We start from the raw sequence: 107,883 nt of genomic DNA on the forward strand, positions 1-107,883 counted from the left end.
CGCCTGGGCGAAGTCCAGGGTCTGGCGGACGGTGTCGGGGCCGTCGCCGGCCTCGCTCACCCGCAGGCTGAGGTCGTCGGCCGTGGAGGAGCCGGTGTAGCCGTGGTCGGCGTCGCAGTTCGGGTCGCCGCAGGCGGCCGGTTCGAGGTCGATGCGGGAGACCGCGCCCCAGCCGATGGTGAGGACGACCTCGCGCGGCAGCGTGCCGGGGGTGTAGGACTCGGGGTTGGCGACGACGCGGCTGAGCACGACGGAGGAGATGCGCTCCAGCTTCACGGACTCGGTGGAGGTGGTCGCGTACGGCGAGGGCGAGGTGCCGTCGGCGGCCTGCTCGTCGGTGTGGCTGACGATGAATCGGGTGTCGGTGAGCACCAGCACGGTCACATGGCGGCGCACCTCGTTGGAGTCGAACGTCGTCTCCTGGTGGACCAGGTACGACGCGACCGGCTCCCCGCCCACGGCGGCCTCCACCGCCTCGGCCACGAGAGCCGGGTAGTAGCCGCTGCGCTCGATCGCCGCGCGCAGCCCCTGGGTGGTCGTACCGGTCTTCGCCATGGCTCCCATCCTACGGGGCGTACGGGGCCCGTCCGTCGCCGAACCCCGGCCGCGGCCGGTTACGGACCGCGGTGCGGCCGGGCCCGCGGCGGGGCTTTCAGGACCGGGGCAGGCTGCGGGGGCCGAGGTCGCCGCGGGCCGGGGGCGCGGCCAGGCGTATCGAGGCGCCCAGGACGTGCACCCCCTGCTGGGCCACGATCACCGGCTCCAGGTCGGCGCCCACGACCTCGGGGTGGTCGTCCACGAGCCGGGACAGGCGCAGCAGCAGCTCCTCCAGGGCCGGGGTGTCCACCGGGGCCGAGCCGCGCCAGCCGAAGAGCAGGGGCGCGGTGCGCACGGAGCGGATGAGATCGGCCGCGTCGCGGTCGGTGACCGGGACGAGGCGGTGGGCGGTGTCGCCGAGCAGCAGCGAGGGCGCGCCGGCCAGACCGAAGGAGAGCACCGCGCCCGCGGCGGGGTCGATCACCGCCCGCACGACGGTGTCGACGCCGCGCGGCGCCATGGACTGCACGACCAGGCGCAGCTCCGCGGGCTTGCCGAGCAGCTCGGTCAATTCCGCGTAGGCCCGGCGCAGTTCGCCCTCGCCGCCGAGGTCGAGCCGTACGCCGCCGAGGTCGGCGCGGTGCCGCAGGTGGGGGGCGGTGGGCTTGAGCGCCACGGGGAAGCCCAGGCGCCGGGCGGCGTGCACGGCGGCGTCGGCGTCGGGGGCCGGCAGTGCGGGCAGCACGGCGATCCCGTAGCGGGCCAGGAGGCGCTGGGTGTCGGCGGCGGAGAGGGTGACGGCCCGGTCGGTGGCGCCGTGGGCGGCGAGCAGCACGGCGATGTCGGCGGCGGCGCCGTCCTCGTCGATGTCCTCGAACTCCGGCACCCGGCCCGCGACGGCCACCTCGCGCCGCCAGCGCGCGTACCGCACGGCCTCGGCCAGGGCTCCGACGGCCCGCTCGGCCGCGGGGTAGGCGGGGATGCGCACGGCGGGCGCGGGGGCGTCGCCGGGCGGGGCCTCGCCGGCGGGGGCGGCGAGGGCCTGCGGGAGGCCGGGGATCTCCAGGTGGACGACGGCCACGGGCTTGGGCGTCGGCGCGCCGGCCACGGCCTCGCGCAGGGCGGCGGCGAGGTCGGGCGCGGAGGCGGCGGGGGCGGTGTCACCGACCCAGGGGATGGCGGTGACGAGGACGGCGTCGCACGACCGGTCGGCCAGGGCCTGGGCGAGGGCCGTGCGGAAGTCGGCGGGCGTGGCGGCCGTGGTGAGGTCGCGCGGGAGCAGCGGGCGCAGCCCGGCGGTCAGGCAGGCGTCGTAGGTGAGCAGGGTGAGGGAGTCGGAGTTGCCGAGGATGGCGATGCGGGGCCCGGCGGGCAGCGGCTGGGAGGCGAGCAGCAGCCCGGTGTCGGCGAGCTCGGTGACCGTGTCGACCCGGATGACGCCGGCCTGGCGCAGCAGGTCGGAGACGGTGGCGTCGGGGACGCGGGTGGTGGGCACGGCGTGTCCGGCGGGCGCGGCGGCGCCGTGCCGGGCGCCCTTGACGACGACGAGGGGCTTGCGGGCGGCGGTGCGCTTGGCGAGGCGGGTGAACTTGCGGGGGTTGCCGATGGACTCCAGGTACATCAGGGCGACGTCGGTGTCGGGGTCGTCGTGCCAGTACTGCAGGAGGTCGTTGCCGGAGAGGTCGGCGCGGTTGCCGGCGGAGACGAAGGTGGAGGTGCCGGCGAGGCCGGCGGCGCGCCGGTGCAGCTCGGAGAGCAGGGCGATGCCGATGGCGCCGGACTGGCTGAAGAGGCCGACCCGGCCGGGCGGCGGCAGCTCGGGGGCGAGGGAGGCGTTGAGCCGGACGCCGGGGGCGGTGTTGATCAGCCCGAGGGCGTTGGGGCCGATGACGCGCATGCCGTACGAGCGGGCCTGCCGGACGAGCTCGCGCTGGCGCCGGCGCCCATCGGCGCCGCTCTCGGCGTACCCGGCGGAGAGGACGACCAGGCCCTGGACGCCGTGCCGGCCGCAGTCGGCGACGACGTCGGGCACGTGGGCGGCGGGCACGGCGACGACGGCGAGGTCGACGGGGTCGGGGATGTGCGTGACGGAGCGGTGGGCGGGGACGCCCTCGGGTTCGAGGCGGGTGAGCTCGTGCGGGAAGGCGTGGTTGACGGCGTGGACGCGCCCGGCGAAGCCGCCGGCCAGCACGTTGCGCAGGACGGTGCGGCCCATGCCGCCGGCCTCGCGGCCGGCGCCGACGACGGCGACCGAGCGGGGGGCGAGCAGGCGCTGGACGGAGCGGGCCTCGGCCCGCTGCTCGCGGGCGCGCTGGACGGCGAGGGAGGCGTCGGTGGGCTCCAGGTCGAGCTGGAGGCGGACGACGCCGTCCTCGAAGCTGCGCTTCTGGGTGTAGCCCGCGTCCGTGAACACCTTGATCATCTTGGTGTTGGCGGGCAGCACCTCGGCCGTGAAGCGGCGGATGGCGCGCTCGCGGGCGACGGCCGCGATGTGTTCGAGGAGGGCGGAGGCCACGCCGCGGCCCTGGTGGGCGTCCTGGACGAGGAAGGCCACCTCGGCCTCGTCGGCGGGGGCGGCCGCGCGCAGGCCGCGGGCGTCGACGCGGTCGTAGCGGACGGTGGCGATGAACTCCCCCGCGACGGTCGCCGCGAGACCGACCCGGTCGACGTAGTCGTGGTGGGTGAAGCGGTGCACGTCCCGGTCGGACAGGCGCGGGTAGGGCGCGAAGAAGCGGTAGTACTTGGACTCGTCCGAGACCTGCTCGTAGAAGCTCACCAGGCGCTGCGCGTCGTCGGGCGCAATGGGGCGGATCTGGGCGATGCCGCCGTCGCGCAGCACGACGTCCGCCTCCCAGTGGGCCGGGTACGCGTGCTCGGGCGGCGTCTGCATGGGGCCAGGGTAAGGCCGCCCGCCGACAGCCGGCCCGGGCCGGAGGGGCCCGTGTCCACGAGCCGGACGGCGCAGCCGGGCGGCCGGGCCGGGGCACCGTGGACCCCGTGCCACAATGGTCTAGACAACCACTGTCGACTCGAAGGGCAACACCATGGTTGAGCGCCGCGTCAACGTCGGCTGGGCCGAGGGCCTGCACGCCCGGCCCGCGTCGATCTTCGTCCGTGCGGCGACCGCCGCCGGCGTCCCCGTGACGATCGCCAAGGCGGACGGCAACCCCGTCAACGCCGCGTCCATGCTCGCCGTGCTGGGCCTGGGCGCCCAGGGTGGCGAGGAGATCGTCCTGGCCACCGAGGCCGAGGGTGCCGAGGCCGCGCTCGACCGCCTGGCCAAGCTGGTCGCCGAGGGGCTCGAGGAGCTTCCGGAGACCGTCTGATCCACGGATCGGACCGACCGAGACCTTCCGCGGCGGGGCCGCGGTGGCCCGCTGCCGCGGCCGCCGCGGCCCCTTCGTGTTGCCGGCGCCCCCGTAAGGGGCGCGGGGCGGTGTCGATCTGCGGCTGCCGCCGCGTGGGCGCGATCAGCCGCTGACGGCCCGCAGCCGACGCACCGCCCCGCGGTCCGGGCGGAGCACGGCACCCTGTCTGCGGGCGCGACGAAGATCCGCCGGACAGACCCTAGGAGGGGACGCCCGTGGCGTCCGCGGACTGCCGCGCCGGCCGCAGGCGGAATTCTCCGGGCGGCCGCCCGGCGCGGCGGGTGGCGAGCTCCCGCGCCCGCTCGGCGTCGCCGCGGGCCACCGCGTCCACCAGCGCCCCGCAGGTCTCCCACGCCTCCAGCGGGCGCGCCGGCGGCACCGGCACGTACACCCAGGCGATCTTGCGGCGCAGCTGGGTGAGGAGCGCGGCGAGGCTGGGGCTGCCGGAGGCCTGGGCGAGGGTCTCGTCGAACCAGTCGCCGAGCCGGCACAGCTCCCCCACCCGGTCCGTACGGGCCCGGTCGCGGCCCAGCCGGACCAGCCCGCGCAGCACCTTCAGGTGCGCCTCGGTGCGCCGCTGGGCGGCCCGCGCGGCTCCCAGCGGCTCCAGCAGGGCGCGAACGTCCAGCAGGTCGGCGGCCTCGCGCTCGCTGGGCTCGGCCACGCAGGCGCCCGCGTGGCGGCGGGTGGTGACGAACCCCTCGGAGGCGAGGGTGCGCAGGGCCTCGCGCACGGGGACCCGGGAGACGCCGTAGCGGCGGGCGAGGAGTTCCTCGACGAGCCTGCTGCCGGGCGGGTGGACGCCCGCGACGATGTCGTCGCGGATGGCGGCGCACACGGCGTGCGCGGACAGCCGGCGGACGCCGTCCCGGGCTCCGCCGCCGGCGGGTCCGGGGACGGTCACCGTGCCGGCGCCGTCGCCGTTCACGAACGGTCTCTCATCGCTGTACCTCCGGATGTGCCCCGTCGCCTGACGCCCACTCAGCGACTCTATGCGAGCCGGCCGGGCATTTCCGATGGTGCCTCCTGCCGCACGGACGCCTTTCGGCCAGCCGGTACGGTGCACGAAGGCCCCGGCCGCAGGGGCCGGGGCCGTGCTCGCGCCGTGCGCGGGGGCGTCAGACGTTGACGCCGTGCGAGGCCAGGTAGGCGATCGGGTCGATGTCGGAGCCGTAGGTCGGGGCCGTGCGGGCCTCGAAGTGCAGGTGCGGGCCGGTGACGTTGCCGGTGGCGCCGGACAGGCCGATCTGCTGGCCCGGGGTGACCGACTGGCCGACCGAGACGTCGATGGACGACAGGTGGGCGTACTGCGTGTACGTGCCGTCGGCCATCTGGATCACGACGTTGTTGCCGTAGGCGCCGCCCCAGCCGGCCTCGACGATCGTGCCCATGCCGACCGCGTGCACCGAGGTGCCGGTCTCGGCGTGGAAGTCGATGCCGGTGTGGCTGCCGGAGGACCACAGGCCGCTGGAGGCCTTGTAGGACGTGGAGACGTAGGAGCTGTCGAGCGGGCTGACGAACGTCCCCAGGCGCTTGCGCTCGGCGTCGCGGGCGGCACGCTCCTTGGCGGCGCGCTCCTCGTCGAGCTTGCGCTGGGCCTCCTCGGCGCGCTGCTTGGCCTCGGCGGCCAGCTTCTTGGCGTTGGCCTCGGCCTGCTGACGGGCGTTGGCCTCGTCGGCGACGCCGCGCTGGGTCTCGGCCTGGGCGTCGACGTTGCCGGCCATGACGTCACCGATGACGACGGCCTGCGTCAGGCCGGTGTCCTCGGGGCGCTGGGAGTCGTCGGAGGCGGCGAAGGCCGGGGCGGCGACACCGGCGACCACACCGGCGGCGGTCAGCGTGGCGATGCCCGCGACGTTGGCGCCCACGCGCACGGCGCGGCTCGGACGACGGTGCTTCCCGGTGGGACGGGTGAACGACATGGCTGTCGCTGATCCTTTCCTTCCTTCTCGCCTACCGGGTTAGCTGACGGGTTCGGAGCAGGAAGGTCTCCTACGGTCCCCTCGTGAAAGGGAACCGATTCACCCCAGGGGACTTTGGGTCCCCGGCTCCCTGCGACCCTGGGGGCCGCGTGGGACTCGGCGATGGCTGCCCGGGACCGCGGTTTGCGGCTCCGATCTGACGGACTGCCGAGCTGACGCTAATCGCCGTCAGATTCGATCGGCAAACAGAAGTGGGTTTTTATGACGTACGCCACACGACCAACACGCAACCACCGCCTGAAAGTGGACATAAAGGTGGCGCGTGGGTCCCCTCGGACCCACGCGCCACCTCAGTCGAACTGATGCTCCGTCAGGCGGAGATCACCGTCACCGGGCCGATGCCCAGCGCCTTCACGGGTTCGGCGATCTGCGCCGCGTCACCGACGAGCACCGTCACCAGCCGGTCCGCCGGGAAGGCGCTCACGACGGCGGCGGTGGCCTCCACCGTGCCGGTCTGCGCGAGGCGTTCGTACAGGTGTCCCTGGAAGTCGTCCGGCAGGAACTGCTCGACCTGGTCGGCGAGCGTGCCGGCGACGGCGGCCGCCGTCTCGTACTTCAGCGGGGCCACCCCCACCAGGTTCTGCACGGCGACGTCGCGCTCCTGGTCCGTCAGCCCCTCGGCGGCCAGCGTGCGCAGCACCGTCCACAGGTCCTCCAGGGCGGGACCGGTGTTGGGGGTGTCGACGGAGCCGCTGATGGCGAGCAGGGAGACGCCGGTGCCCTCGGGCGAGGACAGCAGCACCTGCCCGAAGGAGCGCACGCCGTAGGTGTAGCCCTTCTCCTCGCGCAGGACGCGGTCCAGCCGCGAGGTGAGGGTGCCGCCCAGGCAGTACGTGCCGAGCACCTGGGCCGGCCAGACGCGGTCGTGCCGGTCGGGGCCGGTGCGCCCGATCAGCAGCTGGGTCTGCACCGCACCGGGACGGTCGACGATGACGACGCGGCCGGTGTCGTCGGCCGTGACGGGCTGCGGGGCGCGCCGCTGCGCCGGCGCGCCCGTCCACGCGCCCAGCGACTGCTCCAGGACGTGGTCGAGGTCGGTGCCGGTGAAGTCGCCGACGACCACCGCGGTGGCCGCGGCGGGCCGCACATGGGCCTCGTAGAAGGCGCGCACGGCGGTGGCGTCGATGCGCTCGACCGTCTCCTGGCTGCCCTGGCGCGGCCGGGACATCCGCACGTCGGCCGGGAACAGCTCGGCGGCCAGCGCCATGGCCGCCCGGCGGGCGGGGTTGGCCAGCTCGTGCGGGATCTCGTCGAGGCGGTTGCGCACCAGGCGCTCGATCTCGCCGTCGGGGAAGGCCGGGGCGCGCAGGGCGTCGGCCAGCAGGCCCAGCGCCTTGGGCAGCCGGGAGGCCGGCACCTCCAGGGACAGCCGTACGCCCGGGTGGTCGGCGTGGGCGTCGAGGGTGGCCCCGCAGCGCTCCAGCTCCGCGGCGAACTCCTCGGCGCTGAGCTTGTCGGTGCCCTCGGAGAAGGCCCGGGCCATGATCGTGGCGACGCCGTCCAGACCCTCGGGCTCGGCGGCCAGCGGGACGTCCAGGACGATCTCGACGGCGATGACCTGCTGCCCGGGGCGGTGGCAGCGCAGCACGGTCAGGCCGTTGGGCAGCTGCCCGCGCTCGGGGGCCGGGAAGGCCCAGGGGGTGGGCAGGCCCGGCCGGGGCTGGGGGTGGAACACCATCGAGGGGCCGGCGGTGTCCGTCGTGCTCGCGGCTACGGCGTCGCTCACTGGGCCGTCTCCTCTTCTTCGATCTCGGTGGCGTTCTTGATGGTGTCCTCGTCGACCGTGGGCGCGGTCTGCGGCGTGGGCTCGTAGACGAGCACGGCACGGTTGTCGCGGTGCAGGCGGGCCTTGGCGATCTGCTGCACCTCCTGCGGGGTCACCTCCAGGACGCGCTGGACGGCGGTGAGCGCCAGCTGCGGGTCGCCGAAGAGCGTGGCGAAGCGGCACAGCTCGTCCGCCCGGCCGCTGACGGTGGCGAGCCGGTCCAGCCACTCGCGCTCCAGCTGGGCCTGGGCGCGCTCCATCTCCTCGGGGGTGGGGCCCTCGGCGGCGAAGCGGGTGAGCTCCTCGTCGACGGCGGCCTCGATGTCGGCCACCTCCACGCCGCCGGACGCCTTGACGTCCAGCCAGCCCAGCGAGGGCGCCCCGGCCAGGCGCAGCAGGCCGAAGCCGGCGGCGACGGCGCTGCGGTCGTGGCGCACCAGGCGGTTGTGCAGGCGGGAGGACTCGCCGCCGCCGAGGATCGTCAGCGCCACGTCGGCCGCGTCCGCCTCGCGGGTGCCGTCGTGCGGCAGGCGGTAGGCGGCCATCAGGGCGCGCGAGGGCACCTCCTCGCGGACGACCTCGCGCAGCTCGCGGCCGATGTTCTCCGGCAGGGCGCCGTCGCGCGGGGGCTGTTTGCCGTTGTGCGCGGGGATGGAGCCGAAGTACTTCTCGATCCAGGCGAGGGTCTGCTCCGGGTCGATGTCGCCGACGACGGACAGCACGGCGTTGCCCGGCGCGTAGTAGGTGCGGAAGAAGGCCCGCGCGTCCTCCAGGGAGGCGGCGTCGAGGTCGGCCATGGAGCCGATGGGCGTGTGGTGGTACGGGTGGCCCTCGGGGTAGGCCATGGCCGTCAGCTTCTCGAACGCGGTGCCGTAGGGCACGTTGTCGTAGCGCTGGCGGCGCTCGTTCTTGACGACGTCGCGCTGGTTCTCCATCGACTCCTCGTCGAGGGCGGCCAGCAGCGAGCCCATCCGGTCGGCCTCCAGCCATAGGGCCAGCTCGACCTGGTGGGCGGGCATCGTCTCGAAGTAGTTGGTGCGCTCGAAGCTGGTCGTGCCGTTGAGCGACCCGCCGGCGCCCTGCACCAGCTCGAAGTGGCCGTTGCCCTTGACCTGTGCGGAGCCCTGGAACATCAGGTGCTCGAAGAGGTGGGCGAGACCGGTGCGGCCCTGCACCTCGTGGCGGGAGCCGACGTCGTACCAGAGGCAGACGGCCGCCACGGGGGTGAGGTGATCTTCGGAGAGCACCACCCTCAGGCCGTTGGCCAGCCGGTGCTCGGTCGCTGTCAGGCCGCCGGAACCGGCCTGTTGCGTGGCCGTGTGACCCATGGGCATGTACGTCCCTTCGATCTCTTGAGATCTCGCGGTGCCTCGCGACGACTCGCGTGATTGAACAGTGCTGTCACTGTATGCAACCGCGCAGGCTTCCGGCGAAGTTCCCCGGGCGCCCAGGGGTCCCCTGCACGGGTGGTGAGGCGTGGCGGCCGGGTCGCGGTCGGCGTTGTCGGTGGAGCGGTCCACAATGGTCCGCGTCAGATCAGCCCCGGCAATCGATCGAAGGAGCCGCAGCCGCGATGGCCCGCCGCAGCACGAAGACCCCGCCGCCGGAAGAGTTCGAGGAGCGGATCCTCGACATCGACGTCGTCGACGAGATGCAGGGCTCCTTCCTCGAGTACGCCTACTCCGTCATCTACTCGCGCGCCCTGCCCGACGCCCGCGACGGCCTCAAGCCCGTCCAGCGCCGGATCCTGTTCCAGATGAACGAGATGGGCCTGCGGCCCGACCGTTCGCACGTGAAGTCCGCCCGCGTCGTCGGCGAGGTGATGGGCAAGCTGCACCCGCACGGTGATGCGTCCATCTACGACGCGCTGGTGCGCATGGCCCAGCCGTTCTCGATGCGGCTGCCGCTGGTCGACGGCCACGGCAACTTCGGCTCGCTCGGCAACGACGACCCGCCGGCGGCCATGCGGTACACCGAGGCGCGCATGGCGGCGCCGACGTCGCTGATGACGGAGTCGATCGACGAGGACACCGTCGACTTCTCCCCGAACTACGACGGCAGCGAGCGCGAGCCGGTGGCCCTGCCCGCCGCCTATCCGAACCTGCTGGTCAACGGCTCGTCCGGGATCGCGGTCGGCATGGCGACGAACATGCCCCCGCACAACCTCGGCGAGGTGATCGCCGCCGCCCGGCACCTGATCCGGCACCCGGGCGCCGACCTCGACACGCTGATGAAGTACATCCCCGGTCCCGACCTGCCCACCGGCGGCCGGATCGTGGGGCTCGGCGGCGTCCGCGACGCGTACGAGACCGGGCGCGGCACCTTCAAGATGCGCGCGACGGTCGCCGTGGAGAGCGTCACCGCCCGCCGCAAGGGCCTGGTGGTCACCGAGCTGCCGTTCACGGTGGGCCCCGAGAAGGTCATCTCCAAGATCAAGGACCTGGTCGGCTCGAAGAAGCTGCAGGGCATCGCGGACGTGAAGGACCTCACCGACCGCGCCCACGGCCTGCGCCTGGTCATCGAGGTCAAGAACGGCTTCAACCCCGAGGCGGTGCTGGAGCAGCTCTACAAGCTGACGCCGATGGAGGAGTCCTTCGGCATCAACAACGTCGCGCTGGTGGACGGCCAGCCGCTGACGCTGGGCCTGAAGGAGATGCTGGAGGTCTACCTCGACCACCGCTTCGAGGTGGTGCGCCGGCGCAGCGAGTTCCGCCGGGGCAAGCGGCGCGACCGGCTGCACCTCGTCGAGGGTCTGCTGGTGGCCCTCGCGGACATCGACGAGGTCATCCGAATCATTCGATCGAGCGACAACGCGGCGGCGGCCAAGGCGTCACTCGTGGAGCGGTTCTCCCTCTCCGAGGTGCAGACGCAGTACATCCTCGACACCCCGCTGCGCCGCCTGACGCGGTTCGACCGCATCGAGCTGGAGGCCGAGCGGGACAAGCTGACCGAGGAGATCGAGAAGCTGACGGAGATCCTCGAGTCGGACGCCGAGCTGCGCAAGCTGGTCTCCGCCGAGCTCGCTGACGTGGCGAAGAAGTTCGGCACGGAGCGGCGCACGGTGCTGCTGGAGTCGGCCGGTGTGCCGGCGGCGGCCATGCCGCTGCAGGTCGCGGACGACCCGTGCCGGGTGCTGCTGTCCTCGACCGGTCTGCTGGCCCGTACGGCCACGGGCGAGGCGTCGGGCGCGGGCGAGGAGAGCCGGCGCGCCAAGCACGACGTGATCGTCTCGGCGGTGCCGGCGACGGCTCTGGGCGAGGTCGGCGTGGTGACGTCGGGCGGGCGGCTGCTGCGGGTGCGGGTGATCGACCTGCCGCAGCTGCCGGAGACGGCGGGCGCGCCGAACCTGGCGGGCGGCGCGCCGGTCTCGGAGTTCGTCTCGCTGGCCGACGGCGAGCAGGTGGTGTGCCTGACGACGCTGGACGAGTCCTCGCCGGGGCTGGCGATCGGCACCGAGCAGGGCGTGGTCAAGCGCGTGGTGCCCGACTATCCGGCCAACAAGGACGAACTGGAGGTCATCTCGCTCAAGGACGGCGACCGCATCGTCGGCGCGGTCGAGCTGCGCACGGGCGAGGAGGACCTGGTCTTCGTCACCGACGACGCCCAGCTGCTGCGCTACCAGGCTTCTCAGGTGCGGCCGCAGGGCCGTCCGGCGGGCGGCATGGCCGGCGTCAAGCTGTCCTCCGGGGCGAAGGTGATCTCCTTCACCGCCGTCGACCCGGCGGAGGAGGCGGTGGTGGTGACGGTCGCGGGGGCCCGTGGTGGGCTGCCGGGCACGGCCTCGCCGGGTACGGCGAAGGTGACGCCCTTCGACCAGTACCCGCGCAAGGGCCGGGCCACCGGCGGTGTGCGCTGCCAGCGCTTCCTCAAGGGCGAGGACTGCCTGGTGTTCGCCTGGGCGGGCCGCTCCCCGGCCCGGGCCGCGACGGCCGCCGGCGCCCCGGCGGAGCTGCCCCCGGTCGACCCGCGCCGTGACGGCTCGGGCGTGGCCCTGGCCAAGCCGGTGGCCGTGGTGGCCGGGCCGGTGTAGACCCGCCGCGCGGCCAGGGCCTGTCCGGCGGATCCGCGCCCCTGAGACGGGGTGTCGTGGTGCCGCCGGGCACGCCCTACGACCGTACGTACCGCAGGACGCCCCACATGCTGTGCTCGTCGGCGTCCTGCGGTGCGGGGTCCTTGCACTCCTCCAGCCCCTGGTGGAGTGCGGCCGCGTCGATACCGCTGCCGATCATGACGAGCTGGGTGGCGCGGGTCTCCGAGCGGCCCCAGGGCGAGGCGTGGAAGCGCAGGAAGTCGCCGACCGCGTGCACCGTGTACTTCTGCCGGTGGCCGGCTATGCCGAAGTGGACGAAGCCCTTGATGCGGTAGAGGCCCTCGGGCCTGCTGTCGAGGAAGGCCATCAGCCGGCGCGGGTTCATGGGGGTCTCGGAGACGAACTCGACGCTCTCGTAGGCGGCGTGCAGGTGCCCGTGATGGTCGTGGTCGTCCTCCTCCCGGCACAGGTCCTCGAAGGAGAGCTGCCTGACGGCCTCGACGTGCTCCTCGCGCGGTGCGCGGTCGAAGAGCATGTGGGGGTCGACGCGCCCGTAGGCGACGGGCAGGACGGGCGTGCCGGGGGCGAGGCCGGTGAGGGTGTCGAGCAGGGCGGCCCGCTCCTCGTCGCCGATCCGGTCGGCCTTGTTGAGCACCACGAGGTCGGCGATGCCCACGTGCCGGTCGAGCTCGGGGTGGCGGGCGCGGGTGGCGGTGAACTCCGCCGCGTCGACGACCTCGACCAGCCCGCCGTAGACGATGGACTCGTTCTCGCTGGCCAGGATCATCCGGATGAGTTCCTGCGGCTCGGCCAGGCCGCTGGCCTCGATGACGATGACGTCGATGCGGGCGGCGGGGCGGGCGAGCTTGTCCAGGAACGTGTCGAGCTCGCTGGTGTCCACCGCGCAGCACAGGCAGCCGTTGCCCAGCGAGACCATCGAGTCCACCTGGCCGGCGACGCTCATCGCATCGATCTCGATCTTGCCGAAGTCGTTGACGACGGCCCCGATGCGGCTGCCTCCGCTGTGCCGGAGCAGGTGGTTGAGCAAGGTGGTCTTGCCCGATCCGAGGAAGCCGGCGAGCACGACGACCGGGATCTGCCGCTTGGCCAAGGGAATCCTCCGTACTCTTGTCGTCCACACTGATGTCACGCGTACGCGCGTCACGGGTACTGGCGTCATGCGCACGGGCGTCACGGGCACGTGCGTCACGCGCACTGATCAGCCAAGTGTCGCACCGGTGGCCAGTCAGGTTAGGCTCACCTACGTGAGTACCTGTGCGACCGCCTCCCGCGAGCTGGCCGAGCCACTGGCCGGCACGGCCGCGACCGCGCGGACGTGGCTGCTGATCGAGCAGCCGGGGCCGTGGGGCGCGGACGCCCTCGCCGCCAGCCACCTCTCCCCCGCCGTCGCCCGGGCCCTGGCCAGGGCCGTCGAGGGCACCGGGGTGCGCGTCGCCCTGATCCGCCGGCCGGGCCGGCACGCGGACTGCCACGAACCGGCCCTGCAGCGCGTCTTCGCCGCCCACACCGCGCCGGGCCGCTCCTGGATCCGTACCACCGCCCTCGCCGATCCGGCCGTGCTGCCGGAACTCGACTTCGCGGCGCTCGGGGCCGGTGAGCACGGCGGGCTGTGGGAGGCGTACTGCGGCGAGCCGCTCGCCCTGGTGTGCACCAACGGCAAGCGGGACCGCTGCTGCGCGCTGCTGGGCCGGCCGCTGGCCGCCGAACTGGCCGCGTCCGGCGGTACGGAGGTGTGGGAGGTCACCCACATCGGCGGCCACCGTTTCGCGCCGACCCTGTTCGTGCTGCCGTACGGCTACGCGTACGGGCGGGCCACCGCCCACGCGGTCAAGGACGCGCTGGAGGCGGCCCGCGCCGGCCGGGTGCGCATCGCCGACTGCCGGGGCCGCTCGGCGTGGGACCGCCCCGGACAGGCCGCCGACCTGGCGGTGCGCGCCCTGATCGGCGAGGAGGGCGCGGACGCCCTGGACGTGACCGCCTGCGAGGGGGCCGCCCCGCACTGGACGGTCACCGTGGCGCACACCGACGGCCGGGCCTGGCGGGTCGAGGTGGCCCAGGGCGCCTCCGCCCCGCCCCGCCCGGAGAGCTGCGGGAAGGCCCTGGGCACGCCGGCCCGGATGGACGTCGTGGCCGTCACCCCGCTGCAGGAACTGCGGACGGGAGGCTAGGGCCTCCGGCGGATCTTCGTCGCGGGGTATCACGGGCGCCCCGCAGGGGCGCTGCATGATCCACCGGACAGGCGCTAGCCCGCCTTCTTCACGAACTCCGTGGTGTAGGTCTTCTGGAGGTCGACCTTGGCGTTCTTCAGGTTGGGGTTGAAGGACTTGAGCACCTGCAGCACGGTCCCGGGCCCGTCGGGCGGCATCACGCCGTCCTTGGTGAACATGGGCAGCGTGGACCGGATCGACTTCACGTACAGGTCCTTGCCGCCCTTGGCGTAGTCGGCGGGCATCTGGTCGGCGATCTCCTCGGGGGTGTGCTCCGACATCCACTTGAGGGTCTTGACCATGGCGTTGGCCAGCTTCTGGACCGTCTCCTTGTTCTTGTCGACCCAGTCGTTGTTCATGTACAGGCTGGAGGCCGGGTACAGACCGCCCAGGGCGGCCTGGGAGCCCTCGGGCGTGCGCATGTCGACCAGGACGGTGCCCAGGCCCTTGGAGAGGATCTGGGCGACGGTCGGGTCGGTGGTCATGCCGCCGTCGATGGCGCCCTTCTCCAGTGCGGAGATGAACGTCTGGCCCGCGCCGACCGCCACGGGGGTGATGTCGGCCGCGTCCACGCCGTTCTTCACCGCCAAGTACTTGGTGAGGAAATCGGTGGAGGAGCCCAGTCCGGTCACGCCCAGCTTCTTGCCCTTGAAGTCCTTGGGCGAGGCGAGCGTGCCGGCGGCGCTCTTGGAGACGATCTCCACCTCGCCCGGGGTGCGGGCCAGTTGGACCACCGACTCCACCTTCTTGCCCTTGACCTGCAGGTCGAGGGTGTGGTCGTAGAAGCCCACCACGCCCTGGACGTCGCCGGAGACGAGCGAGGTGGTGGCCTGGACGCCGGCGGGTTCGCTCAGCAGCTTGACCCGCACGCCCTCCTGCTCGAAGTAGCCGAGCCGCTGGGTGAGGACCGCGGGCAGGTAGATGACCTTGTCCAGGCCGCCCACCATGATCTTGACGGTGTCGCCCTGGAGCGAGTCCTTGGTGGTGCTGCTCGCGGACGACTCGTCCGCGCAGCCGCTCAGGGCCAGTGCCATCACCCCGGCGACCGCCATCGCGGTGACCTTCGCCGGTCTTCCTCCGGTCTTGCGGGACGTGCTGTACGTACGCATGATCCGTTCCTTACGGTGGAGTCGGGGGGTGTGGGGTGGGTCCGGGCGGGTCAGCGCTCGCTGCCCGGCGCGCCGGGCCGCCAGCGGAAGAGCCGCTTTTCGGTGAAGGACAGCAGGGCCTCGGCCAGGAGGGCCACGAGGGCGAGGACGACCATCGCCGCGTACACGCCCTGGGCGTTGAAGGTGCCCTGCGACTGGGCCACGAGCAGGCCGATGCCCTTCGCCGCGCCGAGGTACTCGCCGACGATCGCTCCGATGAGGGCGAAGCCGAAGCTGACGTGGAGGCTGGTGAAGATCCACGAGGTGGCGGAGGGGATGACGACCTGGAGGGTGACGCGGCGGTTGCTCGCGCCCAGGATCCGGGCGTTGGCGACCAGGTTGCGGTCGACCTCGCGGGCGCCCTGGAAGGCGTTGAAGAAGACCGGGAAGAAGACGAGCACCACGGCGGAGGCGACCTTGGAGGCCGTCCCGAGGCCGAACATCATGAGGAAGATCGGGGCCAGGACGATCCTCGGCACCGCGTTGAGCACCTTGACGTAGGGGCCGAGGACGTCGGCGAGGAAGGGGACGCGGCCGAGCGCGATGCCGAGGAGCACGCCCGCGACGACGCCGAGGACCCAGCCGAGCAGCGCCTCCTGCAGCGTGGCCCAGACCTGTTCGCCCAGCGAGCCCTGCGGGGTGCCGTGCATCGTCCACTGCACCATCTGGTCCCAGATGCGCGAGGGCATCGAGAAGTTGAAGGGGTCGATGGTCTCCGTGCGCGCCAGCACCTCCCAGGCGCCGAGGAGCACCGCGAGCAGCAGCACGCGGGTGACGAGGACGAGGAGCCGGCGGTTGCGGTGGGCGCGGGCGCGGTCGGCCGCCCGGCCCTTGCCCACCCGGCCGCCGGGCAGGGCGGTGCCGGGAACGGTGGCGGGGACGGCGTCGGGGACGGTGTCAGGCGACACGGGCGGCACCCCTCTCGCGCGTGATGCGGACCTCTTCGCCGAGGCAGGACCAGATCTCGCGGTACAGGTCGACGAACCGCGGCTCCAGCCGCACGTCCTCGACCTTGCGCGGGCGCGGCAGGTCGACGGGGAAGACGGCTTTGACGGTGGCGGGGCCGGCCGTCATCACCACGACCTTGTCGGCCAGCGCGATGGCCTCCTCCAGGTCGTGGGTGACGAAGACGACGGAGGCCGCCGTGCCCGTCCCGGCTCCGCCCCACAGCTCCAGCAGTTCGTCCGACATCAGGGCCCTGGTCTGCACGTCGAGGGCCGAGAACGGCTCGTCCATCAGCAGGATCGCCGGGTCGTTGACGAAGGTCTGGGCGAGCGCGACGCGCTTGCGCTGGCCGCCGGAGAGCTGGTGCGGATAGCGGTCGGCGAAGGCGGCCAGGCCCACCCGGGCCAGCCAGTCGCGGGCGCGCTCGCGGGCCTCGGCCTTCGGCGCGCCGCGGAAGCGCGGCCCGGCCATCACGTTCGACAGCACCGTGCGCCAGGGGAAGACCGCGTCCTGCTGGAAGACGAAGCCGACCTCCGGCCGGATGCCGGTCACCGGCTCGCCGCCGACCAGCACCTCCCCCTCGGTCGGCTCCTCCAGGCCGCTGACCAGGGTCAGCGTGGTCGACTTCCCGCAGCCGGTCGGTCCGACCACCGCGACGAACTCGCCGCGCTCCACGGTCAGATCGAGGTCGCGCACGGCCGTGTGGGGCACTCCGGAGGGGGTGCGGAAGGTCTTGCTCGCGCCGCGCAGTTCGATCGCCGGGACACCGTCCGGTGGGGTGTGGTGTGTGCTGCCGTGGTTCATCCGTACGCCTCCACCGGGGTGTTGCTGCCCCGCGCTGACGTGCGGGACGACCGGTGGAGGAGGCTAGGAGCGACGCCGGAGGCGACGGCAGTCTTGTGTGCGCTGTGCGACTTGAGCGTACGAAGCCTGTTCTGCTCGTTTTGCTCGCGATAGAACAACAAAAGTGACACGGAAGCTCAACGAACGGCCATCATCCGGCTACGTTGCGTGCCTTGCACTCCCCACGCTCGGAAACCGAAAGGCTCACGCATGCGCCCCCGGTGGCCCCGGCGCGTCTTCGCCCAGGTCCTGTCCGTCCAGTTACTGATCACCACCGGCGTCACCGCACTCACCGCCGGGCTGCTGCTCGCACCGCTCGGGAACCAACTGGACGACCAGGCCGAACAACGGGCGCTCGCCATCGCCCAGGCCACCGCCGCCCAGCCCGGCCTCGCCCACGCCGTGCTCGCCGGCGACCCGCGGCCCGACGGGCCCGTCCAGATCGCCGCCGAACGCATCCGCCAGGCCACCGACGCCAGTTACGTGGTGATCGTCGACACCCGCGGCATCCGCTACTCCCACACCACGCCCGCCGAGATCGGCCGGCACGTGAGCACCGACCCGGGCCCCGCGCTGGCCGGCCGCGAGTGGAAGGGCATCGCCAAGGGCACCCTGGGCCGTTCGGCCCGGGGCAAGGTGCCGCTGCGCGACGGCGAGGGGGCGATCGTCGGCGCCGTCTCGGTGGGCATCGCCTACGACGACGTGCGCGACGTCCTGCTGCACGCGCTGCCCGGCGTCCTGACCTACGCCGGTGCCGCGCTCGCGGTCGGCGCCGTGGCGGTCTTCGCCGTCTCCTGGCGGCTGCGCAAACGCACCCACGGCATCGAACTGTCCGAGATCTCCGCGCTGCTGGAGGAACGGGAGGCCATGCTGCACGGCATCCGTGAAGGGGTGGTCGCCCTCGACCGGCGCGGACGCCTGCGGCTGGTCAACGACGAGGCGCAACGCCTGCTCGGGCTGGGCCCCGAGGCCCTGGGCCGGCCGCTGGACGCCGTGCTGCCGCCCGGACGCACCACCGACGTGCTGGCCGGCCGGGTGACCGGAAAGGACCTGCTCACCGTGCGGGACGGGCGCGTGCTCGTCGCCAACCGCATGGACACCTCCGACGGCGGCACGGTCGCCACGCTGCGCGACCGCACCGAACTCGAACAGCTCGGCCGCGAGCTGGACGCCACCCGCGGCCTGACCGAGGCGCTGCGCGCGCAGGACCACGAGCACGCCAACCGGCTGCATACCCTGGTCGGACTGCTGGAACTGGGCCTGTACGACGAGGCCGTGGAGTACGTGGCGGAGGTCGCCGGCGCCCACCGGGCCACCGCCGAACAGGTCACCGAGCGTGTGCACGAGCCCCTGGTCAGCGCCCTGCTGGTGGGCAAGGGCGCGGTCGCCGCGGAGCGCGGCGTGGCCCTGCGGGTGAGCGCGGACAGCCTGCTGCCCGACCGCGTGGTGGACCCGGAGGACCTGGTCACCGTGCTCGGCAACCTCGTCGACAACGCGCTCGACGCCGCCTGCGGACACCGCCCGGACGCATTCGTCGAGGCCGATCTGCGGACGGAGGGCACCACGGTCGTCGTCACCGTGCGCGACAACGGCCCCGGAGTGCCGCCCGAGCTGCGGGAGCGGGTGTTCGCCGACGGCTGGTCGACCAAACAGGCCGCCCCGCACCGCCCCCGGGGCCTGGGACTTCCGCTGGTGCGCCGGCTGGCCGAACGCTACGGCGGCTCGGCGCGGGTGGACGAACGCGAGGGCGGCGGGGCGCAGTTCACGGTGGAGCTGCCCGAGGCGCTCGCCCCGCAGGCCCGGCCGGCACCGGGCACTGCGCCCGGCCGAACGCCGCAATCCCTCGAAGGAGTGAGCCGATGATCGAGGTCATGGTGGTGGACGACGACTTCCGCGTCGCCGAGATCAACGCCGCGTACGTCGCCAAGGTGCCCGGCTTCCGGGTGACGGCGACGGCTCACAGCGCGGCGCAGGCACTGGCCGTGCTGCAGCGCGGCGGCGTCGACCTGATGCTGCTCGACCACTATCTGCCGGACGAGACGGGCCTGTCGCTGGTGCGCCGCATCCGGCAACTGGGCCACCACACGGACGTGATCATGGTCACTGCGGCCCGGGATGTGACCACCGTGCAGACGGCGCTGCGCTACGGCGCCCTGCAGTACCTGGTCAAGCCGTTCACGTTCCCGGGGCTGCGCGTGAAGCTGGAGGCGTACGCGCGACTGCGGCGGACGCTGGAGGACGCCGAGGAGGCGGAGCAGGAACAGGTCGACCGCATCTTCTCGGCGCTGCGCACGGCCGCGGTGGACCCGCCCCTGCCCAAGGGGCACTCGGCGCCGACGGCGGATCTGATCCGCCGGGTCCTGGCGGACGCCGCACGGCCGCTGTCGGCGCACGAGGTGGCCGAGCGGTCGGGGCTGAGCAGGTCGACGGCCCAGCGCTACCTCAAACGGCTGGAGGAGTCGGGCCGGCTCAGCCTGACCCTCCGCTACGGCGAGACGGGCCGCCCCGAGCACCGGTACGCCTGGACGGTGCGCCAGCCGGGGCGGCCGGCCTGATCAGCCTCTGACGCGGGCGCAGCGCAGGATGCTCAGATTGTGGTTGCAGGCGTGGACCTCGGCGAAGCACTGGTTGGTGAACCATACGGTCGAACCGTCGGAGAACAGGCAGACGACGGGCTCGTAGTACGTGGGGCAGAAGCCGGCGCACTCCTGGACGACCGGCACCACGGCCGCTGGAGCCGCGGCGTGGGCGGGTGCGCCGAAGGCGAGTCCTGCCACGCCGGTCAGCAGGAGGGTGGCGAACGGTGCGACGAGCTTGCGCATGATCACTCCTTCGCTCGGGTGTAGCTGCCGTCTCTACCACCGCCGGCGGGCGAGGAGTGAGGTGCCGGTCGGTCAGACGACCGCCGGGGCGCGGCCCGTCAGGGGACGCGCTTCCCGGGCGGGGGCGGCGGGGGCGCGGCGATGCCTCGATGGAAGGCGTACCGCACGGCCTGGGCCCGGTCACGGACGCCCGTTTTGGCGAACAGGTTGTTGATGTGCGTCTTGACCGTCGCCGTGCTCACGTGCAGGCGCCGGGCGATCTCGGCGTTCGTCAGCCCCTCCGCCACCAGGGACAACACCTCCGCCTCACGGGCCGTCAGCCCGTCGGGCAGCTCCCTCGGAGCCGGCGCCGCGGCGGGGGCCGGCACCGGCGCGGAGGAGGCGGAGAGCCTCTCCAGCAGGCGGCGCTGCACATGCGGCGAGAGACCGGCCTCACCTGACATCACGTGCTCGACGGCCCGGACGATCTCCTCGGCCCCGGCGTCCTTGGTGAGGTAGCCGCGCGCCCCTGCCTGGAGGGCCGGGAAGAGGGAGTCGTCGTCGCCGTAGGTGGTCAGGACGACCACCTGGGTCTCCGGGTGCTCGGCCCGGATCCGCCGTGTCGCCTCCACCCCGTCGCAGCGCGGCATCCTCAGGTCCATCAGGACCACGTCGGGGCGGTGTTCGGCGACCTGGCGCAGGGCCTCCAGCCCGTCGGCCGCGGAGGCGACGACCTCGATGCCCGGCAACAGCCCCAGCAGTATCACGATGCCCTCGCGGACCACGGTCTGGTCGTCGGCGACCACCACCCGTGCCGGCCTGCGCCCGCTGCCGCCGCCCTGTGCCGCCAGGTCACCGCCCATGTGCCCCATCGCGTCCGCTCCTTCGCCTCCCCGCCCCACCGGCGGGCCCGCCGCGCCTCGGCCTCACCCGGGCTCGCGACCCTTCAGGCGGGCACCTTCAGCCTCACGTGGAAACCCGGCCCACCGGCCACGGCCGGCCCGGCCTCCAGGGTGCCGCCGAGCAGCTCGGCACGCTCCCGCATGCCGAGCAGACCGTATCCGGCGCCCGGCACCTCCGGCTTCCCGACCCTGCCCGACGCGCCGCTGTCGCGAACCCACAACTCCACCTCCCGCTCCAGATAGGTGAACGCCATCTCCACCCGGGCGCCCGGCGCGTGCTTGCGCACATTGGTCAGCGCCTCCTGGGCGACCCTGCGCACCGCGAGCCCCGCCTCGGCCGGCAGCGCCCGTGGCTCGCCGGCCACCTCCAGCCGTACGCCCTCCGCCTCGGCGACGTCCCGGAGGTACTCCTCGACCGGCGTCAGCTCCCCGCGCAGCGCGGACAGCGCCTGCCGCGTCTCGGCCAGGCCCTGCCGTGCCATGCCGCGGGCGGCGGAGACCCGTTCGAGAACCTGCCGTCTGGCCTCGCCCTCCGGCACCCCGGCCTCGATCAGCAGCCGGGCCGCCTCCAAGTGCACCAGCTGCGCGGAGAGGCTGTGAGCCAGGACGTCGTGTATCTCCCGGGCGATCCGCGCCCGCTCCGCGAGCGCCGCCGACTCCGCCTCCGCCTGCCGGATCGCCCGCTCCTGTGCGAGGAGCCTGAAGCCCGCCCCCCGGGCCTCCTCGTCGAGCCGGAGCGCATAGCCGATGAGCAGCACCGCGGCCACCGTCACGGCGGTCGCCGCGGGCGCCTTGTCACTGGTGCCGGCGTAGGCGCCCAGCGGGAGGGCCGCCGCGACCAGCCCGGGCCCCAGCGGCAGGCGCTCCACCGCGACGGCCGCGCCCACGCACCACAGGCCGGAGGAGGCAACGTGGGCACCGGCCGCCTCGGCGGCGGCGCCCAGCGCCGCGGGCACGGCGAGCAGGGCCAAGGAGGACGGCAGCCGCTGGGCGAGCGTGGTGCGGTAGTACCCCCACACCGCCGCCGCGCCCAGCGCGAATCCGGTGGCGAGCGCGGCGTACCCCCATCCGTGGAAGGCGCCCTCCCGCAGGACGCCCCACACGAACCAGGCGGACAGCACGACCCGCACCACCCACGTCACGACCAGGCGCCGCCGGGGCACTCCCACGTGGGCGAGCGCCTCGCGGGCGGGCCATTCGGTCCAGTTCTCGATCGGCACGCCCACCACGCTACGGAGCGGGGCGGCGGGCGCGAATCGGAGCACGGGTGGATTCGGGGTGGAGCGGCCCGTCCACCCCCCGGTCCACCCCCGGGTGGAGGCGCGTTACGCGTCGATGCGCGAGCGGTCCAGCGTGGCCGCGGAGTTGGTGATGAACTCCTTGCGCGGCGCCACCTCGTTGCCCATCAGCAGCTCGAAGGCGCGCTCGGCGGCCTCCAGGTCGCTGATGTTGATGCGGCGCAGGGTGCGGTGGCGCGGGTCCATCGTGGTCTCCGCGAGCTGGTCGGCGTCCATCTCGCCCAGACCCTTGTAGCGCTGGATGCCCTCCTTGTAGCGGACGCCCTTGCGCTCCAGCTCCAGCAGCGTCTGCCGCAGCTCGTTGTCGGAGTAGGTGTAGATGTACTTGTCCTGCCCCTTCTTGGGGTTGATGAGCTCGACCCGGTGCAGCGGGGGCACGGCCGAGAAGACGCGACCCTGCTCGACCATCGGGCGCATGTAGCGCTGGAAGAGCGTCAGCAGCAGGCAGCGGATGTGCGCGCCGTCCACATCGGCGTCGGCCAGGAAGATGACCTTTCCGTACCGGGCCGCGTCGATGTCGAAGGTGCGGCCCGAGCCGGCTCCTATGACCTGGATGATGGCGCCGCACTCGGCGTTCTTCAGCATGTCGGAGACCGACGACTTCTGAACGTTGAGGATCTTGCCGCGGATCGGCAGCAGCGCCTGGAACTCGGAGTTGCGGGCGAGCTTGGCCGTGCCCAGCGCCGAGTCGCCCTCGACGATGAACAGCTCGCTGCGCTCGACGTCGTCGCTGCGGCAGTCGGCCAGCTTGGCCGGCAGCGAGGAGGACTCCAGGGCCGTCTTGCGGCGCTGGGCCTCCTTGTGCTGACGGGCGGCGATGCGGGTGCGGGCCGCGGCGACGACCTTCTCCAGGACCGCGCGGGCCTGCTGCTTGGTGTCGCGCTTGGTCGACGTCAGGAACGCCTTGAGCTCCTTGGCGACCACGTTGGCCACGATCCGGGAGGCGGCCGAGGTGCCCAGGACCTCCTTGGTCTGGCCCTCGAACTGCGGCTCGGCCAGGCGCACGGTCACCACGGCCGTGAGCCCCTCCATGGCGTCGTCCTTGACGACGTCGTCCTCGGCCACGCGCAGCAGCTTGGCCGAGCGCAGCACCTCGTTGACCGTGCGGGCCACGGCCCGCTCGAAGCCGGCCACGTGCGTGCCGCCCTTGGGAGTGGCGATGATGTTGACGAACGACTTCAGGGTCGTGTCGTAGCCCGTGCCCCAGCGCAGGGCGATGTCCACGCCCAGCTCGCGGGTCACCTCGGTCGGCGTCATGTGGCCGCGGGAGTCCAGGACGGGCACGGTCTCCTTGAAGGTGCCCTGCCCGGTGAGGCGCAGCACGTCGCACACGGCCTTGTCGGGAGCCAGGAACTCGCAGAACTCGCTGATGCCGCCGTCGAAGCGGAAGACCTCCTCGGTGGCGCCCTCGCCGTCCAGGTCGCGCTCGTCGCGGACGACGATGGTCAGGCCCGGCACCAGGAAGGCCGTCTGCCGCGCCCGCGCGTACAGCGTCTCCAGGGAGAGCTTGGCGTCCTTGAGGAAGATCTGGCGGTCCGCCCAGTAGCGGACGCGGGTGCCGGTGCGCGCCTTGGGGATCTTCTTGCCCTTGAGCAGGCCGCTGGAGGGGTCGAAGGGGGCGTCGGGGCCCGGCTCGGTGAAGATGCCGGGCACGCCGCGGCGGAAGCTGATCGTGTGGGTGCGGCTGTTGCGGTCGACCTCGACGTCCAGGCGCGCGGACAGCGCGTTGACCACGGACGCGCCGACGCCGTGCAGACCGCCGGAGGCGGCGTAGGAGCCGCCGCCGAACTTGCCGCCGGCGTGCAGCTTGGTCATCACGACCTCGACGCCGGACAGGCCGGTCTTCGGCTCCACGTCCACGGGGATGCCGCGGCCGTTGTCCCGCACCTCGACGGACCCGTCGTCGTGGAGGACCACCTCGATGCGGTCGCAGTACCCTCCGAGGGCCTCGTCGACGGAGTTGTCGATGATCTCCCAGAGGCAGTGCATCAGACCACGGCTGTCCGTGGAGCCGATGTACATGCCGGGTCGCTTGCGGACGGCCTCCAGGCCCTCCAGGACGAGCAGGTGCCGCGCGGTGTAGTTGGATCCGTCCCGGTCTGCCCCGGTCAGCAACGCAGTGGACGGCACGGACGTCTCGGCGGTCACGCGGTTCGCTCCTCGCTGAATTTCTGGCTGGCCCGGATGGGGGCACATGAGTGGCTCGGTCGCCGTTCAGAGGGTACCGAGGCCTGATAGAGCCTTTGTGCCGCCACCCTTGAGAACGCCCATGCTAATCGAGCGTCGATCAAGCGTTCGATAGCTCGTAGGGGTGACATGCACATCACGTTCCCTTCGAGGCATGAACCATCTAGGCTCCGGGCACGTCCTCAAGAACAACCCGGCAGCCAGCCGGGGGGACGACAACCCCCAGCGATGTGAAACCGTAAGCCCACGCACTACGGCTCATTCGCCGCCAAATCGTCAAGATCCGGCTCACTCGGAAGGAAGTTTCGAGAAAAAGCCTCGAGCGGGAACGTTTTCGGCCTGGTTGGATGTTGACCCTGGTACGACAGCTCGTCGAGCTAGAGAAGAGGCGACGTGACTACTGTTCTGACCCCCGCGAGCCCGCTGACGGCCGCTGACCGCTGCGACCGGTGCGGCGCTCAGGCATACCTGCGCGTCGTACTCATGAGCGGCGGTGAACTGCTCTTCTGCGCCCACCACGGTCGCAAGTTCGAGCCGGAACTCAAGAAGATCGCCGCGGAGATACAGGACGAGACGGAGCGGCTGACGGCCGTCCCGGCGTCCGCGACCGACGAGGACCGCTGAGTCCACTGTTGGAACGCTGACACATCGCATCCGACGACGAGCGAGGTCCGGTCCGTACGACCGGGCAGCCGCGGGCGGCCACCCCTGTGGGGGAGGCCGCCCGCTCTCGTACGCCCGCACCCCTCAGGACGGGCGTACGGGACGTGTGCCCACCGGCTGCACCGGGCCCGGTGACACCGGCGGGGCGGCGGGTGGCTGCGCCGCGGGCGGCGGCGGTGCCGCCGGGGGCTCGGCCGCGGGGGGCCGGGCCACCGGCAGCTGGGCCACCGGGGGCGGCTTGAGCAGCGGCGGCACGACCGGCTGGGCGGCCGGTGGCGGCAGCAGCGGCGGCCTGACCTGCGGGGGCGCCGGTTGGCTGGATTGCGGCGGCGCGGCCGCCGGCGGCTGTGCCGGTGGTTTCGGCTGCTGGGGGTTCTGCGGGGGCGGGGGAAGAGGCGGAGTGGCCACAGGAGGCCCTCCCGTCACAGGGTCGGCACTGTGTGCCCGTACCAGCGCCGCAACGGCGGAGATCCGCGTATAGACCCCCGGACGGCCCGGCTGGGCGCAGCCGCTCCCCCACGACACCAGCCCGACGAGCTTCCCGCGGGCCACGAGCGGCCCGCCGCTGTCCCCCTGGCAGGCGTCCCGGCCGCCGAGGGGAAGGCCGGCGCAGAGCATGGTCGCCGGGCGGTACACCCCCTCGGGGCCGCCCTGGTACGCCCGGCGGCACAGGGTGTCGTCCAGGACGAGGATCCGGGCGGCGCGCAGGGTGTTCGAGTACAGGCCGGTCCCGCGGGTGTCCCCCCAGCCGTAGACGCCGGCGGCCGTACCGGTCTCGTAGCCGGGGTCCCCCTGCCCCGCCATCGCGATGGGCGCCACGTCGGCGACCGGCTCCGCCAGGGTGATGACGGCCACGTCTCCCTCGTTCGTGTCCGCGTCGAAGGCGGGATTGACCCAGCTGCCCTTGAACGGGATCTCCTTGCCGGCGTTGCCGCGCAGGTCGTCGCGGCCGACGATCACCCGCAGGTCCTTCGCCTCCGTCGCGTCGACGCCCAGCACCTCGCGCGTCAGGCAGTGCGCCGCCGTGACGACCGTCGACCGTCCCACAAGAGCGCCGCCGCAGAACTGGCCGGAGCGCACCGGGCCGAAGCGCTCCCGGCTCGCCAGCGCCACCGTCCAGGGGACGGTGGCGACCTTGACGACCTGTCCGCCGACGATGCCGCGGTCGACGGCACCGTGGACCGCGCCCGCGGGCAGAGGGATCGCCAGCACGAGCGCGAGCGCCACGGCCAGCGGATACCTCAGGGCGCGCATGGGACCTCCTGACGCTGTGCGGTCACTTCCTTACCAAGCGTCAGGTGGTATGCGCCCGCGCGCATCCCGAGCGCGGCAGGGCCCGGTTCCTCGTGAGGAACCGGGCCCTGCCGAAAGGGGACGGTGACGAGCCGTCCGGACTAGTCGAGGTAGTCCCGCAGCACCTGGGAGCGCGACGGGTGACGCAGCTTCGACATCGTCTTGGACTCGATCTGACGGATGCGCTCACGCGTCACGCCGTAGACCTTGCCGATCTCGTCCAGCGTCTTGGGCTGGCCGTCGGTGAGGCCGAAGCGCATGGAGACCACGCCCGCCTCGCGCTCGCTGAGGGTGTCCAGCACGGAGTGCAGCTGCTCCTGCAGGAGCGTGAAGCTGACCGCGTCGGCCGGCACGACCGCCTCGGAGTCCTCGATGAGGTCACCGAACTCGCTGTCGCCGTCCTCACCCAGCGGGGTGTGGAGGGAAATCGGCTCACGGCCGTACTTCTGGACCTCGATGACCTTCTCGGGGGTCATGTCGAGCTCCTTGGCCAGCTCCTCCGGGGTGGGCTCGCGGCCCAGGTCCTGGAGCATCTGGCGCTGGACGCGCGCGAGCTTGTTGATGACCTCGACCATGTGCACCGGGATACGGATGGTGCGGGCCTGGTCGGCCATCGCGCGGGTGATCGCCTGGCGGATCCACCAGGTCGCGTACGTGGAGAACTTGTAGCCCTTGGTGTAGTCGAACTTCTCCACCGCGCGGATCAGACCGAGGTTGCCCTCCTGGATCAGGTCCAGGAAGAGCATGCCGCGACCGGTGTAGCGCTTGGCCAGGGAGACCACCAGACGGAGGTTGGCCTCCAGGAGGTGGTTCTTGGCGCGCCGGCCGTCCTCGGCGATGATCTCCAGCTCGCGCTTGAGCTTCGGCGCCAGCTTGTCGGCGTTCGCCAGCTTGTCCTCGGCGAACAGACCGGCCTCGATGCGCTTGGCGAGCTCCACCTCCTGCTCGGCGTTGAGGAGGGGGACCTTGCCGATCTGCTTGAGGTAGTCCTTGACCGGGTCGGCAGTGGCACCGGCCACGGCCACCTGCTGGGCGGGCGCGTCGTCCTCGTCCTCGTCGGACAGGACGAAGCCCTTGTTCTCGCCGGCCTCGTCCTCCTCGTCGACCTTGCCCGGCGCGGGGGTCTCGTCGAGCAGCTCGTCCTCGAGGAGCTCGTCGGCGTCCTTCTTGCCGGCGGTCTTCTTGGCCGTCGTCTTCTTCGCGGCGGCCTTCTTGGCCGTCGTCGTCTTCTTCGCGACCGTCTTCTTGGCCGCGGTCTTCTTGGCGGGCGCCACGGCCTCATCGGCCTCGCCGTCGTACGCGCCCGCGGCCGCGGACACGCCGGACGCCGGGGCGGACGACTGCCGGGCCGTGGCCGTCTTGGTGGAAACGGCCTTGGTGGCGGTGCGCTTCGCCGGGCTCTTCGCTGCGACGCTCTTGCGGGTGCGCTTGGGCGCCTCTGCGGCACTGACCATCAGCGTCACACCCTCCTCGTCGAGGACCTGGTTGAGGCTGCGCAGTACGTTCTTCCACTGGGTTGGCGGAATCTGGTCAGCCTCGAAGGCCCGACGCACGTCGTCGCCGGCGATCTGCCCCTCGGCCTTTCCCTGCTCGATGAGCGCCATCAGAGACTCGGATTCGGCGATCTCCGGCGGGAGCGTACGGGATGTGCTGGCCGACACGAACAACCTCTCGGAACGATGGAAACGGCTTCCGGCCACGTCCGCGCTGGACGGGGCCGACGACCGTCGGCAAGGATGAACCGACGGCGCGGGCAGTGGTGCAGAGCAACACAGCGCCTCGAACGAGGCCCGTATTCCCTCCGCGGCCACCACCTCTTTAGTCATCGCGCTGCCCGGACGAGCGTTACGCCCGATCGCCGTGGCCCGAGTCACACCGCATAACGGGGTGAACGGCCCTCGAAGTGGACAGATCGCCGACTCCGCTGCCGTCGGCGGCCGCACGGAACCACCCCTCCTGCTCGCGCGTACGGCCGTACGCGCGCGCCGGACGAGCGGTCCCGCACGCACCGCTTCAGTCCGTACGGTTGCGATCCGCGGTCAGTGTTCGCGCGGCGCGGGGACCACGCGCTCGACCTCCGGGTGCGCCACCAGCAGCTGGCGCATCGCCGCCTCGGCCGCCGCGGCGTCGCCGGTGGCCACCGCGTCGACGATCCGCAGGTGCTGCCCCACGCCGGCCTCGGTCGGGCGGTCGCACCCCCCGCCGGAGACACCGGAGACGTGCAGGGCGGCGGTGACGATGCCCGAGAGGTGCTCGAGCATCCGGTTGCCGGCGACCTGCAGCAGCAGGGAGTGGAACTCGGCGTCGGCGCGCGTGAAGGTGAGGGAGTCGCCCTGGGCCAGTGCGTGCCCCATGATCTCGGCCATGTCGGCGAGGCGCTGCTGGACGTCCTCGCGGCCGTGGCCGGCGGCCAGGCGGGCGGCCAGCGGCTCGATCGTCCAGCGCAGCTCGCACAGCTCCCGGCGCTGGTCGTCGCGCTGGGGCCCGAAGGCGCGCCATTCGATGATGTCGGGGTCGAGCAGGTTCCAGTCGCTGACGGGACGGACCCGGGTGCCCACGTTGGGGCGGGCGCTGACCAGGCCCTTGGCCTCGAGCACGCGCAGGGATTCGCGGACGACGGTGCGGGAGACCTCGAAGCGCTGGCCGATCTCCTCGGGGACCAGCGGGCGGTCGGCCCCCAGGTCGCCGGAGACGATCATCTGGCCGAGCTGCTGGACGAGCTGGCCGTGCAGGCCTCGGCCGCGGCTTCCGGCGGCGCGGCGGCCGGCACGGCCGAGCTCCGCGTCGCCGTCCCAGGCGGACGAGGCGCCGCGGTCGGTCCCGGGGGCCTCCGCGTAGGAGTAGCGGTCAAGCTCGCCCGGGCCGGCGAGGCCGGAGTCTGCGGGGCGAGCCGCGGTCATCATGGTGTGCGCAAGGGTACTCACGCTTCCTTTGTCGGCGACACCTCCAGGCCCCTTGAGGTCTTTGGTGAAAAGCACACGAAAGGGTGATCGCCCATTACCTCGCAATTGACGCCCAAACGGACAGAACCGGGCACCGCCCCGAGGGGGGCGACTACGGAAGGTAAGGGAGGCGTGAGCGTTCCCGCAGCACCCCTCGGCCTATTGTCACTCTGCGTTCGCTCCCTTCCGGACCGGCGCAATAGCACAGCCCTCACCGCGGCCGGCCACGGAACACGGTGAGCACATAGGCCGCGAGCAGGCCCGACAGCGACAGGGCCAGCGCCCACCCCACGGGCTGGGACATCAGGCGCAGCGCGGTCGAGACACCCTGGTCCAGCTCGTGCGGCCACCGCGCGTCGGCGGCGTCGCGCAGACGTTCGGGCAGCCCCATCAGCGAACGCGCCGCGGGCCGGCGCGCCAGCGCCCCAAGGAGGGGAACGACCACGGCCGGCACCGCGAGGACGGAGACGAGGCCGAGCGCGGTGGAGCGGAAGAGCCCCGCGGCCAGCAGCCCCGCCCAGCCGCACCCGACGACCAGGGCGATCCAGCCGGCCAGCGCGGCGCCCCAGCCGTGCGTCAGGAGCGTGGCCGGGTGCGGGAACTCCCCGAGGGCCAGATGCACGACGGCCAGGTCGAGCACCGGTACGCACAGGGCCAGGGCCAGCGCGGCCGCCGAGGTCACCAGGAGCTTGGCGCCGAGCAGCCCGAGCCGCCGGGGCACCGTGCCCTGGTCGGGGGCGAGCGCCGGGTAGCGGAACTCCTGGCCGAAGGCGTTGGCGCCCAGCAGCCCGGCGGCGCACGCCGCGGGCGGCAGCGGCAGCCACTGCGGCCAGCCGGTGAGCAGCCGCGGCACGGTGGCGGCGCCGGTGCGGGCCAGCAGGAGGGAGGCGGCCATGGACACGGCGAGCGCCACCGCCCCCACCACCCACCCGGTCTGCACACCGGCGACGCGGCGCAGCTCGTACAGCAGCGGCCACGCCGGCCCGGGGGCGGTCAGGCGGCGCCGTACGCCCCCGGACGACGGCACGTTCGAGCTCTTCGGGGTCTCGCCGCCTTCTTGGGCTTCCGCCGGCGCGGGAGTTTCCTCATCCTGCGAGGGGCGGCCGTCGGCGCGGTCCAGCGGGGCGACGGGGCCGGTGTCCCCGCTCTCCTCCGCCAGACGGTGCACGAGGATGCCGTTGCGGTACGCCGTCTCGCCGACCTCCGCGCAGCTGCTGCCGTAGACCGCGATACGCGTGCCGCCCTCGCGGATCACTTCGACGGTCTCGGTGCCGGGGCGCCGGTCTGCCGTGCCGGTCCCGGCGGTCAGGACGTGCGCGAGCCGGCCGGCGAGGGGCGACTGGACGACGACGCGCGGCCGCAGGCGCGTGCCGGCGAAGGCCGCCGCCTCCTGGTCGGCCACGAGGCGGCCCCGGTCGATGGTGACCACCTGGTCGGCGATGCGGGCGGCCTCGACGGCATCGCCCGACGTGACGAGAACGGCACCGCCCTGGGCGGCGTAGCCGCGCAGCAGCCCGTGGAGCCAGGCGGTCTCGCGGGGGGACAGGCCGCGTGCGGGTTCGTCCAGGACAAGGGTGTGCGGATCGCCGAGCAGTGCGGAGGCCAGGCCCAGGCGGCGGTCCATGCCGAGCGAGAAGTCGCCCAGGCGCTGGTCGGCGAGGCCGCTGAGGCCCACGACCTCCAGCACGTCGTCCGCCCGCTCGGCGGGGACGCCGGCGGCGGCGCACAGCATGCGCAGGTGGCTGCGGGCGGTGCGGGCGGGGTGGCCGGGGACGTCGCCGAGGAGGACGCCGATCTCGCGGGTGGGGCGGGGAATCCGGTCGAGGGTGCGGCCGCGGAAGAGGGTGACGCCGCGACCGGGGTCCAGGCGCAGCATCAGACGCAGGGCGGCGGTCTTTCCCGCTCCGGGCTCGCCGAGCAGCGCGGTGACGCGGCCGGGGCGGGCCTCGAAGGTCAGGTCGTCGACGGCGGGGGGCCGGTTGCGGTGGGGGGCGCTGGTCAGTCCGATGGCCTGGATCATGGGCTCACTCGCGGGACGGCGGGAGGGACCGTACCGCAGCACCGTAACCCGGTATGTCTTATTTGCTACGCAATGCGGCCATCATCGATCAGGGCGTGTCATTTTCGATCACGCGCCGGTCTCCGGACGGCGGCCTTCGGGCCACGCGGGGCGGACCGGGCGCTCAGGCCTCGGGGCGCAGCATGGGCGGGTTGAGCAGGGTCGCCCCGCCGGCCCGGAACAGCTGGGCGGGCCGGCCGCCCTGGCGGGTCGTCGTCCCGCCGGTGGGCACCAGGAAGCCGGGCGTGCCGGTCACCTTGCGGTGGAAGTTGCGCGGGTCCAGCGCCACGCCCCACACCGCCTCGTAGACCCGGCGCAGCTCGCCGACGGTGAACTCCGGCGGGCAGAAGGCGGTGGCGAGGGAGGAGTACTCGATCTTGGAGCGGGCGCGCTCGACGCCGTCCGCGAGGATGCGGGCGTGGTCGAAGGCGAGCGGGGCGGCCTGCTCGTCCTCACGGCCGTAGCCGTCCTGGTCGAGCAGCTCGTCGACGGGTGCCCAGCGCACGCTGCGGGCGTCGCCGCCGGGCCGGGGCGCCGGCAGGTCCGGGGCCAGCGCGAGGTGGGCCACGCTGACCACGCGCATGCGGGGGTCGCGCTTGGGGTCGCCGTAGGTGGCCAGCTGCTCCAAGTGGGCCGCGTTGGGCCCGCCGGGCCCGGCCGCGTCGGCCGCCTGCAGGCCGGTCTCCTCGGCCAGCTCGCGCGCGGCCGCGGTGGACAGGTCCTCGTCGCCGCGGACGAACCCGCCCGGCAGCGCCCACCGGCCCTGGAACGGAGGCTCGCCGCGGCGGACGGCCAGCGCGCACAGCGCATGCCGCCGCACGGTGAGCACGACCAGGTCGACGGTGACGGCAAAGGGCGGGAAGGCCGACGGGTCGTAGGGCATGTCGTGATCATAGTCGTCTGCCTGACGATAATCAGGCTCTTCGGCGCTCCCGGCCGCCACCCGGCCCGCCGCTGCAGTGGGCACCGACGCTCACACCCCCAGCTGCAGTCCGGCGGCGGCCTCCTCGACCATGCCGAGGCCGAGCCTGCTGACGCGCACCGCGAACGGCTGCTCCGCCACGCGCAGCCCGGTGAACCTCAGCTCCCCCAGGGGCGCGGAGCGCGGCGGACGGACCGTCACGGTGCCCGCGGGCACGTCCGGGCGCACCCCGGCGAGCGCGGTCAGCAGCCGGACGGCGCCGGCCGCCGCGACGGCCGCGGGCCGGCAGGCCGCCGGGTGCGGCAGCGGTGCGCTGCCGGCGGTGCGCTGCTCCCCCGCGTACATTTCCGGGAGCCGGTGGCCGAAGGTCCCGGCGGCGTCCAGCACGCCCTTGAGCAGCCCGGCGGCCTCCCGCTCGTAGCCCGCCGCCATCAGACCGGCGACGGCGACCGCCGTCTCGTGGACGCGGACGGCCCCGTTGCGGTGCCCGAACGGGTTGTACCCCGCCTCCTTGGCGCCGAGGCTGCGCAGGCCCCAGCCGCAGTCGAGGGCCGGGCCGCCCAGCAGCCGGGCGAGCTGCTCGGTCTGCACCTTGTCCAGCAGCCCCGGGGCGTACTCCCCCTCTCCTTGCAGTCCGGTGTCCAGCAGATGTGCCGCGGCCGAGCCCAGGTGCACGACCCGGCGGCCGTCGGGCCAGCGCGCCGCGACGGGCCGGCCACCGCCGAGGTCCTCCGCCCAGAACTCCTCCCGGAAGCGCCGTCGCAGCCCGGCCGCCCACGTGAGAAGGGCGTCGGCCCCGGGCCGGCCGTGAGCCCGCAGCAGCCCCGCGCCGAGCACGGCCGCCCGGTGGGCATGGGCCTGGCCCTCGCAGCGGTACGGCCCGCCCGGCGCGGGGTCCGGGAGGTAGCCGGTGTCCTTCGTGGCCTCCATGAGCCACTGCAGGCACCGCTCGGCGACCGGCACCAGCCCGGCGACCTCCGGCGCGGGCAGCCCCCACCGCCATGCCTCGGCCAGCACCGCCGGGAACAGCAGCGTCGCCTCCACCCCCGTGCACCCCGGCGGCAGATGCGCCCCGGAGTGCCGCAGGGCACCGGGCAGCCGGCCGGCGCCCGGGCCGGGGCCCGTCAGCTGGGCACGGGCCAGCGTGCGCAGCGTCCCGCCGGCGAGCCGGACGCCGAGCGGCAGCGCCATACGGGCCGCCCACAGCGCCTCGGCGGGGGACGTCCGGTCGCAGCGCCAGGGAACGCCGGCGGCCAGGTGCACGTCCGACGGGTGCTCCGGGTCGCGCACGAGCAGGGCCCGCAGGTCGTCGAGGGCGGCGGCGAGCAGAGCCACGGCCCGCGGGTCATCGCCCTCGGCCGCGGCCTCCCCCCACGGCGGTGCCGCCCCGCCACGGCTCGGGGCGACGGGCTCGGCCGCCCGGCTGCCGCCGATGCCGCCGGGCTGCTCGGCCCTGATCGTGAGCTCGATGCCGTGCGTGCCCCCCGCAGGCAGCCGTATCTCCCAGCAGAGCAGCCCGGCGGAGGCCAGGACGTCGTCCGGCGGCGGCTCCGCGGTGACCACCGCGTGGGTGCCGGGTGCCGCCCAGCGCAGCCCGGAGGCGTGCACGGCGGCCGGGAGCTCGGGACCGGGGCGCCCGGCAGCGATGGCGCCCAGGCCGGCGAGGTCCGTGCCGAGCGCCACCTCGACCGTCAGTCTCAGCTCACGGGACGCCGCGCTGCGCAGCACGATGCGCTCCTTGCCCTCGGCGTCCCGCAGCCGCTCGACGGTGACGTCCGGGTCCGGTCCGGTCTCCGCCGGGGTGCGCACGGTGCCGACGAACCGGGCCCGGTCGGCGCCGAGCATCCGGCCCTGGACGGGCACGGGATCGACTCCGTCGACCCGCAGCCGGCACGTCGCCAGCAACCGGCGACCGGACCGGTAGAAGCCTTCGAGCCCCTGGCCGGTGAGCTGGCCGTGGCCCGCCGAGATCGCGAGCGCGGGCAGCGCGACGCAGATCAGCGCCTCGTGCACCGAGTGCGGCGCCGGGGGCCGGGAGGGGCCGGTGCGGCGCTGCTCGGGCGGTCGGCGCACCTGCTCCGGCGGGCGGCGGGTCGAAGGACCGTGGGGGGCGATGCCTTGCACTGTCTCTGCGCTCCCTGGGGACGTCCCGGCCGTGGCCGGCCGACGACGATTGCGGGCCACTCAGGTGAACGGCACCGGCCCCGGCGAGGTCACGGGAGAGTGAAGTGGCCTGTGTCACTGCCGCCCCCGGACGCCCTTGTGCCCGCCACGGCGGCGCGTGCGTGCCCTTCCCGCGGGGGCCTTGGGCCCCGCGGGGCCACCACGGCCGCTTCGCCCCGGCCGTCCCGCGCTCTCCCCCGGACCCGCGACTTCCGCCCTCGGGTCCCTCTCCTCCGTCGCCCCGGCCTCCGTCACCCCGGCCATCGCCTCCTCCACGGTGGCGGTGACGGCCGAGGCAGCGGTCGAGGCGGCCGTCGAGGTGGGCGTCGAGGCAGCGGCATCCGCCGCCGCGGCGCGCCCGGCCTCGGCGTGCACGGCGGCCTGCAGGGCGCGGTCGGCGCGTTCGCGGCGCAGGCAGCGGCGCAGCAGCTCCGGGTCCAGGCCGTCGTTGCAGGCCCGGTGCAGGAGCTGGGCGAAGAGGTAGTCCGGGTCGGCGCTCAGCGCCCTGGTCAGCGCGACGCGCGCCTCGGGGTGGTCGCCGCTCGACCAGGCGACCCAGCCCGCCAGGGCCAGGGGCGCGGCCGCGTGTTCGGTGTACGGCGGCACGCAGCGGCGGGCGAGGGCGCGCCAGACGCGCAGCACGGCCGGGGCCCGGGGTCCCTCCATCCATTCGGCGGCGTGGTCGCGGGTGGTGCGGTCCTGCAGGCCGAGGATGACGGCCGCGGCCTCGTCGGAGCCCAGCAGGGCGTCGTCCTCGGCATCGGCGTCTGCGCGCACCGGCGGGGGCGGGGCGTCGTGGAACCGCCCGATCAGCAGGCGCAGCAGGTCGAGCGTCTCCTCGCGCACGGTTCGGCCGGGGGTGCCGCTGAGCAGGCGGGGGACGAGGTCCGCGGCGGCGGCGTCGAGTGCCGTCTCCTGCTCCACGGCCCGTTCGCCGTCGACGGGGGCGTAGCGGGCCTCCATCTCGCGCAGGGTGCCGCGGACCTGGATGCCGGCGTAGGCGGCGGCAGCGGCCATCACCGAGGTGCCGGGCGGGTCGAGGACGGTGCCCTCGGCCGGGCAGCAGCGTTCGTCGGGACAGCAGTAGGACCAGTACCGCCCGTCGGAGACGCACAGCGCCTCGTACACGGGCACGTCCAGCTCCCCGCAGGCCAGGCGCAGGCTCTGGGCGAGGGGGCGCAGGCGCTCCATGACGCCCCGGCCGCCGTCGCCCCCGGTGGGGTCCTGGCAGAGGAAGAGGACGATGCCGTCGGGCCGGTTGCCCCGGCGCTCGCAGCCGTCGATGAGCGTCTCCGCGAGCTGTTCGCTGATTGCCTCCCACTCGGCCGGGTCCTGCGGAATGCCGAGCCGGAGGCGGCCGCCGAAGCGGCCGCGCTCTCCGTGCAGGGCGAGCAGGACGATGCTGTCGGTCGGGTGGAAGCCGAGCAAGTAGGGCAGGGCGTCGGCGAGTTCGCCCGGGGTGCGCAGGGTGACCTGGGTCTGCGACGCGTCGCGCGGCGTGGTCGTGGCGGGGGTGGACGGACGGGCCGGTTCGTTGTGGTGGCTCATGGCCCCGAGACTCCCGCGGCGCCACCGAGGCCCGCCAGGCCTGTGGATAACTCCGGGATATTGTCGTACTAGTCCTGTGGATCAGAGCCTCACCCCCGTTTTCCACAGGCTCCGCGGCCGGGTTCGCGCGTTGTCGGTCCCCTCGTGTTGCATGGGGGCATGACCAACGAAGCCCTCCGCGTCTCGGCGGACACCGTCCTCGCCCGTCTCGTCGGCGACACCACAGGCACCGCGCGGCTGCGCGAGGACCAGTGGCGCGCCATCGAGGCCCTCGTCGCCGACCGCCGCCGTGCGCTGGTGGTGCAGCGCACGGGCTGGGGCAAGTCGGCCGTGTATTTCGTGGCCACCGCCCTGCTGCGCGAGCGCGGCAGCGGCCCGACGGTGATCATCTCCCCGCTGCTGGCGCTGATGCGCAACCAGGTGGAGGCGGCCGCGCGGGCGGGCATCCACGCGCGCACGATCAATTCCTCGAACACCGAGGAGTGGGAGACCGTGCAGGAGGAGGTCGCGCACGGGAAGGTGGACGTGCTCCTCGTCTCGCCCGAGCGCCTCAACAATCCCGACTTCCGCGACCAGGTGCTGCCCAAGCTCGCCGCCGCGACCGGGCTGCTGGTGGTCGACGAGGCGCACTGCATCTCGGACTGGGGGCACGACTTCCGCCCGGACTACCGCCGGCTGCGCACCATGCTGGCCGACCTGCCGCCCGGTGTGCCCGTGCTCGCCACGACCGCCACCGCCAACGCCCGCGTCACCGCCGACGTCGCCGAGCAGCTCGGGACGGGGGAGGGTGGTGAGGCCCTGGTGCTGCGCGGGCCGCTGGACCGCGAGAGCCTGAGCCTGAGCGTCCTCACCCTGCCCGACGCGGCCCACCGGCTGGCCTGGCTCGCCGACCACCTCGGCGACCTGCCGGGCTCGGGGATCATCTACACCCTCACCGTGGCCGCCGCCGAGGAGGTCGCCGCCTACTTGCGCCGCTGCGGGCACACCGTCGCCTCCTACACCGGCAAGACCGAGAACGCCGACCGGCAGCAGGCCGAGGACGACCTGATCGCCAACCGCGTCAAGGCCCTGGTGGCCACCTCGGCGCTGGGCATGGGCTTCGACAAGCCCGACCTCGGCTTCGTCGTCCACCTCGGCTCGCCCTCCTCCCCCATCGCCTACTACCAGCAGGTCGGCCGTGCGGGGCGCGGCGTCGAGCACGCCGAGGTGCTGCTGCTGCCGGGCCGCGAGGACGAGGCGATCTGGAAGTACTTCGCCTCGCTGGCCTTCCCCTCCGAGGAGCAGGTGCGCCGGACGCTGGACGTGCTGGCCGCCTCCGACCGCCCGTTGTCGCTGCCCGCCCTGGAGCCCCTGGTCGACCTGCGGCGCTCGCGGCTGGAGACCATGCTCAAGGTGCTCGACGTGGACGGTGCCGTGCGGCGGGTGCGCGGCGGATGGACGGCCACCGGCGAGCCGTGGACGTACGACGCCGAGCGCTACGCCTGGGTGGCGCGGCAGCGCGAGGCCGAGCAGCAGGCCATGCGCGAATACGCGTCGACCACGCAGTGCCGGATGGAGTTCCTGCGCCGCCAGCTGGACGACGAGCAGGCCGCGCCCTGCGGGCGCTGCGACAACTGCGCGGGCCCCCGCCACACCGCCGGAGTCTCGGACGGCGCTCTGGACACCGCACGCGGCGAGCTGGGCCGGCCCGGGGTGGAGGTGGAGCCCCGCAGGATGTGGCCCACGGGCATGCCGGCGGTCGGGGTGGATCTCAAGGGCCGCATCCCGCAGGGCGAGCAGGCCGCCGTGGGGCGGGCGATCGGGCGGCTCTCCGACATCGGCTGGGGCAACCGGCTGCGTCCCCTGCTCGCTCCGCAGGCACCGGACGCCGCCGTTCCGGACGATGTGACGGACGCGGTGGTCACGGTGCTGGCCGACTGGGCACGGGGAGCGGGTGGTTGGGCGTCCGGCGCGCCGGACGCCCCGCAGCGCCCCGTGGGCGTGGTGACCATCGCCTCGCGCACCCGCCCGCTGCTCGTCCGCTCGCTCGGCGAGCGCATCGCGGCCATCGGCCGGATGCCGCTCCTGGGCAGCATCGCGTACCGCGACGAGGAGGCCGGGGCACGGGCGCCCCGCAGCAACAGCGCCCAGCGGCTCAAGGCGCTGGACGGCGCCCTGACCGTGCCGCCCTCGCTCGCGCAGGAGCTCGCCGCACGCCCGGGGCCGGTCCTGCTGGTCGACGACATGACGGACACCGGCTGGACCCTGGCCGTCGCCGCGCGGATGCTGCGCCGGGCCGGCGCCACGGAGGTGTTCCCCCTGGTGCTCGCCGTGCAGGGGTGAGAAGGGGCGCGACCGTGGTGCCCGCGCCCACCACGGAGTCGCGCATGCCGGTCAGTGGCCTCAATTGATCGTTGCTGCACGGGCGGTGGCCCGCGAGAATTGGGGCACCGGTTCCCGCTCCCGTGTGTCCACGGCCCTGCTGTGCCGTGGCGCGCGGTGCGCCATGCCAGGCTCCCGCCCGGGGGCCCGGGTGGGCAGACGAAGGGAGAATCATGGCCTTCGGCTTGGCTCCCCAGGCGTCCGCCGGCTCCGCTTCGCGTCTGGGCAGGCTGCTCGAACCCGCGCAGTGGGCCGCCTGCGGCGTCCCCGCGCTGCGCGGTCCCCGCAGTGTCGTCGAGGATCTGCACGCCCGCCATCTGCCGACGCCCTCCACCGCCGTCATCGCGGTCTTCCACCCCGACGAACGGATCGCGGCGAGCGCCTCCTTCAGCGGCCGCCCGGGCAGGGCAGGGCCCGTGGACGGCTGGGAGCTGCGCAACGAGCTGCTGTCGGTGCTGCGCCGGGTGATCCCGCACGACCTGCGCAGACGCGCCCCCGTCCGGACGGCGGTGCTGCTCTACTGCCGGGAGGGCGGCACCCGTTGGACCCCGGAGGACGGGGCGTGGATGTGGGCGCTGCGCGACGCCTGCATCCTGCACGGGCTGCGGTGCGGGGCGTACATCGTCCTCACCCCGGCCGGCTGGCGCGTCGTCGGCGAGGGCCGCGGCGGGCGCCGGCCCCGCGCGGTGCCCTGCCGTGCGGAGTGGTTCGGCTCCGGTGGCGGCGCACCGGAGGCACACCGCCGTACGGCCGCCCGCTGACGGGGCGGCACAGCGGCCGAGGGGCCCCTTCGGCGAAGGGGCCGGCCACCGTGATCACACGTCAGGATGTGCTCGACACCAGGGCGTTGACGCGTTGCGGGTCGCCGCAGACCACCAGCAGCGCACCGGCCCGCGTCATGGCGGCCGGCAGCGCCGCGGTGACGGTGGCGTCGGAGCCGCCGTTGACGGCGATGACGACCACGGGCCGACCCTTGGCGCGGGCGGAGTCCGCGGCGGCGTAGAAGACGTCGTCGCCGGCGTCCTGCTGCGCCCAGTAGGAGGCTTCGCCGAAGGACAGCTCGTGTGCGGCCCAGGGGTGCGGGTCGCCCGTGGTCAGGACGAGGACGTCGCCGGGCGCGCGGCCGCTGTCGAGCAGCAGGTCGACGGCTTCGTCGGCGGCATCCAGGGCACCGTCGGCGGCCGCGGGGATCAGCTGGATCTGCGGTGCGGCCGGGGCGTCCGCCGCCGCCCCGCGCGCGGTGCGCTGGGGCGGGACCGAGCCGCGGTGCGGGCTGGGGGTGCCGGGGCGCAGGGGCGCCGGGCGGGGACCGGGTACGGGACGAGGGGTCGGCGCGGTGCGGCCGGCGGCCGGCACTGCGCGGGGACCCGGGACACTCTCGTGAATCTGAGGCTCCTCGGGGATGAGAGGCATAAGTCGATGTTTATCAAACGCCGGTGCGAGTCGCGTCGGCGGGTGGGGTGCTGTGGGTCGTTCAGAAGTCGAAGCCGAGCTGGCCACCGGCCTCCAGAGCCATGTCCTCGGGGCTGATGCGGGGACGCTTCAGATGCTGCCACTTGGGCAGCGCATCCAGGTAGGCCCAGGACAGCCTGTGGTGCGGGGTGGGGCCCAGCTCCTGCAGCGCGGCCCGGTGGACCGGCGACGGGTAGCCGGCATTGTCGCCGAAGGCGAAGTCGGCGTGGACGGCGCCGAGTTCGGCCATCAGCGCATCGCGCCGCACCTTGGCGATCACCGACGCCGCCGAGACGGCGACGCACGACTGGTCGCCCTTGATGACCGTACGGACCCGCCACGGCTCGCCGAGGTAGTCGTGCTTGCCGTCGAGGATCACCGCGTCCGGCCGCACCGGCAGCCCCTCCAGGGCCCGGGTCGCGGCCAGCCGCAGGGCCGCCGTCATGCCCATCTCGTCGATCTCCTGCGGGGAGGAGTGGCCGAGGGCGTAGGCGGTCACCCAGCTCTCCAGCTCCTCGGCGAGCTCGGTGCGCCGCTTGAGGGTGAGGAGCTTGGAGTCGGTGAGTCCCACGGGCGGGCGGCGCAGTCCGGTGACGGCCGCGCACACGGTGACGGGACCGGCCCAGGCTCCCCGGCCGACCTCGTCCACACCGGCGACGATCTTTGCTCCGGTCGTCGCCCGCAGGGAGCGCTCGACGCTGTGGGTAGGCGGTTGGTAGGGCATGGCGCCAGTAAGATTACGCCCCTTCGGCCCGGCTGTCCCGCCCCGCCCCCGCCGCGCGGGCTCCGCTCAGCGCGGGGCGTCCGGAAGCCAGTCCGGAAGGGCCTCGGCGGACTCCAGCCAGGCCGCCGGCGGAGCACCTCGTTCCGCCGCCGCGACCACGCCCGCGGCGATGGCGGAGGTGGTGTCCACGTCCCCGCCGGCCCGTGCGGTGGTCCAGAACGCCTCCTCGAAGGAGCCGAGATGGCGGGCCGCGGCCCACAGGGCGAACGGCACGGTGTCGTGGGCGCTGGTGCGCCGGCCGCAGCCCAGGACGGCGGCGACGGTGGTGACGTCCGCGTAGTCGAGCATGTCGCGGGCACGGCGCAGACCGGCCTGGACGGCGCTGCGCGGCACCAGGGCGATCACGCCGTCCAGCAGCGACTCGGGGGTGACGCCCCCGGCGGGCGAGCCGGCGATGGCCGCCGCGGCGGCGACGGCCATGGCGCCCATCACCGCCTCCCGGTGCTGGTGGGTGGTGTAGGCGGAGATCTCGGCCTGGTGGGTGGCCTGCTCCGGGTCGTGCGCGTACCAGGCGCCCAGCGGGGCGATGCGGGTGGCGGCCCCGTTGCCCCAGGAGCCCTGGCCCTTGAACTGGGCGGCGGCCAGTTCGCGCCAGTCGCCGCCCTCCCTGATCAGGCGCAGCATGCGGTTGATCGCCGGGCCGTAGCCGCGGTCGAAGTCGTGGCGCTCGGCGAGCGAGCGGGCCAGGGCGTCCTGGTCGATGCGGCCGTGCGCGGCCAGGACGGCCACCACCGAGCAGGCCATCTCGGTGTCGTCCGTCCACTGCCAGGGCGCGGGCGGCAGCTCACGGCGCTGGAGGTGGGGGTAGTTGGCGGGGACGAAGAACTGGGAGCCGAGGGCGTCACCCACGGCCAGCCCCCGCAGGCTCGCCAGGGCACGGTGGAATCGGTCAGCTGTCATCGCTGCGAACTCTAACCGGTGAAGCCGTACGACTCGGGTGTACACCAGCGCTCGAACGGCCGGTCGAGGTGGTAGCGGCCGTCGGCGCCCAGCACGAGCATCCGGGACTCCCCGTTGCCCGGGTTGGACAGGCACTCGAACTCCGCGACGGTCCAGTGCAGCCAGCGCATGCAGAACAGCCGCATGGTCAGCCCGTGCGTGACGAGCAGGACGTTGGGCGGGTGGCCGGGGTCCTCGAAGCTGCGCCACAGGCTCTCCAGGAAGGCCCCCACCCGGTCGTAGACGTCGGCGCCGGACTCGCCTTGGGCGAAGCGGTAGAAGAAGTGGCCGTAGGCGTCCCGGCGGGCCTTCTGGCGGCGCACGTCGTCGCGGTCCTGCCAGTTCCCCCAGTCCTGCTCGCGCAGCCGGGGCTCCTCGCGCACCCGTATGCGGGTCGGGTCGAGCCGCAGGGCGTGCAGGGTCTCGTGGGCGCGGCGGTAGGGCGAGACGTAGACGGAGACGCGCTCGTCGCCGAAGAGCGCCCGCAGCCGCTCCCCCGCCTGCTCGGCCTGCCCGCGCCCGCGGGCCGTCAGGCTCAGGGCGTGGTCGGGCTCGCGCTCGTAGACCGAGTCGTCGACGTTGCCCTCCGACTCGCCGTGCCGGAGGAGGACGATGCGCCGGGGCCGTGCCATGCCGCCACCCTAGATCGGCTGCAGGACGCGTGCCTCACCGGTCCCGCGGACGCCGCTGCCGGCCACGGCCCGGCCGTCGCGTATCTCCAGGGCGCGCCCGGTGAAGCGCCGCCGCAGTGCGCGGTCGTGGGAGACGACGACCACGGCTCCGGGCCACTGCTCCAGGGCCTCCTCCAGCTCCTCCACGAGGCCGAGTGCGAGGTGGTTGGCGGGCTCGTCGAGCAGCAGCAGGTCGGCGGGCCGGGCGAGGAGGCGGGCGAGGGCGAGCCGGCGCAGCTGGCCGGCGGACAGGGCGCCGACGGGAACGTGCAGGTCGCGCTCGCGGAAGAGGCCGTAGGAGAGCAGCAGTGCGCACTGCTCCTCGTCGCTGCCGGGCAGGTCGCGGCGGAAGGCGTCCAGCAGGCGCTCGGCGGGCCGCCGGACGGCGACGTCCTGGGGCAGGTAGCCGGCGTCGCCCCGCCTGGTGACGGTGCCGGCATCCGGTGTGGTGAGGCCGGCCATGAGCCGCAGCAGGGTCGATTTGCCCGCACCGTTGCGGCCGTGGACCAGCAGCCGCTCGCCCGCCGTGACCTGCAGGGCGTCGACGGTCAGGCGGTCTGCGACGCGAACGCCGTCGAAGGTGACGAGGGCGCCGTCGGTCGTGCCGCCGAGGGGGCGGGCGGTGAAGCGCAGGGGGTCGGCCGGGCGTGGCACCGGGTCCTCCTGGAGCCGGCGCAGGCGCTCGCGGGCGTTGCGGACCCGGCCGGCGACGGATGCCTGGACGCGCCCGCCGGCGCGGTCGTAGGCCATCTTGTTGCCGTCCTTCATGGGCCGCCCGGCGGCGACCGTCCGGGCCGTCGTCGCGGTGGCCTCCTCCAGGGCCGCCGTCTGCGCGCACCACTGTGCGTACGCCTCCTGCCGGCGCCGACGGGTCGCGACGCGCTCCTCGACGTAGCCGGCGTAGCCGTTGCCGTAGCGGGTCAGGGTGCGGCGGTCGGCGTCCACTTCGATGACGGCGGTGGCGACGCGTTCGAGGAAGACGCGGTCGTGGGAGACGGCCACGACAGTGCCGGTGTGGGCTTGCAGCGTCTCTTCGAGCCAGTCGAGGGCGGGGCCGTCGAGATGGTTGGTGGGCTCGTCCAGGAGCATGACCTCGGGTGCGGCGGCAATGAGGCAGGCCAGGCCGAGCCGGGCCCGTTCGCCGCCGGAGAGGCTCTCCCAGGCGCGGTCCCGCCCGATGCGTCCGAGGCCCAGGGCGTGCAGGGCCTTGTCGACGCGGGCGTCGGCGTCGTAGCCGCCGCGGGCCTCGAAGGCGGTGAGCAGGTCGCCGTACTCGGCGAGGGTCTCGGGGCCGGCGGCGCCGAGGTTCTCCTCGAGCGCGCGCAGCCGCCGTTCCATGGCCCGCACGTCGGCGAGGGCGGCGTCGACGGCGTGGGCGACGGTGGTGCCGCCGGGCGGCGGCCCGGGGTTCTGGGGGAGATACCCGATACCGCCGTCGGCGTGGGCCACGACGGTGCCGGTGGCGGGGCGCTCGTTTCCGGCCAGGACGGCGAGCAGGGTGGACTTGCCGGCTCCGTTCTCGCCGACGACGCCGATCCGTTCACCCGGCCGCACCGCCAGGCAGACGCCGTCGAGGAGGAGGCGGTCGCCGCGCGAGAGCGACACGTCGTGCAGGGAGAGCTGGCTGGGCATGCGCACCTCCAGAGCAAATGCAACGCAAGTTGCGTTACGCTCAGCATGACAGACCCTCGCCGTCTAACGCAACCGGAGTTGCAATTGTCTTCGCAGCCTCCTCCTCCGACCCCCGGCACCCGGCGCCCCGGCGGACGGACCGCGCGCACCCGGGCCGCCGTCCGCGACGCGGTCCTGACCGGCCTGGTCGAACACGGCTACCCGGGGCTGACCGTGGAGTACGTCGCCGAGCGCTCCGGCGTGCACAAGACGACGCTCTACCGGCGGTGGGGCGGCGTCGAAGGGCTCGTCGCCGACGCCCTGGACCTGGCGGGCGAGGACAGCTGGACGCCACCCGACACCGGCTCCCTGCAGGGCGATCTGCGCGCCTTGGCCCAGGAGATCGTCGACGCGTTCGCGGATCCGGCGGCCGCCGCCGCGCCGACCGCGTTCATCGCGGCCGCGTTCCAGTCCGAGCGGGCGGCGGACGCGCTGCGGGGCTTCTACACCGAGCGCTTCGCGCGCTGCGGGGCACTGGTCGCCCGCGCCGTCGAGCGGGGCGAGGCCCCCACCGGGACGGACGCCGTGGCCGTCGCGCGGGCCGTCTCCGCGCCGCTGTACTTCCGGTTGTTCGTCACCCGGGAGCCGGTCGACGCCGCTGCCGCCGCCCAGGCGGCCGACGCCGCGCTCGCCGCCGTACGGGCGGGCGCGTACACCACTGCGGGCCCGGAGCCCGCCTGAGGCCGCGCGTCAGACCGTCCAGGCCTGTTCCATCTGCACGACGTCGCCGGTGATCGCGGCGACGTCGGCCTCGGTCTGCGCCCGCAACCCGAGCCGCTCGACCCGGTCCTGGCGGTACTTGCCGTGCTCGGCCTCGGAGTTCCACATCGACAGCACCAGGAACTCCGGGCCGGGCGCCTCGCCGAAGACGCCGCGCAGCATGCCGGGCGACCCGGCCATCGCCGGGTTCCACACCTTCTCCTGCATGAGCACGAAGTGCTCGACCCGCTCCTCGTGCACCCGGCAGTGGGCGAAGCGCACCACGTCGGCGTCGGTGAACTGCGGCCGGAATCCGACCTTCACGTCGAAGCGGTGCTCGAACAGCCGGACCTGGACGTCCTTGTACGTGCCGGCCTGGGCCGCGGCGAGCCGGTCGTGGGAGCGCGCCATGAAGGAGTCGTAGAACGCCCGGCTCTCCCAGAAGGCGAAGAGGTGGACGACACCGGGGCGCGCCCGGCTCCACCCGCCGCCCTGCCCCCGGAAACCCGGCTCACCGAGCAGCCCCGCCCACTTCCGCTGCCCGCGCTCGAAACCCCGTCGGTCGACCACCGTGCAGCGAATCCACTTGACCAGCACCGACCCATCCTACGGCTCCGTCAGTGGCGTGGGTCACGTACGCCGGCAGTCCACCCGGGAGAGGGCGGGTACGCCGATGGGGAGCCGGCAGCAGCCGACTCCCCATCGTTCACTCAGTTATGCGCGGTGCTCAGCTGCAACCGCTGGTCGAGCCACAGCCCTCGCACAGGTAGCAGCTGCCCGCGCGGCGCATCTTGGTGCCGCACGAGAAGCACAGCGGGGCGTCCGCGTTCAGGCCGAGGCGCATCTCCGCCAGTTCGGTGGAGTTGTGCGCCTGCTTGGGCGCCGGGGCCACGACCGGCTGGGCCGGGACCTCGGGCTTGGCGGGCTCGACGTGGCGCGGGGCGGACTGGGCCAGACCCTCGACGTCGACCTCCTCGTCGATCGGCTCGTAGGAGCCGGTCTCCAGGTGGCGCTGGCGCTCCTCGGCGGAGTGGATGCCGAGGGCCGAGCGGGTCTCGAAGGGCAGGAAGTCCAGCGCGAGGCGGCGGAAGATGTAGTCGACGATCGACTGCGCCATCCGCACGTCCGGGTCGTCCGTCATGCCGGCCGGCTCGAAGCGCATGTTGGTGAACTTCGAGACGTAGGTCTCCAGCGGAACGCCGTACTGCAGGCCGACGGAGACGGCGATCGAGAAGGCGTCCATCATGCCCGCGAGGGTCGAGCCCTGCTTGGACATCTTCAGGAAGACCTCGCCCAGGCCGTCGTCCGGGTAGGAGTTGGCGGTCATGTAGCCCTCGGCACCGCCCACCGTGAAGGAGGTGGTGATCCCCGGGCGGCCCTTGGGCAGGCGCTTGCGGACCGGGCGGTACTCGACGACCTTCTCCGCGGCGGCGGGAGCGGCCTTCTCGACCTTGGCCTCCTCCTTCTTCTTCGCGGAGAGCGGCTGGCCGACCTTGCAGTTGTCGCGGTAGATCGCGAGCGCCTTCAGGCCCAGCTTCCAGCCCTCGAAGTAGACCTCCTCGACCTCCTCGACCGTGGCCGACTCGGGCAGGTTCACGGTCTTGGAGATGGCGCCGGAGAGGAACGGCTGCGCGGCGGCCATCATGCGCACGTGGCCCATGGCGGAGATCGCGCGCTCGCCCATGGCGCAGTCGAAGACCTCGTAGTGCTCGCGCTTGAGGCCCGGGGCGTCGATCACGTTGCCGTGCTCGGCGATGTGGGCGACGATCGCCTCGACCTGCTCGGCCTGGTAGCCGAGCCGCTTGAGCGCCTTGGGGACCGTGTTGTTCACGATCTGCATGGAGCCGCCGCCGACGAGCTTCTTGAACTTGACCAGGGCCAGGTCCGGCTCGACGCCCGTGGTGTCGCAGTCCATCATCAGGCCGATGGTGCCGGTGGGGGCCAGCACGGAGGCCTGGGCGTTGCGGAAACCGTCCTTCTCGCCGAGGCGCAGGACGTCCTGCCAGGCCTCGGTGGCCGCGGCCCACACCGGGGTGTCCAGGTCGTCCATGCGCCGCGCGGCGGCGTTGGCGTCGGCGTGCTGCTTCATGACGCGCTTGTGGGCGTCGGCGTTGCGGGCGTAGCCGTCGTAGGGGCCGACGACGGCGGCCAGCTCGGCGGAGCGGCGGTAGGACGTGCCGGTCATCAGCGAGGTGATGGCACCGGCGAGGGCACGGCCGCCGTCGCTGTCGTAGGCGTGGCCGGTGGCCATCAGCAGGGCGCCGAGGTTGGCGTAGCCGATGCCCAGCTGGCGGAAGGCGCGGGTGGTCTCGCCGATCTTCTCGGTCGGGAAGTCGGCGAAGCAGATGGAGATGTCCATCGCCGTGATGACGAGCTCGACGACCTTGGCGAAGCGCTCGGCGTCGAAGGACTGGTTGCCCTGGTCGTCGTCGCGCAGGAACTTCATCAGGTTCAGCGAGGCGAGGTTGCACGAGGAGTTGTCCAGGTGCATGTACTCGCTGCACGGGTTGGACGCGGTGATCCGGCCCGACTCCGGCGAGGTGTGCCAGCGGTTGATCGTGTCGTCGTACTGGATGCCCGGGTCGGCGCACTGCCAGGCGGCCTCGGCCATCTTGCGGAAGAGCGCCTTGGCGTCGATCTCCTCGATGACCTCGCCCGTCAGGCGGGCGCGCAGGCCGAACTTCGAGCCGGTCTCGACGGCCTTCATGAACTCGTCGTTGACGCGGACGGAGTTGTTGGCGTTCTGGTACTGGACGGAGGTGATGTCGTCGCCGCCCAGGTCCATGTCGAAGCCCGCGTCCCGCAGGGCGCGGATCTTCTCCTCCTCCTTCACCTTGGTGTCGATGAAGGCCTCGACGTCCGGGTGGTCGACGTCGAGCACGACCATCTTGGCGGCACGGCGGGTGGCGCCGCCCGACTTGATCGTGCCGGCGGAGGCGTCGGCGCCGCGCATGAAGGAGACCGGGCCGGAGGCGTTGCCGCCGGAGGACAGCAGCTCCTTGGAGGAGCGGATGCGGGAGAGGTTCAGGCCGGCGCCGGAGCCGCCCTTGAAGATCATCCCCTCTTCCTTGTACCAGTCGAGGATCGACTCCATGGAGTCGTCGACGGAGAGGATGAAGCAGGCGGAGACCTGCTGCGGCTGCTTGGTGCCGACGTTGAACCAGACCGGGGAGTTGAAGCTGAAGACCTGGTGCAGCAGGGCGTGGGTCAGCTCGTGCTCGAAGATCTCCGCGTCCGCCGGGGAGGCGAAGTAGCCGTGCTCCTCACCGGCCTTGCGGTACGTCTTGACGACGCGGTCGATCAGCTGGCGGAGGCTGGACTCGCGCTCGGGGGAGCCGACGGCACCGCGGAAGTACTTGCTGGTGACGATGTTGACCGCGTTCACCGACCAGAAGTCGGGGAACTCCACGCCGCGCTGCTCGAAGTTGATCGAGCCGTCGCGCCAGTTGGTCATGACGACGTCACGACGCTCCCAGACCACCTCGTCGTACGGGTGTACACCGGGGGTCGTGTGGATGCGCTCGATGCGCAGCCCCTTGGCGCCCTTGTTTCCCTTGGAGCGGGAACCTCGCGCGGAGCCGCTCGTCGTCTCGGTCATGCCGCCTCCCTGTTACGGGCAAAACGCCCTCATGCGCCCATTTCTTCCGGACGCGAAGTGTGTCTGTTCACCCGGCCGCGCAGCGCGCGCCGAGCAGGTCTGGTCGTCGCCGCCAGCTCAGTCGGCGGCAGCAGCGGGCGCCGGCACGGCGGCACCCTCCCCGGCGCTGCCGGCCGGGTCCACGTCGGCCGCGCCCTCGGCCTCGGCGCGGCACAGGCCCTCGCGCAGTTCCGCGACGGCGGCCTCGAAGTCCTCGAGCGAGTCGAACGCCTGGTAGACGGAGGCGAACCTCAGATACGCCACGAGGTCGAGGTCCTTGAGGGGGCCGAGTATGGCCAGGCCGACGTCGTGCGTGGAGAGCTCCGCGCTGCCGGTGGCGCGCACCGCCTCCTCCACCCGCTGGCCGAGCTGGGCCAGGGCGTCCTCGGTGACCGGACGCCCCTGGCACGCCTTGCGCACGCCCGAGATGACCTTGTTGCGGCTGAACGGCTCGGTGACCCCGCTCCGCTTGATCACCATGAGTGACGCCGTCTCCACGGTCGTGAACCGGCGGGAGCAGTCGGGGCACTGGCGGCGTCTGCGGATCGAACAGCCGTCGTCGGTGGTCCGGCTGTCGACGACCCGGCTGTCGGGGTGCCTGCAGAAGGGGCAGTGCATGGCTCTCCACCTTCCTTCACCCTCGGGAAACCCTCACAACGGCCGCGCCCGGAAAAAGCGTGCGCGACATCGGCTCCGGCAGGCCCTGGAAGGGGCCCTCGCCGAGCAGCCACCAGCATAGGCGATGACTTCCTCCCCGGAGTGACCGGGTCCGGCGTCGACCACAACTTGTGGGTAGCTGCCGCCATCAAACCACTAGATCTGGTGTCGAGCGGTCAAGGAGGCCCAGCGCGTGTCGCGCCGCCGGAGCGGGACACGACCCTGCGCGGAACGCCCCACGGCACACCCGGGAGCCCGTGGATGACACACTGGCACCACGACGGTGAGCGCCCGGGCGGTCGCCGTGCGGGCTCCCGCGAGGGCGGTGCGAAGCGCCGTGCGGGGCCTGCGTCCGGTCGCGCCGATGGGCCGTCCGGCCCGGCGGTCCACTCGGAGCGGGACGCACGAAGAGTACCGCAATGGGGCGAATTGATCTCCGTCCGTACACCCTCAACCTTGATCAAGTCAGCCGAACCTCGATATTTCACTCGAACGTGTGTTTGGCGCAACCTTTCGAAAGCAACTACCGTTGTCCAGCTAGGGAGAACATCAGAGAGGGGCCGACGTGACCACCACCGCAGACAGCGCCACCATCACCGCCCAGGACCGCTCCCAGACCCGAATCGACCAGGCACATCCGCAGGCACACCCCATGAGCGACACAGCCATGAACACGGAGGGGCAGAAGCCCGCCCGCTCCCTCCCCGGACGGCCCCCCGGCATCCGGGCGGACAGCTCGGGGCTCACCGACCGGCAGCGGCGCGTGATCGAGGTCATCAGGGACTCCGTCCAGCGCCGCGGCTACCCACCATCCATGCGCGAGATCGGCCAGGCGGTGGGGCTGTCCAGCACGTCCTCCGTCGCCCACCAGCTGATGGCCCTCGAGCGCAAGGGCTTCCTCCGCCGGGACCCGCACCGGCCCCGCGCCTACGAGGTGCGCGGCTCCGATCAGCCCAGCACCCAGCCCACCGACACCACCGGCAAGCCCGCGGCCTCCTACGTGCCCCTCGTCGGCCGGATCGCCGCCGGTGGCCCGATCCTGGCCGAGGAGTCCGTCGAGGACGTCTTCCCCCTCCCCCGCCAGCTCGTCGGCGACGGTGAGCTCTTCGTCCTCAAGGTCGTCGGCGACTCCATGATCGAGGCGGCCATCTGCGACGGCGACTGGGTGACGGTGCGTCGCCAGCCCGTCGCGGAGAACGGCGACATCGTCGCCGCCATGCTCGACGGCGAGGCGACCGTCAAGCGCTTCAAGCGGGAGGACGGCCATGTCTGGCTGATCCCGCACAACTCCGCCTACCAGCCGATCCCCGGCGACGAGGCCACCATCCTGGGCAAGGTCGTGGCCGTGCTGCGGAGGGTGTGACACCCGGGTGGAACACCACCCCGGCTCGTGACGGGCCCCGGAACCACCACAGTGGTTCCGGGGCCCGTCTCCGTTTGCGGACGACGCAGGCGTACGCGCCGGGCTGCCGCTGCCGGCGTCAGCGGCCCTCCGCCGTGGCAGCGGCGTCGATGGCCGCCAGCGAGCGACGCACCTGGTTGCGGTCGGTGGTGTACCAGAAGTCGGGCATGGACGACCGCAGGAACGACCCGTAGCGAGCCGTCGCCAGCCGCGGGTCGAGCACCGCCACCACGCCCCGGTCACCGGAGGCCCGCACCAGGCGCCCCGCGCCCTGGGCCATGAGCAGAGCCGCGTGCGTGGCGGCCACGGCCATGAAGCCGTTGCCCCCGGCGTCCTCCACGGCCCGCTGCCGGGCGCTCATCAGCGGGTCGTCCGGGCGCGGGAAGGGCACCCGGTCCATGACGACCAGCTGGCAGCTCGCCCCGGGCACGTCGACGCCCTGCCACAGGGACAGCGTGCCGAACAGGCAGGTCCGGGCGTCGGCCGCGAAGTTCTTGATCAGCTCGCCGAGCGTGTCCTCGCCCTGCAGCAGGATCGGCGTCTCCAGCCGCCCGCGCAGCGCCTCCGCGGCGGCCTGTGCCGCCCGCATGGAGGAGAACAGGCCCAGCGTCCGGCCGCCGGCGGCCTCCACCAGCTCGGCCAGCTCGTCCAGCATGTCCGTGCGGTTGCCCTCCCGTCCCGGCTGGGACAGGTGGCGGGCGACGTAGAGGATGCCCTGCTTGCGGTAGTCGAAGGGGGAGCCGACGTCGACGCCCTTCCACTCGGGGCAGTCCTCCCCCTCGACGCCCTCCGGGGCCAGCCCCAGCGAGGCACCCACCCCGTTGAAGTCGCCGCCGAGCTTGAGCGTCGCCGAGGTGAGCACCACCGAGCGCTCGGTGAAGAGCTTCTCCCGCAGCAGCCCGGACACCGACAGGGGCGCCACGCGCAGCGACGCACCGTAGCGGTCGTGCCGCTCGTACCAGACGACGTCGTACTCCGAGCCCTGCAGAATGCGCTCGGCGACCGTGTGGACGTTCTCGACGGCGGCCAGGGCCTGCTTGCGCACCGCGTCCTCATCCTGCACGGACTTGTCGCGCGTGTTGCCCAGGGCCGTGACCACCGTGCGGGAGGCGTCGCGCAGGGCCATCAGGCAGTGGGCGAGATCCTCCGGGAGCTCCTCCAGCCGGCCGGGCAGGGCCAGCTCCATCAGCCGCTCGAAGCTCTCGGACGCCGTCTGCAGGGCGTCCGCGGCCTTCTCGTCGACGAGCTTGGCCGCGCGGCGCACCGCGCGGTTGACCTGCCCGGGCGTGAGCTCGCCCGTGGCCACGCCGGTGACGCGGGAGACCAGCTCGTGGGCCTCGTCGACGATCAGCACCTCGTGGCTCGGCAGCACCGGCGCGCCCTCGATCGCGTCGATGGCCAGCAGCGCGTGGTTGGTGACGACGACGTCGGCGAGCTTGGCCCCCTCCCGGGCCGCCTCGGCGAAGCACTCCGCGCCGTACGCGCACTTCGAGGCGCCCAGGCACTCACGGGAGGTGACGGACACCTGCCCCCAGGCCCGGTCGGAGACGCCCGGCGTCAGGTCGTCGCGGTCACCGGTCTCCGTCTCGTCCGCCCAGTCGCGCAGCCGCAGCAAATCCTTGCCCAGCTTGCTGGTGGGCGCGGCCGCCTCGAACGGGTCGAAGAGCCCCTCCTCCTCTTCCTGCGGCACGCCCTCGTGGAGCCGGTGCAGACACAGGTAGTTGGAGCGCCCCTTGAGCATCGCGAACTCCGGGCGGCGGCGCAGCTGCGGATGCAGCGCGTCGACCGTGCGCGGCAGGTCCCGCTCGACGAGCTGGCGCTGCAGCGCCAGCGTCGCCGTGGCGACGACGACCCGCTCACCGTGGGCGAGCGCCGGCACCAGGTAGCCGAGCGACTTGCCGGTGCCGGTGCCCGCCTGGACCAGCAGGTGGGAGCCGTTGTCGATGGCCGCCGCGACGGCCTCGGCCATGGCGACCTGGCCGGGCCGCTCGGTGCCGCCGACGGCGGAGACGGCCGAGTGCAGCAGGTCGGTCAGGGTGGTCGATGAGGAAGGCGCGGTGGCAGTCATAGCGTGGCCAGCCTACGGGGCCGCACTGACATCGCGGGCCGTGATCCCGTACGAAGCCCCGGCCTCCCCGTTACAGGACCGTCCGCAACGCACGGTCGCGGATCATCAGGGCGGCCCGTTTCCCGGGCAGCTCGACCTCGGCCGTCAGCCGGAAGCCGGCGCCGAGGAAGGCCGCCGTGGAGGGGGTGTTGCGCAGATCCGGCTCCCCGACGACGCGGCCGCACAGGGGCCGGCGGTCCAGGACGAGGTCGGCGACCGTGCGCAGGAGCAGCGTGCCCAGGCCGCGGCCGCGGTCGGCGACGCGGCCGATGAGGAAGTGGAGGCCGGTGTCGTGTGGCCGGGCCGGGTAGGAGCGGGCGAGGGCGTCCAGGTCGGCGCGGTAGATCTCCCAGTAGCTCATGGGCACGCCGCCGAGCGTCCCGAGACAGGGGATGCTGCGGCCGTCGCCGTCGAGCTGGGGGCGCAGGTGTGCGGCGGTGACGGTGTCCGGGCCGTCGAGCTCCCAGAACGCGGCGACTGCCGGGTCGTTCATCCAGCGGGTGATCAGCGGCAGGTCGCGGGGCATCCGTACGGGTACGAGCTGGAAGGTGCCGGCCGGGGTGGGCACGGGCCCCCAGCCGGGGACGCCGTCCAGCAGGTCGTCCGGAGGCAGCCCCGCATCGTCGGGAAACCTTGCTCCCTGCGGAAACCCCGCGTCCTGCGCAAACCCGACGTCCTGCGGCAACCCTGCGGAGATCTCCGGGTGTCCGGCGGTCAGGGCCGCCTCCAGGTCGTCGGGCAGCCGCAGTTCGACGGTGTCCACGCAGTCCGTGCCGCCCCCGGGCACCGTCCACCCGTCGGGGAACCGTCCGCCGTCCTGCCCGCCGTCGGGTGCCGTCGTGCCGTCGTACCCTTCCGCGTCCAAACCTGGCTCATCCTCCCCCCGCTGCCAGCGGGTTGGCGATCGTGACGTACACGGACTGGGTGGCGACGGGGCCCACGAGCTCGTCCATGCCCTGCAGCCGGGTGAGCATGTTCGCCTTGCAGTGCAGGGTCGGGGACTCCAGCAGGTGGCGCGGCAGGGCGGAGCGGCGGGTGGCGGGTGCGGTGGCGGCGTCCTTGAGGAAGCGGCGCAGGGCGGCGATCAGGACCTCTTCGTCCGCGAGGCGTTGGGAACCGAAGGCGCCGATCAGCCCGAGGACGTTGTTGATGCCGAGGTAGTAGGCGAAGCGCTTGTCGGCGACCTCGTCGGGGACGAAGGTGTCGCTCTCCTTGCCGATGCCGGGCAGGCGTTGCTCGAGCGCGGCGCGGTAGGACTCGCGGTAGTAGTAGCCCTGGTTGTCGCGGTAGCGGCCGCCGACCGGCCAGCCGTCGGCGTCCAGCAGCACGAGGGTGTTCTGCTGGTGGGCCTCCAGGGCGATGCCCGCCTCGCCGTCGAGCCACAGGAGGGGCCGCACGACGGATTCCAGGTAGCGCAGCAGCCACTCCGCGGCGACCGCGCCGGCGGGCCGGCCGGTGCGGTAGGCGAGGCGGGCGACGGTCTCGGCGAGCCGGGAGGACGTCGCCGGCACCCCGGCCGGCCCCGGCCGGCCCGGCCAGGGGCGCGGCGAGGTGAGGCCGGCGAGGCAGACGGCGTCGTCGCCGGGGCCGAAGGGGTTGTGCCGGATGACGACGTCGGCGCCGGTGAGCGGGGGGCCGTCGGGAGTGTCCACGGCGATCCAGGCGGGGTCGCGGACGATGTCGAAGCCGAGCCCTCCGGGGCAGGCGGCGCGCCAGCGTTCGGCCAGGCCGCCGCGCAGCAGGCGGTGCATCTCGACGCCGCGGTGCAGTTCCTTGCGGAGGTTCTCGCGGCGGGAGTTGGTGATGCGCAGGCCGAGGGAGAGTTTGAGCATGGCGGGGGCGCCGGGCCGGTGGAGGGTGCGCACGGAGGACGTGGGGTACCACAGGGCGCCGTGGGCTCCGAGATCGTGCAGCAGGCCGGCCTCGAAGAGGGGCGCCGCCTCGGGGCGGTGGGCGAGGTCGTGGGCCTGCCAGGGGTGCACGGGCAGGGCGACGGTGCCGGGGGGCAGGGCGCGCTCGAGGTCGGCGCCGGCCAGCCGGGCGGCGAGGGCGTCGGCGTCGACGGGGCGGCCGCGCTCGGTCCAGGCGGAGTCGCAGGCCACGACCGAGCGGTCGACCGCCAGCCAGTGCAGCTGCAGGCGCCCGCGCAGTTCGGGCGAGCAGCCGGGGGCCTGGGCGTCGGACAGGCCCTCGCGGCTCTTGGGCGCGGGGTGGAAGGGGTGGCCGAACAGGAGGGACTGCTCGCCGTAGAGGAAGAGCTCGCCCGCGTCGGGGTCGGCGGGCCGGGCGCGCCGGTCGGTGAGGAAGGCGGCGGTGCGCCGCACGGAGTCGGCGACGCGGGCGGCGAGGTCGGTGGCGTCGCAGGCCGGTCGGTGGTGGGCCGGGGCGGCGCGGTGGGCGGCCTCGCGGCCGAGGAGGGCGGCGAGGGTGACGGCGTCGAAGGGCGGGGCGTCGTCGGGCCCTCCGGTGAGGGTGGCGGGGCCGAAGCGGTGGTGTCCGGTGGGCGACCAGTAGCGCACCGGCACGCTCAAGGGGATGCCGCTGGCGTCGAGGGGCAGGTAGAGGACGTCGCCGTCGGGCCGCTCGATGCCGTGCTCGCGCACCCAGCAGCGCAGGAGGTTCTCCACGGTGGCGGCGTCGGCGGCGGTGTGCGGGTCGGGGTGGTCCAGCGGCTCGGCGGGGCCGAGGACGCCGGCGGCCCGGGGCTCGGGGAGCGCGCCGTGCCGGGGCTGCCGTGCGGGGGTGCCGTCGTGGCCGGCGGAGGACGCACCGAGGGGGAGGGACGCGTTCATGCGGGGTACGGCGCGGGGCTCACGGGGTCGGGGCCGGGGCGCCTGCCTCCTTCGGTGTGCGCGGGGCGGGGAACCGGTGGCCGGGGCGGCAGACGGCGGCGACGGCGTCGGAGAGCCGGTCGAGGACGGCCTCCGCCTGGCCGTCGGTGAGCGTCAGCGGCGGCAACAAACGCAGCACCGCCGAGTCGGGGCCGCCCGGCCCGACGATGAGGCCGCGCCGCAGGCACTCCTGCCGCACGGCGGTGGCGACGGCGCGGGCTGCGAGGGAGGCGTCCGCCGGGGCCTCGCCGGGGGCAATGAACTCCAGGCCGATCATCAGCCCTCGCCCGCGCACGTCGGCGAGGCAGGGGTATGCGCGGGCGAGCTCGCGCAGGCGCCCGAGCAGCCGGGCGCCGAGCTCGGCGGCGCGCCGGGCCAGGTCGTTCTCCCGGACGTGGCGCAGGGTGGCGGTGCCGGCCGCCATGGCGAGCTGGTTGCCGCGGAAGGCGTCGGGTGCGTCGCCGTGCGGTGGGCCGGCGTCCAGGCCGTCGTGGTGGACGACGACGGACAGCGGGAGGCTGCCGCCGATGGCGCCGGAGAGGACCATGACGTCGGGGACGACGCCGGAGTGCCCGATGCCCCAGAAGGCCCCGGTGCGGCCGAGGCCGGTGCAGGCCTCGTCGGCGACGAGCAGGACGCCGCGGGCCGCGGTGTCCCGGCGCAGGCGGCGCAGCGACTCGTCGCCGAACTCGCGCACGCCGTCGCCCTGCACGGGCTCGACGACGATCCCGGCGGGCGCGGGCGCCCCTGCGCTCTCCGCGCCGCCGGGGGCCGCGGTGGTGACCGGCTCGCGCCCGGTGGCGGTGCGCACCAGACGCAGCGCGCTCTCCAGCGCGTCCGTGGCGCCGGGAGCGCAGAAGCGGATACGGGCGCGGTCGGCGAGGGCGGGCGGCAGCGTGCGCAGCAGCTCCCCGGCGAACGTGTCGGCGACGGGAGTGGCGAGACCGGGGACGTCCAGTGGCGCGCCGGAGTCGAGGACGGAGCGGATGGCCTCCAGCACGACCGGGTGGTTGTGGCCGAGGGCGAGGGTGCCGGCGCCGGAGAGGCAGTCGAGGTAGCGGCGGCCGTCGGCGCCCTCGATGGTCAGGCCCCGGGCGCGCACCGGCACGACGGGCAGCGACCGGGCGTACGTGCGGGCGGCGGCCTCGCGGGCCGACTTGCGCCGCAGCCGGCCCAGGACGCCCTCGTGGCCCGCCCGGGACGTCCTCGGACGGGTCGGCGACGGTGGTCGGGTCGGGAGCATGGCGCGCTTTCCTCCTCCTGCCGTGGAACGACTGCCGTGGAACGACGGCCGGCCCCGTGAACGATGGCCGGGCTTCCCCCGTACGTACCAACGACGCAAGGGGCTTCGGATCACGGCCCGGTTGCAAGATCCTTCGTTCCGGAACCGAGGACCCGCGCGCGTCCGTCTCCGCTGGCACCGGCATAGTGGGGGCGACCCGGCCCTCGCCGGATCGGTGCATGACAAAATCCACCGCGCCGACGCAGCGGGCGCCGGTGCCCGACACAGCCGAAGAATCACAGGGGGAGCCCACTCCATGCCATCCACCAGGCGTCCGGTCCTCGCCGCGGCCGCGCTGACCGCCGTGCTGGCGCTGACCGCGACCGCGTGCGGTCCCAGCGACGACAGCGCCGCCGGCGACACGAAGCCGAGCGCGTCCGCCGGCCAGAAGGGCGACGACTTCCCCAGCCTGCCCAAGGGGATCCCCTCCCAGGAACTGGAGAAGTGGAAGAAGAAGTGGAAGGAGGGGGCCTGGAAGAACTGGGACAAGGACCAGTGGATGCGTGAGGCCCGCGACTTCATCAACCCCATCATCGAGGGCCACTGGAAGCCCGACACGATGAAGGACGCCCACTCCAGCGACAAGACCCTGGCCACCCAGGCCGCACCCGGCACGGTGCCGGGCGGCGGGAGCGCCGACCAGGGCGTCACCGACCCCGAGCCGCGTCCGGTCGACGCCAAGGCCGTTGCCCTGCCCTACCACAACAACGCCGCACCGGTGGGCAAGCTGTTCTTCGACAGCCCCGAGGGCCACATGGTGTGCTCGGCGACGGTCGTCAAGGACCCGGCACACCCCGGCAAGTCCAACATGGTGTGGACCGCGGGCCACTGCGTGCATGCCGGCATGAAGGGCGGCTGGTACCGCAACATCGCCTTCGTGCCGTCCTACAACGACAAGGGCGTGCCCACCGCGCAGATCAACACCGCGCCGGTGCAGGACGTCGCCCCGTACGGCGTGTGGTGGGCGGACTGGGCGCAGACCTCCGCCCAGTGGATCGGCCAGGGCGCCGAGACCGGCGGCGCGGGCGCCCCGTACGACTTCGCCGTGCTGCACGTGAAGTCCGAGTCGGGCACCGGCAAGTCGCTGGAGGAGACGGTGGGCAACGCCCTGACCGTCGACTTCACCACCCCCCAGGTGAAGTCCATCCGCAGCATGGGCGCCTGGGGCTACCCGGCCGCGCCGCCGTTCGACGGCCAGAAGATGTACGACTGCGTGGACCGGCCCGGCCGGCTGACGCTCGACCCCGCACAGCCGACGATGTACCGCATCGGCTGCAGGATGACCGGCGGATCCTCCGGTGGCGGCTGGTTCGCCCCCGGCCCGGACGGCAAGCCGGTGCTGATCTCCAACACCTCGATCGGCCCGTCCAACAGCACCTGGCTGGCCGGCCCGCGCCTGGGCCCGGAGGCCAAGGGCGTCTACGACGCGCTGAGCCAGAAGTTCGCTGGCAAGCGGTAGATCACCGGCACCACGCAGGAAGGCCCGCCCCCGTCGAGGGGGCGGGCCTTCCTGCGTGCGTGACGAGTGCCGTGCGTGACGAGTGCCGTGCGTTACGAGTGCCGTGCGTTACGAGTGCGAGGCGGGCACGTACCGCTGGAGCTCGGCGGCGAGCTCCTCGTGGACCCGGGCCCGCAGCAGGGTGCCCTCGGGCGTGTGCTGTTCGGAGAGCACCTCGCCGTCGGCGTGCACCCGGGCGACCAGGGAGCCGTGCGTGTACGGCACGAGGGCCTCCACCTCGATCGCGGGCCGCGGCAGCTCGGCGTCGATCCGCGCCAGCAGCTCGTCCATGCCCTGGCCCGTGCGCGCGGAGACGGCGATCGAGCGCTTCTCGATGCGCAGCAGGCGCTGCAGGACCAGCGGGTCCGCCGCATCCGCCTTGTTGATCACCACGATCTCGGGCACGTCGACCGCGCCGACGTCCCGGATCACCTCGCGCACCGCCGCCAGCTGCTCCTCCGGTGCCGGGTGCGAGCCGTCCACCACGTGCAGGATCAGGTCGGCGTCGCCGACCTCCTCCATGGTGGAGCGGAAGGCCTCGACGAGGTGGTGCGGCAGGTGCCGGACGAATCCGACGGTGTCGGCCAGGGTGTACAGCCGCCCGCCGGGCGTCTCGGCCCGGCGCACGGTCGGGTCCAGGGTGGCGAACAGGGCGTTCTCCACCAGCACACCCGCACCCGTGAGGCGGTTGAGCAGCGAGGACTTGCCCGCGTTGGTGTAGCCGGCGATGGCCACCGACGGCACCTTGTTGCGCCGGCGCTCCTGGCGCTTGATGTCGCGGCCGGTCTTCATCTCCGCGATCTCACGGCGCATCTTCGCCATCTTCTCGCGGATCCGCCGCCGGTCCGTCTCGATCTTGGTCTCACCGGGACCACGGGTGGCCATGCCGCCGCCGGCCGAGCCGGAGCCACCACCACCCATCTGCCGCGACAGCGACTGACCCCAGCCGCGCAGCCGGGGCAGCATGTACTGCATCTGGGCCAGGGAGACCTGCGCCTTGCCCTCACGGGACTTCGCGTGCTGGGCGAAGATGTCGAGGATCAGGGCGGTCCGGTCGACCACCTTGACCTTGACGACGTCCTCCAGGTGGATGAGCTGGCCGGGGCTGAGCTCACCGTCGCACACCACGGTGTCCGCGCCGCTCTCCAGCACGATGTCCCGCAGCTCCTGGGCCTTGCCGGAGCCGATGTACGTCGCCGGGTCCGGCTTGTCGCGGCGCTGGATGACACCGTCGAGCACCATCGCACCGGCCGTCTCGGCCAGCGCCGCCAGCTCGGCGAGCGAGTTCTCGGCGTCCTGGACGGTGCCGGAGGTCCACACGCCGACGAGCACCACGCGCTCCAGGCGCAGCTGGCGGTACTCGACCTCGGTGACGTCCTCCAGCTCGGTGGAGAGCCCGGCCACCCGGCGCAGGGCCGCGCGCTCGGAGCGGTCGTACTGATCGCCGTCGCGCTCCCCGTCGATCTCGTAGCTCCAGGCAACGTCCTCTTCCATCAGGGCGTCGGCCCGAAGGCTCTCCGGGAGGGACTGCCGGTCCTGCCGGTCCTGGGGAAGGGAAGAAGAGGAGGTCATTTGATCCTTTACGTCGTTGGGAAGTGCTGTCGGGCGGTCGCCCCGCCGGGGCTCCCACAGTGCCGACAACGTTTCGCGCCGCCCGGGGATTCCCGGGGCCGCCGCCGTGCCGGCCCGTCGATGGTCCCATGCCCCCGCCCGGGCGTCACGCGGGTTTCGGGGCCGCCTTCCAGTCCGGGTGGCCGGGCATGGGCGGGGTGCTCTGCCCGTACAGCCAGGGCTGCAGGAAGGCCGACTGGTCCTGGCCGGAGACCTCCGTGGCCAGGGCGACGAAGTCGGCGGTGGTGGCGACCCCGTCGTGGTGGCGCCGGACCCAGGTGCGTTCCAGGCGGTCGAAGGCGGTGGCGCCGATCCGCTGCCGCAGCGCGTACAGCACGAGCGCTCCCCCGTCGTAGACCACCGGCCGGAAGATCCCGGTCTTGCGCCCCGGGGCCGGAGCCTTGATCGCGGCGGGCGGGCCGCCGTCGGCGCGCATCTGGTCGGAGAGCTGGTAGGCCACCCGCATCCGGTCCTCCAGCTTCCGGCCGCCGCGCTCCTCGGCGTACAGCGACTCGTACCAGGTGGCGTGCCCCTCGTTGAGCCACAGGTCGGACCAGTAGCGGGGGCTGACGCTGTCGCCGAACCACTGGTGGGCCAGCTCGTGGACCATCACCGACTCCAGGTACCACTGCGGGAAGCCGCCCTTGGTGAACAGGTCGCGCTCGAAGAGGGAGAGCGTCTGCGTCTCCAGCTCGAAGCCCGTGGAGGCGTCGGCGATCAGCACGCCGTAGGCCTCGAAGGGGAAGTACCCCACCTTCTTCTCCATCCAGGCGACCTGCTCCGGCGTCTTCGCCGTCCAGCTCTCCAAGGCCTTCTGGTCCGCGCCGGGCACCACGTCGCGCAGTTTCAGCCCGTGCGGTCCCGCGCGCTCGGGCACGGCGGAGCGGCCGATGGCGACCTGCGCCAGCTCGGTGGCCATGGGGTGCAGGGTGCGGTAGGTCCAGGTGGTGTTCGCGCCCTCGGTGCTGCGCCCGGCGGGCAGCCCGTTGGCGACCACCGTGAGCTCCTTGGGCGCGGTGACGCGGAAGGTGAACAGCGCCTTGTCGGAGGGGTGGTCGTTGCCGGGGAAGACGCGGTGCGCGGCGTCCGCCTGGTTGGCCATGACCAGGCCGTCCGTGGTGGGCACCCAGCCGCCGTTGCCCTCGCCGCCGCGCGGGTCGCTGGTGTGGTGCACGGTCACGCCGAACGCGGCGCCCGCCGTGACGGCGTGGGCCGGTGTGACCACCACGTCCTCACCCGTGGGGGTGAACTGCGCGGGCGCCCCGTCGACCTCGACCGAGGAGATCGTGCCGTGGGTGAAGTCCAGGTTGAAGCGCTCCAGGCGGTCGGTGGCCCGGGCGAGGATTTTGGTGACGGCGGTCAGCGGCTGGTCGTTCGCGCGGTAGGTGAACGCGATGTCGTAGGCGGCCACGTCGTAGCCCGGGTTGCCCAGCTCGGGGAAGATCCGGTCGCCGATCCCCTGGGCGACGGGCGCCGGCGGTGCGGCGGCCCCCAGGACCAGGGCGGCCGCGGCCGCCAGCAGGGCGGCGCGGTGGCGCGGGCGACGACGACGCTCAAGGCGGCGCTCGGGGCGGCGCTCTTCCGGGGCGGGTGAGTGCGACATGCGTCCACCGCTATCAGCGCCCGGCGCGCCACTGGTGGCGGCGCGACGCCGGCCCACTCGTATGAGCGTCTCGTCTACTGGTACGAGTGTCGTATCGGCAGGTTGTCCGGTGGGCCGCCGCGTGCTATCGGGTCACAGCGGCGCCGCCACCGAACGGCCCGCCCGCTCGACGTCGTAGACGCCCGGCACGCGGCGCATGGCCCGGATCAGCTCCGGCAGCTGGGCCGCATCGGCCAGCTGCAGGGTGTAGGTGTGCCGCACCCGCTGCTCGTACGGCGGCTCGACCGCGGCGGAGACGACGGCCGCGCCGGTGGCCGCGATGACCTCGGTGAGGTCGGCGAGCAGCCGCGGCCTGCTGAAGGCTTCCGCGCGCAGGGTGACGCGGTAGTCGCCGCAGCCGGTGCCGTCCGCGGTGCGCCAGCGCACCTCCACGGGCTGCCGCCCCGAGGTGATCATGCGGTGCACGGCCGGACAGGGCGTGCGGTGCACGGTCACCGCGCCGCCGCGCACGGGGAAGCCGGTCACCTCGTCGGGCGGCACGGGCGTGCAGCAGCCCGCCAGCCGCACGCTGGCGGCGGCCCGGTCGGCCACCACGGCCACGGGCCCGCGCGGGCGCTCCGCGCCGCGGGGCGGGCCGGCCGGCAGGGGCGGCCGGGTGCCGGCGGCGGGGTCGGCGGGCAGGTCGGGGACGGCGGGGTGGGCGGCCAGCCAGCGGTCGATGGCGATGCGGGCGGCGGGCGTACGGGCGTGCTCGCGCCACTCGGGCGAGGGACCGGAGACGGCGACGTCGGCGTCCGGCGACATCAGCAGCTGGACGGTGTCGCCGTCGTGCAGGATCGTGCCGAGCGTCGCCAGGCGACCGTTGACGCGCGCGCCGAAGCAGTGGTGGGCGCCGTCGCCGTACTGCGCGTACGCGGCGTCCACGCAGCTGGAGCCGGCCGGCAGGCCGATCGTGCCGCCGTCGGCGCGGAAGACGGTCACCTCGCGGTCCTGGGCGAGCTCGTCGCGCAGGGACGTCCAGAAGGTGTCGGGGTCGGGGGTGGCCCGCTGCCACTCCAGCAACCGGCTGAGCCAGCCCGGCCGGGTGGGGTCGGCGCGCTCGCCGTCGGCGCTCTCGCCGGCCTCGGGGGCGGCGTAGGGGTTGCCGAGTGCGACGACGCCGGCCTCGGCGACGCGGTGCATGCGGTGGGTGCGGATGAGAACCTCGGCGACCTGGCCGTCCTCGCCGGCGACGGCGGTGTGCAGCGACTGGTAGAGGTTGAACTTCGGAACGGCGATGAAGTCCTTGAACTCCGAGATGTAGGGCGTGAAGCAGGTGTGCAGCTCGCCGAGCACCGCGTAGCAGTCGGCGTCCTCGCCGACCAGCACCAGCAGCCGGCCCAGGTCGGAGCCGGTGATCTCGCGGCGCTTGAGGCGCACCCGGTGGACGGAGACGAAGTGGCGCCGTCGGACGACGACTTCGGCGGCGATGCCGGCCTCCCGCAGGACGGCGCGCACCCGCCCGGCGGTCGCCTGCAGCGGGTCGGGCCGGCCGGCGTGGGCGAGGACGAGCTCGCGGGTACGGGCGTACTCCTCGGGGTGCAGCACGGCGAAGACCAGGTCCTCGAGCTCGGCCTTGAGCGCCTGGACGCCCAGACGTTCGGCGAGCGGGATCAGCACGTCACGGGTCACCTTGGCGATGCGGGCCTGTTTCTCGGGGCGCATGACACCGAGGGTGCGCATGTTGTGCAGGCGGTCGGCGAGCTTGATGGACATCACCCGGACGTCGTTGCCGGTGGCCACCAGCATCTTGCGGAAGGTCTCCGGCTCGGCCGCCGCGCCGTAGTCGACCTTCTCCAGCTTGGTGACGCCGTCGACGAGGAAGCGCACCTCGGCGCCGAACTGCTCCCCCACCTGATCGAGCGTCACCTCGGTGTCCTCGACGGTGTCGTGGAGCAGGGAGGCGGTCAAGGTGGTGGTCTCGGCGCCCAGTTCGGCCAGGATCAGCGTGACGGCGAGCGGGTGGGTGATGTACGGCTCGCCGCTCTTGCGCGTCTGACCGCGGTGGGAGGACTCGGCCAGCAGGTAGGCGCGGCGCAGGATGTCCAGGTCGGCGCCGGGGTGGTGGGCGCGGTGGACCTTGGCGACGTGGTCGATGGCATCGGGGAGCCGGCCGCGGGCGCCGGAGCCGGCGAGCGCGGCGCGACCGAGCCGTCTGAGGTCGATGCGGCGGCCGCGCCAGCGGCCGGGAGCACCGGTGTTCGTGGCCTCTGCGCTCATGGGCACCTCCGGCAGCGTCGACCGGCGGTCGGCTTGCGCCTCAAGGCCGGTGCTTGATGCTACCGACCCCATCACGCACCGCTCACCCCCTCTCGCCCAGAGTGAAACGGATCACCCATTCGAGGGAGTCGGGGCGCGCCGGGTGACGCCCCGGCGCCCCGGTCAGGCGGCGGCGTCGGCCAGGAAGGAGGCGTCGACGGTGCCCTCGGCGACGATGACGGCGGGGCCGGTCATCTCCACGGTGCCGTCCGGCATCTCGCTGATCACCAGGCGGCCGCCGGGGAGGTCCACGGTGTACGTGACGGGGTGGCCCAGCACGGCCGGGTCGGCGCCGTCGCGGCGGGCCGCGGCGACCATGACGGCGCAGGCCCCGGTGCCGCAGGAGCGGGTCTCGCCGGAGCCGCGCTCGTGGACGCGCAGGGCCACGTGGCCGGGCCCGCGGTCGACGACGAACTCGACGTTGGTGCCCTCGGGGTAGGCCGCGGCCGGGCTGACGCCGGGCGCCTCGTACAGGTGGCCGGCGTCGGCGAGGTCGCCGACGAAGGCGACGGCGTGCGGGTTGCCCATGTTGACGTTGCGCGCGGGCCAGCTGCGCTCGCCCACTGTGACGGTGACCTCGCCCTCGGGCAGCAGGGCGCGGCCCATGGCGACGGTGACGTCGCCGGGCTCGCCGCCGGGGCCGGACTTGGCGATGTGGGCGCGCCGGATGCCGGCGCGCGTGGCGATCGGCAGGTCGCCCTCGCCGGCCAGGCCGGCCTGCTGCAGGTAGCGGGCGAAGACGCGGACGCCGTTGCCGCACATCTCGGCGATGCTGCCGTCGCTGTTGCGGTAGTCCATGAACCACTCGGCCTCGCCGGCCATCTCCCGCGCCTCGGGGTGGGCGGCGGAGCGCACCACGCGCAGCACGCCGTCGGCGCCGATGCCGGCCCGGCGGTCGCACAGGCGGGCGACGGCGGCCGCGGACAGCTCCAGGCGGCCGTCGTGGTCGGGGACGATCACGAAGTCGTTCTCGGTGCCGTGACCCTTGAGGAAGGCGATCTGCGCGGTGCTCACCCTTCGATGGTACGGGTGACCTGTGACAAGCCCGGTCACGGGCCCGCCTCAGCGCAGGCGGGCGACGCGCCAGACGGCCAGCACGGCCAGCACCGTCACGACGGCGGTGTACGAGGCGACGTACCGCCAGTCGGGGCGGCGCCCGGAGCCGCGCGGGGGCAGGCCGGGCCAGGTGTAGCCGACGCGGCGGGCCGCCATGACGCCCCAGCCGGCGGCACAGCAGCTCAGCAGCAGGCCGAGCATGGCGACGACGGGGCCGCCGTCGCCGAACTCGAAGGCGAGCGGGAAGGCGAACATCAGCGAGCCGAGAGCGGCGAGCATGACGATGGGCGCGAGCTGCCAGGCGCGCAGCCTGCGCTGCGGACGCAGCTCCCGGAAGGCGGCGGGCTCCGCCGCCCCGGGCTCGCCGTCCTCGGCGGTGTCCGGGCCGTCCGGGGTCAGCGCGCCGGACTCGCCGGACGGCTGCTGCTGCCTTGTGTCGCGAGGGCCGGCCTCCATCGCCACGCGCCCTCCCAACTCGGACTTCACGGCTCGATCGAAGTTTGATGATGGCACGTCGCGGGTGGCCGCAACCGCGTGCGGAGCGTCCCGATGCCATCACGTGATCAGGCTGTAATAGCCCGTTCGACCAACGCCAGCGCCTCCTGGGTGAGTTCCGCCTGCCGGCCGGCGGCGCCGCTCAGCCAGTTCACCCGCGAATCCCGGCGGAACCACGAATCCTGACGGCGCGCGAAGCGCTTGGTGGCGCGTACGGTCTCGGTGCGCGCCTCGTCCTCGGTGCACTCCCCCGCGAGGAAGGCGAGCACCTGCTGGTAGCCGAGCGCGCGGGAGGCCGTGCGCCCCTCGCGCAGACCCTCGCGCTCCAGGGCGCGCACCTCGTCCACGAGCCCCGCCTGCCACATGCGGTCCACCCGCAGGGTGATCCGCTCGTCCAGCTCCGGGCGCTCGACGTCGACGCCGATCTGCAGCGCGTCGTACACCGGCTCCTCGCCGGGCAGGTTGGCGGTGAAGGGCTTGCCGGTGAGCTCGATGACCTCCAGGGCGCGCACGATGCGCCGGCCGTTGCCGGGCAGGATGGCCCGCGCGGCGGCCGGGTCGGCCGCGGCCAGCCGGGCGTGCAGGGCGCCGGGGCCGGCCTCGGCGAGCTCGCCCTCCAGCCGCGCCCGGACGGCCGGGTCGGTGCCGGGGAAGTCCATGGCGTCGACGGTGCCCTTGATGTAGAGCCCGGAGCCGCCCACCAGCACGGGGGTGCGGCCGGCGGCCAGCAGGCGGTCGATCTCGGCCCGGGCCAGCCTCTGGTACTCGGCGACGCTCGCGGTCTCCTTGACGTCCCAGATGTCGAGCAGGTGGTGCGGCACGCCCTGCCGCTCCGCCATGGTCAGCTTGGCGGTGCCGATGTCCATGCCGCGGTAGAGCTGCATGGAGTCGGCGTTGATCACTTCGCCGCCCAGGTGCTGGGCGAGGGCGACGCCGAGATCGGACTTGCCTGCCGCCGTGGGACCGACGACGGCGATGACCCGGGGTGCGGGAGCTGCGTTTCTCACCGCTCCAGTCTCCCAAACCTCGGCAGCGCCCCACGAACGAGCGACGTGACGCGACGCACCCGGCGTCGTTGCCTGTTGCGAGGTTCCGAGAGCCGGTTCACGGACCGGTGTCCGTGAGCGGCCCCGCTGGGCGCCCCGGACGACGCGGGATTTCGCTCACATCAGTAAGGTAATGGAGTAGATATGGGCGTTTTTTCAAGGATTCTCCGTCGGTCGTCGTCGACGTCAACGGAAGAGGCCGCGGCTGCCACCCAGACGGCGGAATCCACCGACGCCGCGGAGACGGCCGAGGCGAAGCCGGAGGAGGCCGCCGAGGCCAAGGCCGAGGAGACCACGGACGAGGCGGGCGAGGGAGTCGACATCCCCAAGCAGCAGTCCGCGGCGAAGGCGGCCGACAGCGAGGCCGGTGAGGGCGCCCGCAAGTAAGGCCGCACGCGGGTGCGGCGAGGACGAGGGGCGGTCACCGACCGGCCCGCCGGGCACCCGGGGCTCCCCGGCCTGACCGGCGGCTGCCTCCCTCGTCCGCGACCGGCCGTGGAGGAAGCTCCACGGCCGTCGCCGTACCGGGCCCCTAGGACCAGGCGGCCACGAAGTAGCCCACCCCGTAGGGCGCGTCCTCGTACAGCAGCGCGCCCCTCAGCGCGGCCTCGCCGGCCGCGCCCGCCAGCACCTGCCACGGCGCCCGGCCGGCCGCCTGCAGCTCACCGGCGAGCTTTGCGTCCAGCCCGGCCAGCGCCGCTGTGTCGGCGGCGCCCAGCGCCCGTGCGGCCAGCTTGTCGAAGGGTTCGGCCCGCTCGTCGAGGTAGCCCGGCGCCTTGACGGTGCGGCACGCACTGCCGTCCCCCATGACCAGCAGGGCGACGCGTTCGCCCGTCCCCACCAGCGCGCGGCCGGCGGCCAGGCACTCGTCCGTGCCCAGCGACTGCGCGACCCCCAGGCCGGTCACCGGCGCGGCCGACCAGGCCGTGCGCGTGAGCAGCCAGGCCGCCACCGTCAGGGACTGCGGCAGGCGCCGCTCCACCGCCGGATCGCCCTCACCGAGCCGTACGTCGAGGTCGACGCCCAGCCCACGGAAGGAGCCGGGAGCGCCCTGCGGGTACGTCCCGGCGGCGTCGGGGCCGGCCGGGCCGACGACGACCAGCCGCTCGGGGCGGGCGGCCGCCAGCACGGCCACGGCGTCGAGGCAGGCGGCCCGCAGGGCGTCGAGTTCGGGTGCGGCACCTTGGGCCACCTCGGGAACCAGCAGGGGCGGACTGGGGCACACGGCAGCGGCGACGAGCATGCGGGAACGATACGCCCCGCCCCGTTCCCGCTGCGTGAGCGGTCCCGGGGCGGGGCGGAAAAGTACGGGCCGTGGGCGCTCTGCGGGCGCGTCGTGGCTTGTCGCGCAGTTCCCCGCGCCCCTACGGGGCGCTGCACCAGCCCACGGCGCCCCGTAGGGGCGCGGGGAACTGCGCGATCGGCCACCGACGGCCCGCAGCCGAACGCGCCACCCCGCAATGAAGATCCGCCGCGCAGACCCTAGTCGCAGCCGCAGCCCGCGGACGCCGGGGCCGGGCTCGGGGCCGGGGCACCGATGGTCGGGATGCCCAGCATCACGCCCTGGGGCTTGGCGGCCGCGGCGGCGTTGCGCTTCTCCCACGCGTCGCCCGCCCGCGTACGGCGCACGGCCCGGGTGGGGCCCTCGGCGAGCAGGTGGTGCGGGGCGGCGTAGGTGATCTCCACGGTCACCACGTCGCCGGGGCGCACGGGCTCGGCGGGCTTGGTGAAGTGCACCAGGCGGTTGTCGGGGGCGCGGCCGGACAGGCGCTGCGTGGCATCGTCCTTGCGGCCCTCGCCCTCGGCGACCATGACCTCCAGGGTGCGGCCGACCTGCTTCTTGTTCTCCTCCCAGGAGATCTGCTCCTGCAGGGCGACGAGCCGCTCGTAGCGCTCCTGCACGACCTCCTTGGGGATCTGGCCGTCCATCTCGGCGGCCGGGGTGCCCGGGCGCTTGGAGTACTGGAAGGTGAAGGCCTGCGCGAAGCGCGCCTCGCGCACGACGTGCAGGGTCTGCTCGAAGTCCTCCTCGGTCTCGCCGGGGAAGCCCACGATGATGTCGGTGGAGATGGCGGCGTCGGGCATGGCGGCGCGCACCTTCTCGATGATGCCGAGGAAACGCTCCTGGCGGTACGAGCGGCGCATGGCCTTGAGCACCGTGTCCGAGCCGGACTGCAGCGGCATGTGCAGCTGCGGCATCACGTTCGGCGTCTCGGCCATGGCGGCGATCACGTCGTCGGTGAAGTCGCGCGGGTGCGGGGAGGTGAAGCGGACGCGCTCCAGGCCCTCGATCTTGCCGCAGGCGCGCAGCAGCTTGGAGAACGCCTCGCGGTCGCCGATGTCGGAGCCGTAGGCGTTGACGTTCTGGCCGAGCAGGGTGATCTCGCTGACGCCCTCGGCGACCAGTGCCTCGACCTCGGCGAGGATGTCGCCGGGACGGCGGTCCTTCTCCTTGCCGCGCAGCGCCGGGACGATGCAGAAGGTGCAGGTGTTGTTGCAGCCGACGGAGATCGACACCCAGGCCGCGTACGCGCTCTCGCGCCGCGTGGGCAGCGTGGAGGGGAAGGCCTCCAGCGACTCGGCGATCTCGACCTGCGCCTCCTCCTGGATGCGGGCGCGCTCCAGCAGCACGGGCAGCTTGCCGATGTTGTGCGTGCCGAAGACGACGTCGACCCACGGCGCCTTCTTCACGATGGTGTCGCGGTCCTTCTGCGCCAGGCAGCCGCCCACGGCGATCTGCATGCCGGGACGCTGCGCCTTGACCGGGGCGAGGCGGCCGAGGTTGCCGTAGAGCTTGTTGTCGGCGTTTTCGCGCACCGCGCAGGTGTTGAAGACGATGACGTCGGCCTCGCCCTCGGTGGCACCCTCGGGCGCGCGCACGTAGCCCGCGTCCTCCAGCAGGCCGGACAGCCGCTCCGAGTCGTGGACGTTCATCTGGCATCCGTAGGTGCGGATCATGTAGGTGCTGGTAGAACGCACGTCGGGGCTCCGGTCGCTGCTGGTCATGCCACAAGGGTAAAGGGGCTCGCGGACATATCCCTCACCGAGCGCCGGAGCCCCCGGCGGCCCCGGCAGCACCGGTGGATCCCCCGTGCACGGACCGATTGGCCGGTGCACGGAACCTGGCCGACCGCGGTGACGGCTGGCAGGATCCGCCTGTGCTTGCCGGAATACCGCAGGACCACCGGCCGCGCGGGCGCCGCCTGCTGCGGGCGGGGGCCGTCGCCGCCGTGGTGCTGGGGCTGCTCGTGTGGTGGCTGCTGCCGCAGAGCCCGGGCCCGACACCGCACGGCAGGATCGCCGTCGCCACCGGCATGCCCACGGGCGTGTACGCGCAGTACGGCAAACTGCTCAAGCGCGATCTGGCGGCGGACCTGCCCGCCCTGGAGGTGCGGCTGCTGCGCAGCGAGGGCTCCATGGACAACCTGCAGCAGCTCAGCACCGGCCGCGCCGACTTCGCCCTGGCCACCGCCGACGCCGCCGCGACCTTCGGCTACCGGGGCGAGCCGGGTGCGGAGCACCTGCGGGCGTGCGCGCGGCTGTACGACGACTACATGCAGCTCATCGTGCCGCGGAACTCCCCGGTGCGCACCACGCGCGACCTCAAGGGCCTGCGCGTGGCCGTCGGCGCGGACGGCTCGGGCGTGCAGCTGATCACGCGCCGGCTGCTGCTGGCGGCCCGGGTGGACTTCGACCGCGACATCGTCCCCGTGCGGGTGGGCATCGACCGGGCGCCGGGGATGCTGCAACGGCACGAGGTCGACGCCTTCTTCTGGTCCGGCGGGCTGCCCACGGGAGCCGTCCAGACCCTCAGCGAGCGGCTGCCGGTCAGACTGGTGCCGCTCGGCGACCTGCTGGAGCCGCTGCACGCCATGGGCTGGCAGACGTACTACTACCGGGCGGCGGTGATCCCGACGGACGCCTACCCGGACATGCACGCCGGGGAGGCCGTGAAGACCATCGCGGTCGCCAACCTGCTGGTCACCCGGGACGACGTCGACTCCGATCTCACCGAGAGCATCACGCGCACGGTGATAAGGAATCGCGACAGCATCGGCACCAAGGTCCACGCGGCCCAGAAGGTCGACTTCCGCACGGCGATCTACACCAATCCGCTGCAGCTCCACGCGGGGGCGCGACGCTACTACGTGTCGGCGAAGCCTTAGGCCGTGTCCGGCGGATCTTCGTCGCGGGGCACCACGGCGCCCCGTCAGGCCGGGCGCGCATGGTGCGGCGCGGTCAGCCGGCGTCGCGGGGGACGGATATGGTCGCGCGCAGCCCCGTGGGGCGGTTGTGCTCGTACGCCAGTGTGGCGCCGCCGGGGGTGAGCAGGGCCCGGGTGATGGACAGCCCGAGGCCGGAGCCCGAGACGTTCTGGTGCCGGTTGCTGCGCCAGAAGCGGTCGCCGATGCGGGTGAGCTCCTCGTCGGTCAGGCCCGGGCCGCCGTCGGCGACGGTGATGCGCACGCGGGGGCCGGCCACTTCGACCAGGACCTCGACGCGGGCGCTGGACGGGGTGAACTTCAGGGCGTTGTCGACGACGGCGTCCAGGGCGCTGGAGAGGGCTATGGGGTCCGCCCAGCCGGTGGCGGCGCGCGGTCCGCGGTAGTTCAGGGCGACGCCGTTGCGCTCGGCGACCGGCAGCCAGGCGCCCACCCGGTCGGTGACGAGCTCGGCGATGTCGGTGAGCTGCGGCTCGGCGGCGGCGTGCTCGGCCTGGGCGAGGTCCAGCAGGTCGTCCAGGACGCGGGCCAGGCGCTTGCCCTCGGTGCGCACGGACTCGATCTCGGTGTGCCCGTCCGGCAGGTCCAGCGCCATCAGGTCGATGCGCAGCAGGAGCGCGGACAGGGGGTTGCGCAGCTGGTGCGAGGCGTCGGCGACGAAGGCCCGCTGCTGTTCGAGGACGTCCTCGACGTTGTCGGCCATCTCGTTGAAGGAGCGGGCGAGGCGGCGCAGTTCCGGGGGGCCGCTGTCGGCGGCGACGCGGGACTTCATGCGGCCGGTGGCGATGTCGTGGGCCGCCGCGTCGAGGGTCCGTACGGGCCGCAGAACCCAGCCGGTCAGCCGGAAGGCCGCGCCGACGGCGACGAGCATCGCGGCGAGCTCGCCGGACGCCAGCAGCAGCCAGCTGTGCAGGATGCGCGAGCGCAGGGCCCCGGTGGGCGACTGGGTGACCACGACGCCCACGACGTCGCCGTCGCGGACGACGGGTGAGGCGACGGTGAGCCGGTTGCGGGCCCAGGGCCAGATCTGTGCGGGATCGTGGCTGCGGCGCCCGGCGAGGGACTCCTGGAACGCCTGGCGCGCCTCGCCCTCGCGCGGCAGCGTCCAGTCGGGGGCGACGGCCAGGGGCCGGCCGTCGCGGTGGAAGACGCCGACGCGGATGTCGTAGAGGTCCTCGTACCGCCGCAGTTCGGTGTTGAGGGTGGTCAGCGGCTCGGCCATGGACTCGGTGCGGTCGGCGGGCCTGGCCGTGACGTACTGGGCGAGCGAGGCGAAGCGGGCGGTGTCGTCGATGCGGTCGACGACCACCCGCTGCTGCTCGACCGCCGCCATGCCGGCGGCGAGCGGGAAGCCGAGGGCCAGCAGGACGCCGGCCATCAGGACGATGAGCAGGGGCAGCAGTCGGGTGTGCACGGCGCGTCGCGGCCCCTCAGACCGGGGCGACGATCTTGTAGCCGACGCCCCGCACGGTCTCGATGAGGGCGGGCATGCGCAGCTTGGCGCGCAGCGAGGCGACGTGCACCTCCAGCGTGCGGCCGGTGCCCTCCCAACTGGTGCGCCAGACTTCGCTGATGATCTGTTCCCGGCGGAAGACGACGCCCGGGCGCTGGGCGAGCAGGGCCAGCAGGTCGAACTCCTTGCGGGTCAGGGAGACGGGCTCGCCGTCCACGAAGACGCGGCGGTTGGGCAGTTCGATGGTGACCGGGCCCAGTCGCAGCGCGTGCGGGCCCTCGGGCTCCTTCGGCCGGCCCGGACCGCGCCCGGCGGGCGTGCGGCGGGCGACGGCGTGGATGCGCGCGAGGAGCTCGCCGGTGTCGTAGGGCTTGACCACGTAGTCGTCGGCGCCCAGGTTCAGCCCGTGGATCTTCGACCGGGTGTCGGAGCGGGCCGTGACCATGATGACGGGCGTGGTGGTGCGCTTGCGGATCCTGCCGCAGACCTCGAAGCCGTCCTGGTCGGGCAGGCCGAGGTCGAGCAGGACGACGCCGAACGGCGCGCCCGCGGTGGGCAGCAGCGCCTGCAGGGCCTCCTCGCCGCTCCGGGCGTGGGTGACGTCGAAGCCGTGCCGGGCCAGGACGGCCGACAGGGCCGCGGCGACATGGTCGTCGTCCTCCACGAGCAGCAGTCTCATCGGCCTCCTCCGGCGGCTGGTGCGGTGCACCGCACGGGCAACACCGCATCCACGCCGATGGATGGCCGGTACGTCAAGGGGTACCGGCTCGTCCATCGGCTTCCGTTATGCAGCCGGTACGCCGTACGCGGCCGCGCGTCTCGTTGACGCTCAGTGTCCACTTGAGTCCGGATCGTTATGCTCAATTTCAGCTCAGATGTAATGACGCTGGTCGTTGCAGCTCATTAGGGTCCTCCCCAACCGAGGAGGACGGAGCGAGGAACGCCGATGAGCGAGGTATCGGTGACCAAGGACGTGGCCGGCGCCACGGACGCACTGGTCGTCCTGAACAAGGTCAACAAGCACTTCGGCGCGCTGCACGTGCTCCAGGACATCGACCTGACCATCGCGCGCGGCGAGGTCGTGGTCGTCATCGGGCCCTCCGGGTCCGGCAAGTCGACGCTGTGCCGCACGATCAACCGTCTGGAGACGACGGACTCCGGCTCCATCACCATCGACGGCAAGCCGCTGCCGCAGGAGGGCAAGGAACTCGCCCGGCTGCGCGCGGATGTGGGCATGGTCTTCCAGTCCTTCAACCTCTTCGCGCACAAGACCGTGCTGGAGAACGTGGTGCTGGGGCAGGTGAAGGTCCGGCGCAAGGACCGCGCGGCGGCCGAGACCACGGCCCGCGCCCTGCTCGACCGGGTCGGCGTCGGCGCCCAGGCGGACAAGTATCCGGCGCAGCTCTCGGGCGGCCAGCAGCAGCGCGTGGCCATCGCCCGGGCCCTGGCCATGGACCCGAAAGTGATGCTGTTCGACGAGCCGACCTCGGCCCTCGACCCGGAGATGATCAACGAGGTGCTGGAGGTCATGCAGCAGCTGGCCCGCGACGGCATGACGATGGTCGTCGTCACGCACGAGATGGGCTTCGCCCGCTCGGCCGCCAACCGCGTCGTCTTCATGGCGGATGGCCGCATCGTCGAAGAGGCGCGGCCCGACCAGTTCTTCAGCAACCCGCGCAGCGACCGGGCCAAGGACTTCCTCTCCAAGATCCTGCACCACTGAGCCGTCGCCGGCCGTGCCGCACCCACGCGCCTCACCTCTCCCACGGTCCGCCCGTTCACCTCGAAGGATGTCCACATGAAGCTCCGCAACACCGCCGCAGCGGCCGCCGTCGTGGTGGCCCTCGCCGTGACCGCGACCGCCTGCGGCAAGTCGGGCAGCCCCGACGACAAGGCCGGCCAGGGAGGCGAGAGCAGCTCGGCGAAGGCGCTGCCGTCCTACAAGGTGAACACCGCGGCGGACGTGAAGGATTCACCCGTCTTCGCGCGGATCAAGGGCAAGAAGATCACCATCGGCACCAAGGCCGACCAGCCCGGCCTCGGCTACGAGAACCCCGGCACGAAGAAGCGCTCGGGCTTCGACGTGGAGATCGCCCGGATGATCGCGGCCGATCTCGGCTTCGACGAGGACCACATCGTCTTCAAGTCCGTGCCCTCCGAGGCCCGCGAGACGCAGATCGCCAGCGGTGGGGTCGACCTGTACGTGGGGACGTACACCATCAACGACGAGCGCAAGAAGCAGGTCGGCTTCGGCGGGCCGTACTACATCGCCGGCCAGGACCTGCTGGTGAAGGCCGACAGCTCCATCAAGAGCGTGGACGACATCAAGGGCAAGAAGGTCTGCTCGGCGACCGGCTCCAGCTCGCTCAAGCGCATCAAGGACCCGAAGTACGGCGCGGCCGAGGTCAAGGCGCAGCAGGGCTACCAGCTGTGCGTGCAGGACCTGGTCAACGGCTCGGTCGACGCGGTCACCACGGACGACGCGATCCTCAAGGGGTACGCGGCCGAGAACAAGGGCCTGAAGCTGACGGGCAACCTCTTCTCCAAGGAGCCCTACGGCGTGGGGCTGAACAAGGACGACAAGGCGCTGCGCGAGGCGGTCGACAAGGCCCTGGAGGCGCACGAGCAGAACGGCGACTGGAAGAAGGCGTACGACGCCACGCTCGGCCTGTCCGGCGCCCCCGCCCCGACCCCGCCCGCCGTCGAGCGCTACTGACCGTCGGACCGGTGCCGGATGACCGCCTCGCGATACCCGGAGACGCAACGTGAACGTTCTGTCTGACAACTTCGCGATGTTCCGCGAAGGTTTCGTCGGAACCGTCGAACTGACGGCGCTCAGCGCCCTGCTCGCCCTGGTGCTGGGCACCCTCGTCGCGGCGTTCCGCGTCTCCCCGGTGCCCGCGCTGCGTGCCTTCGGCACCGCCTGGGTGACGCTGCTGCGCAACACCCCGCTGGTGCTGCTGTTCCTGGCGGCCACGCTCGGCCTGCCGGCGCTGGGTCTGAAGGGCTGGAGCTCCTTCTGGCTGGCGGTGCTGGCGCTGGGCTGCTACACCTCGGCGTTCATCTGCGAGGCCATCCGGTCCGGCATCAACACGGTGCCGGTGGGGCAGGCGGAGGCGGCGCGGTCGATCGGGATGACGTTCGGGCAGACGCTCGGGCACATAGTCCTGCCGCAGGCGGTCCGCACGGCGATCCCGCCGATCGGCAGCCTGCTGATCGCCCTGGCCAAGAACACGGCGATCGCCTCGGGGTTCAACGTCACCGAGCTCGGCTCGGTGCAGAAGACCCTCAACGCCGCCTCCGGCTACAACATCTTCGTGATCTTCCTGTGGATCGCGGTCTGCTACATCCTCATCACGTTTTCGATCAGCGGTCTGTTCCGGCTGCTGGAGAACCGACTGGCGGTGGCCCGATGAGCGGCAGCGTCCTGTACGACGTCCCGGGTCCGAAGGCCCGCGCCCGCAACCGCGCGTACGGCGTCCTCTCCGTCCTCGCCATCGCCGGCCTCCTCGCCTTCGTCGTCTACCGGTTGGACGCCACCGGGCAGTTCCAGGCGGGGCTGTGGGACGACTACGAGTACACCGAGACCCAGCAGCGCATCCTCGACGGCCTGCTGACCACGGTGCGCACGTTCGCCATTGCCGCCGTGCTGTCGCTGGTGCTGGGGGCCCTGCTGGCCACCGCGCGGCTGTCGGACCACAGGCCCATGCGGTGGGCGGCCACCGCGGTGGTGGAGTTCTTCCGGGCCATGCCGCTGCTGATCATGATCTTCCTGCTGTACGCGGCGGTGTTCACCTCCGACCCCATGTGGGCGCTGGTGATCGGGCTGACGCTGTACAACGGCTCGGTCCAGGCGGAGATCTTCCGGTCCGGGATCAACGCCGTGCCCAAGGGGCAGAGCGAGGCGGCCTACGCGATCGGGCTGCGCAAGACGCAGGTGATGGCGAGCGTGCTCGTCCCCCAGGCCGTGCGCTCCATGCTGCCGTCGATCATCAGCCAGCTGGTCGTGACCCTGAAGGACACCTCGCTCGGCTTCATCATCCTCTACGAGGAACTGCTGTTCGTCGGCAAGGCGTTCGCCCAGCAGACCCCTCCGGTGAACGGCGTGTACGCCTTCATCCCCATGGTGATCGTCTTCGGCTCGATCTACATCCTGCTGTGCCTGGCCCTGTCCTCGCTCGCCACCTGGGTCGAACGGCGCACCCAGCGCTCCCGCAAGGGCCGGCCCCCCGCCCTGCCCGCCGCGACCGCGGCGCTGGGCACGGAGTCCACCGCCGGCGCCACCGGCGCGAACGAGGCGCGCGGCGACTGACCGGCCGACCGTGACGCCCCGTCCGCCACCCGGTGCCGACGGGGCGTACGCGTCCGGCGCACCCTGACGAGGTCTCTGATCACTTGACGCACGCTGCGGCAGTGGGTTGCATACGTTCTGTGATCGCGCACCGTTTTTCCCCTGCCAGTCCCCGTACGTCCCGTACGCACCACGCGCGCGGGGGCGAGGGAGCAGTGCCGTGGACCCGGTGATCGTGGTCGGGGCCGGCCCGGTCGGTCTCGCGCTGACCCTGGCCCTGGCACGGTACGAGGTTCCCGTGACCGTCCTCGACGAAGCGCCGGCCGGCGGGCCGGGACAGGACGAGCGCCGCCCGGCGCGCACGGCCGTGCTGCGGCCGGAGACCGTCGCGATGCTCAGGCGGCTGGGCTGCGCCACCACGGAAGGCACCGGCTGGACGGGCTGGCGGACGCTGCGCCGCCGCGGCGAGGTGCTGCGCGTGCCGTTCGCGCCGCCGGGGGACGGCGGGAAGGCGGGCCTTCCGGACGAGGACACGCACGACGGCCCGCACGACGCCTCCGAGGACGACACGGTCGCCGGCCCGGCCGGGCCCTCCCCCCTGCACCTGCCGCAGCACGCCCTCACCCGCGAACTCCTCGCCGCCATCGGCGAGGAGGCGGATGTGCGCATCGTGCGCGACAGCCGGGTCACGGTGCTGGGGCAGGACTCCTCCGGCGTGACCGTGCACACCCGCGGCGACAACGGGACGGTCTGGCGCGGCAGTTACCTCGTGGGCTGCGACGGCGCGCGGTCGGTGGTGCGCAAGCTGCTGGGCGCCCGGTTCCCGGGCCGTACGGCGGTCGAGCGGCACGCGGTCGCCGCGCTGCGCGCCGAACTGCCCTGGCCCGGCGAGGCCGTGCTGCACCGCTCGCCCCCGCGGGGCGGCGAGGTGACGGCCCGGCCGCTGCCCGGCGGCACCTGGCGGCTGGACTGGGTGCTGCCCCCCGACGGCGCCCTGGTCACTCCCGAGGCGCTGCTGGCGCGGGTGACGGACTCGCTGACCGCCTGGTGCGGGGACGTACCGGCGTACACGCTGCTGGACACCGGGGTGTACGCCGTGCACCACCGCCTCGCGCGCCGCTGGCGCAGCGGGCGCGCCTTCCTCGCGGGGGATGCGGCGCATCTGCTCGGGGCGCTGGGCACGCAGGGGCTCGACGAGGGCCTGAAGGACGCGGAGAACCTCGCCTGGAAGCTGGCGCTCGCCTGGCACCACGGCGCCTCCGACGCCCTGCTCGACAGCTACCAGGCCGAGCGGCGCGGGGCGATCGCCGCGCGGTTGCGCGCCGCGGACCGCGCGCTGCCGGTGGTGCGCGGAGAGGGTGGGTGGCGCACCGTGCGCCGCAGTCTGGTGCCGGGCGCCGCGCGAGCGCACGACGCGCTGCTGACCGATGGCCACTTGGGGCGCGGGCTGCTGGGCGCGCCGGCGGTGTACACCCGTACGCCCCTGACGCCGGCCGCGCCCCCGGCCGGTTCCGTCCTGGTGGGCACGGCCGTGGGGGCGCTGGTGACGGATGTGCCGGTCACGGCCCCGGACGGCTCGGAGGTCCGCCTGCACGACCGGTTCGGCGGTGACCTGCTGGTGGTGCTCGTCGCGCCGGGCACGGGGGTGTGGGAGCGGCGGCACTGGCTGGGCGCGGGACTGATGCCGCGGCTGGCGGCGGCGGTCTCCGCCCTGCCGATGCGGGCGGAACTGCTGGTGACCGAGGGCTATCCGGGCGCGGACGCGCACACCGTGCTGGTGGTCCGCCCGGACGGACGCCTGGTGGCCGCCCTGGCCGGGGTGCGACCCGCCGAGCTGTACGCCTGTGCCGACGCGGCCCGCGGGGGCGCGGCGCACGCGGTACGGGAGTCGGTGGACGAGGCGGAAGGGAGCTGTGACGAGGTGCCGGACGAGGACGAGGCGGCCGCCGCGGGGCGGCCCGGTCCGGCCACCAGTGAGGCTACGGCCAACCGTTGACCACCTCCGAAGCAGCGTGGTTGACTCCGGAGCGTGACTGACAACGGCGCCCGGTTCTGGCGGAGGGTCCATCTCGACCTCGTCCGCTACGCGGGCTGCGTCTGTCGCCCGTCCTGCTGATCCGCAACTCCTCTCACGCGCCGCCCCTTTCCGCGGGCCTGCGCGCTCCTTCGCGATCACTCACAGGACGGTCCGTCGTGTCATCGTTCCCGCACACCCCTGCGCCCTTCGCCTCTTCCGCCCCTTCGTCCTCCCCCGGATCCGTCGGCGCCTGCGTACCGCCACCGTCGGAGGCCGACCTGCTGGCCTTCGTGCGGCGTACCGCCGCCGACGCCGCGCTGATCGCCTCCCTGCCCCTCGACCCCGAGGGCCGCACCTGGATCCGCCTGGAGGGGCCGGGCGGCAGCGAGGCGTGGCTCATCGGCTGGCCGCCGAGCAGTGGCACCGGCTGGCACGACCACGGCGGCTCGCACGGTGCCTTCGCCACCGCCACGGGAAAGTTGACCGAGCAGTCGCTGGCCGCACGCCTGCCCACGGAGGGGTGGCGGATGCTGGAGTTGACGGAGGGGGTCGACCGGGAGCGTGCCCTGTCCGCCGGGCGCAGCCGCTCCTTCGGCCCGCATCATGTGCATCAGGTGCTCAACGTCTCGCGAGAGGCGCACGCGGTGTCGGTGCACGCCTATTACCCGCCGCTGCCGATGATGCGCCGGTACAGCCGCAGCGGTCAGGTGCTGCGGCTGGAACAGGTCGAGTGGCCGCAGGAGTGGGCATGAGGGTCGAGGATCTGCTGGCGGCCGCGCGCGCGGAGCTCGACCGGCTGGGGCCGGCCGAGGCCGCCGCCGTCCAGGCGGACGGCGGGCTGCTCGTCGACATCCGGTACGCGGCGCAGCGCGAGCGCGACGGGACGGTCCCCGGGGCGCTGGTGGTGGAGCGCAACGAGCTGGAGTGGCGGCTCGATCCGGCCTGCGCCCACCGTTCGGCCCGGGCGACGCATCACGCGCTGCCGGTGGTGGTGTTCTGCGACGAGGGGTACGCCTCGTCGCTCGCCGCGGTCTCCCTGCGCCGCCTCGGCCTGCGGCACGCCACGGACCTGGTGGGCGGCTTCCAGGCGTGGCGGGCGGCGGGACTGCCGGTGGATGCGCCGACGCAGGCCGCGGTGGACACCACGGCCCAGGCGGTGCCGACCGATCAGTCGTCGGGGAGGAAGGCGCCGAGGATCTCGGGATCCTCGCCCTCCTCGGCCAGCGCCTGCCGCACCACCCGCAGGGCCAGCCCCTCGGAGTAGCCCTTGCGCGCCAGCATGCCGGCGAGGCGGCGCAGCCGCTTCTCGCGGTCCAGTCCCCGGGTGGCGCGCAGCTTCCGCTCGACGAGCTCGCGCGCGGTGCGCTCCTCCTGGTCGGCGTCGAGCTGCCCGACCGCCTCGTCGATCAGGGCCGTGTCCACGCCCTTGGTGCGCAGCTCGCGGGCCAGGGCGCGGCGGGCCAGGCCCCGGCCGTGGTGGCGGGACTCGACCCAGGCGCCGGCGAACGCCGCGTCGTCGATGAGGCCCACGTCCTCGAAGCGGGACAGCACCTCCTCCGCGACGTCGTCGGGGATGCCGCGCTTGGCGAGCGCGTCCGCGAGCTGCTTGCGGGTGCGGGCCGTTCCGGTGAGCAGGCGCAGGCAGATGGCCCGCGCCTGCTCCTCCGGCGGTGGTGGCGCTCCGCCCCCGGCCCTCGACGGGGACGGGGCGCCCTCACCGGTCCAGCGGTCCGGCCGTGCGTCGGACACGGTGCGGCTCAGCTCTTGGCAGCGGCCTTCGCCGCCTTGGCCGTGGCCTTGGCCGGGGCGGGCACGGACTTGGCCGGCTCGCCCTCGCCGCCGGCGGCGTCGGCGCCGGGCTCGGTCGCCGGGGCCTCGGGCCGGATGCCCACGCCCAGCTTCTCCTTGATCTTCTTCTCGATCTCGTTGGCGAGGTCGGGGTTGTCCTTGAGGAAGTTGCGGGCGTTCTCCTTGCCCTGGCCGAGCTGGTCGCCCTCGTACGTGTACCAGGCGCCGGCCTTGCGGATGAAGCCGTGCTCGACGCCCATGTCGATCAGGCCGCCCTCGCGGCTGATGCCCTGGCCGTAGAGGATGTCGAACTCGGCCTGCTTGAAGGGCGGCGCGACCTTGTTCTTGACGACCTTGACGCGGGTGCGGTTGCCGACCGCCTCGGTGCCGTCCTTGAGGGTCTCGATGCGGCGGATGTCCAGGCGCACGGAGGCGTAGAACTTCAGCGCGCGGCCACCGGTGGTGGTCTCCGGCGAGCCGAACATCACGCCGACCTTCTCGCGCAGCTGGTTGATGAAGATCGCGGTGGTCTTGGACTGGTTGAGCGCACCGGTGATCTTGCGCAGCGCCTGGCTCATGAGGCGGGCCTGGAGGCCGACGTGGGAGTCGCCCATCTCGCCCTCGATCTCCGCGCGGGGCACGAGGGCCGCGACGGAGTCGATCACGATGAGGTCCAGGGCGCCGGAGCGGATCAGCATGTCGGTGATCTCGAGCGCCTGCTCGCCGTTGTCCGGCTGGGACAGGATCAGGGAGTCGATGTCGACGCCCAGCTTCTTGGCGTACTCGGGGTCGAGGGCGTGCTCGGCGTCCACGAAGGCGACGGTGCCGCCGGCGCGCTGGGCGTTGGCCACGGCGTGCAGGGTCAGGGTCGTCTTACCGGAGGACTCCGGTCCGTAGACCTCCACCACGCGGCCGCGCGGCAGGCCGCCGACGCCGAGGGCGACGTCGAGAGCGGTCGACCCGGTGGGGATCACCTCGATGGGCTCGTTCGGCCGCTCGCCCAGGCGCATCACGGCGCCCTTGCCGAATTGCCGTTCAATCTGCGCGAGCGCGGCGTCGAGCGCCTTCTCGCGGTCGGTTCCTGCCATGGGTTCCACCCGGTTTGCTTGAGTCGATCGCTTCACGTCCACGACGCTAACGCCTGCCACTGACAATGCGCCCGGGCGTCGGCCCGGCCTGTGGATAACTGGGGTCCGTCGGGCCGGGACACCCATAAGAATGGATGTTCGATTTTAGTGTCAAGCGCGCCACTCCGGCCCCGGACGGCGGCCGGCAGCGGCCGGAGTCAGCGCCTCCGCAGCCGCTCCCGCACCCGGCTCCACAGCGCGCCCCGCCCCCGGCCGCGGCCCTCGCGCCGCCCGCGTCCCGCCTCCGCGTCGGCCCGGGCCACGTCCGCGTCCGTGCCCGTCGCCGGCTCGCCCACCACGTCGTACCGCCGCACGTACGCCCCGAGGAACGCCTGCAGCGTCGCCGTCACCGGAATGGCGATCAGCGCCCCGACCGCGCCCAGCAGTGCGGTGCCGGCGATCACCGACCCGAAGGCCACGGCCGGGTGGATGTCGACGGTCCGCGCGGTGATGCGTGGCTGCAGCACATAGTTTTCGACCTGCTGATAGGCAATGACGAAGATCAACACCCAGACCGCGTACCAGGGGTCGACGGTGAAGGCCAGCAGCATCGGCAGGGCACCGGCGAGGTAGGTGCCGATCGTCGGGATGAACTGCGAGACCAGGCCCACCCAGACCGCCAGCGCGGGCGCGTACGGCACGCCCAGGGCCTGCAGCAGCACGTAGTGCGCGATGCCCGAGACCAGGGCCATCAGGGCGCGCGAGTAGATGTAGCCGCCGGTCTTGGCGACCGCGATCTCCCAGGCGCGCAGCACCTGCGCCTGCCGCTGCGGGGGCAGCACCGAGCACAGGGACCGGCGCAGCCGGGGCCCGTCGGCGGCGAAGTAGAAGGAGAACAGCGCCACGGTCAGCAGCTGGAAGAGCCCGCCGAGGACCGTGGCGGAGACGTCGAGGACGCCGCTGGCGCTGTTGCGCACGTACTTCTGCAGCCAGTCGGAGTGCAGCAGGCTCTCCTGGATCTGCACCCGGGAGAGCTTGGTGTGGAACGTGCGGTTGACCCAGCCGATGACCGCGTCCAGGTAGGAGGGGAAGTTCTCCACCATGTGCTGGATCTGGCCGGCGAGCATGGAGCCCATCAGCGTGAAGAAGCCGACGACCAGGACGGTGCAGCTCAGGAAGACCAGGCCCGTCGCGAGCCCGCGCCGCATGCCGCGGGCCGCCAGCCGGTCGACGGCCGGCTCGATCGCCAGGGCGAGGAAGAACGCGATGACGATGTCGACCAGCAGACCGGTGAGGCGGTGGAAGGCCCACAGGGACAGCTGGAAACAGGCGAAGATCGCCAGGGTGACGACGACCGCCCGGGGCAACCAGCGCGGCATCCGGGTGTCGTCGCCGCGGCGCGGCCTGGGCTCGTCCTGGGCGGGATCGTCAGTGGCTGCCACGCACAAAAGTGTGGCCCATGGGCGCGTCCCCCGGCGCCCGGGACGGTCGGCGGCCGGTCAGCGCCTGCTCTCGGGGATCTCCAGCGCCCTGCACACCGCGCGCCACACGTCCTTGGCCTCCCAGCCGGCGTCGAGAGCCTGGTGGACGGTACGCCCGCCGAGCTCCGACATCACGTGGTCGCGCGCGAAGGAGTCCGCGTACGCCTCACCGAAGTAGTCCGCCATTCGCTGCCAGAAGACCGTCAACCGCATGTGCCAAGTATCCCGCCCCTGAGAGTGCAGCCGTGCACGAGCCGCTGACCGGGGGCGATGGGGCGCCCTACGGTCTTGTCCATGGTCCTCTCCGGAGCATCCGCCGCCGCCCGTGCCGAGCGCTTCATCTGGCTGACCGCCCGCGTCCTGGAACAGCGCAGGTTCGCGTACCACTTCCTGGACGGCGCGCCCGACGCCGTCGAGGCGGCCCTGAACGCCTATGCAGGGGCCGACGGGGGCTTCGGGCACGCCCTGGAACCCGACCTGCGCGGTCCGGTGAGCCAGCCCCTGCACACCGCGCACGCCCTGCGGGTGCTGGACGAGATCGGCCGCTGCCGCGACCGCCGCGTGGAACCGGTGTGCCGCTACCTGACCGCCGTCTCCACCCCGGACGGGGCGCTGCCCGCCCTGCACCCGGCGCAGCGCGGCTACCCGGCGGCGCCGTGGATCCCGGTGGTTGCCGACCCGCCCAGCGACCTGCTGGCCACCGGGCCGGTGGTGGGGCTGCTGCACCGCAACGACGTGTGGCACGCGTGGCTGTTCCGGGCCACCGACTTCTGCTGGGCCGCGGTCGAGGCCCTGGGCCGGGGGGTGCGCACGCACCCGTACGAGGTGCTGGCGGCCGTGGCGTTCCTCGACGGCGCCCCGGACCGCTCACGGGCGCAGGCCGCGGCCGAGCGGCTGGGCCGCGCGGTGCGCGAGCAGCGGCTGGCCCTGCTGGACCCGGAGCAGGCGGCCGGCCATCCGCTGCCGGAGGGGTATGCGCCGGGCGAGTACCACTACCCGCACGACTACGCGCGCACCCCGCACTCGCTGGCCCGCTCCTGGTTCACCGACGCGGAGCTGTCCCGGTCGCTGGACTTCCTGGCCGCGGCGCAGCAGGAGGACGGCGGCTGGCCGCTGCGCTGGCGGGCCTGGGCGCCGGGCACGGCCCTGGAGTGCCGGCCGCTGATCACGATCGAGGCCCTGCTCACCCTGCGCGCCCACGGCCGGCCGCTCTAGGGTCTGCCCGGCGGATCTTCGTCGCGCAGTTCCCCGCGCCCCTATGGGGCGCCGTGGTGCCCCGCGACGAAGATCCGCCGAACAGCCCCTGGGGCCCGGCGCCGCGGCGCCCCGCGCCCGGGGCGGCGCCTCGGCTGCGAGCCGCCGGTCACGCCCACGCCGCAGCAGCCGCAGACCGGCACTGCCCCGCGCCCCCCCACGGGCCCCGGCCCGGTCCCCGTGGGCGGTGCCCGGGCTTTGTCAGTGGGGCGGTGCACGATGGGTGGCATGGCGAACGACACGGCGGCCCCGGCCGCGGACGGACCGGCCGGCGACCCGGCGGCGGCCCTCGCCGCGTTCTCCCCCGCGACCCGCTCCTGGTTCACGGGGGCCTTCAGCGCGCCCACGGCCGCCCAGGCGGGCGCCTGGCGGGCCCTGGGCGCCGGTTCGGACGTCCTGGTGGTCGCCCCGACGGGCTCCGGCAAGACGCTGGCGGCCTTCCTCGCCTCCCTGGACCGGCTGGCCGCCGGCCCGCCGCCGGCCGAGCGCAGGAAGCGCTGCCGGGTGCTGTACGTCTCCCCGCTGAAGGCGCTGGCCGTGGACGTCGAGCGCAACCTGCGCAGTCCGCTGACCGGCATCCGGCAGGAGGCGGTGCGCCTGGGGCTGCCCGAGCCGGAGGTCCGCGTCGGCATCCGCTCCGGCGACACGCCCGCGGCCGAGCGCCGCGCGCTGATCACCCGGCCGCCGGACATCCTGATCACCACGCCCGAGTCGCTGTTCCTGATGCTCACCTCCGCGGCGCGGGAGGCGCTCACGGGGGTGGAGACGGTGATCCTCGACGAGGTGCACGCGGTCGCCGGCACCAAGCGCGGCGCCCACCTCGCCCTGTCCCTCGAACGACTGGACGACCTGCTGGAGCGCCCCGCCCGGCGGATCGGGCTGTCGGCGACGGTGCGGCCGGTCGGCGAGGTGGCGCGCTACCTCTCCCCGCAGCGCAGGGTGGAGATCGTCCAGCCGCCGTCCGGCAAGGAGTTCGACCTGTCGGTGGTCGTCCCGGTGGAGGATCTGGGCGAGCTCGGCGGCTCCCCCGTGCAGGAGGGCGGCGACGGCAAGGAGCGGCCCTCGATCTGGCCGCACGTCGAGGAGCGCATCACCGATCTGGTGCAGGAGCACCGCTCCACGATCGTCTTCGCCAACTCCCGCCGCCTGGCCGAGCGGCTGTGCAACCGGCTCAACGAGATCGCCCACGAGCGCGCCACCGGCGAGCCCTTGCCTGAGGACCACTCCCCCGCCCAGTTGATGGGCGGCTCCGGCCCGGCCAAGGGCGCCCCGCCCGTGCTGGCCCGTGCCCACCATGGCTCGGTGTCCAAGGAGCAGCGCGCCCTGGTCGAGGAGGACCTCAAGGCCGGGCGGCTGCCGGCCGTGGTCGCCACCTCCAGCCTGGAGCTCGGCATCGACATGGGCGCCGTCGACCTGGTGGTCCAGGTCGAGTCGCCGCCGTCGGTGGCCTCGGGGCTGCAGCGCGTCGGCCGCGCCGGCCACCAGGTGGGGGCGGTCTCCACCGGCGTGGTCTTCCCCAAGTACCGCGGCGACCTGGTGCAGGCGGCCGTGGTGACGGAGCGGATGCGGCAGGGGGCCATCGAGGCGCTGCGCGTGCCGGCCAACCCGCTGGACGTGCTGGCCCAGCAGATCGTGGCCATGACCGCCATGGACGCCTGGGACGTCGACGAGCTGCTGGCCCTGGTGCGCCGGGCCGCTCCCTTCGCCTCCCTGCCGGAGTCCGCCTACACCGGCGTCCTCGACATGCTCGCCGGCCGCTACCCCTCCGACGCCTTCGCCGAGTTGCGGCCGCGCCTGGTGTGGGACCGGGTGTCCGGCACGCTCACGGGCCGGCCCGGCGCCCAGCGCCTCGCGGTCACCTCCGGCGGTACCATCCCCGACCGCGGCCTGTTCGGCGTCTTCCTCGCGGGGGCCGACCCCAAGAAGGGCGGCGGCCGGGTCGGCGAGCTGGACGAGGAGATGGTCTACGAGTCCCGCGTGGGCGACGTGTTCACCCTCGGCACCACTTCGTGGCGCATCGAGGACATCACCCGTGACCGCGTCCTGGTCACGCCGGCGCCCGGCACCCCGGGCCGGCTGCCTTTCTGGAAGGGCGACCAGCTGGGCCGCCCGCTGGAACTGGGCCGTGCGCTGGGGGCGTTCCTGCGCGAGATCGGCGCCATGGCGCCCGAGGCCGCCCGTTCCCGGCTCGTCGGCGCGGGCCTGGACGACCGCGCCGCCGACAACGTCCTCGCCTACCTGGCGGAGCAGCGCGAGTCCTGCGGCCATGTGCCCGACGACCGCACGGTGGTCGTCGAGCGGTTCCGTGACGAGCTGGGCGACTGGCGCGTGGTCGTCCACTCCCCCTTCGGCGCCCAGGTGCACGCTCCCTGGGCGCTGGCCCTGGGGGCGAGGCTGGCCGAGCGGTACGGCATGGACGCCCAGGTGATGCACGCCGACGACGGCATCGTGCTGCGGCTGCCGGACGCCGACCTGCTCGGTCTGGACCTGCTGGACGCCGACCCGGCCCGGCAAGGCGCGGAGTACGACGGCGAGCAGTCCCCCGTCGGGGCCGCCGACGTCGTCTTCGACAAGGGCGAGGTGGAGGGGATCGTCACGGACCAGGTGGGCGGCTCCGCCCTGTTCGCCTCCCGCTTCCGCGAGTGCGCGGCCCGCGCCCTGCTGCTGCCGCGCCGCAATCCCGGCAAGCGCACCCCGCTGTGGCAGCAGCGCCAGCGCGCCTCGCAGCTGCTGCAGGTGGCAAGCGAGTTCGGGTCGTTCCCGATCGTCCTGGAGGCGGTCCGCGAGTGCCTGCAGGACGTCTTCGACGTGCCGGGGCTCGTCGAGCTGATGGGCGACATCGAGGCCCGCCGGGTCCGCCTGGTCGAGGTCACCACGCCCGAGCCCTCCCCCTTCGCCCGCTCCCTGCTCTTCGGCTACGTCGCCCAGTTCCTCTACGAGGGCGACTCCCCGCTGGCCGAGCGCCGCGCCGCCGCCCTGTCGTTGGATTCGCGGCTGCTGGCGGAGCTCCTGGGCCAGGCCGAGCTGCGCGAGCTGCTGGACGCCGAGGTGCTCACCGAACTGGAGCGCGAACTGCAGTGGCTGACCGAGGACCGGCGGGTCAAGGACGTCGAGGGCGTCGCCGACCTGCTGCGCCTGCTGGGGCCGCTGACCGACCAGGAGCTGGCGGAGCGCGGCGCCGAGCCGCAGTGGGCCAAGGAGTTGGCCACCGCCCGGCGGGCCCTGCAGGTGCGCATCGCCGGCCGCGACCACTGGGCGGCGATCGAGGACGCCGGCCGGCTGCGCGACGCGCTGGGCACGGCCCTGCCCGTCGGGGTGCCCGAGGCGTTCACCGAGCCCGTCAAGGACCCGCTGGGCGACCTGCTGGCCCGCTACGCCCGCACCCACGGCCCCTTCACCTCGGCCGCGGCCGCCGCCCGCTTCGGTCTGGGCACGGCGGTCACCGACGGCGCCCTGCACCGCCTGGCGGCGGCCGGCCGCATCGTCCAGGGCGAGTTCCACCCGTCCGGCATCGGTCAGGAGTGGTGCGACGCGGCGGTGCTGCGCCGGCTGCGCCGCCGCTCGCTGGCCGCGTTGCGGCACGAGCTGGAGCCGGTGCCGCCGACGACCCTGGCGGCTTTCCTGCCGGCCTGGCAGCACGTCGGCTCCCACGGCCTGCGCGGGGTGGACGGGCTGCTGCGCGCCGTCGAGCAGTTGCAGGGCGCGCCCGTGCCCGCCTCGGCGCTGGAGAAGCTGGTGCTGCCGGCCCGGGTGGGCGACTACTCGCCGGCGATGCTCGACGAGCTCACGGCGGCCGGCGAGGTGGTGTGGGCGGGCGCGGGCGCCCTGCCCGGCAAGGACGGCTGGGTCACCCTGCTGCTCGCCGACGCCGCCCCGCTGCTGCTGCCCGCCCCGCACCCGCTGGAGCTCTCGCCGCTGCACCACGCCGTTCTGGGTGCCCTTTCCGGTGGCTACGGCCTGTTCTTCCGTCAGATCGCCGACCGGGTGCGCGCCGCCGACCCCGGCTTCGACGGCTCCCCCGGCACGGACGCGCAGATCGCCGACGCCCTGTGGGAGCTGGCCTGGTCGGGCCGGCTGACCAACGACACCCTGGCCCCGCTGCGCTCGCTGCTGGGCTCCGGGCGCACCGCCGGCTCCACCGCGCACCGCGCGAAGCGCGCCGTCCCGCGCGGCCGCTTCGGCGCCTTCACCGCCCGTGCGGGGGCGGGTACCACCGGGCTGCGGGCCACGGCCTCCCGCGGGGGGCCGCCGACGGTGGCGGGCCGCTGGTCGCTGCTGCCGGAGCGGGAGACCGAGCCGACGCACCGGGCCCACGCGCTGGCCCGCACCCTGCTGGACCGCCATGGTGTGGTGACGCGCGGTGCCGTGGCGGCCGAGGGCGTGGAGGGCGGTTTCTCCGCGGCCTACCGGGTGCTGTCCGTCTTCGAGGAGAGCGGTCAGGCCCGCCGGGGGTACGTGGTCGAGGGCCTGGGCGCCGCGCAGTTCGCGATGGACGGCGCGGTCGACCGGCTGCGGGCCGTCAACACCGCCCGCGAGCGGGCCGGGGCGCCCGCCCCGGCCGCTCCGTGGGATGCCCGGCCGGCCGCCCGGGACGGGCGCCGTGCGGTGGTCCTGGCCGCCGCCGACCCCGCCAACGCCTACGGCGCCGCCCTGCCGTGGCCGGAGCCCCCCGAGGGCGCCGCCCACAAGGCCGGCCGCAAGGCGGGCTCGCTGGTGGTCCTGGTCGACGGCGCCCTCGTGCTGTACATGGAGCGCGGCGGCAAGACCCTGCTGGCCTGGCCCCAGGAGGCTGGGGCCGGTGCCGACGACCCGGCGTTGCGCGAGGCCGCCGGGGCCCTCGCCGAGGCGGCCCGCGCCGGGGCCCTGGGCACCGTCACCGTCGAACGGGTGAACGGCGCAGCCGCCCTGACCTCGCCGCTGGGCACCGTGCTGGAGGGCGCCGGCTTCCACGCCACGCCCCGGGGGTTGCGCCTGCGACCCTCGTGACCTGCCCACATCATGGGCTCAGCGAGCCGAGCGGGAAGGAGGAGCACAACAGATGCCCGAGGGAGACACCGTCTGGCGCACCGCCCGGAGCCTGCACGAGGCCCTGGCCGGTGCTCCGCTGACCCGCAGCGACCTGCGGGTTCCCCGGCTCGCCACCACCGACCTCACCGGCCGGGCGGTGACCGAGGTGGTCCCCCGCGGCAAGCACCTGCTCACCCGCCTCGAGGGCGGTCTGACGCTCCACTCCCACCTGGGCATGGACGGCTCGTGGCGCGTGGGCCGCACGGGCGAGCCCCCGCGCGGCGGCCCCTCTCATCAGATCCGCGCCGTGCTCGGCAACGCCGAGCGCACCGCCGTCGGCTACCGGCTGCCCGCACTGGACCTGCTGCGTACGGCCGACGAGGCCGAGGTGGTGGGCCACCTGGGCCCCGACCTGCTGGGGCCGGACTGGGACGCGCAGGAGGCCGTGCGCCGTCTGCTGTCCGATCCGGGGCGCACGGTGGGCGAGGCGCTGCTCGACCAGCGGAATCTCGCCGGTGTCGGCAATGTGTACAAGTCCGAGCTGTGCTTCCTGCTGCGCATCTCCCCGTGGCTGCCGGTCGCCTCGCTGCCCGATCCGGGGCGGCTGGTGGGGCTGGCGAAGAAGCTGCTGGAGGCCAACAAGGCGCGCCCTGCTCGCATCACGACGGCCGACGCCCGCCCGGACCGCCGGCTGTGGGTCTACGGCCGGGCCGAGCGGCCCTGCCGCCGCTGCGGCTCCCCGGTGCTGGCCGCCGCCCAGGGCACGGCGGGCCGGGAACGTACGACGTTCTGGTGCCCGCACTGCCAGGCGGGCCCGCCGCCGCCCGCCATTGGTCCGAACGAGTGACAGCGGATCGCGTCCCGCGGCTCGCACGGGCGAGGGAGGAGGGGGCTCAGGGCTCCTCGGCGACGGCCTCCCCGGCATCCCCGGGCCGGTCGTCGTCCGGTGCCTCGCGCGGGCCCTCCCGGCCCCGCGGGGCGCAGTGGACCGGCAGCAGGCTCAGCCCCCAGCCGCCGGCGGCGACGACGCCTTCCATGAAGCCGGCCCGCCCCGGCTGCAGGAGCAGCCGGTAGACGGCCCAGCACCACAGTCCGGCCGCCAGGAGCACGAGGACCCGGCCGAACGCCCCCGTGGGCCCCCGGTCGCGCCGGATCATCGAGCTGCCTCCTTCGGCTTCCTCCGGAACCCCGCCCGCACCACGGGCGAGCAGCGGGACGACCGCGCGGAACGGTCCCTACGCAGCGGGCCCGCCGGCCGGCGGCGCCGCGCGCAGCCTGGCCAGTTGCTGTTCGAGCTCGGCGATCTCCCGGTCGCGCCGGTGCACCTCGGCGATGACGCGCTGTTCGCCCTCGTGCACGCCCTCCTGGTAGACGGTGCGCACGAAGACGCCGGCCGCCGCCTGGTCGAGGTCCGTGACCACCATCAGCTCGCGCGTGTAGCGGATCACCGGGTGCTCGCTCATGCCCCCAGGAGACCGTCTGTGCGCCGCGCCCGCCACCGGGGGGCGGGCCTCAGGCGTTCTCGGCCTGGAACATCCAGTGGTGCTTCTCGAGGTCGCCGGTGAGGCCGATGAGCAGGTCCTGGGTGACCGGGTCCGGCTTCTCGGTGGCCTCGATGCGCTCGCGCATCCGGGCGATGACGGTCCCCAGGGCGGCGATCATGATGCGGACGACCTCGTTGTCCTTGGTCCAGCCGCCGCCGACCGGGTCGATGCCGCTGGTCTTGGCGACGGTCTCGGCCCTGCCGTCCGGGGAGATGCCGAGCGCGGAGGCCCGCTCCGCGACGGTGTCCATGTGCTGACGGGCGCTGGCGACGACCTCGTCGAGCTGGAGGTGGACGGAGCGGAAGCGGGGGCCGACGACGTTCCAGTGCACCTGCTTGGCGAGGAGCGAGAGGTCGACGAGATCGACGAGGGCGCCCTGCAGGGCGTCACCGACGATGTTCCGGTCCTGTTCGGGCAGCGGGCTCTTGACGACAGACATGCATGTCCTCCTCTGCGACTCTGCGACCGGTTTGCACCGATTGATCACTAGAGATCCCGATTGATCCTTAGGAATCCCGTTCCTCCACCATGGCACAAAGGCGCCGGACCGGCCGGACGCCGAAGGCGGCCGGAAAAAACGGAGATCCCGGTCAGGCTTCTGACCGGGATCTCGCAGGTGAAACGGACGCCTTCCGGACGGCGCCGGCCCGGTGGGCCGGCAGGGCCCCTGATCAGGCCGCGACCACGTCGACAGCCTCTGCCGGAGCCTTGATCGTCACGCGTTCGCCCGGAACGCCCGTGACGGACGGCACGGACATCGGGTTGAACATCGGCCGCATCGGCGCGGGTACCGGCTCGCTCGCCGCCGCCGACTGCGCCAGCTCGGCCAGCGACAGCTCGTCGCTCACCTCGCGCATGACCTCGGACATCCGTACGTCCAGAGCGTCGCAGATTGCGGAGAGAAGCTCGGAGGACGCCTCTTTCTGCCCGCGCTCGACCTCCGAGAGGTAGCCGAGCGAGACCCGGGCGGAGGAGGAGACCTCGCGCAGAGTGCGGCCCTGGCGTTGGCGCTGCCGACGCAGCACGTCACCCAGCAGGCGACGGAGCAGAATCATCGGTGGCTCCCTCCTTGGACCGCGAATCCGGTTCCTTCACGCCCCACCGTACCGCCTCGGGGTGCGGCCGTGCGGGGAGCTATGTCGTGTTCACTCAGGGCTGCAAACATCAATTCCCCCCGTCGTGTTCCGTATCCTTTGCCCCCGCGTTCTCTGTCAGTTCGCGCAGGAGCAGCGCGAGGACCGCCCGTACGCTTTCCCTCCGGATACCCGCCCGGTCGCCGTCCAGCGACAGTTCCCGGACATCTCCGGAGCCCCACGGACCGACGGCCGCCACGTAGACCGTGCCGACGGCCCTGCCGTCCTGGGCGTCGGGCCCGGCCACGCCCGTGGTCGCGATGCCCCAATCGGCGGCCAGCAGACGGCGCACACCCTCGGCCATCGAACGGGCCACCTCGGCGTCGACGGCCCCGCGCACCCGCAGCAGCTCCCCGTCCACGCCCAGCACGTCGCGCTTGACCTCGGTGGCGTACGCGGTGACCGAGCCGCGCACCGAGCGCGAGGCGCCGGCGACGGCGGTCAGCTCGGCCGCGACCAGGCCCCCGGTCAGGGACTCGGCGGCGGCGACGGTCTGCCCGCGGGCCTCCAGCGCCGCCAGCACGGCCGCGGCGCTCACCGCGGGGACTCCTTCGGGGCCGCCCGTCCGGCCCGGCGCAGCCGCAGGGCTTCCTTCACGTAGTCGAGCCCGGTCAGCACCGTCAACACGACGGCGACCGCCATCACCCAGAAGCGCAAGGTCGCCAGCGGGCCTTCGAGGACGAGGATGTACATGCCGGTGCCCACACCCTGGAAGAGCGTCTTCAGCTTGCCGCCGCGGCTGGCCGGGATCACGCCGTGCCGGATGACCCAGAACCGCATCAGCGTGATGCCGATCTCGCGGAAGAGGATCACGCCCGTGACCCACCACGGCAGGTCGTCGAGCACGGACAGGCAGATCAGCGCCGCACCCATGATCGCCTTGTCGGCGATGGGGTCGGCGATCTTGCCGAAGTCGGTGACCAGGTTGTACGCCCGCGCCAGGTGCCCGTCGAAGAGATCGGTGATCATGGCGACCGCGAACGCCGCCCATGCGAAGGAGCGCCAGGCCGGGTCGTGCCCGCCGCCGTGCATCATCAACAGCACGAATCCCGGCACCAGGACCAGTCGGATCATGGTGAGGATGTTGGCGATGTTCCACAGCCCGGCCGGCCGGACGCCCGTCCGCGGGGCCGGGCCGCCCGTGGCGGAGGCCGGGAGTCCGCTCATCTGCCCGCCTCCTCGGTACACCCGCCCCCGCTCCCCAGCGGCTCGGCGACGAGGTCCACGCCCTCACTCGCCACCACCTTGGCGACCACCATGCGGCCGGCCACGGCCTGCGCGGCGTCCATGGAATCCATGGTCAGCCGCACCTGGCCGTCGGTCTCGGGCGCCTGGTGGGCCGCGCGTCCGATCACGCCGTCCTCGTCGTCCACGCGCTCGACGAGTACCTCGATCGTCTCACCGACACGCTCCTCCGCGCGCTGCGCGGTGAGCTCCTCGGCCAGCCGGGAGATGTGCGCCAGGCGCTCGGCGACGACGTCCTCGGCCAGCTTGTCCTCGTAGGTGGCCGCCTCGGTGCCCTCCTCGTCGGAGTAGCCGAAGACGCCGATGGCGTCCAGCCGTGCCCCGTTCAGGAAGCGCTCGAGCTCGGCGAGGTCCGCCTCGCTCTCGCCGGGGAAGCCGACGATGAAGTTGGAGCGGGCGCCGGCCTGCGGCGCCTTGGTGCGGATGGTCTCCAGCAGCTCCAGGAAGCGGTCGGTGTCGCCGAAGCGGCGCATCGCCCGCAGCACGCCGGGCGCGGAGTGCTGGAAGGAGAGGTCGAAGTAGGGGGCGACCTTCTCGGTCGAGGTGAGCACGTCGATCAGGCCGGGCCGCAGCTCGGCCGGCTGCAGGTAGCTGACCCGGATGCGCTCCAGGCCGTCGACGGCGGCGAGCTCCGGCAGCAGCGACTCCAGCAGCCGGATGTCGCCGAGGTCCTTGCCGTAGGAGGTGTTGTTCTCGGAGACCAGCATGATCTCCTTGACCCCCTGCTCGGCCAGCCAGCGCGTCTCGTTCAGCACGTCGGAGGGACGGCGCGAGACGAAGGAGCCGCGGAAGGAGGGGATGGCGCAGAAGGAGCAGCGGCGGTCGCAGCCGGAGGCCAGCTTCACCGAGGCGACCGGGCTGCTGCCGAGCCTGCGGCGCAGCGGGGCGCGCGGGCCGGAGGCCGGGGCGAGGCCCGCCGGCAGGTCGGCCGGGGCGCTCTCCTGGGGGTCCGGGGCGTCCTGGGCGTGGCCGGGCAGGGCCACGCCGGTGGCGGCCTGGCGCTCCGCGGGGCTGATCGGCAGCAGCTTGCGCCGGTCGCGCGGGGCGTGGGAGGCGTGGATGCCGCCGGAGAGGATGGTCTGCAGGCGGTCGGAGATGTCGGCGTAGTCGTCGAAGCCGAGCACGCCGTCGGCCTCGGGCAGCGCATCGGCGAGCTCCTTGCCGTAGCGCTCGGCCATGCAGCCGACGGCCACGACGGCCTGGGTGCGGCCGTGCTCCTTGAGGTCGTTGGCCTCCAGGAGGGCGTCGACGGAGTCCTTCTTGGCGGCGTCGACGAAGCCGCAGGTGTTGACGACGGCCACGTCGGCGTCGGCGGCGTCCTGCACGAGGTCCCAGCCGTCCGCCGCCAAGCGGCCTGCCAGCTCCTCCGAGTCCACCTCGTTACGGGCGCAGCCAAGTGTGACAAGAGCGACGGTACGGCGTTCGGGCATAGGGCTCAGCCTACTTTGTCCCGGCACCGCATCCGCTGCCGAGTGGCCGACGGGCACGGAGAGCCTGATCACCCCGGGCTCCCCGGCGCCCGCCGTGCGGGGCCGCTGCCGCCGGTCAGCCGGTCGTCGGGTCGCCCCGGGTGTAGCTCAGCCGCTGGACCTGGCCGTCCTGGCCGAGGTTCTTGATCTCCTTGCCGTTGACGAACAGCTGTACGGCTCCGGCGTTGCCGAGGACGAGGTCGATGCGCTTGTTGTCGGTGAAGGTGCGGGAGGTGCCCTGTTTGAGCACGCCCTCGTCGAGGATCTTCCCGGTGCCGTCCTTGGCGGACATCCAGGTCTGGCCGTTCTCGGCGGTGAGCTTGACGGTGACCTTGTTGGCAGGGACGCCGGCGATGGCGCTGGCCGAGGCCTCCGCCTTGGGGTCGGTGGCGCCCTTGCCCTTCTTCTGGCCCGCCTTGGCACTGGGGGCGGCCGAGGGCTTGGCCGAGGCGGGGTCGGCGGCGACCGGCCCCTCCTTGCTCCCGCCACTGAAGAGGGTGAAGCCGACGAATCCGATGACGGCGACGATGGCCGCCACCATCGCCGCCGTCCAGTTCGGGCGCCGGGGCTCGGGGCGGATGCGCTCGGCGTCGAAGAGGGGGGCGGCGGGAGTGGGCACCGGCCGGCCGCCGTGCTCGGCGTCGTACTGGGCGACGAGCGGGGCGGGGTCGACGCCGACGGCGCGCGCCAGGGTGCGGATGTGCCCGCGGGCGTAGACGCGCCCGCCGCAGCGGCTGAAGTCGTCCGATTCGATCGCGTGCAGGATCGGCACGCGCACTCGCGTGACGGAACTGACCTCGTCCACGGTCAGTCCGGCGTTGATGCGGGCTTGCTGGAGGGAACGTCCGACGGAGGGCCGGTCGTCCTCCGGCCTGTCGTCCTCTGAAGAGTTGCCGATGGACACGTGGGCGCCTTTCGAGCGTGCAGCCACCTGCTGGGGATTCAGTCTAGGGGGCATGCGAAACGGTCGGGCAAGCGGGAAGACGGACTTTGTACGCCATCAGAAGACTCTGTGGTCAGCACGATGACACATCGTCCCCTCCCCCCTCGCTCGACTGCGCGTCGACCGGCGAGGACCGGACGGGGCTTCGCGGCCGCTACGGCTGCTCCTCCCCGCGGATCAGTGCGAGGACTCCGTCCAGCTCGTCGGGCTTGACGAGTACGTCGCGCGCCTTGGAGCCCTCGCTGGGGCCCACGATGTTGCGCGACTCCATCAGATCCATGAGCCTGCCCGCCTTGGCGAATCCCACACGCAGTTTCCGCTGCAGCATCGAGGTCGAGCCGAACTGGGTGGAGACGACCAGCTCGGCGGCCTGGCACAGCAGGTCGAGGTCGTCGCCGACGTCCTCGTCTATCTCCTTCTTGCGGGCCGTGCCGACCACGACGTCGTCGCGGAAGACGGGCGCCATCTGGTCCTTGCAGTGCTGGACGATCGCCGCGACCTCGGCCTCGGTGACGAAGGCGCCCTGCATACGGACGGGCTTGTTGGCGCCCATGGGCAGGAAGAGGCCGTCGCCCTTGCCGATGAGCTTCTCGGCACCGGGCTGGTCGAGGATGACCCGGCTGTCGGCCAGCGAGGAGGTGGCGAAGGCGAGCCGGGAGGGCACGTTCGCCTTGATCAGGCCGGTGACGACGTCGACGGAGGGCCGCTGGGTGGCGAGCACCAGGTGGATGCCGGCGGCGCGGGCCAGCTGGGTGATGCGCACGATGGAGTCCTCGACGTCGCGCGGCGCGACCATCATCAGGTCGGCCAGCTCGTCGACGATCACCAGCAGGTACGGGTACGGCTGCAGCTCCCGCTCGCTGCCGGCCGGCGCGGTGACCTTCCCGGCGCGGACGGCGGCGTTGAAGTCGTCGATGTGCCGGAAGCCGTAGGCGGCCAGGTCGTCGTAGCGCAGGTCCATCTCGCGCACGACCCACTGCAGGGCCTCGGCCGCCCGCTTGGGGTTGGTGATGATAGGCGTGATCAGGTGCGGGATGCCCTCGTAGGCGGTCAGCTCGACGCGCTTGGGGTCGACCAGCACCATGCGCACGTCCTCGGGCGTGGCCCGCACCAGCAGCGAGGTGATCAGGCAGTTGATGCAGGAGGACTTGCCGGAGCCGGTGGCGCCCGCGACCAGGACGTGCGGCATCTTGGTGAGGTTGGCCATCTCGTAGCCGCCCTCGACGTTCTTGCCGAGCGCCACCAGCATCGGGTGGTCGTCCTCGGCCGCGGCGGCCAGCCGCAGCACGTCGCCGAGGTTGACCATCTCGCGGTCGGTGTTGGGGATCTCGATGCCGACTGCGGACTTCCCCGGGATCGGGCTGATGATCCGCACGTCCGGGCTGGCGACGGCGTAGGCGATGTTCTTGGTGAGCGCGGTGATGCGCTCGACCTTCACGGCCGGGCCCAGCTCGATCTCGTAGCGGGTGACCGTCGGGCCCCGGGTGAAGCCGGTGACGGCGGCGTCCACCTTGAACTCGGAGAAGACGTTGGTCAGTGCGGCCACTATGGCGTCGTTGGCGGCGCTGCGCGCCTTGCCCGGACCGCCGCGCTCCAGCAGGTCCAAGGAGGGCAGCGCGTAGGTGATGTCGCCCGAGAGCTGCAGCTGCTCGGCGCGGGCCGGCAGGCCGGAGGCGGGCGGCTCGGGCGCGGGCTTGGTCAGGTCCGGTACGACACCGGGCGCGGCGGCGCTCTTGCGCTTGCCGGGACGGGCGGTGGGCACGGTGACCTCGGCCGGTGCCGCCTCGGCCGAGATGCCGCTGCTGAGGTCGGCGACGACCGGGGTGGGCGGGATGCCGTGCAGCAGGGCGCCGTCCAGCGAGGCGGCCGCGGCGGCGGCGAGGTCCACGGCGTCCGGCTCCCGGCCCGCCGCGGCGTCCGCGGGCGCGGTCCGGGACGTGCGGCGCTTGCCGAGCGCCTCCTCCTCGGCGCGCTCGGGATCGACGGCGGCGGAGGCACGCCGGCGGCGGGCCGGGGGTGCCTGGCGCCACTCGTCGTCGTACTCCCCGTGGCCCGCCGGCGCGTACTCGTCGGGGTGGGGCTCGATCACACCGAGGCGTATGCCGACCTCGCGCAGCCGGCGCGGGATGGCGTTGACCGGCGTGGCGGTGACCACCAGCAGGCCGAAGACGGTGAGCAGCGCCAGCAGCGGGACGGCGAGCATCTCGCCGACGGTGAAGAGCAGGGGCTTGGACGCGGCCCAGCCGACCATGCCGCCGGCGTCGCGCAGCGCCTGGGAGCCCGCGGCGCGGCCCGGCGAGCCGCACGCGATGTGCACCTGCCCGAGGACGCCGAGGACCAGTGCCGACAGGCCGATGACGATCCGTCCGTTGGCCTCCGGGCGCTCGGGGTGCCGGAAGAGCCGGAAGGCGATGATGGCCAGCAGTATCGGCACGACCAGGTCCAGGCGGCCGAAGGCGCCGGTGACCAGGGTGCGGATGAGGTCGCCCACCGGGCCGTCGAGGCTGGACCAGGTGCCGGCTGCGACGACGAGGGCCACGCCCAGCAGGAGCAGGGCGAGGCCGTCCTTGCGGTGGGCGGGGTCCAGGCCGCGGGCGCCGCGGCCGACGCCGCGGAACAGCCCGCCGACACCGTGCGCCAGACCGCGGCCGGCGCGGCGGGCGCCGCCCGCCGGCCGTGCGGCTGCCTTCTTGGCGGGCGCCTTGCGGGCGGGGGCCCGGCCCGCGGGCCGGGGCGGCGACTTCTTGGCGGCTGCCTTCTTGGCGGCGCCTCCGGAGCGCCCGGCGCGCTGCCTCGAGGTGCCCGCCGTGCTCTGGGAACCCTTGCCGGACGTACGTGAGGCCATGGTGCCGAGATTACCGTTGCCGGCCGGGTGGTACACGTGCGGCCGCGCGTTAGCCCATTCGTGTCGTGGTGCGAGGGCGCGGCGCGTGACGGGACGTCAGGACCTCAGCCCTGCGAGGGCACCGGGCCGGCGGCGCTGCCCGCTCCGGGCTCCAGGGCGTCGAGCGCCCGGCGCAGCCCGGTGAGCTTGCGCTCCAGGTGGGCGGCGGTGGCCACGGCGGCGGCATCGGCGGACTCGTCCAGCTGTTTGGACAGCGCCTCGGCCTGCTCCTCGACGGCGGCCAGACGGGCGGAGAGCTCGGCCAGCAGGCCGGCGGACTCCTGGGGCTCCACCGCTCCCGTACGGCCGGAGTGGCCGCCGCTCTCCAGCTGCAGGCGCAACAGGGCGGCCTGCTCGCGCAGCTGGCAGTTCTTCATGTACAGCTCGACGAAGACCGAGACCTTCGCGCGCAGCACCCACGGGTCGAAGGGCTTGGAGATGTAGTCCACAGCGCCGGCGGCGTAGCCGCGGAAGGTGTGGTGCGGGCCGTGGTTGATCGCCGTGAGGAAGATGATGGGGATGTCCCGCGTCCGCTCCCGCCGCTTGATGTGCGCGGCGGTCTCGAAGCCGTCCATGCCGGGCATCTGAACGTCCAGCAGGATCACCGCGAAGTCGTCCGTCAGCAGCGCCTTGAGCGCTTCCTCCCCTGACGATGCCCGCACCAGCGTCTGATCGAGCGCCGAGAGGATGGCCTCCAGCGCCAGCAGATTTTCCGGCCGGTCATCGACCAGGAGGATCTTGGCCTTCTGCACCATGGCCCGTCCTCCTCGTCCCGGCAGTGCGCCGGGCGCCGCCCCAGGGGACGACTCCCTTGCGCCGCCCGTCCTTGTGCCGGTCATGGTAGCCGCACCCCGCCTGTCACCACACCCTGTCACCGCGATGTCACTGTGCACGTAGCGGAAACGCGGATCGGGGCCGGAAGGTTCCCGGGTTGTCCGGGCACCGGCCGGCCACCGACCCTACCGTCAGTGAGTCCGTCACCGCATCGTCCGGCTGCGGACGGGCCCCTTCACTTCGCGCGGATCCACTGCTCCATCACCGTCAGCAGGTGATCGGTGTCCACCGGCTTGGTGACGTAGTCGGACGCGCCGGCCTCGATGCTCTTCTCCCGGTCGCCCTTCATGGCCTTCGCCGTCAGCGCGATGATCGGCAGCCCGGCGAACTGCGGCATCCTGCGGATCGCCGCCGTCGTCGCGTAGCCGTCCATCTCCGGCATCATGATGTCCATCAGGACGACCACGACGTCGTCGTGCTGTTCGAGCACCTCGATGCCCTCGCGCCCGTTCTCCGCGTACAGCACCGACAGCCCGTGCTGCTCCAGCACGCTGGTCAGGGCGAAGACGTTGCGGATGTCGTCGTCGACGATCAGCACCTTCTCGCCGCCGAACGTCCCGGTGAAGCCGCTGTGCGCCAGCTGTTCGGCGACGTGCACCATCGCCCCCGGCTCCGGCGGCACCCCGGCCGGCAGCTCCGGCCGCACCAGGGCCTCGCCCTCGGGGGCCGGCAGCGCCGCCTGCGCCTGACCGGCCGCCTGGGCGGCCCGGCGGCGGCGCAGGAAGAGCCCGGCCGCCTGGCGGGCCGGCGACTCCGGCACGCCCCCGCCCTCGGTGAAGGCGGCCTCGTCGGCCGGCTGCGGGTAGCCGTGCGGCGGCAGCTCGCCCGGGTTCAGCGGCAGGTACAGGGTGAACGTCGAGCCGCGGCCCGGTTCGCTCGCCGCGTCGATCTCGCCGCCCAGCAGGCGGGCGATCTCCCGGCTGATGGACAGCCCCAGGCCGGTGCCGCCGTACTTGCGGCTGGTGGTGCCGTCGGCCTGCTTGAACGCCTCGAAGATGACGCGCATCTTGCTCTGGGCGATGCCGATGCCGGTGTCGGTGACGGAGAAGGCGATCATGTCGGCGTCCGCATCGCGCAGCGAACCGGCCTCCAGCAGCTGCTCGCGGATGGCGTCGGGAACGTCCCGGCCGGCCGGGCGGATCACCAGCTCCACCGCGCCGGTGTCGGTGAACTTCACCGCATTCGACAGCAGGTTGCGCAGCACCTGCAGCAGCCGCTGCTCGTCGGTGTGGAGGGTCGCGGGCAGCTCCGGGGAGACCCGCACCGAGAAGTCCAGGCCCTTCTCCGCCGTCAGCGGCCGGAAGGTGGCCTCCACGTAGTCCACGAGCTGGACGAGGGCGATACGGGTGGGGCTGACGTCCATCTTGCCCGCCTCGACCTTCGACAGGTCGAGGATGTCGTTGATGAGCTGCAGCAGGTCCGAGCCGGCGCCGTGGATGGTCTCGGCGAACTCCACCTGCTTGGGCGAGAGGTTGCCCTCGGCGTTGTCGGCGAGCAGCTTGGCCAGGATCAGCAGCGAGTTGAGCGGGGTGCGCAGCTCGTGCGACATGTTGGCCAGGAACTCCGACTTGTAGCGCATGGAGACCGCGAGCTGCTCGGCCCGTTCCTCCAGCACCTGCCGGGCCTCCTCGATCTCGGTGTTCTTCACCTCGATGTCGCGGTTCTGCCGGGCCAGGCGCTCGGACTTCTCCTCCAGCTCGGCGTTGGAGATCTCCAGCGCCTTCTGCCGGTTCTCCAATTCCGCCGAGCGCTCGCGTAGTTGCTCGGTGAGCTCCTGCGACTGCTTGAGCAGGATCTCGGTCTTGGTGTTGACGCTGATGGTGTTGACGCTCGTGCCGATCATCTCGGCGATCTGGCTGAGGAAGTCCTTCTGGATCTGCGTGAACGGCTGGAAGGACGCCAGCTCGATCACGCCGAGGACCTGCCCCTCGAACAGCACGGGCAGCACGATCACATGGGCCGGCGGCGCCTCGCCCAGACCGGAGGCGATCTTGAGATAGCCCGGCGGCACGTTCTCCACCAGGATCGTGCGCTTCTCCTTGGCCGCCGTGCCGATGAGCGACTCGCCCGGCCGGAAGGACGTGGGCATCGAGCCCATCGAGTAGCCGTACGAACCGAGCATCCGCAGCTCGTACGCGTCCTCGGCGCTCTCGCCCTCCTGCGCACCGGTGGCCATGGCCAGGAAGAAGGCGCCGTGCTGCGCGGAGACCACGGGGGTCAGCTCGCTCATGATGAGCCCGGCGACGTCCTCCAGGTCGCGACGGCCCTGCATGAGGCCGGAGATACGGGCGAGGTTGCCCTTGAGCCAGTCCTGCTCCTTGTTGGCCAGGGTGGTCTCGCGCAGGTTGGCGATCATCGTGTTGATGTTGTCCTGGAGCTCCAGGATCTCGCCGGCCGCATCGACCTCGATCTTCAGGTTGAGGTCACCGCGGGTCACCGCGGTGGCCACCTCGGCGATCGCGCGCACCTGCCGGGTGAGGTTGCCGGCCATCTCGTTGACGGACTCGGTCAGGTCGCGCCAGGTGCCGTCGACGTCCCGCACCCGGGCCTGACCGCCCAGCTGGCCCTCCGTACCCACCTCGCGGGCCACCCGTGTGACCTGCTCGGCGAAGGAGGACAGCTGGTCGACCATCGTGTTGATGGTCGTCTTCAGCTGCAGGATCTCGCCCCGCGCATCGATGTCGATCTTCTTGGTCAGGTCGCCCTGGGCGATGGCGGTGGTGACCATCGCGATGTTGCGCACCTGGCCGGTGAGGTTGGACGCCATCGAGTTCACGGACTCGGTGAGGTCCTTCCAGGTGCCCGAGACGCCGGGCACCCGGGCCTGGCCGCCGAGGATGCCGTCGGTGCCGACCTCGCGCGCCACGCGCGTGACCTCGTCCGCGAACGACGACAGCGTCGTCACCATCGTGTTGACGGTGTCGGCGAGCTGCGCGACCTCGCCGCGCGCCTCGACCGTGATCTTCTTGGTGAGGTCACCGTTGGCCACCGCCCCCGCGACCTGCGAGATGTTGCGCACCTGGGTGGTCAGGTTGGTGGCCATCAGGTTGACGTTGTCGGTGAGGTCCTTCCAGATGCCGGTCACGTCCCGCACCCGGGCCTGGCCGCCGAGGATGCCCTCGGTGCCGACCTCGCGCGCGACCCGCGTGACCTGCTCGGCGAAGTCCGAGAGCTGGTCGACCATCGTGTTCACGGTCGTGACCAGTTCGAGGATCTCGCCCTTGGCGTCGACGGTGATCTTCTTGGACAGGTCGCCCTTGGCGACCGCCGTCGTCACCTCGGCGATGTTGCGGACCTGGCTCGTGAGGTTGTTGGCCATGAAGTTGACCGACTGCGTCAGGTCCTTCCAGGTGCCCGAGACACCCTGCACCTCGGCCTGGCCGCCGAGGATGCCCTCGGTGCCGACCTCGCGCGCGACCCGCGTGACCTGCTCGGCGAACGACTGCAGCTGGTCCACCATCGTGTTGAGGGTGTTCTTCAGCTCCAGGATCTCGCCGCGCGCATCCACGTCGATCTTCTGCGACAGGTCACCGCGCGCCACCGCGGTGGCGACCTGCGCGATGTTGCGCACCTGGGCGGTGAGGTTCTCGGCCATGCCGTTGACCGAGTCCGTCAGGTCCCGCCAGACGCCGGCGACGCCGGGCACCTGCGCCTGACCGCCGAGGCGGCCCTCCGTGCCCACTTCGCGGGCCACCCGCGTGACCTGGTCGGCGAACGAGGAGAGCTGGTCGACCATCGTGTTGATGGTGTTCTTCAGCTCCAGGATCTCGCCGCGCGCGTCCACGTCGATCTTCTGCGACAGGTCACCACGCGCCACCGCCGTCGTGACCTGGGCGATCTGACGCACCTGCGAGGTGAGGTTGCCGGCCATGAAGTTGACGGAGTCGGTGAGCTCCTTCCAGGTGCCGCTCACCCCGTCCACCCGGGCCTGGCCGCCGAGCCGGCCCTCGGTGCCGACGTCCCGCGCCATGCGCGTGACCTGGTCGGCGAAGGAGGACAGCTGGTCCACCATGGTGTTGACGGTGTTCTTCAGCTGCAGCATCTCGCCGGAGACGTCGACCGTCACCTTCTGCGAGAGGTCGCCGTTGGCGACGGCCGTCGTCACCTGCGCGATGTTGCGCACCTGGCCGGTGAGGTTGCGCCAGGCCGTGTTGACCGAGTCGGTGAGGTCCTTCCACGTACCCGCCGCACCCGGCACCTGCGCCTGACCGCCGAGTTCGCCCTCGACCCCGATCTCCCGGGCCACGCGCGTGACCTCGGAGGCGAAGGAGGACAGCTGGTCGACCATCGTGTTGACGGTGTTCTTCAGCTCCAGCATCTCGCCGGAGACGTCGACCGTCACCTTCTGGCCCAGATCGCCGTTGGCGACCGCCGTCGTCACCTGCGCGATGTCGCGCACCTGACCGGTGAGGTTGCGGAAGGCGGTGTTGACCGAGTCGGTGAGGTCCTTCCAGGTGCCCGCCGCACCCGGCACCTGCGCCTGACCACCCAGCAGACCCTCCGCGCCCACCTCGTTGGCCACCCGGGTGACCTCGTCGGCGAAGGTGCGCAGCGTCTCCGTCATCTGGTTGATCGTCTCTGCGAGCTGCGCGATCTCGCCGCGCGCGCTCACCGTGACCTTCTGCGACAGGTCGCCGTTGGCCACGGCCGTGGTCACCTGGGCGATGCCGCGCACCTGGGCCGTCAGATTGCCGGCCATGAGGTTGACCGAGTCGGTGAGGTCCTTCCAGACGCCGGCCACGCCCGGCACCTGCGCCTGGCCGCCCAGCTCGCCCTCCGTACCGACCTCCCGGGCCACCCGGGTGACCTCGGAGGCGAAGGAGGAGAGCTGGTCCACCATCGTGTTGACGGTGTTCTTCAGCTCCAGCATCTCGCCCGCCACGTGGACGGTGACCTTGCGGGAGAGGTCCCCCTTGGCGACGGCCGTCGTCACCAGCGCGATATCACGCACCTGGGCGGTCAGTCGCGAGGCCATCGTGTTGACGGAGTCCGTCAGATCCTTCCAGGAACCGGACATACCGCGCACCCGGGCCTGCCCGCCGAGCTTGCCCTCGGTACCCACCTCGCTGGCCACCCGCGTCACCTCGTCGGTGAACGCCGACAGCTGGTCCACCAGCCCGTTGACCGTGCGCCCCACCTTGAGGAACTCGCCCCGCAGCGGGTGCGCCGCGCCGTCCGGGCCCGCCGAGCGCAGGTCCATCCGCTGCTCCAGGTCGCCGTCGGCCACCGCCGACAGCACCCGGCCCACCTCCGACACCGGCCGCACCAGGTCGTCGACCAGCGCGTTCGCCGCGTCGATCGCCGACGCCCAGGCGCCCTCGCAGACACCCGTCTCCAGCCGCTCGGTCAGCCGGCCCTCCCGGCCGACCACCCGGCGCACCCGCGCCAGCTCCCCGGTCAGCTGCAGATTGCGGTCGGCCACCTCGTTGAAGACCGCCGCGATCTGCGCCGTCACCCCGTCGCCGGTCACCGTCAGGCGCTTGCGGAAGTTGCCGTCCCGCATCGCCTCCAGGGCCGCGAGCAGCCGGTTCAGGGAGGCGGTGTCCACCTCGGTCGTCCCATTGGAACGGGACCGTCCGCCCTTCGCGCGCGTGCTTGCAGCCCGCGCCGCCGCGCCAGACTCCACCGTGTCCCTCCCGCAGGTTCGATCATCCTCGTCGGGCTTTCCCTTTCCGGGCTGCACAGTGTTTCACCCCAGCCCGGCCAGGCCATAACAGTCGGCAGCATCGCACACGGTGCACCGGCACTCCCAAGTGTGGAATCCCTGTGCACCGGCATCCGCGCACCCGGCGGAGGTAAGTAACCTGGCATCCGGCCGGGCAATGGAGGGGCGCTGCACATGCGTGAGCAGATCGCCGAGAGGAACACGAGGAGACCTGTGATCACCGCGCGGGCAGCCGCCACCTTCGAGCCGGTCGGACGCTCCGTCGCCGCCGCGCGGGCCTTCGTCCGCGACACCCTCCAGGGCTGGGGCTTCCCCGACGTCATCGACGACGCCGTCGTGCTGACCAGCGAGCTCGTCACCAACGCCGTCGTCCACGCCGGCACCGCCGCCGAGGTCCAGTGCATCCGCAGCGACGGCGGCGTGCGCGTCGAGGTCTCCGACCGCTACCCCGAGCGCGAGCTGCCGGTGCACACCCCGCGCCGCGCCACCGGCGGTCTCGACCGCGAGGGCGGCCGCGGCCTGCTGCTGTGCTCCGCCATCGCCGCCCGCTGGGGCGTGGAGTACACGGCCGCCCGCAAGACCGTCTGGTTCTGCCTCGACCTCGCCGACCGCCCCGCCGGCACCCGCTCCGCCGGCCCCGCCCTGCCCACCGAGGCCCTGCCCGTCGCCGAGACCCGGGTGCGCGTCGCCGTCGTCCAGATCGACGGCAGCGGCGCCATCTGCGCCTGGAACGACGACGCCCACGAGCTCTTCGGCTTCCCCGCCAAGCAGGTCCTCGGCCGGCCCCTGGCCGACCTCGCCGCCTGGCCGCACACCCCCGGCACCTCCACCGGCATCGAGGAGGCCCTGCGCCTGTCCCGCTGGGAGGGCTCGTACGGCATAAGGGGCGCCGACGGCCGCATCATCCCCGTCTACGCCTCCCACCTGCGCGTCCGCGACACCATGGGCGCCCCCTCGACGGTCTGCCTGCTCGTACGGGACGACGAGCGCGCCGTCCTGCAGAGCCCGCTGCGCAGCAGCGCCACCGACACCTCCGGCAGCGAGCGCGGCAGCACCGACCCCTTCGAGGTCTTCATCGGCTCCCCCGCCCCCGACGACCTCGACGGCCTGCTGCAGCGCACGGTCGAACGCGCCCGCGACATGCTCGACGGCGACTCCGCCTATCTCCTGCTCGCCACCGACGACGAGACCGAGCTGGAGGTGCGCGCCTCCACCGGGCTGCCCTCCACCCGCCAGCGCTTCGCCCGCGTCCCCGTCGAGGCCGGCACCGGACGCTACGGCTCCGCCCGCATGCCCGCCGTCCACGACGACCTCAGCGCCGTGCCCGGCGCCGTCCCCCTCCTGGCCGACACCGGCATGCGCTCCGTCGTCACCGTCCCGCTCAAGGTGGAGGGCCGCCTCACCGGCTCGCTCGGCGTGGCGGCCGAGGCCCCGCGCCGCTACGGCAACGAGGAGGCCCTGCGCCTGCAGTTCGCCGCCGACCGCATCGCCCTCGCCGTCGAATCCGCCCGCCTCGGCGAGCTCGAACGCCTGCGCCGCGGCTCGCTGTCCTTCCTCGTCGAAGCCTCCGACCTGCTCGCCGGCACCCTCGACCGCGACCAGACGCTGGCACTGATGGCCCAGATGACCGTGCCCACCCTCGCCACCTGGTGCGCCGTCTACACCATCGCCGACCAGAGCTCCGAGCCCGAGCTGTCCTACGTCCTGCACGAGGACGAGGACCGCATCGACGGCCTCAAGGCCCTGCTGTCCAAGATCGCGCCCCCGGACCCCGTGCCCACCCCCGGCGCCCGCGTGTGGACGGCCCCCACCGAGGCCGCCCACTCCGCCGCCCTGCGCACCTCCCTGCGCAGCCTGGGCCTCGCCGACTCCACCGGCCACATCCCCGGCCCCGGCCCGTCCCTGGCCACCGCGGCCGCGGTCGGCGGCGAGACCGTCGTCCTGCCGCTGGTGGCCCGCAACCGCGTCATCGGCATGCTCACCCTCGGCAAGCCCACCGACGACCACTTCCGCCAGGAGATCCTCGAACTCGCCGAGGACCTCTCCCGCCGCGCCGCCCTCGCCCTCGACAACGCCCGCCTCTACAGCGAGCGCACCGCCATCAGCCAGAGCCTCCAGCGCAGCCTGCTGCCGCCCGAGCTCCTCCAGGTCCCCGGCGTCGAGGTCGAGGTCATCTACCGCGCGGCCGGCGAGGGCAACGAGGTCGGCGGCGACTTCTACGACCTGTTCCCCATCCGCGACGGCGCCTACGGCTTCGCCATCGGCGACGTGTGCGGCACCGGCCCGGAGGCCGCCGCCGTCACCGGCCTGGCCCGGCACGCCCTGCGCCTGCTCGCCCGCGAGGGCTTCGGCGGCCCCGCCGTCCTGGAGCGTCTCAACGCCGCCATCCTGGACGAGGGGGCCCGCAGCCGCTTCCTCACCCTTCTCTACGGCGAGCTGTGGCCGCAGGAGGACGGCAGCGCGGTCCTCAAGGTCGTCTGCGCCGGCCACCCGCTGCCGCTGCGCCTGCGCCAGGACGGCACGGTCGAGGCCGCCGCCGACCCGCAGCCGCTGCTGGGCGTCATGGAGGACCTGGAGCTGTACGAGCAGACGGTCACCCTCGATCCCGGGGACGTCCTGCTGTGCGTGACGGACGGGGTCACCGAGCGCCGCGAGGGCACCCGCATGCTGGGCGACGACGGCCTCACGGAGGTCCTGACGACCTGCACCGGCCTGACGGCGGGCGCGGTGGCGGCACGCGTGCTGCGCGCGGTCGAACGCTTCGCTGCCGAACCGGCCTCGGACGACATGGCCATCCTCGCGATGCGCGTGCCGGAGCGTCAGGAGTAAGCGTCAGGAGTAGGGGAGCATACGAAGAAGGCCCCCGCCGAATGGCGGGGGCCTTCTTCTTCGGAGCCCCAAAACGGAATCGAACCGTTGACCTTCTCCTTACCATGGAGACGCTCTGCCGACTGAGCTATTGGGGCTTGTCGCCGTCTTCCGGGGTTTCCCCCTGTCGACGAGAAAAGCATACCCCATGTTCGTACGGGCTTTTGACCACGCGATCCGCCTGCTGCTGCCGTCAGGCAGCAGCAGGGAGCAGCCCGCCGAGCGCATTGGCGGCGGAGACGATCCGCTGCAGCTCCCGCCGCGACATCTCCCCTTCCAGCGGCAGCGCCAGGCATTCGCCGGCGGCCCGCTCCGTCTCCGGCAGCCACAATTCGGCGCGGAACAGCGGAAGTCGGTGGACGGGCGTCGGTACGGGCACCCGGCACCGCACCCCGCGCGCCCGCAGCGCCCGGGCGAACGCGTCCCTGTCGGGCCGCCCGTTACCGGGCACGCGCACGACGTACTCGTGGTACTCGTGCACGGCACCCGGAGCCACAGACGGCGTCACGACTCCGGTCAGCCGTGCACCGAGATAGGCGGCGCCGGCCTGCCGGCGGGCGATCTCGCAGGGCGAGGGCGCATGCGCGAGCGGCGGGTCGGTGGTGGTGACGAGGGCGAGAGCGTTGTCGGCGGCGATGAGCTGCAGAGCGGTCAGGTCGGCGGAGTGCCCGAAGAGTTCGGCGGCGACGACGGCGGCCGTACGGGTGGTCACGGCGTCGGCGACGGCGGCCGGGTCGAGACAGAGGCTGACGGGGTCGATGTCCACGAAGACCGGTATCGCCCCGGTACGCCGAACGGCCTCGGCGGCCTCGGTAGTGGTCACGAACGACGGGACGATGACCTCGTCCCCCGGGCCGATCCCCGCGGCCGCCAGCTGAGCTGCTGTCCCAGTCCCCATGGCGCGGAGCGTGCCCGGGAGACGTTAACCAGGCGAAAACAAAAAAGCTCCGATCTGTGAACCTTGGTTCACAGATCGAAGCTTTTTGAAAAATT

Annotated in this window: 81 protein-coding genes, 1 tRNA gene, 3 pseudogenes and 1 riboswitch (1 of these 86 only partly in view); of the genes and pseudogenes, 25 read left to right on the top strand and 60 right to left on the bottom strand. The window is 73.2% G+C overall.

Annotation, left to right across the window (positions count from 1 at the left end; translation table 11 throughout):
• Positions 1–555 carry the 5' portion of a DUF5998 family protein gene (locus AC27L3_RS21630; protein ID WP_487235707.1) on the bottom strand. It extends 42 nt beyond the left edge of the window, so only the first 555 of its 597 coding nucleotides appear in the window; it begins with the start codon at positions 553–555; its stop codon lies off the left edge, out of view.
• Between the two features lie 97 nt (positions 556–652).
• The gene (locus AC27L3_RS21635; RefSeq protein WP_487235708.1) at positions 653–3,427 is read right to left on the bottom strand and encodes a bifunctional acetate--CoA ligase family protein/GNAT family N-acetyltransferase; all 2,775 of its coding nucleotides are present in this window, start codon (positions 3,425–3,427) and stop codon (positions 653–655) included.
• 154 nt (positions 3,428–3,581) lie between these two features.
• Here AC27L3_RS21635 and AC27L3_RS21640 point away from each other — a divergent pair, with 154 nt between their 5' ends.
• The gene (locus AC27L3_RS21640; protein ID WP_225660929.1) at positions 3,582–3,863 is read left to right on the top strand and encodes an HPr family phosphocarrier protein; all 282 of its coding nucleotides are present in this window, start codon (positions 3,582–3,584) and stop codon (positions 3,861–3,863) included.
• Positions 3,864–4,104: 241 nt separating this feature from the next.
• Here AC27L3_RS21640 and AC27L3_RS21645 read toward each other — a convergent pair whose 3' ends face one another.
• The 4 genes from AC27L3_RS21645 to AC27L3_RS21660 form a co-directional block, all read right to left on the bottom strand.
• Entirely contained in the window at positions 4,105–4,809 is a 705-nt protein-coding gene (locus AC27L3_RS21645; RefSeq protein WP_487235774.1) for a GntR family transcriptional regulator, read from the bottom strand.
• Positions 4,810–5,023: 214 nt separating this feature from the next.
• Positions 5,024–5,827: a M23 family metallopeptidase gene (locus AC27L3_RS21650; protein ID WP_487235709.1), complete on the bottom strand. Its 804-nt coding sequence runs from the start codon at positions 5,825–5,827 to the stop codon at positions 5,024–5,026.
• Positions 5,828–5,840: 13 nt separating this feature from the next.
• Positions 5,841–5,999, bottom strand: a riboswitch (cyclic di-AMP (ydaO/yuaA leader).
• A 198-nt stretch (positions 6,000–6,197) separates the two neighbouring features.
• Positions 6,198–7,565 (bottom strand): M16 family metallopeptidase, encoded by a 1,368-nt coding sequence (locus AC27L3_RS21655; RefSeq protein ID WP_487235775.1) that lies wholly within the window; start codon positions 7,563–7,565, stop codon positions 6,198–6,200.
• Between the two features lie 44 nt (positions 7,566–7,609).
• Positions 7,610–8,980, bottom strand: a complete 1,371-nt coding sequence (locus AC27L3_RS21660) for a M16 family metallopeptidase (RefSeq protein ID WP_487235776.1) — start codon at positions 8,978–8,980, stop codon at positions 7,610–7,612.
• Positions 8,981–9,225: 245 nt separating this feature from the next.
• Between AC27L3_RS21660 and AC27L3_RS21665 the strand changes: the two genes are divergently transcribed.
• The gene (locus tag AC27L3_RS21665) at positions 9,226–11,682 is read left to right on the top strand and encodes a DNA gyrase/topoisomerase IV subunit A (protein WP_487235710.1); all 2,457 of its coding nucleotides are present in this window, start codon (positions 9,226–9,228) and stop codon (positions 11,680–11,682) included.
• Between the two features lie 76 nt (positions 11,683–11,758).
• Here AC27L3_RS21665 and AC27L3_RS21670 read toward each other — a convergent pair whose 3' ends face one another.
• A complete protein-coding gene (locus AC27L3_RS21670) occupies positions 11,759–12,793 on the bottom strand; it encodes a CobW family GTP-binding protein (protein ID WP_487235711.1) in 1,035 nt (344 codons plus the stop codon).
• A gap of 154 nt (positions 12,794–12,947) precedes the next feature.
• Between AC27L3_RS21670 and AC27L3_RS21675 the strand changes: the two genes are divergently transcribed.
• Positions 12,948–13,871: a ferredoxin family protein gene (locus AC27L3_RS21675; protein WP_487235712.1), complete on the top strand. Its 924-nt coding sequence runs from the start codon at positions 12,948–12,950 to the stop codon at positions 13,869–13,871.
• A gap of 74 nt (positions 13,872–13,945) precedes the next feature.
• Here AC27L3_RS21675 and AC27L3_RS21680 read toward each other — a convergent pair whose 3' ends face one another.
• Genes AC27L3_RS21680 through AC27L3_RS21690 form a run of 3 tightly spaced genes read right to left on the bottom strand, consistent with a single transcriptional unit; the run spans position 13,946 to position 16,807 of the window.
• Entirely contained in the window at positions 13,946–15,019 is a 1,074-nt protein-coding gene (locus AC27L3_RS21680; RefSeq protein ID WP_487235713.1) for an ABC transporter substrate-binding protein, read from the bottom strand.
• 50 nt (positions 15,020–15,069) lie between these two features.
• A complete protein-coding gene (locus tag AC27L3_RS21685; RefSeq protein WP_487235714.1) occupies positions 15,070–15,966 on the bottom strand; it encodes an ABC transporter permease in 897 nt (298 codons plus the stop codon).
• Positions 15,956–16,807 (bottom strand): ABC transporter ATP-binding protein, encoded by an 852-nt coding sequence (locus AC27L3_RS21690; protein WP_487235715.1) that lies wholly within the window; start codon positions 16,805–16,807, stop codon positions 15,956–15,958. Before AC27L3_RS21690 ends, AC27L3_RS21685 begins: the two co-directional genes overlap by 11 nt.
• A gap of 249 nt (positions 16,808–17,056) precedes the next feature.
• On the opposite strand from AC27L3_RS21690, the gene AC27L3_RS21695 reads away from it, so the two are divergent.
• Positions 17,057–18,709, top strand: a complete 1,653-nt coding sequence (locus tag AC27L3_RS21695; protein ID WP_487235716.1) for a sensor histidine kinase — start codon at positions 17,057–17,059, stop codon at positions 18,707–18,709.
• Positions 18,706–19,401 carry a response regulator gene (locus AC27L3_RS21700; RefSeq protein WP_487235717.1) on the top strand — a complete coding sequence of 232 codons (696 nt, stop codon included), beginning with the start codon at positions 18,706–18,708 and terminating at the stop codon, positions 19,399–19,401. The genes AC27L3_RS21695 and AC27L3_RS21700 overlap by 4 nt, the downstream gene beginning before the upstream one ends.
• On the opposite strand, the gene AC27L3_RS21705 is transcribed toward AC27L3_RS21700, so the two are convergent.
• The 4 genes from AC27L3_RS21705 to AC27L3_RS21720 form a co-directional block, all read right to left on the bottom strand.
• The gene (locus tag AC27L3_RS21705) at positions 19,402–19,668 is read right to left on the bottom strand and encodes a Kazal-type serine protease inhibitor family protein (protein WP_487235718.1); all 267 of its coding nucleotides are present in this window, start codon (positions 19,666–19,668) and stop codon (positions 19,402–19,404) included.
• 98 nt (positions 19,669–19,766) lie between these two features.
• A complete protein-coding gene (locus AC27L3_RS21710) occupies positions 19,767–20,519 on the bottom strand; it encodes a response regulator transcription factor (protein ID WP_487235719.1) in 753 nt (250 codons plus the stop codon).
• A 74-nt stretch (positions 20,520–20,593) separates the two neighbouring features.
• Positions 20,594–21,769, bottom strand: coding sequence for a histidine kinase (locus tag AC27L3_RS21715; RefSeq protein ID WP_487235720.1), 1,176 nt, complete (start codon positions 21,767–21,769; stop codon positions 20,594–20,596).
• A 105-nt stretch (positions 21,770–21,874) separates the two neighbouring features.
• A complete protein-coding gene (locus AC27L3_RS21720) occupies positions 21,875–23,995 on the bottom strand; it encodes a DNA gyrase/topoisomerase IV subunit B (protein ID WP_344433899.1) in 2,121 nt (706 codons plus the stop codon).
• A 432-nt stretch (positions 23,996–24,427) separates the two neighbouring features.
• On the opposite strand from AC27L3_RS21720, the gene AC27L3_RS21725 reads away from it, so the two are divergent.
• On the top strand, positions 24,428–24,658 hold the full coding sequence (locus tag AC27L3_RS21725) for a DUF7455 domain-containing protein (protein ID WP_365966940.1): 231 nt from the start codon (positions 24,428–24,430) through the stop codon (positions 24,656–24,658).
• A gap of 474 nt (positions 24,659–25,132) precedes the next feature.
• Here AC27L3_RS21725 and AC27L3_RS21730 read toward each other — a convergent pair.
• The 7 genes and pseudogenes from AC27L3_RS21730 to AC27L3_RS21760 all read right to left on the bottom strand — a co-directional run.
• Positions 25,133–25,951, bottom strand: a pseudogene (locus AC27L3_RS21730) (serine protease); the annotation flags it as partial.
• 140 nt (positions 25,952–26,091) lie between these two features.
• Entirely contained in the window at positions 26,092–27,657 is a 1,566-nt protein-coding gene (locus tag AC27L3_RS21735) for an RNA polymerase sigma factor (RefSeq protein ID WP_487235721.1), read from the bottom strand.
• 372 nt (positions 27,658–28,029) lie between these two features.
• Positions 28,030–28,968 (bottom strand): FadR/GntR family transcriptional regulator, encoded by a 939-nt coding sequence (locus AC27L3_RS21740; RefSeq protein WP_487235722.1) that lies wholly within the window; start codon positions 28,966–28,968, stop codon positions 28,030–28,032.
• Positions 28,969–29,143: 175 nt separating this feature from the next.
• The gene (locus tag AC27L3_RS21745; protein ID WP_487235723.1) at positions 29,144–30,952 is read right to left on the bottom strand and encodes an ABC transporter ATP-binding protein; all 1,809 of its coding nucleotides are present in this window, start codon (positions 30,950–30,952) and stop codon (positions 29,144–29,146) included.
• A 163-nt stretch (positions 30,953–31,115) separates the two neighbouring features.
• Entirely contained in the window at positions 31,116–31,874 is a 759-nt protein-coding gene (locus AC27L3_RS21750; RefSeq protein ID WP_344433906.1) for an NUDIX hydrolase, read from the bottom strand.
• Positions 31,875–31,964: 90 nt separating this feature from the next.
• Positions 31,965–34,037 (bottom strand): glycogen debranching N-terminal domain-containing protein, encoded by a 2,073-nt coding sequence (locus AC27L3_RS21755; RefSeq protein WP_487235724.1) that lies wholly within the window; start codon positions 34,035–34,037, stop codon positions 31,965–31,967.
• Between the two features lie 114 nt (positions 34,038–34,151).
• On the bottom strand, positions 34,152–35,624 hold the full coding sequence (locus AC27L3_RS21760; RefSeq protein WP_487235725.1) for a DUF4192 domain-containing protein: 1,473 nt from the start codon (positions 35,622–35,624) through the stop codon (positions 34,152–34,154).
• A 159-nt stretch (positions 35,625–35,783) separates the two neighbouring features.
• Between AC27L3_RS21760 and AC27L3_RS21765 the strand changes: the two genes are divergently transcribed.
• Positions 35,784–37,946, top strand: coding sequence for a RecQ family ATP-dependent DNA helicase (locus AC27L3_RS21765; protein WP_487235726.1), 2,163 nt, complete (start codon positions 35,784–35,786; stop codon positions 37,944–37,946).
• Between the two features lie 212 nt (positions 37,947–38,158).
• Entirely contained in the window at positions 38,159–38,746 is a 588-nt protein-coding gene (locus AC27L3_RS21770) for a hypothetical protein (protein WP_487235727.1), read from the top strand.
• A 61-nt stretch (positions 38,747–38,807) separates the two neighbouring features.
• Here AC27L3_RS21770 and AC27L3_RS21775 read toward each other — a convergent pair whose 3' ends face one another.
• The 5 genes from AC27L3_RS21775 to AC27L3_RS21795 form a co-directional block, all read right to left on the bottom strand.
• On the bottom strand, positions 38,808–39,398 hold the full coding sequence (locus tag AC27L3_RS21775; protein WP_487235728.1) for a hypothetical protein: 591 nt from the start codon (positions 39,396–39,398) through the stop codon (positions 38,808–38,810).
• A gap of 61 nt (positions 39,399–39,459) precedes the next feature.
• Entirely contained in the window at positions 39,460–40,161 is a 702-nt protein-coding gene (locus tag AC27L3_RS21780) for a ribonuclease HII (RefSeq protein ID WP_487235729.1), read from the bottom strand.
• A gap of 66 nt (positions 40,162–40,227) precedes the next feature.
• Positions 40,228–41,121, bottom strand: coding sequence for an ADP-ribosylglycohydrolase family protein (locus AC27L3_RS21785; protein WP_487235730.1), 894 nt, complete (start codon positions 41,119–41,121; stop codon positions 40,228–40,230).
• 11 nt (positions 41,122–41,132) lie between these two features.
• Positions 41,133–41,792 (bottom strand): histidine phosphatase family protein, encoded by a 660-nt coding sequence (locus tag AC27L3_RS21790; RefSeq protein WP_487235731.1) that lies wholly within the window; start codon positions 41,790–41,792, stop codon positions 41,133–41,135.
• Positions 41,793–41,801: 9 nt separating this feature from the next.
• Complete coding sequence (locus tag AC27L3_RS21795) at positions 41,802–43,463, bottom strand: ABC-F family ATP-binding cassette domain-containing protein (protein WP_487235732.1); 1,662 nt, start codon at positions 43,461–43,463, stop codon at positions 41,802–41,804.
• Positions 43,464–43,547: 84 nt separating this feature from the next.
• On the opposite strand from AC27L3_RS21795, the gene AC27L3_RS21800 reads away from it, so the two are divergent.
• Positions 43,548–44,183 (top strand): TetR/AcrR family transcriptional regulator, encoded by a 636-nt coding sequence (locus AC27L3_RS21800; RefSeq protein WP_487235733.1) that lies wholly within the window; start codon positions 43,548–43,550, stop codon positions 44,181–44,183.
• A gap of 9 nt (positions 44,184–44,192) precedes the next feature.
• Here the strand turns inward: AC27L3_RS21800 and AC27L3_RS21805 are convergent, their stop codons facing one another.
• The 3 genes from AC27L3_RS21805 to nrdR form a co-directional block, all read right to left on the bottom strand.
• On the bottom strand, positions 44,193–44,798 hold the full coding sequence (locus AC27L3_RS21805) for a YdbC family protein (RefSeq protein WP_487235734.1): 606 nt from the start codon (positions 44,796–44,798) through the stop codon (positions 44,193–44,195).
• A gap of 130 nt (positions 44,799–44,928) precedes the next feature.
• A complete protein-coding gene (locus tag AC27L3_RS21810; protein ID WP_487235735.1) occupies positions 44,929–47,799 on the bottom strand; it encodes a vitamin B12-dependent ribonucleotide reductase in 2,871 nt (956 codons plus the stop codon).
• A 117-nt stretch (positions 47,800–47,916) separates the two neighbouring features.
• Positions 47,917–48,456 carry a transcriptional regulator NrdR gene (gene nrdR / locus AC27L3_RS21815; RefSeq protein WP_487235736.1) on the bottom strand — a complete coding sequence of 180 codons (540 nt, stop codon included), beginning with the start codon at positions 48,454–48,456 and terminating at the stop codon, positions 47,917–47,919.
• A 604-nt stretch (positions 48,457–49,060) separates the two neighbouring features.
• Here nrdR and lexA point away from each other — a divergent pair.
• A complete protein-coding gene (gene lexA / locus AC27L3_RS21820; RefSeq protein ID WP_487235737.1) occupies positions 49,061–49,858 on the top strand; it encodes a transcriptional repressor LexA in 798 nt (265 codons plus the stop codon).
• Between the two features lie 118 nt (positions 49,859–49,976).
• Here the strand turns inward: lexA and AC27L3_RS21825 are convergent, their stop codons facing one another.
• The 4 genes from AC27L3_RS21825 to AC27L3_RS21840 form a co-directional block, all read right to left on the bottom strand.
• Entirely contained in the window at positions 49,977–51,965 is a 1,989-nt protein-coding gene (locus tag AC27L3_RS21825; RefSeq protein ID WP_487235738.1) for an ATP-dependent DNA helicase, read from the bottom strand.
• Positions 51,966–52,035: 70 nt separating this feature from the next.
• Positions 52,036–52,869 (bottom strand): GNAT family N-acetyltransferase, encoded by an 834-nt coding sequence (locus AC27L3_RS21830; RefSeq protein WP_487235739.1) that lies wholly within the window; start codon positions 52,867–52,869, stop codon positions 52,036–52,038.
• A 7-nt stretch (positions 52,870–52,876) separates the two neighbouring features.
• A complete protein-coding gene (locus tag AC27L3_RS21835; RefSeq protein ID WP_487235740.1) occupies positions 52,877–54,796 on the bottom strand; it encodes an IucA/IucC family protein in 1,920 nt (639 codons plus the stop codon).
• Between the two features lie 19 nt (positions 54,797–54,815).
• On the bottom strand, positions 54,816–56,078 hold the full coding sequence (locus AC27L3_RS21840; protein WP_487235741.1) for an aminotransferase class III-fold pyridoxal phosphate-dependent enzyme: 1,263 nt from the start codon (positions 56,076–56,078) through the stop codon (positions 54,816–54,818).
• A gap of 295 nt (positions 56,079–56,373) precedes the next feature.
• Between AC27L3_RS21840 and AC27L3_RS21845 the strand changes: the two genes are divergently transcribed.
• Positions 56,374–57,576 (top strand): trypsin-like serine peptidase, encoded by a 1,203-nt coding sequence (locus tag AC27L3_RS21845; protein WP_487235742.1) that lies wholly within the window; start codon positions 56,374–56,376, stop codon positions 57,574–57,576.
• A gap of 108 nt (positions 57,577–57,684) precedes the next feature.
• On the opposite strand, the gene hflX is transcribed toward AC27L3_RS21845, so the two are convergent.
• The 6 genes from hflX to miaA all read right to left on the bottom strand — a co-directional run bounded on the left by hflX (position 57,685) and on the right by miaA (position 65,685).
• Entirely contained in the window at positions 57,685–59,187 is a 1,503-nt protein-coding gene (hflX, locus tag AC27L3_RS21850; protein WP_487235743.1) for a GTPase HflX, read from the bottom strand.
• 145 nt (positions 59,188–59,332) lie between these two features.
• Positions 59,333–60,829: a M1 family metallopeptidase gene (locus tag AC27L3_RS21855; protein WP_487235744.1), complete on the bottom strand. Its 1,497-nt coding sequence runs from the start codon at positions 60,827–60,829 to the stop codon at positions 59,333–59,335.
• 132 nt (positions 60,830–60,961) lie between these two features.
• Positions 60,962–63,088, bottom strand: coding sequence for a RelA/SpoT family protein (locus tag AC27L3_RS21860; RefSeq protein ID WP_487235745.1), 2,127 nt, complete (start codon positions 63,086–63,088; stop codon positions 60,962–60,964).
• A 162-nt stretch (positions 63,089–63,250) separates the two neighbouring features.
• Positions 63,251–64,141 (bottom strand): diaminopimelate epimerase, encoded by an 891-nt coding sequence (gene dapF / locus AC27L3_RS21865; RefSeq protein WP_487235746.1) that lies wholly within the window; start codon positions 64,139–64,141, stop codon positions 63,251–63,253.
• Positions 64,142–64,189: 48 nt separating this feature from the next.
• Positions 64,190–64,639 carry a hypothetical protein gene (locus tag AC27L3_RS21870; protein WP_487235777.1) on the bottom strand — a complete coding sequence of 150 codons (450 nt, stop codon included), beginning with the start codon at positions 64,637–64,639 and terminating at the stop codon, positions 64,190–64,192.
• 107 nt (positions 64,640–64,746) lie between these two features.
• Positions 64,747–65,685, bottom strand: a complete 939-nt coding sequence (gene miaA / locus AC27L3_RS21875; RefSeq protein WP_487235747.1) for a tRNA (adenosine(37)-N6)-dimethylallyltransferase MiaA — start codon at positions 65,683–65,685, stop codon at positions 64,747–64,749.
• 183 nt (positions 65,686–65,868) lie between these two features.
• Here miaA and AC27L3_RS21880 point away from each other — a divergent pair, with 183 nt between their 5' ends.
• A complete protein-coding gene (locus AC27L3_RS21880) occupies positions 65,869–66,111 on the top strand; it encodes a hypothetical protein (protein WP_365966911.1) in 243 nt (80 codons plus the stop codon).
• A 145-nt stretch (positions 66,112–66,256) separates the two neighbouring features.
• Here AC27L3_RS21880 and AC27L3_RS21885 read toward each other — a convergent pair whose 3' ends face one another.
• Positions 66,257–66,967 (bottom strand): class III extradiol dioxygenase subunit B-like domain-containing protein, encoded by a 711-nt coding sequence (locus AC27L3_RS21885; RefSeq protein ID WP_487235748.1) that lies wholly within the window; start codon positions 66,965–66,967, stop codon positions 66,257–66,259.
• Between the two features lie 239 nt (positions 66,968–67,206).
• Positions 67,207–68,730 carry a tRNA (N6-isopentenyl adenosine(37)-C2)-methylthiotransferase MiaB gene (gene miaB / locus AC27L3_RS21890; RefSeq protein WP_487235749.1) on the bottom strand — a complete coding sequence of 508 codons (1,524 nt, stop codon included), beginning with the start codon at positions 68,728–68,730 and terminating at the stop codon, positions 67,207–67,209.
• 152 nt (positions 68,731–68,882) lie between these two features.
• Here miaB and AC27L3_RS21895 point away from each other — a divergent pair, with 152 nt between their 5' ends.
• Positions 68,883–69,890, top strand: a complete 1,008-nt coding sequence (locus tag AC27L3_RS21895) for a TAXI family TRAP transporter solute-binding subunit (RefSeq protein WP_487235750.1) — start codon at positions 68,883–68,885, stop codon at positions 69,888–69,890.
• A gap of 73 nt (positions 69,891–69,963) precedes the next feature.
• On the opposite strand, the gene AC27L3_RS21900 is transcribed toward AC27L3_RS21895, so the two are convergent.
• Together AC27L3_RS21900 and AC27L3_RS21905 are read right to left on the bottom strand one after the other, a co-directional pair.
• Positions 69,964–71,361: a sensor histidine kinase gene (locus tag AC27L3_RS21900; protein WP_487235751.1), complete on the bottom strand. Its 1,398-nt coding sequence runs from the start codon at positions 71,359–71,361 to the stop codon at positions 69,964–69,966.
• Positions 71,362–71,377: 16 nt separating this feature from the next.
• A complete protein-coding gene (locus AC27L3_RS21905; RefSeq protein ID WP_487235752.1) occupies positions 71,378–72,079 on the bottom strand; it encodes a response regulator transcription factor in 702 nt (233 codons plus the stop codon).
• Positions 72,080–72,346: 267 nt separating this feature from the next.
• Between AC27L3_RS21905 and AC27L3_RS21910 the strand changes: the two genes are divergently transcribed.
• The 8 genes and pseudogenes from AC27L3_RS21910 to AC27L3_RS21945 form a co-directional block, all read left to right on the top strand.
• Entirely contained in the window at positions 72,347–73,123 is a 777-nt protein-coding gene (locus AC27L3_RS21910; protein WP_487235753.1) for an amino acid ABC transporter ATP-binding protein, read from the top strand.
• 75 nt (positions 73,124–73,198) lie between these two features.
• A complete protein-coding gene (locus tag AC27L3_RS21915) occupies positions 73,199–74,116 on the top strand; it encodes a glutamate ABC transporter substrate-binding protein (RefSeq protein WP_487235754.1) in 918 nt (305 codons plus the stop codon).
• Positions 74,117–74,165: 49 nt separating this feature from the next.
• The gene (locus tag AC27L3_RS21920) at positions 74,166–74,816 is read left to right on the top strand and encodes an amino acid ABC transporter permease (protein WP_365966903.1); all 651 of its coding nucleotides are present in this window, start codon (positions 74,166–74,168) and stop codon (positions 74,814–74,816) included.
• A complete protein-coding gene (locus AC27L3_RS21925) occupies positions 74,813–75,712 on the top strand; it encodes an amino acid ABC transporter permease (protein ID WP_487235755.1) in 900 nt (299 codons plus the stop codon). Before AC27L3_RS21920 ends, AC27L3_RS21925 begins: the two co-directional genes overlap by 4 nt.
• Positions 75,713–75,911: 199 nt before the next feature.
• A complete protein-coding gene (locus AC27L3_RS21930; RefSeq protein ID WP_487235756.1) occupies positions 75,912–77,687 on the top strand; it encodes an FAD-dependent monooxygenase in 1,776 nt (591 codons plus the stop codon).
• 33 nt (positions 77,688–77,720) lie between these two features.
• Entirely contained in the window at positions 77,721–77,807 is an 87-nt protein-coding gene (locus tag AC27L3_RS21935; protein WP_361747052.1) for a putative leader peptide, read from the top strand.
• Between the two features lie 77 nt (positions 77,808–77,884).
• Positions 77,885–78,460: a cupin domain-containing protein gene (locus AC27L3_RS21940; RefSeq protein ID WP_487235757.1), complete on the top strand. Its 576-nt coding sequence runs from the start codon at positions 77,885–77,887 to the stop codon at positions 78,458–78,460.
• A pseudogene (locus AC27L3_RS21945) lies at positions 78,457–78,822 on the top strand (rhodanese-like domain-containing protein); the annotation flags it as partial. The gene AC27L3_RS21940 and the pseudogene AC27L3_RS21945, both read left to right, overlap by 4 nt.
• Positions 78,823–78,959: 137 nt before the next feature.
• Here the strand turns inward: AC27L3_RS21945 and recX are convergent.
• From recX to AC27L3_RS21965, 4 genes and pseudogenes are all read right to left on the bottom strand, one after another.
• A pseudogene (gene recX / locus AC27L3_RS21950) lies at positions 78,960–79,544 on the bottom strand (recombination regulator RecX); the annotation flags it as partial.
• The gene (gene recA, locus AC27L3_RS21955; protein WP_365966900.1) at positions 79,466–80,584 is read right to left on the bottom strand and encodes a recombinase RecA; all 1,119 of its coding nucleotides are present in this window, start codon (positions 80,582–80,584) and stop codon (positions 79,466–79,468) included. The pseudogene recX and the gene recA, both read right to left, overlap by 79 nt.
• Positions 80,585–80,781: 197 nt before the next feature.
• Positions 80,782–82,005, bottom strand: a complete 1,224-nt coding sequence (locus AC27L3_RS21960) for an AI-2E family transporter (protein ID WP_487235758.1) — start codon at positions 82,003–82,005, stop codon at positions 80,782–80,784.
• Between the two features lie 57 nt (positions 82,006–82,062).
• Positions 82,063–82,257, bottom strand: a complete 195-nt coding sequence (locus AC27L3_RS21965; protein WP_344433949.1) for a DUF3046 domain-containing protein — start codon at positions 82,255–82,257, stop codon at positions 82,063–82,065.
• A gap of 81 nt (positions 82,258–82,338) precedes the next feature.
• Between AC27L3_RS21965 and AC27L3_RS21970 the strand changes: the two genes are divergently transcribed.
• From AC27L3_RS21970 to AC27L3_RS21980, 3 genes are all read left to right on the top strand, one after another.
• Positions 82,339–83,259: a hypothetical protein gene (locus AC27L3_RS21970; RefSeq protein ID WP_487235759.1), complete on the top strand. Its 921-nt coding sequence runs from the start codon at positions 82,339–82,341 to the stop codon at positions 83,257–83,259.
• A 267-nt stretch (positions 83,260–83,526) separates the two neighbouring features.
• Entirely contained in the window at positions 83,527–88,284 is a 4,758-nt protein-coding gene (locus AC27L3_RS21975; RefSeq protein ID WP_487235760.1) for an ATP-dependent helicase, read from the top strand.
• Between the two features lie 52 nt (positions 88,285–88,336).
• Positions 88,337–89,152, top strand: a complete 816-nt coding sequence (locus AC27L3_RS21980) for a DNA-formamidopyrimidine glycosylase family protein (protein WP_487235761.1) — start codon at positions 88,337–88,339, stop codon at positions 89,150–89,152.
• Between the two features lie 46 nt (positions 89,153–89,198).
• On the opposite strand, the gene AC27L3_RS21985 is transcribed toward AC27L3_RS21980, so the two are convergent.
• From AC27L3_RS21985 to AC27L3_RS22035, 11 genes are all read right to left on the bottom strand, one after another.
• A complete protein-coding gene (locus AC27L3_RS21985; protein ID WP_487235762.1) occupies positions 89,199–89,462 on the bottom strand; it encodes a hypothetical protein in 264 nt (87 codons plus the stop codon).
• 78 nt (positions 89,463–89,540) lie between these two features.
• Entirely contained in the window at positions 89,541–89,768 is a 228-nt protein-coding gene (locus tag AC27L3_RS21990) for a hypothetical protein (RefSeq protein ID WP_487235763.1), read from the bottom strand.
• Between the two features lie 49 nt (positions 89,769–89,817).
• Positions 89,818–90,288, bottom strand: a complete 471-nt coding sequence (locus AC27L3_RS21995) for a Dps family protein (protein WP_344433955.1) — start codon at positions 90,286–90,288, stop codon at positions 89,818–89,820.
• A gap of 232 nt (positions 90,289–90,520) precedes the next feature.
• Complete coding sequence (locus AC27L3_RS22000) at positions 90,521–90,904, bottom strand: helix-turn-helix domain-containing protein (protein ID WP_344433956.1); 384 nt, start codon at positions 90,902–90,904, stop codon at positions 90,521–90,523.
• A 109-nt stretch (positions 90,905–91,013) separates the two neighbouring features.
• Positions 91,014–91,520 (bottom strand): CinA family protein, encoded by a 507-nt coding sequence (locus tag AC27L3_RS22005; protein WP_487235764.1) that lies wholly within the window; start codon positions 91,518–91,520, stop codon positions 91,014–91,016.
• Positions 91,517–92,149: a CDP-diacylglycerol--glycerol-3-phosphate 3-phosphatidyltransferase gene (gene pgsA / locus AC27L3_RS22010; protein ID WP_487235765.1), complete on the bottom strand. Its 633-nt coding sequence runs from the start codon at positions 92,147–92,149 to the stop codon at positions 91,517–91,519. Before pgsA ends, AC27L3_RS22005 begins: the two co-directional genes overlap by 4 nt.
• Positions 92,146–93,657, bottom strand: a complete 1,512-nt coding sequence (rimO, locus tag AC27L3_RS22015) for a 30S ribosomal protein S12 methylthiotransferase RimO (RefSeq protein ID WP_487235766.1) — start codon at positions 93,655–93,657, stop codon at positions 92,146–92,148. Before rimO ends, pgsA begins: the two co-directional genes overlap by 4 nt.
• A 115-nt stretch (positions 93,658–93,772) precedes the next feature.
• Positions 93,773–94,600, bottom strand: coding sequence for a helix-turn-helix domain-containing protein (locus AC27L3_RS22020; protein WP_487235767.1), 828 nt, complete (start codon positions 94,598–94,600; stop codon positions 93,773–93,775).
• 193 nt (positions 94,601–94,793) lie between these two features.
• Entirely contained in the window at positions 94,794–97,484 is a 2,691-nt protein-coding gene (locus AC27L3_RS22025; RefSeq protein WP_487235768.1) for a DNA translocase FtsK, read from the bottom strand.
• Positions 97,485–97,588: 104 nt separating this feature from the next.
• Positions 97,589–98,278 (bottom strand): response regulator, encoded by a 690-nt coding sequence (locus AC27L3_RS22030; protein ID WP_487235769.1) that lies wholly within the window; start codon positions 98,276–98,278, stop codon positions 97,589–97,591.
• Positions 98,279–98,532: 254 nt separating this feature from the next.
• Positions 98,533–103,983 (bottom strand): HAMP domain-containing protein, encoded by a 5,451-nt coding sequence (locus AC27L3_RS22035; RefSeq protein WP_487235770.1) that lies wholly within the window; start codon positions 103,981–103,983, stop codon positions 98,533–98,535.
• 213 nt (positions 103,984–104,196) lie between these two features.
• On the opposite strand from AC27L3_RS22035, the gene AC27L3_RS22040 reads away from it, so the two are divergent.
• The gene (locus AC27L3_RS22040) at positions 104,197–106,851 is read left to right on the top strand and encodes a SpoIIE family protein phosphatase (protein WP_487235771.1); all 2,655 of its coding nucleotides are present in this window, start codon (positions 104,197–104,199) and stop codon (positions 106,849–106,851) included.
• Positions 106,852–106,915: 64 nt separating this feature from the next.
• Here AC27L3_RS22040 and AC27L3_RS22045 read toward each other — a convergent pair.
• Both AC27L3_RS22045 and AC27L3_RS22050 read right to left on the bottom strand, forming a co-directional pair.
• Positions 106,916–106,988: transfer RNA gene (locus tag AC27L3_RS22045), tRNA-Thr, on the bottom strand.
• A gap of 95 nt (positions 106,989–107,083) precedes the next feature.
• A complete protein-coding gene (locus tag AC27L3_RS22050) occupies positions 107,084–107,788 on the bottom strand; it encodes a DegT/DnrJ/EryC1/StrS family aminotransferase (protein WP_487235772.1) in 705 nt (234 codons plus the stop codon).
• Positions 107,789–107,883: the final 95 nt, after the last annotated feature.

It is taken from the genome of Streptomyces sp. PKA51, from assembly GCF_057552455.1.

Coding starts and splice junctions, on each gene's coding strand:
- AC27L3_RS21710 (WP_487235719.1), bottom strand. CDS start 20,519: ATGGGGCACATGGGCGGTGACCTGGCGGCACAGGGCGGCGGCAGCGGG.
- AC27L3_RS21640 (WP_225660929.1), top strand. CDS start 3,582: ATGGTTGAGCGCCGCGTCAACGTCGGCTGGGCCGAGGGCCTGCACGCC.
- AC27L3_RS21825 (WP_487235738.1), bottom strand. CDS start 51,965: ATGACTGCCACCGCGCCTTCCTCATCGACCACCCTGACCGACCTGCTG.
- AC27L3_RS21810 (WP_487235735.1), bottom strand. CDS start 47,799: ATGACCGAGACGACGAGCGGCTCCGCGCGAGGTTCCCGCTCCAAGGGA.
- AC27L3_RS21985 (WP_487235762.1), bottom strand. CDS start 89,462: ATGATCCGGCGCGACCGGGGGCCCACGGGGGCGTTCGGCCGGGTCCTC.
- AC27L3_RS21790 (WP_487235731.1), bottom strand. CDS start 41,792: ATGGCACGGCCCCGGCGCATCGTCCTCCTCCGGCACGGCGAGTCGGAG.
- AC27L3_RS22050 (WP_487235772.1), bottom strand. CDS start 107,788: ATGGGGACTGGGACAGCAGCTCAGCTGGCGGCCGCGGGGATCGGCCCG.
- nrdR (WP_487235736.1), bottom strand. CDS start 48,456: ATGCACTGCCCCTTCTGCAGGCACCCCGACAGCCGGGTCGTCGACAGC.
- AC27L3_RS21905 (WP_487235752.1), bottom strand. CDS start 72,079: ATGAGACTGCTGCTCGTGGAGGACGACGACCATGTCGCCGCGGCCCTG.
- AC27L3_RS21695 (WP_487235716.1), top strand. CDS start 17,057: ATGCGCCCCCGGTGGCCCCGGCGCGTCTTCGCCCAGGTCCTGTCCGTC.
- AC27L3_RS21855 (WP_487235744.1), bottom strand. CDS start 60,829: ATGTCGCACTCACCCGCCCCGGAAGAGCGCCGCCCCGAGCGCCGCCTT.
- AC27L3_RS21980 (WP_487235761.1), top strand. CDS start 88,337: ATGCCCGAGGGAGACACCGTCTGGCGCACCGCCCGGAGCCTGCACGAG.
- AC27L3_RS21840 (WP_487235741.1), bottom strand. CDS start 56,078: ATGCTCCCGACCCGACCACCGTCGCCGACCCGTCCGAGGACGTCCCGG.
- rimO (WP_487235766.1), bottom strand. CDS start 93,657: ATGCCCGAACGCCGTACCGTCGCTCTTGTCACACTTGGCTGCGCCCGT.
- miaB (WP_487235749.1), bottom strand. CDS start 68,730: ATGACCAGCAGCGACCGGAGCCCCGACGTGCGTTCTACCAGCACCTAC.
- AC27L3_RS21995 (WP_344433955.1), bottom strand. CDS start 90,288: ATGTCTGTCGTCAAGAGCCCGCTGCCCGAACAGGACCGGAACATCGTC.
- AC27L3_RS22040 (WP_487235771.1), top strand. CDS start 104,197: ATGCGTGAGCAGATCGCCGAGAGGAACACGAGGAGACCTGTGATCACC.
- AC27L3_RS21835 (WP_487235740.1), bottom strand. CDS start 54,796: ATGAACGCGTCCCTCCCCCTCGGTGCGTCCTCCGCCGGCCACGACGGC.
- AC27L3_RS21880 (WP_365966911.1), top strand. CDS start 65,869: ATGGGCGTTTTTTCAAGGATTCTCCGTCGGTCGTCGTCGACGTCAACG.
- AC27L3_RS21775 (WP_487235728.1), bottom strand. CDS start 39,398: ATGCCTCTCATCCCCGAGGAGCCTCAGATTCACGAGAGTGTCCCGGGT.
- AC27L3_RS21970 (WP_487235759.1), top strand. CDS start 82,339: ATGGTCCTCTCCGGAGCATCCGCCGCCGCCCGTGCCGAGCGCTTCATC.
- AC27L3_RS21650 (WP_487235709.1), bottom strand. CDS start 5,827: ATGTCGTTCACCCGTCCCACCGGGAAGCACCGTCGTCCGAGCCGCGCC.
- AC27L3_RS22030 (WP_487235769.1), bottom strand. CDS start 98,278: ATGGTGCAGAAGGCCAAGATCCTCCTGGTCGATGACCGGCCGGAAAAT.
- AC27L3_RS21965 (WP_344433949.1), bottom strand. CDS start 82,257: ATGCGGTTGACGGTCTTCTGGCAGCGAATGGCGGACTACTTCGGTGAG.
- AC27L3_RS21870 (WP_487235777.1), bottom strand. CDS start 64,639: ATGGAGGCCGGCCCTCGCGACACAAGGCAGCAGCAGCCGTCCGGCGAG.
- AC27L3_RS21635 (WP_487235708.1), bottom strand. CDS start 3,427: ATGCAGACGCCGCCCGAGCACGCGTACCCGGCCCACTGGGAGGCGGAC.
- AC27L3_RS21750 (WP_344433906.1), bottom strand. CDS start 31,874: ATGCCCTACGACCCGTCGGCCTTCCCGCCCTTTGCCGTCACCGTCGAC.
- recA (WP_365966900.1), bottom strand. CDS start 80,584: ATGGCAGGAACCGACCGCGAGAAGGCGCTCGACGCCGCGCTCGCGCAG.
- AC27L3_RS21765 (WP_487235726.1), top strand. CDS start 35,784: ATGACCAACGAAGCCCTCCGCGTCTCGGCGGACACCGTCCTCGCCCGT.
- AC27L3_RS21910 (WP_487235753.1), top strand. CDS start 72,347: ATGAGCGAGGTATCGGTGACCAAGGACGTGGCCGGCGCCACGGACGCA.
- AC27L3_RS21655 (WP_487235775.1), bottom strand. CDS start 7,565: ATGGTGTTCCACCCCCAGCCCCGGCCGGGCCTGCCCACCCCCTGGGCC.
- AC27L3_RS21860 (WP_487235745.1), bottom strand. CDS start 63,088: ATGAGCGCAGAGGCCACGAACACCGGTGCTCCCGGCCGCTGGCGCGGC.
- AC27L3_RS21785 (WP_487235730.1), bottom strand. CDS start 41,121: ATGACAGCTGACCGATTCCACCGTGCCCTGGCGAGCCTGCGGGGGCTG.
- AC27L3_RS21660 (WP_487235776.1), bottom strand. CDS start 8,980: ATGGGTCACACGGCCACGCAACAGGCCGGTTCCGGCGGCCTGACAGCG.
- AC27L3_RS22000 (WP_344433956.1), bottom strand. CDS start 90,904: ATGATTCTGCTCCGTCGCCTGCTGGGTGACGTGCTGCGTCGGCAGCGC.
- AC27L3_RS21795 (WP_487235732.1), bottom strand. CDS start 43,463: ATGCCCAGCCAGCTCTCCCTGCACGACGTGTCGCTCTCGCGCGGCGAC.
- AC27L3_RS21885 (WP_487235748.1), bottom strand. CDS start 66,967: ATGCTCGTCGCCGCTGCCGTGTGCCCCAGTCCGCCCCTGCTGGTTCCC.
- AC27L3_RS21680 (WP_487235713.1), bottom strand. CDS start 15,019: ATGCGTACGTACAGCACGTCCCGCAAGACCGGAGGAAGACCGGCGAAG.
- AC27L3_RS21915 (WP_487235754.1), top strand. CDS start 73,199: ATGAAGCTCCGCAACACCGCCGCAGCGGCCGCCGTCGTGGTGGCCCTC.
- pgsA (WP_487235765.1), bottom strand. CDS start 92,149: ATGAGCGGACTCCCGGCCTCCGCCACGGGCGGCCCGGCCCCGCGGACG.
- AC27L3_RS21665 (WP_487235710.1), top strand. CDS start 9,226: ATGGCCCGCCGCAGCACGAAGACCCCGCCGCCGGAAGAGTTCGAGGAG.
- AC27L3_RS21990 (WP_487235763.1), bottom strand. CDS start 89,768: ATGAGCGAGCACCCGGTGATCCGCTACACGCGCGAGCTGATGGTGGTC.
- AC27L3_RS21770 (WP_487235727.1), top strand. CDS start 38,159: ATGGCCTTCGGCTTGGCTCCCCAGGCGTCCGCCGGCTCCGCTTCGCGT.
- AC27L3_RS21700 (WP_487235717.1), top strand. CDS start 18,706: ATGATCGAGGTCATGGTGGTGGACGACGACTTCCGCGTCGCCGAGATC.
- hflX (WP_487235743.1), bottom strand. CDS start 59,187: ATGACCTCCTCTTCTTCCCTTCCCCAGGACCGGCAGGACCGGCAGTCC.
- AC27L3_RS21780 (WP_487235729.1), bottom strand. CDS start 40,161: ATGCCCTACCAACCGCCTACCCACAGCGTCGAGCGCTCCCTGCGGGCG.
- AC27L3_RS21845 (WP_487235742.1), top strand. CDS start 56,374: ATGCCATCCACCAGGCGTCCGGTCCTCGCCGCGGCCGCGCTGACCGCC.
- AC27L3_RS21745 (WP_487235723.1), bottom strand. CDS start 30,952: ATGATCCAGGCCATCGGACTGACCAGCGCCCCCCACCGCAACCGGCCC.
- AC27L3_RS21925 (WP_487235755.1), top strand. CDS start 74,813: ATGAGCGGCAGCGTCCTGTACGACGTCCCGGGTCCGAAGGCCCGCGCC.
- AC27L3_RS21760 (WP_487235725.1), bottom strand. CDS start 35,624: ATGAGCCACCACAACGAACCGGCCCGTCCGTCCACCCCCGCCACGACC.
- AC27L3_RS21705 (WP_487235718.1), bottom strand. CDS start 19,668: ATGCGCAAGCTCGTCGCACCGTTCGCCACCCTCCTGCTGACCGGCGTG.
- AC27L3_RS21975 (WP_487235760.1), top strand. CDS start 83,527: ATGGCGAACGACACGGCGGCCCCGGCCGCGGACGGACCGGCCGGCGAC.
- AC27L3_RS21690 (WP_487235715.1), bottom strand. CDS start 16,807: ATGAACCACGGCAGCACACACCACACCCCACCGGACGGTGTCCCGGCG.
- AC27L3_RS22025 (WP_487235768.1), bottom strand. CDS start 97,484: ATGGCCTCACGTACGTCCGGCAAGGGTTCCCAGAGCACGGCGGGCACC.